Genomic DNA, 115,343 nt, shown 5'->3' on the forward strand with positions numbered 1-115,343 from the left:
CCGCTGCCTGTGGGTACGCGATATCGTCAGCCTGATCGAGCATGGCCACGAACCGGTGATGCGCGGGTTGATGATCGATATCAGCGAGATCAAGCGCACCGAGGAGGCGCTGCGCCTGTCCGAGCAAAAGTTCGCGTCAGTGTTCGAGCAATGCCCGGACATTCTGGTGATTGCGCGCCTGTCCGACGGCTGCCTGCTGGAGGTCAACGAAGCCTTCGAGGAGCAGATCGGCCTCCGGGCCGAGGACGTCATCGGCCAAACCGCCACCAACCTCAATATCTGGGGCATTCCCGGGGTCGGCCCGGGCCTGTTGCAGCGCTTGCAGGCCGGCAGCATCCGCAATCTGGAGATGCCCTTTCGCCGCAACAACGGCCAGGTATTCACCGGGCTGATTTCCGCTGAACCTTTCGACCTCGACACCACGCCGGCGCTGGTGGTTGTGGTGCGCGACATCAGTCAGCTCAAGGAAACCCAGCAGCAACTGCAAACCTCCGAAGAGAAGTTTGCCAAAGCGTTTCATGCGTCGCCGGACGGTCTTCTGCTGTCGCGCCAAAGCGACGGCCTGTTGTTGGAGGTCAACGAAGGTTTCAGCCGCATCACCGGCTTCAACAGCGCCATGTCAGTGGATCGGTCAACGCTGGATCTCGGGATCTGGGTCAACCTCAACGAACGCAAACAGATGCTCGACCTGTTGCACCGCGACGGTTTTGTCCGTGACTTCACCTGCCATATCCGTCGCAGTGACGGGCAGATTCGCCTGTGCGAGGTCTCCAGTCGCCCGCTGCCGATCGGCGACGAGGACTGCATGCTTACCATCGCCCGCGACATCACCGAACGCCATCTCATGCAGGAAAAACTGCAACAGGCCGCGACCGTTTTCGAGAGCACCGCCGAAGGCGTGTTGATCACCGATACCCAACAACACATCAGCGCCGTCAACCGCGCCTTCACCGAAATCACCGGCTACAGCGAAAGCGAAGCGCTGGGCCACACGCCAAGGCTATTGGCGTCTGGGCTGCATGACAGCGCGTTCTACGCAGCGATGTGGCACCAGTTGACCGACGAAGGCCACTGGCAAGGCGAGATTTCCAACCGGCGCAAGAACGGCGAGCTGTACCCGAGCTGGCTGACCATCAGCGCCGTGCGTAACCGCGACAAGTTCATTACTCACTTCGTCGCGGTGTTTGCCGATATTTCCAGCCTCAAGCACGCCCAGGCCAAGCTCGATTACCAGGCTCACCACGACCCGCTCACCGGCCTGCCCAATCGCACCTTGTTCGAAAGCCGCCTGCAAATGGCTCTGACAAGCCAACAGGAAAATGGCGGCCAGGGCGCGGTGCTGTTTCTCGATCTCGACCGCTTCAAGCACATCAACGACAGCCTCGGTCACCCGGTCGGCGACCTGTTGCTCAAGGGCATCGCCGTGCGTTTGAAGGAGCAACTAAGGGATATCGACACCGTCGCGCGGTTGGGCGGTGACGAATTCATCATTTTGCTGCCGGGCTTGCAGCAAGCCAGCGACGCCGACAACATCGCGACGAAACTGCTTAACTGCTTCGGTGCGCCGTTCCAGGCTGGCGAACACGAATTCTTTATCAGCGCCAGCATCGGCACCAGCCTCTACCCGCGCGACGGTTGCGATGTGGCCACATTGGTGAAAAACGCTGACGCGGCGATGTACCGATCCAAAGCCAAGGGGCGCAACCGGGTCGAGAGCTACACCCGCGACCTCACCGCCCAGGCCAGCGAACGCATAGCACTGGAACACGAACTGCGCCGCGCCATCGAGCGCGATGAGCTGTTTCTCTGCTACCAACCGAAAATCAGCCTGGTCGACCACAGCCTGGTCGGTGCAGAAGCATTGATACGCTGGCGCCACCCGACCTTCGGCGAAGTACCGCCCGAGCACTTCATCCCACTGGCCGAAGAGAACGGCATGATCCTGCAGATCGGCGATTGGGTGCTGGACACCGCTTGCCGGCAGATGTTCGAGTGGAACCAGATCTACCAACCGCTGGGGCCACTGTCGGTAAACCTCGCCGGCGCGCAGTTGCGTCAACCGAACCTGCTGGTGCGCATCGAACAACTGCTCAAGGAAAACCGCCTCAGGCCGGATTTACTGCAACTGGAAATTACCGAGAATTTCATCATGAGTCAGGCCGAAGAGGCGCTGGCGGTGCTGCACCAGCTCAAACACCTCGGCGTACAACTGGCCATCGATGACTTCGGCACCGGCTATTCCTCGCTCAGCTACCTCAAGCGCCTGCCACTGGACATTCTCAAAATCGACCAGTCCTTCGTCCGCGGACTGCCCGACGATCCGCACGATGCGGCGATCGTACGCGCCATCATCGCGCTCGGCCGCAGCATGCAATTCACCGTGATTGCCGAAGGCGTGGAAACCCAGGCGCAACAACAATTCCTCGCCTCTGAGGGCTGTGAACAGATCCAGGGCTACATCGTCAGCCTGCCGCTGCCGCCGGACGAATTCGCCGCGACATTTCTGCATGTAACCGTATCGGATTTTTCGGATAGCACAGCCGCGAAACCGTCGCTATAATCCGCGGCCTACTGAGGGCCTATAGCTCAGTTGGTTAGAGCAGAGGACTCATAATCCTTTGGTCCACGGTTCGAGTCCGTGTGGGCCCACCAAATTGAAAAGCCGCGCCGAATGCGCGGCTTTTTTGTGGGCTGATGATTTCTCAGTCTTACCAAGCTCGACGCTCGGAACATGGCCGAGTTCTCTGTAGGAACATTCTGAAGCGATGTTTCCAGGACGTTTACAGCCTTGTTAGGCATTCCTGCCAGCAATTAATCTCCTGACGCCCTCGCCGCCCAGGATCGTTTCAATGCTCAGGAATGCTGCTCCAACAACAAAGGAAGCAGCCGACCAGGCAAACTGGATCGAACTTGCTCTACCCGATTTGAGAACACTTTCGAAGGAGCTTCGATCAGCCGCAATCGAGGAAATAAAAAGGGCTGACGATGCAGCAGGGGCCTTGCGAATACTCCTGGAATACTTTGGATTCATCGATGAGTCGGTCATGGCCGTTACCATCTTGACGCCTATTGGAAACGTTGCGGTTGCGAGAGACAAACTGGCGCATATCGTTGAGAAACGCCCGGACTCCCGCGAGCGCTATGTTCGACACGCGATCGATACCTTAACGGGCCCCTTTGAAATATGGAAAGTCCGATACGACAACGGCGGACACCGCGTGGCATTCATCAATGCCTATGAGGCGAAGAATGACATGCTCGTGGTTGTGGATATTCGCGATGGACACGTTCTCTGGAATTTCATGCACGCTCCGGCGAGAGCCATGAACAGGCATCGAAAAGGCGAACTTTTGTATAAGCGGTACATTCTTACGGAAAAAAAATGGCAGCCATCGGGCTGCCCATAACATCTGAATCCTGATATTTGCATCCTCAGGAAATGGGATGAAGAGGTCTCACCTGACACCGATGTTGCAGCATCGCTGAGGTACCTACATCTGCTGATGCCCTGCAAGGCAGCAGATTTCGCGCTCTTGCTGGCATTCTTTGGAAATAGGGCAGACAAGTCAAATCAATTGTCAGAACATTTGTTTCAGCAAAAACATCCGCGTCCACTTTGCTATGGCGCAAAAGCCTATCGTTGTTTGCCTGTAAAGTGCGCCTCCCTCCAACTCAACGCCAATGGAGCCCCCCCTTGCCAGACACCCGCCACCCCATCCTCGACGAAATCGACCGCCAGCTGATCGCCGCGCTGCAAATCAACGCCCGCGAAAGCGTGGCCATGCTCGCTCGGCAATTGGGGATTGCGCGTACGACAGTCACGTCGCGCCTGGCCCGGCTGGAAAAAGCCAAGGTGATCACCGGTTATGGCGTGCGCCTCGGTCAGCGTGTGGTCGATGGCGGGTTGCAGGCCTACGTCGGGATCAAGGTGCAGCCACGCTCCGGCAAGGATGTGCTGCGGCGCTTGAGTGCGATGGCGCAGGTGCAGCAGCTGTGTGCGGTGAGTGGCGAGTTTGATTATGTAGCGTGGCTGCGCACTGATTCGCCGGAGCAGCTGGATCAGTTGCTGGATCAGATTGGCAGCGTCGATGGGGTGGAGAAGACCACGACGTCGATCATTTTGAGCAGCAAGATTGATCGTGGGCAGCCGGTCTGAGCATTGGCCGGGCATTCTGGCTGAGCCGCTTCGCGAGCAGGCTCGCTCCCACTTTTTTGGTCGGTATGCAGCCCGCAATCGTCAGTCTGTACAACAATCAGGCAAAACGACGACACATTGCGCCTTATTAACGCGCTCCACGCTCCCTAGAATGGCTGGCATCTTTTCCTATACTCAGACGCGAATCCTGCGTCGGGTCGCCAACAAGGTCAGCCATGAACACGAACAATCGCCACCCTGCAGACGGGAAAAAACCAGTCACCATTTTCGGTCCGGACTTTCCGTTCGCGTTTGACGACTGGATCGAGCATCCCGCGGGTCTGGGCAGCATTCCTGAAGAACACCATGGCGCTGAAGTGGCAATTGTCGGCGCGGGCATCGCCGGTCTGGTGGCTGCGTATGAACTGATGAAACTCGGTTTGAAGCCGGTGGTGTACGAGGCGTCCAAACTCGGCGGCCGTCTGCGCTCGCAGGCCTTCAACGGCACCGATGCCATCGTCGCTGAGCTCGGTGGCATGCGCTTTCCAGTGTCCTCCACGGCGTTCTATCACTACGTCGACAAGCTCGGCCTGGAAACCAAGCCTTTTCCCAATCCGTTGACCGGCGCTTCGGGCAGCACGGTGATCGATCTGGAAGGCGAAACCTATTACGCCGAAAGCCTGAAGGATCTTCCTGCATTGTTCCAGGAAGTTGCCGACGCCTGGGCGGATGCGCTGGAAGCCGGTTCGCAGTTCTCCGAGATTCAACAAGCCATTCGCGAGCGTGATGTACCGCGTTTGAAAGAGCTGTGGAACAAGTTGGTGCCGCTGTGGGACGACCGGACCTTTTACGACTTCGTCGCCACTTCGAAAGCCTTCGCCAAACTGTCGTTCCAACACCGTGAAGTGTTCGGCCAGGTCGGCTTCGGCACTGGCGGCTGGGATTCGGACTTCCCCAATTCGATGCTGGAAATCTTCCGCGTTGTAATGACCAATTGCGACGATCACCAGCATCTGGTGGTCGGCGGCGTCGAGCAGGTGCCGCAGGGCATCTGGCGCCACGTGCCGGAACGCTGCGTGCACTGGCCGGCCGGTACCAGCCTGAAATCCCTGCACCGTGGCGCTCCGCGCTCGGGCGTGAAAAAAATCGCCCACGCGCCTGAGGGCCGTTTCGCCGTTACCGACAACAACGGTGACACCCGTGAATACGCCGCTGTGCTGACGACTTGCCAGAGCTGGTTGCTGACCACGCAGATCGAATGCGACGAAACCCTGTTTTCGCAAAAGATGTGGATGGCCCTCGACCGCACGCGCTACATGCAGTCGTCAAAAACCTTTGTGATGGTCGACCGGCCGTTCTGGAAGGACAAAGACCCGGAAACCGGTCGCGACGTAATGAGCATGACCCTCACCGATCGCCTGACTCGTGGCACTTATCTGTTCGACAACGGTGACGATAAGCCTGGGGTGATCTGCCTGTCGTACTCGTGGATGAGCGACGCGCTGAAAATGCTCCCGCATCCGGTGGAAAAACGCGTCGAACTGGCCTTGAACGCGTTGAAAAAGATCTACCCGAAAGTTGACATCGCCGCACGCATCATCGGTGATCCGATCACCGTGTCGTGGGAAGCCGATCCGTATTTCCTTGGAGCCTTCAAAGGCGCCCTGCCCGGCCATTACCGCTACAACCAGCGCATGTACGCGCACTTCATGCAGGACGCCATGCCGGCCGAGCAGCGCGGAATCTTCATCGCCGGCGACGATGTCTCGTGGACACCGGCATGGGTCGAAGGCGCGGTGCAGACTTCGCTCAACGCGGTGTGGGGCATCATGAAACATTTCGGCGGCTCGACACATAAAGAGAACCCGGGCCCGGGTGATGTGTTCAAAGACATCGGCCCTATCGCCCTGCCCGAGTAAGAGGATTCCCCGATGCGCGTAGCCGTTTACCAATGTCCACCGCTGCCACTGGACCCCGCCGCCAATCTGCAGCGCCTGCACCAGGTGGCGATGGAGGCCAAAGGCGCTGATCTGCTGGTGCTGCCGGAGATGTTCATCACCGGCTACAACATCGGCGCCGAAGCGGTCAGCACCTTGGCCGAGGTTTATAACGGTGAATGGGCGCAGCAGATCGGCCGGATTGCCAAGGCTGCTGGCCTGGCGATCGTCTACGGCTACCCCGAGCGCACCGCCGAGGGGCAGATCTACAACGCTGTGCAACTGATCGACGCCCATGGCGAGCGCCTGTGCAATTACCGCAAATCGCATCTGTTCGGCGACCTTGACCGGTCGATGTTCAGCCCCGGCGAAGCGGAGTTACCGGTGGTTGAACTGAACGGCTGGAAGCTCGGCTTTCTGATCTGCTATGACCTGGAGTTTCCGGAAAACGCGCGGCGTCTGGCCTTGGCCGGCGCCGAGCTGATTGTGGTGCCGACGGCCAACATGATTCCGTTCGACTTCGTCGCCGACGTCACCGTGCGCGCCCGCGCCTTCGAAAACCAGTGCTACGTGGCTTACGCCAATTACTGCGGGCATGAAGGCGAGATTCAGTACTGCGGGCAAAGCAGCGTTGCCGCACCGGACGGCAGCCGTATCGCCCTGGCAGGTCTGGACGAAGCGTTGATCGTCGGTGAACTGGACCGCCAGCTGATGAACAATTCACGCGCAGCAAACCGCTATCTCAGCGATCGTCGGCCAGAGCTTTACGGCGCGCTCAACCGTCGCTAATCCGCTAGCATGGGCACTCCACTGTTCTGGAAGTGCCCATGCCCGCGCCGACTCATCCTCGCCCTAACACAGAAACCCTGGCCAACGGCTTGCGCGTAACCCTGCGCCACGTACCCGGCCTCAAGCGCAGCGCAGCCGCGTTGCGCGTGGCGGCCGGCAGCCATGACGTGCCGTTGGCCTGGCCGGGGCTGGCGCATTTTCTTGAGCACTTGCTGTTTCTCGGCACCGAGCGTTTTCCCACAGACGAAGGGCTGATGGCCTACGTGCAACGTCACGGCGGGCAGGTCAACGCCAGCACTCGCGAACGCACCACGGATTTTTTCTTCGAGCTGCCGGTGCCTTTGTTCAACGCGGGGCTTGAGCGCCTGTCAGACATGCTCGCCCGGCCACGTATGAATCTGGACGATCAACGGCGTGAACGGGAAGTGCTACACGCAGAATTTGTCGCTTGGTCGCAGGATCCGACAGCGCAACAGCAGTTTGCCTTGTATGAAGGTTTACCAGCGCTGCACCCGTTGCGCGGTTTTCATGCGGGCAATCGGGACAGTTTGCAGGTCGAGTCGCCAGAGTTTCAAACGGCGCTGCAAGACTTCCATCACAGGTTTTATCGAACCGGGCAAATGAGCCTGAGTCTGGTTGGGCCGCAGAGTATCGATGAGCTGCGCGAGTTGGCGCTGCAATTCGCAGCGGTATTGCCGATTGGCGATAAAGTTGCCCAGGTCGCGCCGCCACCGCTGACAGTGAAAAGTTATCAACAGGTCGGCGCTCACGCGAACCTGGTGTTTGCCTTCGACGGCTTACCCGAATCATCCGCCGAGGCGATGGCCTTTATCTGTCACTGGTTGAACGGCGCCAGACCCGGAGGATTGCTTGCGTATCTGCAACAACAGAACCTGGCTGAAAGCCTGAAAGCCGCGGCGGTCTATCAGTTCGCCGGGCAAGCGCTGCTGCATCTCCAATTCAATGCCGCCGGCGACCGGCTAGATGCCATTTACGAACAACTGTTGGACTGGCTGAGTTTCTTCGCTCGACAGGACTGGACCCGGTTGCGCGAGGAATACGCCGCCCTGCTGCAGCGCCAGCAACAAGCCAGCGGCGCGTTGCGACTGGCGCGCATTGACGTCGAACAGCAAGCATTTGGCCTGTCCGAATCAGGCGCTGCCGCGCTTGAACACATCCTTCGCGAAATCGGTGTTGTGGATAACTTCAGCGATCACTGGCATCTGCCCGCCGCCAATCCTTTCTTGTGCGGAAGTGAACCGCTGGCCAACGCCGGTCTGATTCGCGGCCAGACCAGCGCTCACCGTGGCCTGCGCACGTTCGCCCAGGATCGCTCGCGCAGCCGCCGGGAACGCTCGCCGATGCATTTCAGTCAGGCGCTGCCGGACGGCAGCAATGAGGGTGCCGTTTATCTGCGTTGGCAGGTCGAGGCGGCGGCCAGCGCAGATCTGCGTTCAAGATTGCAGCGCAGTCTGCGCCGGACACGACAGGACGCGGCCGAGGCCGGAGTGGATGTGTCTTTCAGCGCCGCGGGTAACCAGTGGCTGCTGAAAATGACCGGCCTGCAAGAATCCATGCCGTGCATCCTGGAACATGCGCTGAAATGTCTGACGACAATCGACGCCGATTCGCCTCGCGACGAGGCGCAGACACCCTCGATGCCGATCCGCCAATTACTCGAGGCGTTGCCGGAAAAATGCCTGCCAGCGACTGCACCCAACGACGACGCCAAACAGCTGTGGACAACTTCGCGCTGGGACGGACTCGCTCTTGGGCTCAACCAACAAACCCAATCAGCCATGGGCCTGGCGTTCAGCCGCATTCCCGGCACACCGGACAATCAGCTGCCGGTTATGCCGGTCACTCAAGGCCAGTACCGATGGAGCCAGATCAACACGGCCTCCAGCGAACACGCCTTGCTGCTGATCTGCCCGACTGCCAGCCGCGACATCGCTGACGAAGCGGCTTGGCGCGCGCTGGCCCAGCTGTGCCAGACGCCTTTCTACCAGCGCCTGCGCGTCGAACTGCAATTGGGATACGCCGTGTTCAGTGCGCTGCGTCAGTTGCATGGCAAGACTGCGATTGTCTTTGGCGTGCAATCGCCGACGACTTCGGCTTTCGAGTCACTCGAATATATTCAAGAGTTCCTCAAGAGCATCCCCACGTTGATCGAAATGCTCGATGAAGCAAGCCTCAAGCAGCAGCGCCAAAGCCTCGCCGATCAGTTCGACGACGCCACACTGTCCACCAAGGACGCCGCCGATCTCCTGTGGCAGAGCAAACTTGCCGGTCATTCGTCGGATTACCATGAGCACTTGGTCACGGCGATTCGGCAGCTCAATCGCCAGGCTTTAATAGCCGCTGCGCAACGTCTGATCAATGCCGAGGGCGGCTACCTCTGCCTGGCCAACGAACCAGTGCCGGGCGCGCCATGGCAAGCGACAAACTGATCATTACCGAGGCTGCAAGGAGCTTTCTCAAAGATTCACGGGTCACGCCGTTGAAATTTTGAGTAACATAGCCGCCTAACTAATTGGAACATCATCGCGCTGCCGTGGACTATACCTATGGATAGCGCTATCCCAACCCACAGAAGGAGACACCTCATGGCCTGGACCAAACCTGCTTACACCGACCTGCGTATCGGCTTCGAAGTCACCATGTACTTCGCCAGCCGCTGAGTTCTGCTTACGCAGAATCGCAGTGCAACGCCTCGGCTCGCCGAGGCGTTTTATTTTCCGCGTTGAAATGATGGAGCGTTCATGTTCGTCCAGATTCTGGGTTCGGCCGCCGGTGGCGGTTTTCCGCAGTGGAACTGCAACTGCGTCAACTGCGCAGGCTTTCGCGACGGCAGCCTGAATGCCAAGGCCCGCACCCAATCGTCCATCGCCATTTCCGATGACGGTGTGAACTGGGTGCTGTGCAATGCCTCGCCGGACATCCGCGCGCAACTGCAAAGCTTCGCCCCGATGCAACCGGGCCGCGCCCTGCGCGACACCGGCATCAGCGCGATCATCCTGATGGACAGCCAGATCGACCACACCACCGGCCTGCTCAGCCTGCGCGAAGGCTGCCCGCATCAGGTCTGGTGCACGGACATGGTTCACGAAGACCTCAGCACCGGTTTCCCCCTGTTCAAGATGCTCACCCACTGGAACGGCGGGCTGGAATGGAACCGCATCGAACTCGACCAGAGTTTCACCGTAGCGGCCTGCCCGAACCTGCGTTTCACGCCGTTGCCGTTGCGCAGCGCCGCACCGCCGTATTCGCCGCACCGTTTCGATCCGCATCCGGGCGACAACATCGGCTTGATCGTTGAAGACCTCAACACCGGCGGCAAGCTGTTCTATGCGCCGGGGCTGGGCAAGGTCGACGCGGCGCTGCTGGAAATCATGGCGGGCAGCGATTGCCTGCTGGTCGACGGCACGATGTGGAACGACGATGAAATGCAGCGCCGTGGCGTCGGCACCCGCACCGGTCGCGAAATGGGCCACTTGGCGCAGAGCGGCCCCGGCGGCATGCTCGAAGTGCTGGAGCAATTGCCCGAGCAGCGCAAAGTGCTTATCCACATCAACAACACCAACCCGATCCTCGACGAGGATTCGCCGGAGCGCGCGGAGCTGGCGCGGCGTAATGTTGAAGTGGCGTTTGATGGCATGAGTATTGTGCTGTAAGCCGTAGATACCGATGCGCGGCCCTTCGCGAGCAGGCTCGCTCCCACATTTGGAATGCGATCAACCTGTAGGAGCGAGCCTGCTCGCGAAGAGGCCAGTGCAATCAGAAAAGATTTCTAGGGTTGTTCCCCGGAGAACAAACATGACTGACACGCCAATGTCCCCCGCAGAATTCGAGGCGGCGCTGCGCGCCAAAGGCGCCTACTACCACATCTACCACCCGTACCACGTGGCGATGTACGAAGGCCGTGCGACCCGCGAGCAGATTCAGGGCTGGGTCGCCAATCGCTTCTACTATCAGGTGAACATTCCCCTGAAAGACGCGGCGATCCTCGCCAACTGCCCGGACCGCGAGATTCGTCGCGAGTGGATTCAGCGCCTGCTCGACCACGACGGCGCCCCGGGTGAAGACGGCGGCATCGAAGCCTGGCTGCGTCTGGGCCAGGCTGTCGGCCTCGACCCGGATCAATTGCGTTCCCAGGAACTGGTGCTGCCCGGCGTGCGCTTCGCCGTCGATGCCTACGTCAACTTCGCCCGTCGCGCCAGTTGGCAGGAGGCCGCCAGCAGCTCGCTGACCGAACTGTTCGCGCCGCAGATCCACCAGTCGCGCCTCAACAGCTGGCCGCAGCATTACCCATGGATCGACCCGGCCGGTTATGAATATTTCCGCACCCGCCTCGGCCAGGCGCGACGTGATGTCGAGCATGGGCTGGCAATCACCCTTGAGCACTACAAGACTCGCGAAGGGCAGGAGCGCATGCTGGAAATTCTCCAGTTCAAACTGGACATTCTTTGGAGCATGCTCGATGCCATGAGCATGGCCTACGAACTGAACCGTCCGCCGTATCACAGCGTGACCGAACAACGGGTCTGGCATAAAGGAATCACCTTATGAGTTTCGACCGCAGCCAAGTGCCGAAATGGCGTCCCGGCTACCGCTTCCAGTACGAGCCGGCGCAAAAAGGCCATGTGTTGCTGTACCCGGAAGGCATGATCAAGCTCAACGAAACGGCTGCGCTGATCGGTGGCTCGATTGATGGCGAGCGCGATGTCGCGGCGATCATTGCCAAACTCGATGAGCAGTTCCCCGGCGTGCCCGAGCTTGGTGACGACATCGAGCAATTCATGGAGGTTGCCCGTGCACAGCACTGGATCGAACTTGCCTGATTCGACAGTGCAAGTGCCGCCAAAACCGGAAGTCGGCCTGCCGCTGTGGCTGCTCGCCGAGTTGACCTACCGCTGCCCGCTGCAATGCCCGTACTGCTCCAATCCGCTGGATTTCGCCGAGCAGGGCAAAGAGCTGACGACCGAACAATGGATCAAGGTGTTCCGCGAAGCGCGGGAGATGGGCGCGGCGCAACTGGGCTTTTCCGGCGGCGAACCATTGGTGCGTCAAGATCTCGCCGAACTGATTCATGAAGCGCGGCAGTTGGGTTTCTATACCAACCTGATCACCTCGGGCATTGGCCTGACCGAGCAGAAGATCAGCGACTTCAAGAAGGCCGGACTCGACCACATCCAGATCAGCTTCCAGGCCAGTGACGAGCAGGTGAACAACCTCCTCGCCGGCTCGAAAAAAGCCTTTGCGCAGAAGCTGGAAATGGCTCGTGCGGTGAAGGCCCACGGCTATCCGATGGTGCTGAATTTCGTCACCCACCGGCACAATATCGACAAGATCGACCGCATCATCGAGCTGTGCATTGCACTTGAGGCCGACTTCGTCGAACTCGCCACTTGCCAGTTCTACGGCTGGGCGCAGCTCAACCGTGTCGGCCTGTTGCCGACCCAGGAACAACTGGTGCGCGCCGAACGCATCACCAACGAATACCGGGCCAGGCTGGAAGCCGAAGGGCATCCATGCAAGCTGATTTTCGTCACCCCGGACTACTACGAAGAACGCCCGAAAGCCTGCATGAACGGCTGGGGCAGCATCTTTCTGACCGTCACTCCAGACGGCACCGCCCTGCCCTGCCATGGCGCCCGCCAGATGCCGGTGCAGTTTCCCAACGTGCGCGATCACAGCATGCAGCACATCTGGTACGACTCGTTCGGCTTCAATCGCTTTCGCGGTTACGACTGGATGCCCGAGCCCTGCCGCTCTTGCGACGAGAAAGAAAAAGACTTCGGCGGCTGCCGCTGCCAAGCGTTCATGCTCACTGGCGACGCGAGTAATGCCGATCCGGTGTGCAGCAAGTCCGAACATCACGGTGTGATCCTCAAGGCCCGCGAAGAAGCCGAGACCGCCACTCAAACCATCGAACAATTGGCCTTTCGCAATGAACGAAACTCACGCCTCATCGCCAAGGGCTGAGCCTTTCAGCGCCGCCCAGGCCGTCGCCGCCGGAACCGACTTCGCCGAGCTGCAATTCGGCGTCCACGGCCTGTTCTGGAATGAATATCGCCCCGAGGATGCCGCGTGCCGAATCTGGCATTGGCGCGATGGCGTGGCGAAACGTCTGACGCCGGACGGTTTCAGCGTGCGTAGCCGCGTGTACGAATATGGCGGTGGCGCGTTTTGTCTCACGCCTGACGGGGTAGTTTTCGTCAATGAAGCGGATCAGCAGATGTATCGGCAGGCGCTCGATGGCGCGCCGGTCTTGCTGACGTCGACTGACTGCCGCTATGGCGATCTGCAATTTGCCGGTGGCCAGGTGTTGGCGGTTGAAGAGCAGCAGGATCGGCATCGACTGGTGGCGATTGATCTGGACACCGGAACGCGACAGGTGCTGGCCGCAGGCGCGGATTTCTATGCGTCGCCAACGTTGAGCCCGGGCGGCCAGCGGTTGGCATGGATCGAGTGGAGCCGACCGCATCAACCGTGGACCTCGACGCGATTGATGGTTGCCGAAGGTGATTTTTCTATGCCTCGTTGTGTTGCCGGTGAGCAGATGGAAGAGTCAATCCAGCAGCCGCGTTTCGACGCCGATGGCCGTTTGTATTGCCTGACGGATCGCGGCGGTTACTGGCAGCCGTGGATCGAAACGTCCGAAGGCTTGCAAGCGCTGCCCAGCGTCGCGGCCGATCACGCGCCTGCGCCCTGGCAGCTGGGCGGCTGCACTTGGCTGCCTGTCGGTGATCAGTTTTTAGCCAGCTGGAGCGAAGATGGTTTCGGTCGTCTGGCCCTTGGCAATGAAGATTTCAGTGGCGACTACAGCCGCTTCCGCCACCTGGCGATGGATCAGCAATTTATCTATTGCATCGCTGCATCGCCGGTCAGCCCGTCGGCAGTGATTGCCATTGATCGCGTCTCTCACTCAGCAAAGGTACTGGCCGGCGGCGTGGCTCCGTTGCCTGCCGAACGCATCAGCCGTCCGCAGACCTTGCGCTATCCAAGCGGCTCAAGCGAGGCTCACGGTTTCTTCTACCCGGCCATGAACGGTGAAGCGAAACCGCCACTGGTGGTGTTTATCCACGGTGGCCCGACGTCGGCGTGCTATCCGATACTCGACCCGCGCATCCAGTACTGGACGCAGCGCGGATTCGCTGTCGCCGACCTCAACTATCGCGGCAGCAGTGGTTATGGTCGCGAATATCGACAAGCGCTGCATCTGCGCTGGGGCGAGGTGGATGTCGAGGATGCCTGCGCGGTGGTCAGCTATCTAGCCGGAAAGGGCTTGATCGATGGCGACCGAGCGTTCATTCGCGGCGGCAGTGCAGGTGGCTACACCACCCTCTGCGCATTGGCGTTCAGGCAGGTGTTCCGCGCAGGCGCCAGCCTCTACGGCGTCAGCGATCCGCTCGCTTTGGCCCGCGCAACGCACAAGTTCGAAGGCGACTATCTGGACTGGCTGATCGGCCATCCCGAGCAGGACGCCGACCGTTACGCTGCGCGCACTCCATTGCTGCACGCGGACAACATCCGTGTGCCGGTGATTTTTTTCCAAGGGGAACTGGACGCGGTGGTCGTGCCGCAACAGACCCGGGACATGGTCGCGGCGCTGGAGCACAACGGCATCCCGGTCGAAGCGCATTATTACCCCGACGAACGCCACGGCTTTCGCCGCGCGGCCAATCAGGCGCATGCGCTGGAGCAGGAGTGGGCATTTTATCGGCGGGTGATGGCCCCAGCAGACCAGGACCTCCCTTAAAGGAGCTGCGGTGCGCTGCGATCTCATGATTCTCCAATCAAGATCAAAAGATCGCAGCGTGCCGCAGCTCCTACAGGATATGCCGCCGGACTCAACGCTTGGCGATGATATACACCGCATGCACGATCCCCGGAATGTAGCCGCACAGCGTCAGCAGAATATTCAGCCAGAACGCCCCGCCAAACCCGACCTGCAGAAACACGCCCAGTGGCGGCAACAGAATAGCGATGATGATACGAATGAAATCCATGGGGCAGCTCCTGAATGGGGGTTGGCTCACTTGAGCCATACAAGCTAATCGACCTGCGCCGTTCGTCAGGGTTCACTACGGTTGCTATTTGATCGCCAGCACCACAAAAAAACGCCCCACGCCAAAAGAATCAGGCGTGGGGCGTGCGTTATACCGCGAGACGGTTCGGGTAATCGGTGGGGCAGTTCAGCTCAGACGGCAATGCCCTTGCGGCATTGCAACTGGGCAGTGCGCACTCGCGAGAAGGCGCGGCCCAGGCGCAGGAGCATTTCGTCGATGTTGGCTTTGCTGACAGTGAGGGCCGGGGTGAAGCGCAGGCAGTCGGCGTGCGCGGCGTTGAGTATCAAGCCTTCGTGCAGCGCGGCGTGGATTACAGCGTCGGCGCACTGCGCGGATAGCGTCAGCCCGTAAAACAGGCCCTGCCCGCGCAACTCGCCATGGCCGTAGCGGTGCGCCAATCGTGCGAGACCTTCGTGCAGATGCTGGCCGTTGTCGTTGACCTGTTGGAGAAAGCTGCGGTCATGCACGCTGTCGAGCACCACCAGACCGGCAGCAGTCATCAACGCGTTGCCATGATGGGTGCCGCCCATTTCGCCGACGGTGAAACAGCAGGCCTTGCCCCGAGCCAGCAATGCCGCCAGTGGCAAGCCGCCGCCGAGGCCTTTGCCGAGCACGACGATATCGCCGCGAATGCCGTAGGACTGTTCGGCGAGCAGGGTGCCGCAGCGGCCGATGCCGGTCTGCACTTCGTCGAGGATCAGCAGAATGCCCAACTCGCGGCACAGTCGCTCGACGCCTTTGAGGTAGTGCTCGGTCGCGGGAATAACCCCGGCGTCGCTCTGGATCGGCTCAAGCATGATCGCGACGGTCTGCGCGTCGACCGCCGCGTGCAGGGCCGGCAAATCGTTGAATGGCACTCGATCGATCGTCGACGGACTGCGGTCGTAATAGCCCTGCGTCGCTGCGATGATCCGCGAAGCGCCGCCGCGATGCAGTTGCCCCCATTTGCGCGCAAGTTTGATTGCTGCCTCGCAGGCTTCGCTGCCGCTGTTGAGCAAGTACGCCTGATCGCTGCCGGTGCTGGCGCACAGACGCTCGGCGAGGCTGAGCATGCCGCGATTGCGCAGATCGAAACCGGGATTGATCAGGGCCTGGGCTTGGTTGGCGATGGCTTTGACCAACGCCGTGGGGCTGTGGCCGAGGCTGTTGGCGCCGCCGGCCTGGGAAAAGTCGAGGTAGGCGCGATCGTTGCTGTCCCACAGCCAGGAACCCTGGCCGCGGACGAACACATGTTGCGGCCGCTCAACACTGGCCATCAGGGCTTGGGCGTTGAGATAGCCGGTCATTGCGGATGGCCCTGCCTCGAATGCGAGGTCATCAAGACTCGGCGCCTGGCGCCGCAAACTGAACAGATTCATGTGGATAAACCTCGCTTGAGGTTTTTTGAACTGCCTATGTAACCGATAACGAAGCAGACGGAATTCATCGCACTTTCTGGCCCTGTCAGCCTTGTGAATGCGGTTAGACTAGGCCCGTATACGGCTTCCGGCCATTTCGATTTCCCAGCCATTTCGATAAGCCTTACTTATGGATTTCAAACAACTGCGTTATTTCGTCGCGGTCTACGAAGAGGGCCATGTCGGCCGTGCGGCGGAACGGCTGTCGATTTCGCAACCGGCACTGTCGCAGCAGATTCGTCAGTTGGAGCAGAACCTCGACGTCACCCTGTTCGAACGCAGCAGTAAACGCCTGCTGCCGACCCTCGCTGCGCACACGCTGTACAACCACGCGTTGCCGCTGCTCGATGGCTTGCAGCGGGCGCGCGAGGCATTGGGTAATTTCAAGGGGCAGGCGTTGCGCACTCTGGCGATCGGTGTGCTGCAAACGGTGCACACCAGCCTTGTGCCGCAAATGCTCGAGCGTGTGCGCAAGGCGCAGCCGCATCTGGTGGTGCAGATCTATGAGCTGACCGGGCTGGAGATCGAACGGCGCCTGCTCAATGGTTCGCTGGACATCGGTATCAGCTATCTGCCGCCGCGCCAACCTGGCCTGCACGGCGTGTTGCTGTATGAAGACGAACTGACGCTGGTGATCCCGGCGGATCATCCCTTGCGCGAGTTCAAGAAAGTCTCGATGCGCCAGGCTGCTGAGCTACCTATGTTGCTGCTCGGCGAAGAATTTCAGATCCGGCAGATCTGGCAGGCACAACTGACCAGCCTCGGACGACGCCCGCATGTGCAGGCCGAGCTGAACAATATGTTGGGGATTCTCGACAGCCTGCCGCACACCAGGCTGGCGACGGTGCTACCGGGACGTTCACAGCAGCAATACGACGATGAGGATCTACTGTGGAAACCGCTGAGCGAACCACGCGTGCCGTTGAAAGTCGGCTTGGTGTGCCGCGATGTACAACGCCAGCAGGCTTCGTTGGCGCTACTGCAGACATTGCTTGAAGAAGTGATCAACCGCGAAGTGAAGGTACCGCTTGATCCACTGGCCTGAAACTTTTCTGCAGGCAAAAGAAAACCCCGCCGAAGCGGGGCTTTGCAGACTGTTTCCCTGACATCCATTTCAATCCGCCACCCTGGCAGAATCCTACGTGTCCGTGTTGTTTACTTTGCGCTTCCTGCGCGACGTCCATGAAATGTAGATTAGCCGTGGATCCAATGTACGCATATGGGAAAACAGCAGCACGTCACGTAAGCAAATGCTTACATGACGCGCACAGGATCAGAACTGCGCTGCATCAAGCAGAAACAGCGACTCGCTACCGGCCTTGACCGACGCGCTCAACGAATGAATCCGCGGCAGCAAACGGGCGAAATAGAAGCGTGCGGTGCCCAGCTTGCTCGCATAGAAATCGTCCTGCGCTTCCTTGCCCAGCGATGCTTTGGCCATCAACGCCCACATGTAGGCATAAGCGGTGTAGCCGAACGCTTGCAAATATTCGACCGAGGCCGCGCCGATTTCGTTCGGATTGTTTTTCGCCCGGTCGAGCAGCCACGCGGTCAGCTCGTCGAGGGTGTCGACGGCATCGTTCAGCGGCTTGGTGAACTCGCTCAGATCGGCACTGGCGGTTGCGGTGAAATGGCGGATCTCATCAGCGAACAGCTGATAGAACGCGCCGCCGCTGCCGACGATCTTGCGCCCGACCAGGTCGAGCGCCTGAATGCCGTTGGTGCCTTCGTAGATCTGGGTGATGCGCACGTCACGCACCAGTTGCTCCTGGCCCCACTCACGGATGTAGCCGTGGCCGCCGAAGATCTGCTGGCCGTGGACGGTGGTTTCCAGCCCCAGATCGGTGAGGAAGGCTTTCGCCACCGGAGTCAGCAACGCCACCAGATCTTCCGCGCGCTTGCGGGTGGGCGCGTCTTCGCTGAACTTGGCGGTGTCGAGTTGCATCGCCACATACGTGGAGAATGCGCGGCCGCCTTCGTTCGAAGCTTTCATGGTCAGCAGCATGCGCCGCACGTCCGGATGGACGATGATCGGGTCAGCGACTTTGTCCTTGTTCTGCGCGCCGGTCGGCGAACGGCTCTGCAGACGGTCGCGCGCGTATTCGACGGCATTCTGATAGGAGCGCTCGCCAGTGGCCAGGCCCTGAATACCGACGCCCAGACGCTCGTAGTTCATCATGGTGAACATCGCGGCCAAGCCTTTGTTCGGCTCGCCAACCAGATAACCCACGGCTTCGTCGAAGTTCATCACGCAGGTCGCCGAGGCCTGGATGCCCATTTTGTGTTCGATCGAACCGCAGTTGGCCGGGTTGCGCGCGCCCAGACTGCCGTCGGCATTGACCATGAACTTCGGCACCAGGAACAGCGAAATGCCTTTCGGCCCTGCGGGGGCGTCCGGCAGCTTGGCCAATACCAGGTGGATGATGTTTTCGGTGAGATCGTGCTCGCCACCGGTGATGAAGATCTTGGTGCCGCTGACCTTGTAGGAACCGTCGGCCTGAGGTTCGGCTTTGGTGCGAATGATCCCCAGATCGGTGCCGGCATGCGGCTCGGTCAGGCACATGGAACCGGCCCAGATGCCGGCGTACATGTTCGGCAGGTACGCGGCTTTCAGCTCTTCGCTGGCATGGGCATTGATCGACAGACAGGCACCGGCGGTCAGCATCGGGTACAGACCGAACGCCAGGCTGGCGGAGTTGACCATTTCTTCGACCTGCGCCGACACGGCTTTGGGCATGCCCATGCCACCGTAGGCCGGATCACCGCCGACGCCGACCCATCCGCCTTCGGCATAAGTCTGATAAGCCTGTGGGAAACCGGCCGGCGTGGTGACGGCACCGTCCGCCCAATGGCAACCTTCCTCGTCAGCGGCACGGCTCAGCGGCGCGATGCTTTTGCTGGTGACCTTGCCGGCCTCTTCGAGAATCGCTTCAACGGTTTCGGCGTCGACGGTCTCGGCCAGCGCCGGCAGCTCGGCCCAGAGTTTGGCGACCTCGAACACTTCATTGAGGACGAAGCGCATATCGCGCAGCGGCGCTTTGTAGTCAGCCATGGCAAACCTCGCAAGATCTAAACAGGTGATTCGTGGAATGGTGTTTTCGTTGAGCCGGAGTGTACCTCAACAACTTTTGCGACACATAGGGTCAGCCGGTGACTGTTTTGTTATTTTTAGTCACCATAAAAAATCTCAGCCTTTAGCGGGTCCTACAGATAAAACGCGATGCCCTGTAGGAACTGCCGCAGGTTGCGACCTTTTGCTTTTACCTAAAGCGCAAACGCCTGCGCCGGCAGATTCATCAAACAATCACTCCCCGCCTCGATCGCCGCCCGATGCGCAGCCGTACGTGGCAGCAAGCGCTTGAAGTAAAACTCGCACGTCGCCAGTTTGCCCTTGAGGAAATCAGACTCACCCTCGCCTGCGTCCAGCTGTGCCTGCGCGACCAGCGCCATGCGCAGCCACAGGTAGCCAAGGATGATGTAGCCGCTGTACATCAGGTAATCCACGGACGCGGCGCCGACTTCATCCGGGTTTTTCATGGCGGCCATGCCGACCTTCATGGTCAGGTCGCCCCACTGTTGATTGAGCCCGCTGAGTTGCGCGACGAAGCTGCCCAACTGCGCATGGTCGGCGTTCGCTGCGCAGAACTTGTGGACGATTTTGGTGAAGCCGCGCAGCAGCTTGCCCTGACTGCCCAGCACTTTGCGCCCGAGCAGGTCGAGCGCTTGAATGCCGTTGGTGCCTTCGTAGATCGGCGCAATCCGGCAATCACGCACCAGTTGCTCCATGCCCCACTCACGAATGAAACCGTGGCCGCCGAACACCTGCATGCCGTGGTTGGTGACTTCCAGCCCGGTGTCGGTCATGAACGCCTTGCAGATCGGCGTGAGGAACGCCAACAGGTCTTCGGCCTCCTGACGCGCCTCGGCATCGCTGCTCAAATGCGCGACATCGAGCATCTGCGCGGTGAAATAGGTCAGCGCCCGATTGCCTTCGTTGAAGGCTTTCATGGTCAGCAACATACGCCGCACATCCGGGTGGACGATGATCGGGTCGGCGGGTTTTTCCGGGGCCTTGGCACCGGTCAGGGCGCGCATCTGCAGGCGGTCATTGGCGTATTTTATTGCGCCCTGAAAACTTGCCTCGCCCAGACACAGGCCCTGCATGCCGGTGCCCAGCCGCGCGTGGTTCATCATGGTGAACATGCAGTTGAGGCCCTTGTTCGGCTCGCCGATCAGGTAACCCGTGGCGGCATCGAAATTCAGCACGCAGGTGGCCGAGGCCTTGATGCCCATCTTGTGCTCGATCGAGCCGCAGGAAACGCCGTTGCGCTCACCCGCCTCGCCTGCTCCATCAGGCATGAACTTGGGCACGATAAACAGAGAAATGCCCTTGGTCCCGGCCGGTGCGTCCGGCAGCTTCGCCAGGACCAGATGGATGATGTTGTCGCTCAGATCATGCTCGCCAGCGGAAATGAAGATCTTGCTGCCGGTGATCGCGTAGCTGCCATCGGCCCGGGGCACCGCGCGGGTCTTGATGATGCCCAGATCGGTGCCGCAGTGGGCTTCGGTCAGGCACATGGTGCCGGTCCACTGGCCAGCGGTGAGTTTGCTCAGGTAAATGTCTTTCTGCTCGGCGGTGCCGTGGGCGTGGATCGCCGACATCGCGCCGTGGGTCAGGCCCGGGTACATGCCCCAGGACGTGTTGCTGGAGCCGACCATCTCGCTGATCACCAGCCCCAGCGAGCTCGGCAGCCCTTGACCACCGTAAGCCGGATCGGCCGCCAACCCGTGCCAGCCGCCCTCGACATATTGTGCGAAGGCCTGCTTGAAGCCTGTAGGCGTTGTCACCACGCCGTTGTCGAAATGGCAGCCCTCTTCGTCACCGCTGCGATTGAGCGGGGCCAGTACGTTCTCGCAGAACTTCGCGCCCTCTTCGAGGATCGCGCTGATCATGTCCGGGCTGGCGTCATGCGCGCCGAGCTTGGCGTAGCTGGTGTGGAAGTCGAAGACGTGATCGATCAGAAAGCGCATGTCGCGCAGGGGAGCTTTGTACTCGGGCATGGTGGCTTCTCCGTCAGCAGATTCCTCCAAGCTACTGCTGGCCACCACGGGCGACAATCACTGTGCGGGCGCTGAATGCGCCGTCATCACTCAACCCGTAGCGGCGTCCATGCGCACCGCGCCACGGCGGTTCTGCCCGAACGCCATGACGCAGTTACGCCCGGCGCCCTTGGCGCTGTACAACGCCTGGTCAGCGGACTTGAGCACGTCTTCCGGAGTCCGCTGCTCGACGCGTTCGGCGACGCCGATACTCACGGTCACCGACACCGCCGAGGCGCCGGAACCGCTGCGGCGCTGGCGACCTTGCTGGTCATCCTGCGGGCGGTTTTCCTGGTTGCGCAGCTGAATGCTGTAGGAAGCGATCGATTCACGGATCACTTCCAGATGCGGCATGCACTCTTCAAGGGTTTTGCCTGCGAAGACCAGGGCAAATTCCTCACCGCCGTAGCGATACGCCCTACCGCCGCCACTGATTTTCGACAGTTTGCTGGCGACCAGACGCAAGACCTGATCACCGACATCGTGGCCGTGGGTATCGTTGAATTTCTTGAAGTGATCGACGTCGCTCATCGCCAGCACATAGTTGCGCCCCAGGCGTTGCATGCGTTCGTTGAGCGCGCGTCGTCCCGGCAGGCCGGTGAGCTCGTCGCGGAAGGCCATTTGATAGGCCTCATGCGCAACCGCCGCGGCAATCATCAACATCACCTGGCTGCACATGATGTTGAGGGTGAACGGCAGAATGAAAGTCTTCGGCAGCATCCAGAACACCCCGAGCAAGCCGACCAGTTGCGCCGCGTGCAACGGGCGCGGGTTGCGCCAGTATTGCCAGGCCAGAAGCAGAAACGCCGAGATGAACACCGGGTAGGACAACTGGATCAGGCTCATCCATGCCCCATGCAGCGCCGGCCAGCGGATCTCCGACAGCCACAGCAGCAGCGCCTGGGGGTAACTTTGTTCCAGGCCCAGCGCCACACTGCCAAACGCCAGCAGCACAGCGAACCGCGCGACCATGTCCTGAAACAGATGGGTACGTTCCTGCCATGCGGCGAACAGCCCGAACAATAACGGCAGAAGCAGGCAGACCAGATGGAACACCACCGCAGCGTCTTCGCGCACCTTGCCGTTGTCGCGATAAAAATCGGTCTGGGTGTCGAGCAAAAAATAGGCGATGTACACCGTCAGCATCAGAAAGAGTTCGCGCTGACGCCGGTACACCGCGCAATACGCCCCGCCGAGGAGCAGGACCAGGGTCGGCAAGACGTTGAACAGGGACGTGAAGAACACGCTGAGGTCTTTGACGTACGCAGCCGCCAGCCCCGCGAGCAATAACAGCAGTGATGGCAGGAAATGGCTGAAACGTACAGCGGAAGAACGCGGCAAGGGTAAGCTCCGACCCGTCATAGCAAAGAGATAGCATTGTGCCTGCAAAGTGCAGCCAAGCCCATACAATGTGATCCAGATCACACACTGTCTCTGTAACGGCCGGAAGCTCGACTATCTGAGCCATGCGCAAACAAAAAAACCGCTGCCCCCTAACGGGAGCAGCGGTTTTCGTCAGACTGCGGTGAGGCTTAGTAGCCCAGTGCGAAGTCTTCTTCTTTCATGTCCATCAGGTTGCCAGCGCCCGACAGCATAGTGGCCACGTGAGTACGAGTACGCGGCAGGATGCGCTGGAAGTAGAAGCGCGCGGTTTGCAGCTTGGCGGTGTAGAACGCCTCGTCCGTGGTGCCGGCAGCCAGTTTTTCCGCAGCCAGACGCGCCATGTCAGCCCAGAAGTAGGCCAGGCAGGCATAACCGGAGTACATGAGGTAGTCCACGGAGGCCGCGCCGACTTCTTCGCGGTCTTTCATGGCAGCCATACCGACCTTCATGGTCAGCTCGCCCCACTCTTTATTCAGTGCCGCCAGTGGCGCGACGAATTCCTGGACGGCTTCGTTGCCTTCGTTGGTCTGGCAGAACTTGTGGACGATCTTGGTGAAGCCTTTCAGAGCTTCGCCTTGAGTCATCAGCACTTTACGGCCGAGCAGGTCGAGGGCCTGGATACCGGTGGTGCCTTCGTACAGCATCGAAATGCGGCTGTCGCGAACGTTCTGCTCCATGCCCCACTCGGCGATGAAGCCGTGGCCGCCGTAGATCTGCACGCCGTGGTTGGCGGCTTCGAAACCGACTTCGGTCATGAACGCCTTGGCGATCGGAGTCATGAACGCCAGCAGTGCGTCGGCCTTCTTCTTCTCTTCTTCATCGACGCCATACTTGACGATGTCGACCTGTTTGGCGGTGAAGTACACCATCGCGCGGTTGCCCTCGGCGAACGCCTTCATGGTCAACAGCATGCGGCGTACGTCTGGGTGAACGATGATCGGGTCAGCCGCTTTGTCCGGCGCTTTCGGGCCAGTCAGCGAGCGCATCTGCAGGCGATCACGAGCGTATTTCAGACCGCCCTGGAAGCCGATTTCGGCGTGGGCCAGACCTTGCAGTGCGGTGCCCAGACGTGCGGTGTTCATAAAGGTGAACATGCAGTTCAGGCCTTTGTTCGCCGGGCCGATCAGGTAACCGGTGGCGCCGTCGAAGTTCATCACGCAGGTGGCGTTGCCGTGGATGCCCATCTTGTGTTCCAGCGAACCGCAGCTCACTGCGTTGCGCGCGCCGATGGTGCCGTCAGCGTTCGGCAGGAATTTCGGCACGATGAACAGGGAGATGCCTTTGGTGCCAGCCGGTGCATCCGGCAGGCGCGCCAGAACGATGTGGACGATGTTGTCGGCCATGTCGTGCTCACCGGCCGAGATGAAGATTTTGGTGCCGGAAACTTTGTAGGAACCGTCGGCCTGAGGCTCGGCCTTGGTGCGCAGCATGCCCAGGTCGGTGCCGCAGTGCGGTTCGGTCAGGCACATGGTGCCGGTCCATTCGCCGGAGACCAGTTTGGTCAGATAGGCTTCCTGCTGCTCAGGGGTGCCGTGCTCGGAGATGGTGTTCATCGCGCCGTGCGACAGGCCCGGGTACATGCCCCACGACCAGTTGGCTTCACCGACCATTTCGCTGACTGCCAGGCCCAGCGACTCAGGCAGACCTTGACCGCCGTGCTCGACGTCGTGCGCCAGGCTTGGCCAGCCGCCTTCGACGAACTGCTTGTACGCCTCTTTGAAGCCAGTCGGGGTTTTCACGCCGGACTCGCTCCAGGTGCAACCTTCCAGATCGCCCACGCGGTTCAGCGGCGCCAGTACCTGCTCACAAAACTTGGCGCCTTCCTCGAGGATGGCGTCAACCATGTCCGGCGTGGCGTCTGCGCACGCTGGCAGGCTCTGATAGTGCGCTTCGTAGCCGAGCAGCTCGTCACGAACGAAGCGAATATCACGCAAGGGGGCCTTGTAGTCAGGCATAGCGATAAACCTCTGCTGATGTAACCGGGAATGAACGACCGTGTTGAGTTGTTGTGACGGTCAAACAGTTGTTTGAAACATACGTTTACGCCGAAATCTTGTCAAGCATCGATCTTTTGCCGTTCGTCATCAGCTTTTCCAAACGCCGGAAACGAAATATCGCCGCGACTTCATATAGGCCACGGGCGTTGAAGAAAAGATTAGTTGAGCAAGAAGGACTTAAACGAAAAACGCCGCGACAAGGCGCGGCGTTTCGGGGTTAAAGCAAATTCAATCAGGCGAAGGTGTCGATGATCGTCCCCAGCACTTCGTCGGACGCCTTGGCCACCTTCACGCCCAGCTCTGCCTGGATCCTGCCCTGCGACAGCTCGACGATGTTGCTCGTCAGATCCGACTCCTGTGCGCGATCCACGCCGCGCAGGCGATTGACCTGCACTTCGGACGACTGGCTGGTCACCGAGCGTTCGATGGTGTTATTGGCGATCTGGCTGGCAGCCTGATCGACGCGGTTCTGCCCCGACTGAATCGAGCTCAGCCCAGCATAGAAAGCTGTGTTGCCGGAGATTTCCATAGTCACTCTCATCCCTGCAAAGGATCAATAGTCGCCATTGAAACAGACGAGCCTGCAAAACACCCGTCAAAAACACTAATGGCACAGTGCCTGTTCATAGGCAAAAACTTAGTCGAGCAAATCCAACTGCAAATGCTCGGCTACCGCTTCGGCACTCAACGCCTTGAGTTTTGGCACGCGGCCCAGGCACGGCGCGGGGATGCGCTCGGCGAGGGTTGCAAGATTTTCCTCAAGGCGCGAGGTCTTCGGATCGATGATGTTCGCCACCCATCCCGCCAATTGCAGGCCATCCCGGGCAATCGCCTCGGCGGTCAGCAACGCGTGACTGATGCAGCCCAGCCTCACGCCGACCACCAGAATCACCGGCAGCTTCAGCGCAATCGCCAGGTCCGAGAGATTATCCTGATCGGCCAAAGGCACCCGCCAGCCGCCCGCGCCTTCGATGAGGGTGAAATCGGCGTTCATCGCCAGAATCCCGCGCATCGGCGCCAGCAACGATTGCACCGTCAGCGCCACACCCGCTTCGCGCGCCGCCAGATGCGGAGCGATCGCCGGTTCGAACGCCACCGGGTTGACCTGTTGATACGTCAGCGGCAAAGAACATTCGGCCAGCAGCGCCAACGCATCGGAGTTGCGCAAGCCTTTGGGCGTGACGTCGCAACCGGAAGCCACCGGTTTGCCCGCCGCCGTGCTCAAGCCTGCCGACCGCGCCGCATGGAGCAATCCGGCAGCGACGGTGGTCTTGCCGACATCAGTGTCGGTACCGGTGATGAAATAGGCTGCGCTCATAGAGGTTTCTCCAACACGGCGTACACCACCTGATACGTTGCCGGCAGTCCCGACGCCTGACGGAACCGCTCATACGCGTCGATCAATCCGAGGATACGCGCGCGCCCGGTCAGACCGCCCGGCCGCCCGGGATTCAGATTATGCGCGCCCAACGCCTTCAGCTCATGAGTCAGGCTGCGCACATCCGGGTAATGCAACACGTGCGGCCGATTCTCTAGAGCCATGATGCGCATGCCACTGGCAGCACATAACTGTTCATAGCAGGCGAATTCGCGGAAGCGGTTGACGTGCACCAGCCCGTCGACCTGCTGCCAACTCTCACGCAACTCGAACAGCGTCCCTGTACACAGACTAGCAAACGCAAAAATCCCGCCCGGTTTCAGCACGCGCAAGGCTTCGCGCAGCACCGCATCGAAGTCGGCGCACCACTGCACGGCAAGACTGGAAAAAATCAGGTCGAAACTCGCATCCTGCAACGGCAGCCGCTCGGCATCGCCCGCAATGAAATGCTCAGCACCAGCCAGCGGCCGTGCGTGATTGAGCATGCCCTCGGCAATGTCCAGCGCGACCCCGCTGCTCGGGGTAAAACGCGAGGCCAGCGCTCGGGAGAAATAGCCAGTCCCGCAACCGAGATCCAGCCATCGCGACGGCATGAAATTCGCTGGCAAGCGCTCAATCAATTGCGTACCGACGTCGCGCTGCAATTCGGCGACGCTGTCGTAACTGGCCGCCGCGCGGGAAAAAGACGCCGCCACCTGACGCTTGTCGGGCAAGCCCCCGGGCAGCACGAGGGACAGATCATTCATCAGCGCACTCATGTAGAAACGCCTGGATCGCGCCCGCGATTCCGTGCGGGTCTTCCAGCAGAAAAGCATGGCTGGCCTGTTCGATCAGACCAATTTCGATATCCGGCAACAGCGCGAACAACGCGCCGGGCGCTTGCGCCGGGACCAGAGCGTCCTGTCCGCCGAACAGATGCAACTGCGGGCCGCGGAAGGCCTGCAACGCCTGGCGCGTATCCAGTTGCGCGAGCAGCTCCAGACCCGCCATCAGTGCAATCGCCTCGGTGGCTGGCGCGCCACCGAGCAGCAAGCGCGACAAGCCACGCGGGTCTGGCGAACCTTGCGCACATAGGAGAGCGAAGCGCTTGAGGGTAGTTCGCGGGTCGGTCCGGCAACCGGCAAGAAATGCATCGAAAGTCTCGCCGGGCATCGCGCTCGACCACTGTTCATGGGCGACAAACGCCGGATTGCTCGCCAGCGTCAGCACCCCGCAGCACGCGTCGCCGCGGCGGGCTGCCAGTTCGCTGGCGAGCATTCCGCCCAGCGACCAGCCACCGAGCCACACTTCCTGAGGAATGCGCGCGTCAAGTTCGTCGAGCCATTCTTCAAGGTTGGCGGAATCCAGCTCCGGCAGCGGCTCGATTTCGACCTGCAAATGTTCGTCGAGGCCACGCAATGCCGCCGCCAGCGGTTCCAGCGGCGATATGCCAAGTCCCCAGCCGGGCAGCAGGATCAGGCGATTACGCATGGCTTGGCTCCAACGATAATCGGGCGAAACAATCTGCCAATCCTTCCAGCAACTGCTGCACTTGAGCCTCGCTGTGGGCGGCGGTCAGAGTCACGCGCAACCGCGCGCTGCCGGCAGGCACGGTCGGCGGGCGAATCGCAGTGACCATCAGCCCGCGCTCGCGCAACAGCTGCGACAACCGCACGGCGCGGCCGGCATCGCCGATCATGATCGGCTGGATCGGCGTGAAGCTGTCCATCAGTTCCAGCCCGATCTGCTCGGCGCCGTGGCGGAACTGGCGAATCAACATCTGCAAGTGCTCACGGCGCCAATGTTCGCTGCGCAGCAGCTCGAGGCTTTTCAGCGTCGCGCAGGCCAATGCCGGTGGTTGGCTGGTGGTGTAAATGTACGGGCGGGCGAACTGGATCAGGCTTTCGATCAGCTCTTCGCTGCCGGCGACAAACGCTCCGGCGGTGCCGAAGGCTTTGCCGAGGGTGCCGACCAACACCGGCACATCGTCCTGGCTCAAGCCAAAGTGCTCGACAATACCGCCGCCGTTGGCGCCCAGCGTGCCGAAGCCATGGGCGTCATCAACCATCAGCCACGCGCCTCTGGCCTTGGCCTCGCGGGCCAGCGCCGGCAGGTCGGCGATGTCACCGTCCATGCTGAACACGCCGTCGGTGACCACCAAAGTGCTGCCAGTGGCTTTCTCCAGGCGCTTGGCCAAACTCTCGGCATCGTTGTGCAGGTAGCGATTGAAACGCGCGCCGGACAACAGGCCCGCGTCCAGCAATGAAGCGTGATTGAGCCGGTCTTCCAGCACCGTATCGCCCTGCCCGACCAGCGCAGTGACCGCGCCGAGGTTGGCCATGTAACCGGTGGTGAACAGCAGCGCACGCGGCCGGCCGGTCAGATCAGCGAGCGCTTCTTCCAGTGCGTGATGCGGGATGCTGTGGCCGATCACCAGATGCGAGGCGCCGCCACCAACGCCCCAGCGCTCGGCACCGTCGCGCCAGGCTTCGATCACTTGCGGGTGATTGGCCAGGCCCAGATAGTCGTTGTTGCAGAAAGCGAGCAGCGGTTGGCCGTCAACTACCACTTGCGGGCCTTGCGGCGATTCGAGCAGCGGGCGCTGCCGGTAGAGGTTGTCGGCACGGCGGGCAGCAAGGCGTGCGGCGAGATCGAAAGACATGCAGGCCTCGATTTTTCAAATGACACAGATCCCCTGTGGGAGCGAGCCTGCTCGCGAATGGGCGTCACATCCAACATGGATGTTGGCGGCCAAACCGCTTTCGCGAGCAGGCTCGCTCCCACAGGGGTTTTGCATTCCTTCAGCGCAATCCGCGCGGTTTATTACACCGCAGCGTTATAGAACTGCTCGCTGCTCTTCTGCTCCACCAGCGCCTGCTCGATCGCCGCCTGGTGCACCTCATCCGCATGCTCTTCGCGAGCCTCCGGCTGGATACCGAGGCGCGCGAACAGCTGCATGTCCTTGTCTGCCTGCGGGTTGGCGGTGGTGAGCAGTTTGTCGCCGTAGAAAATCGAGTTGGCGCCGGCAAAAAAGGCCAGGGCCTGCATCTGCTCGTTCATCGCTTCGCGGCCGGCAGACAGGCGCACATGGGATTGCGGCATGAGAATGCGCGCGACGGCGAGCATGCGGATGAAATCGAACGGATCGATGTCTTCCGCATTTTCCAGCGGCGTGCCGGCGACTTTCACCAGCATGTTGATCGGCACCGACTCCGGGTGCTCGGGCAGGTTGGCCAACTGGATCAGCAGATTGGCGCGATCATCCAGCGATTCGCCCATGCCGAGAATGCCGCCGGAGCAGATTTTCATCCCCGACTCGCGCACGTAGGCCAGCGTTTGCAGGCGCTCGCTGTAAGTGCGGGTGGTGATGATGCTGCCGTAGAATTCCGGCGAGGTGTCGAGGTTGTGGTTGTAGTAATCGAGACCGGCCCTGGCCAGCGCTTCGGTCTGCTCCTGATCGAGACGGCCGAGGGTCATGCAGGTTTCCAGGCCGAGGGCTTTTACCCCTTCAACCATCTTCAACACATACGGCATGTCTTTGGCCGACGGATGTTTCCACGCCGCGCCCATGCAGAACCGCGTCGAGCCGATGGCTTTGGCCCGGGCCGCCTCTTCGAGGACCTTCTGCACTTCCATCAGTTTTTCTTTTTCCAGACCGGTGTTGTAGTGCCCGGATTGCGGGCAGTACTTGCAGTCCTCGGGGCACGCGCCGGTCTTGATCGACAGCAGCGTCGAGACCTGCACGCGGTTGGCGTTGAAATGTGCGCGATGCACCGTTTGCGCCTGGAACAGCAAGTCGTTGAATGGCTGTACGAAGAGTGCTTTGACTTCGGCCAGAGACCAATCGTGACGCAGGGTGGCGGTGGTGCTCGCGCTCATGGGCAATTCCTTGGTTATGCTTGGCTGGCGCCGCGGAAAATGGAATATCCACAGGCGCAACACGGATGTTCGGCATATTTAAGGAAGAGTGATGCGCTGTCAACCGCAATACCAAGGACAGGTTTACATCTGTTTAAAAAACGTACAGACCTGTTTGCTGTGCGATGAGCCCGCAGAAGCACAAATGCCAATGTGCGAGGCTTGCGAAACCGAGTTGCCCTGGCTCGGCAGTCACTGCCAGAGCTGCGCTTTGCCACTGGCGGTGGATGGCCTGAGCTGCGGCGATTGCCTGCTAGAGCCGCCGGCCTTCGAACAGGTAGCGGTGCCCTGGGTGTATGGCTTCCCGGTGGACAGCCTGATTACGCGCTTTAAACACAACGCGAAATGGCCGTTTGGTCACCTGCTCGCCGACGTTCTCGGCCAATACCTGCAACATCGTTTCGACGAGGACTTGCCGCGACCTGATGGGCTGCTGCCAGTCCCGCTGGCGAATAAACGATTGCGTCAACGAGGATTCAATCAGGCGGCGATGCTCGCGCGCTGGTTGAGTGTGTCGCTGGATCTGCCCTGTGAAGAACAGCTTGTGCGGCGAATCGTGGACACCGACGCCCAGCAGGATCTCGACGCCAAGGCGCGCAAACGCAATTTGCGCAACGCCTTTGCGCTGCTGCCTGAGGCGCAGGTAAGGGGCCGGCATTTCGCGCTGGTGGATGATGTTCTGACCACCGGAGCGACCGCTCAGGCGCTGGCGCGGTTGTTGATGAATGCAGGTGCGGCGCGGGTCGATGTGTACTGCCTGGCCCGCACGCCAAAACCAGGTACCTGAAGCGAATACAGATCTCATGTGGGAGCGAGCCTGCTCGCGAATGGGCATCACATTCAACAAAGATGTTGTTGGTCAAACCGCTTTCGCGAGCAGGCTCGCTCCCAAAGGGGCTCTGCGTCAGGCTTGACTCATGCGTTGCAAGTGGCCAACGTCCATTTCATCGCCCGAGCCAGAAGCGTTCTGCCATGTCCCTGCCCTCCCTGCTCTCCCAGCACATCGTCCGCCGTCCGCAGCGCATTGCCCTGCTGCAGCATATCGCCGAGCAGGGCTCGATCACCCGTGCGGCGAAGAGTGCTGGGCTCAGTTACAAGGCGGCGTGGGACGCGATCGACGAGTTGAACAATCTGGCGCAGAAACCCTTGGTCGAGCGTGTGGTGGGCGGCAAGGGTGGTGGTGGCGCCAGACTGTCCAGCGAGGGCGAGCGGGTGCTGCGCCTGTATCAGAAATTGCAGGCGTTGCAGGCGCAGGTGCTGGAAGCGGCGGAAGACGCCAGCGATCTCGACCTGCTCGGGCGGCTGATGCTCAGGACCAGTGCGCGCAATCAGCTGCATGGCACGGTGGCGGCAATTCAGGCGCAGGGGCGCAACGATCTGATCCGGCTGGAACTGGCCGAAGGCATTGCTCTGCATGCGCAGATCACCCACGACAGCACGCTGCAGCTGGAATTGCAGGTCGGCAGCGAAGTGATGGCGCTGATCAAGGCTGGCTGGCTTGAACTGCTCGGCGCCGATCAGCCGGCAACGCCCGGACACAATGTCCTGCGTGGGACCATTGAAGCGATTCTTGATGCCGAGGACGGCCCCAGCGAAGTACGGATTTCCCTGCCCAACGGCCACACCCTCTGCGCCTTGGCCGAACCGCTGCACTTGCGCAATCAGCGACTCGCCGTGGGGTCTGCGGTGCAGGTGCAATGCGCGCCGTCCAACGTGCTGATCGGTACGCCGCTCTGATTCGCCTCTGCAACGAAAGCGTCATCGACCCGCATTAAGGTGTTGGCCATAAACCAAGCAGGGAGCCTGATGTGAGCCTATTAGAAGAAAACCAATCCACTGATCTGGAAAAAATGGTCGGCCTCAGCCGTCGCGGTTTCATCAGCGCCGGTGCGTTGTGCGGCGCGGCGATGTTCCTCGGCGGCAACCTGCTGAGCCGCAGCGTCATGGCCGCCAGCGTCAGCGCTGGCAACAGCCGCCTGCTCGGTTTCGAGAGCATCCCGGCGGCGACCACCGACGCCATCAGCCTGCCCAAAGGCTACAAGTCGTCGGTGCTGATCAGTTGGGGCCAGCCGCTGCAAAAGAACGGTCCGGCCTTCGATCCGAGCGGCAACGGCACCGCTGCCGCCCAGGAAGTGCAGTTCGGCGACAACAACGACGGCATGAGCCTGTTCGCCTTCCCCGACGACAAAAACCGCGCGTTGATGGCGATCAACAACGAATACACCAACTATCGCTATCTGTATCCGCACGGCGGCATGCCGCAATCGGCCGAAGACGTGCGCAAGGCGCTGGCCTGTGAAGGCGTGTCGGTGATCGAAGTGCAGCGCAAGAACGGCCAGTGGCAGTTCGTCCAGGGCTCGCGCTACAACCGTCGCATCCACGGCAACTCGCCGCTGCGCATCAGCGGTCCGGCCCGCGGCCACGACTTGATGAAAACCGCCGCCGACAAGCACGGCAAGAAGGTCCTCGGTACGTTCCAGAACTGCGCCAACGGCAAGACGCCGTGGGGCACCTACCTGACCTGCGAAGAAAACTTCACCGACTGCTTCGGCAGCAGCAATGCGCAGCAGCAGTTCGATGCCGCGCAAAAGCGCTACGGCGTGGTAGCCAGCAGCAAAGACATCAACTGGCACCCGCACGACCCTCGCTTCGACATGGCCAAGAACCCCAACGAACTCAACCGCCACGGCTGGGTGGTCGAGATCGATCCGTTCGACCCGCAATCGACCCCGGTCAAACGCACCGCGCTGGGCCGTTTCAAACATGAAAACGCCGCACTGGCCGAGACCGACGATGGTCGCGCCGTGGTGTACATGGGCGACGACGAGCGTGGCGAGTTCATCTACAAATTCGTCAGCCGCGACCGCATCAATCATCGCAATCAGAAGGCCAACCGCGACATCCTCGATCACGGCACTTTGTATGTGGCCAAATTCGATGCCGGCGACGGCAACCCTGATCACCCGAAAGGCCAGGGCCAGTGGATCGAACTGACCCACGGCAAGAACGGCATCGACGCCAGCAGCGGGTTTGCAGATCAGGCCGAAGTGCTGATTCACGCACGCCTTGCCGCCAGCGTTGTTGGTGCAACACGCATGGACCGCCCGGAGTGGATCGTCGTCAGCCCCAGGGACGGCCAGGTTTATTGCACTCTGACCAACAACGCCAAGCGTGGCGAAGACGGGCAACCGGTGGGCGGGCCGAACCCGCGCGAGAAGAACGTCTATGGGCAGATTCTGCGCTGGCGCACCCACCGCGACGATCACGCCTCCAAGACGTTCGCCTGGGATCTGTTCGTGGTCGCCGGCAACCCGGGCGTGCATGCCGGAACCCCCAAGGGTGGCTCATCCAACATCACCCCGCAGAACATGTTCAACAGCCCCGACGGCCTGGGTTTTGACAAGGCCGGTCGCCTGTGGATTCTCACCGACGGCGATTCAAGCAATGCCGGCGACTTCGCCGGGATGGGCAACAACCAGATGCTCTGCGCCGACCCTGCGACCGGTGAGATTCGCCGCTTCATGGTCGGGCCGGTGGGTTGCGAAGTGACCGGGATCAGCTTCTCGCCGGATCAGAAAACCCTGTTTGTCGGGATTCAGCATCCGGGTGAGAACGGCGGTTCGACCTTCCCGGAGCACCTGCCCAATGGCAAGCCGCGGTCGTCGGTGATGGCGATTACCCGCGAGGATGGCGGGATCGTCGGCGCCTGATAAACCGCTTTCGCGAGCAGGCTCGCTCCCACAGAGGATCGCATTTCAATGTGGGAGCGAGCCTGCTCGCGAATAAGCCAGACCAGACACCAACCACCTTCGCGCTGCCATCTGCGTTACCATGCCGAGCCGGACGCAGCAGCCTGCTGCGCGCAGGAGTCAGCATGGCCCACCCGTTTGAAACCCTCACCCCCGATCTCGTCCTGGATGCCGTCGAAAGCATCGGTTTCCTCAGCGACGCGCGCATTCTGGCGCTCAACAGCTACGAAAACCGTGTCTATCAGGTCGGTATCGAAGACTCCGAGCCGCTGATCGCCAAGTTCTACCGTCCGCAGCGCTGGACCAACGAGGCCATCCTCGAGGAACACCAGTTCACCTTCGAACTGGCCGACATCGACATCCCTGTGGTGGCGCCGCTTATCCACAACGGCGAAACCCTGCATGAGCACGCCGGTTTCCGCTTCACCCTGTTTCCGCGCCGGGGTGGGCGCGCGCCGGAGCCGGGCAACCTTGATCAGCTGTATCGCCTCGGCCAGTTGCTCGGGCGCATGCATGCGGTGGGCGGCACCAAGCCGTTCAAGCACCGCGAAGCCCTCGCCGTGGAGAACTTCGGCCATGCTTCGCTGAACACCCTGCTCGAAGGCAACTTCATCCCCAGGAGTTTGCTGCCGGCGTACGAGTCGGTGGCCCGCGACCTGCTCAAACGCGTCGAAGATGTCTACGCCGCCACGCCGCATCAGAACATTCGCATGCACGGCGATTGTCACCCCGGCAACATGATGTGCCGCGACGAGATGTTCCACATCGTCGACCTCGACGACTGCCGCATGGGCCCGGCGGTGCAGGACATCTGGATGATGCTCGCCGGCGATCGCCAGGAGTGCCTGGGGCAGTTGTCGGAATTGATGGACGGCTACAACGAATTCCACGATTTCGACCCGCGCGAGCTGGCACTGATCGAACCGCTGCGCGCCCTGCGCCTGATGCATTACAGCGCCTGGCTGGCCCGGCGCTGGGACGACCCGGCGTTCCCGCACAGCTTTCCGTGGTTTGGCACGGAGCGGTATTGGGGCGATCAGGTGCTGGCCTTGCGTGAGCAACTGGCGGCACTGAATGAAGAGCCGCTGAAACTCTTCTGATTCACACTGAACCCTGTGGGAGCGAGCCTGCTCGCGAAGGCGTCATTTCAGGCAACATCGATGTTGAATGTTAGACCGCCTTCGCGAGCAGGCTCGCTCCCACAGGATCGGTGTTCACAATTCTATGAACATTGGTCTACGACATTCGCGGACAAATCTCCTTACAATCCCTCCTTTGTCAGCTGCCTGAGCAAGGATTCTGCATGCAAGCCGCCAACCCGCGTCGCGGGTACATTCTGGGCCTGAGCGCCTACATCATCTGGGGCCTGTTCCCGATCTATTTCAAAGCCATCGCCGAAGTCCCGGCCGTCGAGATCATCATCCACCGGGTGCTGTGGTCGGCGTTGTTCGGTGCGTTGCTGCTGATGGTGTGGAAACACCCGGGCTGGCTGCGCGAGCTGCTCGACAACCCCAAGCGCCTGGCCATTCTGGCCTTGAGCGGCACGCTGATCGCGGCCAACTGGCTGACCTATGTCTGGTCGGTGAACAATGGGCGCATGCTTGAGGCGAGTCTGGGTTACTACATCAATCCGCTGGTCAACGTGCTGCTGGGCATGGTGATTCTCGGTGAGCGGCTGCGGCGCATGCAGTGGGTCGCGGTCGGGCTGGCTGCCATCGGCGTGGCGCAGCAGGTATGGCAGGTGGGCAGTCTGCCGTGGGTGTCGCTGGCATTGGCGCTGACCTTCGGTTTTTACGGCTTGATCCGTAAACAGGCGCCGGTCAAGGCGTTGCCGGGGTTGGTAGTGGAAACCTGGATGCTGGTGCCGATCGCGATTGCGTGGTTGCTGTTCAATCAGACTGCCACGAGTATGCAGCCGGCCTTCTGGACCACGTCCGAGGCGTGGTGGCTGGTGGCCGCCGGCCCGGTTACGCTGGTGCCGCTGGTGTGTTTCAACGCCGCCACCCGCCATCTGCCCTACACCACCATTGGCTTCCTGCAATACATCGCGCCGACCCTGGTGCTGCTGCAAGCCGTGCTGCTGTTTGGCGAACATTTGTCGTCCAGCACGCTGGTCGCGTTCATGTTTATCTGGGCCGGGCTGGCGGTTTATAGCGTTGATGCGTGGATAGGTTTGCGTCGGCGCGCTTGATCAAAAAACGCACAAACCTCCGCAGGCCGCGATTCACGTGGCCTGCATCGTTCCTTCCCAAGGTTATCCACAGCGTGATCCCCGACGTTTGTGCGCAAGTCACTGAATGTTGGCGGTTTTTTGATCAACGGCCGCAAAGCCACGCCTCCCGTGGCGTGGCGGTCTGTCTCTACAGGTTATCCACAGGCAGGTGCACGTTAAACCTGAATAACCTTCGCAGCGCTTAAACCTCTGTGCGTAACACCAGTTCGACCATCAGATCATCGGCCAGGGTTTCCAGGCGTGCCTGCAATACATCCAGCGACAGGGTCAGCGGCACCGCCAGAATCGCCTCGGCGTGAAACAGCGGCTCGCTGCTCATTGGCGCCGGGCGCACTTCAGTCACCAAGCGCTCCAGGTTCACACCCTGCTCGCTCAACAGCCGAGTGATATCGCGGACGATACCCGGGCGATCATTACCGACCAGTTCCATGGCGATCGGTTTCCAGGTGCAGGACTGCTCGACACCGCTTTCGGCAATCAACACGCGAATGCCACGTGCCGACAACGCTTGCAAGGCATCGACCAATTCGTCGTAAGCCTCCGCCGGCACACCCACGCGCAGGATCCCGGCGAACTGCCCGGCCATGCGTGACATGCGGCTTTCCAGCCAGTTGCCGCCGTGCTCGGCGATGCATTGGGCGATGCGCTCGACCTGCCCGGGCTTGTCCGGGGCGAAAACGGTGAGTACGAGATGGTCCATGGCGCAGCCCTCTTGTCATGACTTTTGTTATCGAAGGGCAAGTATAGGCAAGGGCTGGTTTCGTGTTGAATCGACTGGCCCCTTCGCGAGCAGGCTCGCTCCCACAGGGATCGCATGTCAAATGTGGGAGCGAGCCTGCTCGCGAAGGGCAGCACTGGGATCTGCGCGAAAGACAAATCGTGTACAACTTTCGATATTTAGCTGGAACAATCCAATGCTTTTTTGAGAACATCCCGTTCCGCGACGTGACCGCAATGCGTCATGAGGTCGCAGAACGACGTAATTAGTCTGATTTTCACAAGCGCAACTCATCATGTAGTATGCCGCAGCGCGCACTACATAACGCTGGATCGATGTCTGCCCAAGGCCCTTCGCAACCCTGAAAGCCCCGTCAGCAAGGCCTCCAAGCCGTTGATTGGTCCTAGCCCAGCCGCCAGCAATGGCATGTACTGGTCGGCAGGTTTGTGGTTTAAATGGCCAGAAGCTTCATTGTTAAATTGACGAGCTGAAAAGCGAAATAGCTGAGCAGAGTGAGGCAAGCAATGACTGAACACGTTCAAGTCGGTGGCCTGCAGGTCGCCAAAGTCCTGTTCGACTTCGTGAACAACGAAGCCATTCCCGGTACCGGCCTCACCGCCGAACAATTCTGGGAAGGTGCCGACAAGGTCATTCACGACCTGGCGCCGAAGAACAAAGCCCTACTCGCCAAACGCGATGACTTCCAGGCGCGCATCGATGCCTGGCATCAGCAGCATGCCGGCCAGGCGCACGACGCCGTGGCCTACAAAGCTTTCCTGCAAGAGATCGGTTATCTGCTGCCAGAAGCGGCTGATTTCCAGGCCACGACGCAAAACGTCGATGATGAGATTGCCCGTACCGCCGGCCCGCAACTGGTCGTGCCGGTGATGAATGCGCGCTTCGCCCTCAACGCCTCGAACGCCCGCTGGGGTTCGCTGTACGACGCCCTCTACGGCACCGACGCGATCAGCGAAGACGGCGGCGCGGAAAAAGGCAAAGGCTACAACAAGGTGCGTGGCGACAAAGTCATCGCCTTCGCCCGGGCCTTCCTCGACGAAGCCGCGCCACTGGCCGCTGGCTCCCACGTCGATTCGACTGGCTACAAAATCGCTGACGGCAAACTGGTCGTCACCTTGAAAGGCGGCAGCAACAGCGGCCTGCGCGATGATGCTCAACTGATCGGCTTCCAGGGCGACGCCAACGCGCCGATCGCGGTGCTGCTCAAGCACAACGGCCTGCACTTCGAAATCCAGATCGATGCCAGCACCCCGGTCGGCCAGACCGATGCCGCCGGCGTCAAAGACATCCTCATGGAAGCGGCGCTGACCACGATCATGGACTGCGAAGACTCCGTGGCCGCCGTCGATGCCGACGACAAAGTGGTGATCTACCGCAACTGGCTCGGCCTGATGAAGGGCGACCTGGCGGAAGAAGTCGCCAAGGGCGGCCAGACCTTCACCCGTACCATGAACCCGGATCGCACCTACACCGCGCCGAATGGCGGTGAAGTGACCCTGCACGGCCGTTCGCTGTTGTTCGTGCGCAACGTCGGTCACCTGATGACCATCGACGCGATCCTCGACAGTCAAGGCAACGAAGTACCGGAAGGTATCCTCGACGGTCTGGTGACTTGCCTGGCGGCGATGCACAACCTCAACGGCAACACCTCGCGGCGCAACACCCGCACCGGCTCGGTGTACATCGTCAAACCGAAGATGCACGGCCCGGAAGAAGCGGCGTTCACCAACGAGTTGTTCGGGCGTATCGAAGATGTCCTGCGCCTGCCGCGCAACACCCTGAAAGTCGGGATCATGGACGAGGAACGCCGCACCACGGTCAACCTCAAGGCCTGCATCAAGGCCGCCAGCGAGCGCGTGGTGTTCATCAACACCGGTTTCCTCGACCGCACCGGCGACGAAATCCACACCTCCATGGAAGCCGGCCCTGTAGTGCGCAAGGCTGACATGAAGGCCGAGAAGTGGATCGGCGCCTACGAAAACTGGAACGTCGATATCGGTCTGAGCACTGGCCTGCAAGGTCGTGCGCAAATCGGTAAAGGCATGTGGGCGATGCCGGATCTGATGGCCGCGATGCTCGAACAGAAAATCGCTCATCCACTGGCCGGCGCCAACACTGCCTGGGTGCCGTCGCCGACCGCCGCTGCACTGCACGCGCTGCACTACCACAAGGTCGATGTGTTCGCGCGTCAGGCCGAACTGGCCAAACGTGCGCGCGCCTCGGTGGACGACATCCTGACCATTCCATTGGCAGTGAACCCAAGCTGGACGCCGGAGCAGATCAAGAACGAACTGGACAACAACGCCCAGGGCATTCTCGGTTACGTGGTGCGCTGGATCGACCAGGGTGTCGGCTGCTCGAAAGTGCCGGACATCAACGACGTCGGCCTGATGGAAGACCGTGCGACGCTGCGTATCTCCAGCCAGCACATCGCCAACTGGCTGCGCCACGGTATCGTCACCCAAGAGCAAGTGATGGAAAGCCTCAAGCGCATGGCGCCAGTGGTCGACCGCCAGAACGCCAATGACCCGCTGTATCGCCCGCTGGCACCGGACTTCGACAGCAACATCGCCTTCCAGGCGGCCGTCGAACTGGTGATCGAAGGCACCAAACAGCCGAACGGCTACACCGAGCCGGTGTTGCACCGTCGTCGTCGTGAGTTCAAGGCTGCGAATGGTCTGTAATTTGCGTTGATGGATGAAATGAAGAAGGCCCTGGTCGAGAGATCAGGGCCTTTTATTTTGATACCGCATCGTTTCCAGGCGAACTACAGACCTGTGGCGAGGGAGCTTGCTCCCGCTCGGCTGCGCAGCAGTCGTAATTCATTGAACGCGGTGTGTCAGGGATATCGGTGCTTCCTGTAATTGGGGCCGCTTCGCAGCCCAGCGGGAGCAAGCTCCCTCGCCACAAAAGATTCCGGGCAGCAGAATCTGTCTAGGGCTCGATGCCCAATTCGTGTTTCACCAACTCAAGCAACTTCCCCGTATCAATCGGCTTGAGCAGAAAATCCACCACGCTCAAATGCATCGCGGCAATCGCGTCTTTCACGTCGGCATCGCCGGAGACGATGATGATCGGCAGCGCTGCCCGCACCGATTCGCGCACCTGGCGAATCAGGTCGAGGCCATCGACATTGCCCATGCGCAAATCGGTAATCACCAGCCCGATCGAGGGCTTTTGCTCAAGCATTTTCAGCGCGGTCTCACCGCTGGCTGCGGTCATGCAATGAATGCCATCGAGCGCGAGAATCTCCGACAACAGCTCGCGGGCGTCCTTGTCGTCGTCGACGATCAGGACACGCTGCGGCGGCAGATCGGGTTCGAGCATTACTGCGCTGAGCGCTTCACGCTCGGCGTCGCTCAAAATATCGTGGTCGGACATGGCGTTCTCTAAATGTTCAAACAATCCCTGGCAAGTCGTCAGACATCGCCGGGCAGTGCTTCAATGTGCACTTCGTCGGATTTTTTTCCAAGTGGCCAGAGCAAGCTTTCCCGAGCTTTTGCGTAGGTTATTTCCGAAAATCGGCCAATGGTGGCAAAACCTAGACTTACGTCCAATGGGCACCCTGCCCGTCGGGGTCGACCATGGCCGCAACGATCCGACAACAACAATTCGAAAAAGACTGCGGTAATGGTTATGAGCAAAGCGGACGCCTTCACCCAGGCAGGGAAAACCGCGGTTTTGCAGAATATTCAGGGCACCCTGCAATTCCTTCAGCGCTTCCCGCCCTTCAATCAGATGGAACACGCCCACCTCGCCTATCTGGTGGAGCAATGTCAGCTGCGTTTTTTTGCTCAGGGCGAGAGCATCATCAAACCGGCCGACGGCCCGGTCGAACACTTTCACATCGTCAAACAGGGTCGGGTGGTCGGCGAACGCCAGCACATCACCAAACCCGGCACCGAGACCACCTTTGAAATTACCACCGGCGAATGCTTTCCACTCGCCGCCCTGCTCGGCGAGCGCGCCACACGCACCGAACATCTGGCGGGCGAAGACACCTTCTGCCTGCAACTGAACAAACTGGCGTTCATCAAACTGTTCGCCCTCTCCAGCACCTTCCGCGATTTCGCCTTGCGTGGGGTCAGCAGCCTGCTCGATCAGGTCAACCAGCAAGTGCAACAAAAAGCCGTGGAAACCCTCGGCACTCAGTACTCGCTGAACACCCGTCTCGGTGAACTGGCGATGCGTCATCCGGTGACTTGCAGCGCCGATACGCCACTGCGTGAAGCGGTGAAGCTGATGCACGAGCAACAGGTCGGCAGCATCGTCGCGGTGGATGAGCACAAGGCGCCGCTGGGGATTTTCACCCTGCGCGATTTGCGCCATGTGGTCGCCGAAGGTGTCGGCGATTTCAGCGACGCCATCGAACAGCACATGACCCGATCGCCGTTTTATCTGTCGCCGGATCACAGCGCCTTCGATGCGGCGATCGCGATGACCGAGCGGCACATTGCCCATGTCTGTCTGGTCAAGGATCAACGCCTGTGCGGGGTGGTTTCCGAGCGTGATCTGTTCTCCCTGCAACGGGTCGATCTGGTGCACCTGGCCCGGACCATTCGCAGCGCTCAGCGGGTCGAGCAATTGGTGACCCTGCGCGGCGAGATCGGCCAACTGGTCGAACGCATGCTCGCCCACGGCGCGTCGTCGACGCAGATCACTCACATCATCACCCTGCTCAACGATCATACGGTGTGCCGGGTGATCGAACTGACCCTCGCCGAAAAAGGCGACCCGGGCGTGCCGTTCAGTTGGCTGTGTTTCGGCAGCGAGGGCCGGCGTGAGCAGACGCTGCACACCGATCAGGACAACGGCATTCTGTTCGACGCCCGCGATGCGGCGCACGCGGCGGAAATTCGCGGCAAGCTGCTGCCGATTGCGCAGCAGATCAACCAGAGCCTGGCGCAGTGCGGCTTCACCCTGTGCAAGGGCAACATCATGGCCGGCAATCCCGAGCTGTGTCTGTCGCGGGCCGAATGGGCGCGGCGCTTTGCGGCGTTCATCCGCGAAGCCACGCCGGAGAACCTGCTCGGCTCTAGCATTTATTTCGACCTGCGGGTGGTCTGGGGTGATGAACAAGGCTGCGAGCAGTTGCGCCGGGGTATTCTCGATCAGGTCGGTGACAACCGTTTGTTTCAGCGCATGCTCGCCGAGAATGCGCTGCGCAATCGCCCTCCCGTTGGGCGTTTCCGTGAATTTGTGCTGGCACGCAAGAACGGCGAGAAGGCCACCCTGGATCTGAAAATCCAGGGCCTGACGCCGTTCGTGGACGGCGCCCGTCTGCTGGCGCTGGCCAACGGCATCGACACCAACAACACCCTCGAACGCTTTCGCCAATTGGTCGATAAAGAAGTGATCGAGCCACTCGACGGCGCGGCGTATGAAGAGGCCTATCACTTCATCCAGCAAACGCGCATGCAACAGCACCAGCTGCAGACCCGGGAGAACCAGCCGTACTCCAACCGCGTCGATCCGGACAGCCTCAATCACCTCGACCGGCGCATCCTGCGTGAATCCCTGCGCCAGGCGCAGCGCCTGCAAAGCAGCCTGACCTTGCGGTATCAGCTATGAGCCTGTTTTCCTGGCTGCGCCCGGCCAGTCCCGTCGTGCCGGCCGCGTTTGCACAGCGACTGGCGCAATTGCCGAGCATCACCGAGCTGAGCGAATGCAGCCTGCGCGAGCAGCGCTGGGTGGTGCTGGACCTGGAAACCACCGGCCTCAACATCAACAGGGACCGTGTGTTGTCGATCGGCGCGGTGGTAATCGAGGATGGCGCGATCGATTTCCGCCAGCAGTTCGAACGCACCTTGCAATGTCGGGAATTGAAGCTCAGCCCCAGCGTGCTGATTCATGGCTTGGGGCCGAATGCGATTGCAGCGGGCAGTGAGCCGGCCGAGGCGTTGCTGGAGTTGCTGGAGTTCATCGGCGACAGCCCGGTGCTGGCGTTTCATGCGCCGTTCGATCAGCACATGCTCGGGCGCGCGCTGAAGGAGCATCTGGGGCACAAGCTGCAGCATGTGTTTCTGGATGTGGCGGATATTGCGCCGCTGCTCTGCCCGCAGGCGCAGATTCGCGAGGCGGGTCTGGATGAGTGGATCGAGTGGTTCCGCCTGGAAGTGGTCGAACGGCATAACGCCAGTGCCGATGCGCTGGCCACGGCGGAGTTGGCGTTGATTCTGTTCAGCCGGGCGCGCGCGCAACAGATTTACAGTCCGTTGAATTTGCAGCAGCGGTTGAGTCAATGGAAGCGAAGGCAGCAGGCGCCGTCCTTTTGAACTGTGTCAGATTCAAAATCCATCCCCCTCACCCCAGCCCTCTCCCCCAAGGGGGCGAGGGGGAAAGGGAGCAGATCTTCATGCTTTTCAAATCTGAGTTCGACTCCGATATCTCAAGTCGGCGCATCCTCAGTATTCAATGCGGTCGGTCCCCTCTCCCCCGGGAGAGGGCTAGGGTGAGGGGGCATTTTTTGACACACCACCTGACCAGTGGCCAATTGCTAACCATTCCCACCTCTGCCAGAATCGCGAACTATTCTCGTTAGTTAACATTTCCCAATCGGTGATGTCCGGTGTCGTCAGTGCCCAACCCCCACAGTGAGCTCGTCGGTGCGATGTATCGCGACCATCGCGGTTGGCTGCTGGCATGGTTGCGGCGCAATGTGGCGTGTCCGCAGCGTGCCGAGGACCTGAGCCAGGACACGTTCGTGCGCCTGCTCAATCGCAACGAACTGCTGACGCCGCGCGAGCCGCGGGCGTTTCTGGTGGCGATCGCCAAAGGCCTGTTGTTCGACTACTTCCGCCGCGCCGCGCTGGAACAGGCCTACCTAACCGAACTGATGCTGATCCCCGAAGGCGAACAGCCGTCGGTGGAAGAGCAGCAAATGATCCTCGACGACCTCAAAGCCATCGATCGCCTGCTCGGCAAGCTGTCGACCAAGGCTCGCGCCGCCTTTCTGTACAACCGCCTCGACGGCCTCAGCCACGCCGAGATCGCTGACAAGCTCGGCGTCTCAGTGCCGCGCGTGCGCCAGTATCTGGCGCAAGGCCTGCGCCAGTGCTACATCGCCCTTTACGGTGAACCGACATGACCGCGGCCAGTTCGCGGCCAGTGCCGGCGCATGTGCTGGACGCGGCGATTGCCTGGCAATTGACCCTCGATTCGAGCACCGCGCTGGAACGCGAGGAGTTCGCCAAGTGGCATGCGGCGCATGAAGAACACGCCCGCGCCTGGCGTCAGTTGGGCATGCTCGATCAGCGCTTCAGCGCCGCCAAGGGCCCGGCACGCAATGCGTTGCTGCAGTCGCGCGAAGGCATCCGTCGGCGCGTGCGCAAACTCGGTAGCGGACTGGCCAGTGTTGTCATGGTCGTCGGGCTGGGGCTGTTTGTCAGTGAGCGTTTTCTGCCGCTGGACTACTGGCTCGCCGATCAGCGCACCGCCACCGGCGAACAGCGCACGGTGCGCCTGTCCGACGGCACCCTGCTCAACCTCAATACCCACAGCGCGGTCGACGTACGCTTCGATGACAAGCGCCGCTTGATCGTGTTGCAGGAAGGCGAAATCCTCGTCGAAACCGGGCATGGCGATGCGCGGCCGTTTATCGTCGAAACCCGCGACGGCAGCATGCGTGCATTGGGCACGCGGTTTCTGGTCAAGCGCGAGGAGGCCGGCACGCGCCTGAGCGTGTTGCAGTCGGCGGTGGCAGCCCATGCCCAAGCGAGCCCGCAAGAACAGATTCTGCGCGAAGGCCAGCAGGTGCTGCTGCGCAGTGACGGGCTCGGTTCGATCGCTACCCTCGCGCCAGGCGCCGATGCCTGGACCCGCGGCATGCTGGTGGTCGACAACGCGCGGCTAGGTGATCTGGTGCATGAGCTCGGGCGCTACCGCCGCGGGCATCTGGGCGTGGCGCCGGAAGTGGCCGATCTGCGCATCACTGGCAGCTTTCCGTTGCATGACACCGACAAGGCCCTGAGTGCATTGCTGCCGACCTTGCCGGTGCAGATCGAACGGCATACGCCGTATTGGGTCACCGTGGCGAAGGCTGATATCAAGCCGGAGTAATGCGCCGGCAGGAAAGCCGCCTTCGCGAGCAGGCTCGCTCCCACATTGGAATGCGATCACCTGTGGGAGCGAGCCTGCTCGCGAAGGCGCCATCAGCCGCACAACCATTTCCCGCAAAAAAAGAATTTCCACCCAGCCCTATCACTTTTCCAATCTCGTCCGGCACACAGGCAATTGAGAAATATTTCCATTCAGGAGCCGCCGTATGTCCCGTTCGCCAGACACCTTGTTGCGCCCCAGTCTGCTGGCTTTTGCCATCGCTTTCGGCACGCCGCTGATCAGCAGCCCGTTGCTCGCCGCTGAGCAAGCGTCCAGCGTGCGCGCCTACAACCTGCCGGCGGCGCCGCTGTCGACCACGCTGAACCAGATCGCCAGCCAGGGCGGTCTCGCCCTGTCGTTGAATCCGGCATTGGCAGCAGGCAAGACTTCGGCACCGGTCAACGGCCAGTACGACGCCGCTGGCGCCCTGCGTGCGGCTTTGCGCGGCACCGGTCTGCAACTGGAACAGAGCAGCACCGGCACCTACACCCTGGTGGCCGTGCCTGAAGGCACGCTGGCGCTGCCGGAAACTTCGGTCATCGGTGTGGAAAACCTGGAAAGCGCCTGGGGCCCGGTCGAAGGCTACACCGCGACCCGTACTGCCGCCGGTACCAAGACCGACACCGCACTGGTCGAAGCACCACGTTCGATCTCGGTTGTCACGCGCCAGCAAATGGACGACCGCAACGTGCACAGCCTCGATGACGCGGTGCGCTACATGCCCGGCATCACCGCCAGCAGCTACGGCAGCGACACCCGCGCCGACTGGCTGCGCGTGCGCGGTTTCGAGCCGACCCAGTTCCTCGATGGCCTGCCACTGCCCAAAGGCGTGTACGCCAACCCGAAACAGGAAACCTGGAACCTCGATCGCCTCGCCCTGCTCCGCGGCCCGGCATCGTCGGTGTACGGCCAGACCCCGCCGGGCGGTTTGCTCGATATGGTCAGCCGCCGCCCGAGCGCCGAGGCCAGCAGTGAAATCCAGCTGCAGTACGGCAGCGACAACCACCGCCAGATCAACTTCGCCAGCACCGGCAAGATCGATGACGCCGGACAGTTTCTCTACGGAATCAGCGGCGTGGTGCGCGACAGTGGCACCCAAGTCGACCACGTCGACAACAAGCGCTACAACATCGCACCGAGCCTGACCTGGAACATCGACGACGACACCCGGCTCACTTTGCTGACCCAGTTCACCCGCGATGACACCGGCATCACCAGCCAGTTTCTGCCCATTCAGGGCACCAAAATCAAATCGCCGCTCGGTGATATTTCCCATCACAAGAATCTCGGTGATCCGGACTGGGAATATTACGACCGCACCTATTACGCACTGGGCTACGCCTTCGAACATCGGCTGAACGATGTCTGGCAGTTCAAGCAGAACCTGCGCTACACCAAGTCGGACCTGTCATTCCAGTCGCTGACACCCGGTTCCTACCCGTTCACCACCGTGGATGCAGAGGGCAATGTCGGCCGCACCAGCACCAGCGTTGACGAAGACATCAGCCAGTTCGCCGTGGACAACAACTTCCAGGCCGACTTCGCCACGGGTGATATCCGCCACACCTTGCTGCTGGGTCTGGACCATCAGCGCAGCAACACCAACTACACCTCGATTTTCGGTGATGGCCTGGAAACCAACGTCATCAACCCGATCTACGGCCAGCCGATCGTACGGCCGGCGCGCTCCACAGCTTTTTACGACTACAACCAGAAGACTTATCAGACCGGCCTCTACGTGCAGGATCAGATGGCCCTCGACCAGTGGCGCCTGACCTTGGGCGGTCGTGAAGACTGGGTGCACACCAGCACAAAATTCATCAACCAGGGCGATGCGACCAACACCCAGCGCGACAAGCAATTCAGCGGCAATGCGGCGCTCAGCTACGTCTTCGACAACGGCTTCGTGCCGTACCTGTCCTACGCCGAGTCGTTCCAGCCGACCACGGGCGCCGATGTCACTTCGACCGGCTCGCTCAAGCCAACCGAAGGCAAGCAATGGGAACTGGGCATCAAATACCAGCCGCCGGGCAGCAAGACCCTGCTGACCGCCGCCGTGTATGACCTGACCCAGAAGAACGTCGCGGTGACCACCTTCGTCAATAACGTCTCGGTGACCAGCCAGACCGGTGAAGTGAAGGTCAAAGGCCTGGAGCTGGAAGCGGTGTCCGACGTGACCGATAACCTCAAGGTCATCGCCGCCTACACCCTGGCCAAGTCCGAAGTGCAGAAAGGCGTCGACAAGGGCAACCGTCTGCAACTGATGCCCAACCAGCAAGCCTCGCTGTGGACCGATTACACCTGGCACACAGGCATGCTCGACGGTTTCGGCGTTGGCGCCGGCGTGCGCTACACCGGCAACACCTACGGCGACAAGGCCAACACCTGGCTGGGCAAGGCCGATGCCTATACCGTGTTCGACGCCAGCGTGCATTATGATCTGGGCCGTCTGGACAACAGTCTGAAAGGTGCGTCGCTGGCAGTGAACGCGACCAACCTGTTCGACAAGGACTACATTTCCACCTGCGACAGCTTCTACTGCTACTACGGCGACCAGCGCAGTGTCGTCGCCAGCGCCACCTACAAGTGGTAAACCAGTGAGCTGAACCAGGCCCTGTTACCAGGCCGTCCGCATCGGGCGGCTTTGGTGTTTTTGAAGGTCATGCAATGAAAAGTAAAACCATCCGCCGCTGGTCGTTCATCCACACCTGGACCAGCCTGATCTGCACGGTATTTCTGCTGATGCTGGCGCTGACCGGTCTGCCGCTGATTTTCAGCCACGAGATCGACCACCTGCTGGGCAACGCTCCGGAGCTGCGCGAGATGCCGGCCGACACGCCGCAGCTCAACCTGCAGCAACTGGTCGATGCCGCACAGAAACATCGCCCGGGCGAAGTCATGCAGTACTTCGGTTATGACGACGAAGAGCCGAACGCAGCGTTCGCGATCATGGCGAAAACTGCCGACACCGAGCCGAACTCTTCGCACACCTTCATGCTCGATGCGCGCACAGGCGAAGCGCTGGAAACTCCCTCGGCCAACGGTGGCTTGATGCTGTTCATCCTGCGCCTGCATGTCGACATGTTCGCCGGGTTGCCGGGCAAGCTGTTGCTGGCGTTCATGGGTCTGCTGTTTGTCGTGGCGATCGTCTCCGGCACGGTGCTGTACCTGCCGTTCATGCGGCGCTTGAAATTCGGCACCGTGCGCCAGGACAAATCCACCCGCCTGCGCTGGCTCGATCTGCACAACCTGACCGGCGTCGTCACCCTGACCTGGTGCCTGGTGGTGGGCGTGACCGGGGTGATCAGCGCCTGCGCCGACCTGCTCATCGCCGCCTGGCGCAACGACGCGCTGACCAGCTTGATCGCGCCTTATCGCGATGCGCCGCCGCTGACCCAACTGGCGCCGGCCACGCGGCTGCTCGACATCGCCGAGGAAGTCGCACCGGGGATGAAGCCGGATTTCATCGCCTTCCCCGGCACCCGTTTTTCCAGCGAGCACCATTACTCAGTGTTCATGAAGGGCGGCACGCACCTGACCTCGCACCTGCTGACACCGGTGCTGATCGATGCCACGACCTTGCAGGTCACCGCCGTGGCCGAACGGCCGTGGTACATGGACGCCATGGGCATGTCGCAGCCGCTGCACTTTGGTGACTACGGCGGCATGCCGATGAAGATTCTCTGGGCGACGCTGGATGTGCTGACGATCATCGTTCTGGCCAGTGGTGTGTATCTGTGGGTGGTGCGGCGCAAGGCGACCAAGCCTGTGCTGGAAACAGCGGAGGCCTCGGCATGAAGCCGCGTCAGTCGAGTTTCTGGAAAGTCTTCAGCACACCGATCGTGATCGCCCTGCTCAGTGCGGCGGGGCTGTTTGCGGCGTTGCTGGGGGATGGGATCTGGGATGCTTTAAGTTGGGTCGGCCTTGGCGTGCCGGCATTTCTGGCCATAAAAGGTTTTCTGCCGCGAAGCTGAAAATCCCTTGTGGGAGCGAGCCTGCTCGCGAAAGCGCCCGGTCATTCAACATCAAAGTCGACTGTCACGACGCCTTCGCGAGCAGGCTCGCTCCCACATGGGTTCTGCGCCGGACGCGAGCAGGCTATGCTGCCCGATCATTGTCCTGATCGAGACCTTGCCCATGTCCGCCCCCAGCATGACCCTGTACCACAACACCCTGTCGCCCTTCGTCCGCAAGGTCATGGTGCTGCTGCACGAAACCGGTCAGCAGGATCGTGTCGCGCTTCAAGACTGCGTGCTCAGCCCGGTAAGCCCGAACCCGGCGCTGATCGCCGACAACCCGTTGAGCAAGATCCCCGCCCTGCGCCTGGCCGACGGCAATGTCATCCATGATAGCCGCGTCATCCTTGAGTACCTCGACCAGCAGCATGTCGGCAATCCGCTGATCCCCCGCGAAGGCGCGGCGCGCTGGCGGCGGTTGACCCTCGCGTCGATGGCCGACGGGATCATGGATGCCTCGGTGATGGTGCGTTATGAAACCGTCCTGCGCCCGGTGGAAAAACACTGGGACGAATGGCTCGACGCCCAGCGCGACAAGATCCGCCGCGCCCTCGCCGTGCTCGAGAACGAAGCGATTGCCGAGCTGACCAGCCATTTCGATGTTGCGGCGATCAGCGTGGCCTGCGCGCTGGGCTATCTGGACCTGCGCTTCCCGGACATGGACTGGCGCGCGGCCAATCCGCAACTGGCCAACTGGTATTTTGAAGTGAGTCAGCGACCGTCCATGGTTGCGACAATGCCCAAGCCTTAAAGCTGCGCTGCCTGTTCCGGCCTCTTCGCGAGCAGGCTCGCTCCCACAGGATGGATGCCATACCCGAATCCCTTGTGGGAGCGAGCCTGCTCGCGAATGCACCACCTCGGTTCTGGCGGCAGCGCTGCAAAAATCAGCGTCAGCAACACCGCTACTTCCCTGCGCTCAGCTCTCAACCCGCTCATCCCATCGCCTCCACATCAAATTCCAGCGGCCTGGCCGGTTTCAAACCAATCCCGTACCAATCCAGTTTGCGCGTCAGCACCATGAACACCCCGAGCAGACCGAACAACATCAGCGAGCCCATCAGCAGCGCGTAATCCTCAGCGCTGAGCAAGCCGTAGAGCAGGCCATACAGCGCCGCCAGCCCCGCCGAAAAACTCAAGCCATGCCGCGCGCTGCGCAGAACGTGGCTGACGTAGAAACCGATCAGCAACACACAGCCACTCGCCGACAACAGGTACGCCAAAGCAAAACCGATGTGTTCCGACAGTGACAACAGCAGCAGGTAAAAGAACGCCAGCGCAACACCGACCAGAGCATATTGCACCGGGTGCACCGCCAGGCTCTTGAGCACTTCGAAGAGGAAGAAACCGGCGAATGTCAGGACGATGAACAGCAGCGCGTATTTGATCGCCCGATCGCTTTTCAGGTACTGATCCACCGGATCAATGAAGCTCACGCCGAAGCTGCGCCCGTTGAGTGCGTCACAGTCGCCAGCGACACAACGCTCCATTGCCTCTTGCAGGTTGGTGGAGAAAAACGAGGTCTGCCAATCGGCGCTGAAACCCTGATCGTTGATCTCGCGCTTGGCCGGCAGGAAGTTGCCGACGAAGCTGGGGTGCGGCCAGTTGGCGGCGAGGCTGACGCTGCTGGTCTTGCCCACCGGCACCACCCGCAGCGAGCCGGTGCCTTGCAGGCGCAGGTCGAAACCGAAGGTCAGTTGCGTGGCTTTGCTGGCGTCGAATGCCGGCAGCATTACATGCACGCCCTCACCGATCCACGCCACTTCACTGCCTGGCACGAAGTCCAGTTGCTGGCCGCCGTGCTCGAGTTTCAGCGCGTTTTCGATGCCGCGAATATCGCTGATACCCACAGCGAGAAACGGCGCGTCGAATTGGTAATCGGCAAAGTTTTCCTTGATGCCCAACTGTGCCGGCAGGGAAAAATGCCCGTCGATGCGATTGTCGGCATGGAACAACCGCGCCTCGTAAATACCGCGTTTGCGCAGTTCGGTCTGCACCTGGCCGTCGAGCTCGAAACGCTCCGGCAGAAAGTACAAACGCCCGCGCGTCTCGCTGATGTCCTCGTAGCGCTTGTTGGTTTTTTCGTTGGTCTTCCAGGTGCGCACAATCTTGCGATACGGCACCACCATCACCGGCCCGGTCAGTTGCTGGCTGTAACTGGAACTGCGGGCGATGTCTTCGAGCACACCGTCGCGCAGTTGCTGACGCTCATCGATGATGCCGTCGATCATCAGCAACGGGATCAGCAACAGCAGGATCAGCAAGGCGATCGCGCCGAGTTTGATGGTCAGATTCTTGTGCATGGGACTCTCCCTGTTTGGATGGGAAGAGTCTGGTGATGCGGTGTGGAGGGAGTGTGGGGGAAATATGGAGATTGTGTGGAAACACATGCCCTGTGGCGAGGGAGCTTGCTCCCGCTCGGCGACGCAGTCGTCGCAACCTGTGTCGGTAATACACCGGAATAAACCGAAGTTTATGGATTGGGGGCTGCTTCGCAGCCCAGCGGGAGCAAGCTCCCTCGCCACAGGGATCAGTTCAAGGCAGGCGCAACGCTACCTCAACGCCATTTTCGACATTGCCAATGCGCATCACCCCACCATGCAACTTGACCACTTCCTCAACGAAGTTCAGCCCCAGCCCAGTGCTCTTGCGCCCGCTGTCCGGGCGCGGCAACGAGTAGAAGCGTTCGGTCAGGCGCGGCAAGGCGTAATCGGGGATCGGCGTGGTCTGGTTGAACAGGCGAAACTCGACCTGCTCGCCAACCCGCTCGGCACTCAGGCGCAACTGACCTTGCACGGGTGTGAAATCCATTGCGTTTTCCAGCAGATTGCCCAAGGCCTGACGGAGCAGAAACGGCTCGCCAATCAGCAGCAGATCCTCGCCGATCGCTTGCTCGACACGCAGTTGTTTGCCCTCGATCCGCGCTGCCTGCGCCTTGAGCAGTTCTGCGACCAACGCCGCCAGCGGCACTGCCACCCGTTCATCCAGCCCTTGGCGTTGTTCGACCTGCGCAAGATTGAGCAAACGCTCGATCAACTGCTGCATCCGCGCGCTTTCGCTGTCGATGTTGCCGACAAAGCGCAAACGCTGGACTGGCGGCATATCGCTTTGCAGCAACTCCGCCGCGCCCCGAATCGCCGCCAGCGGACTCTTCAATTCATGGGTCAGGGTGTGCACATAGCGCTCGACGTAGGCCTTGCCTTCGAGCTGCGTGCGCATCTGTTCGACCGCCGTGGCCAGTTGCTCCAGCTCGCCACCACGATAATGCGGCACTTCCACGCGCCGGCCTTCGCTCACCGCTTGGGCATAACCGGTCAAACGGTGCAGCGCACGACTCAGCCACCATGAGAGCAAGGCGCCGAACAGCAGGCCGAGGCCGATCAGTCCGGCGCCGTAAAACAGCAAGCGCCGCTCGGTGCGATCGACATAGGGCTGGAGCGAGCTGTTGGGCTTGGCCACGGTAACCACGCCGATGATCTTGCCGTTGTCGCGGATCGGCGCACCAACATGCATCACCGAGGAGCTCGGATCGTCAGGATCGCTACGGCTGGAGCGCGCGCCGTACTCGCCGCGCAGGGTCAGGTAGACGTCGTTCCAGCGCGAATAATCCTGGCCGATCGCGACGCCGCTGGAGTCGAGCACGACGATGCCTTTGGCGTCGGTGACGTAGATGCGATGGTTGACCTGATTCTTCGGCAAGCCCCAGATCGTCGCTTGCGGCTGCCGCTCGCCATAGGCACGGAGCAATTGCGGCCAGCGGTTCTCGCTGAGGGTGCCGGCCTTGAAATCGTCGCGCAGGATCTCCGCCATGAGGTTGGCGGTATCCACCAGGGTCTCTTCGGTGGACTGGCGCACGCCGGGGCGGATTTCCTCCATCACCGTGTTGAGCACGAAATAACCGGTGAGGCCGACAAACAGCACGTACACCAAGAAGATCCGCAGGCCCAACGACATCAGCTGTGCCCCGGGCTGTAGCTGTAACCGAGGCCGCGATGGGTCTGAATCGGCTCGGCCTCGGCGCGCACCAGGCGCAACTTGGCACGCAAGCTTTTGATGTGGCTGTCGATGCTGCGCTCGTAACCGGCATCAGCGGCCACGCCCAGTGCATCGAGCAATTGCTCGCGGCTGAACACTCGCTCGGGTTGCTCAAGCAGGCATTGCAGCAGACGAAATTCATGGCGGGTCAGGCTCAGCGGCTGGCCGCGATAGCTGATCTGCACGCGTTCGGCATCGATGCGAAACAGCGTTGCGCCTGCTTCCACGGTTGGGCGCGGCGCCATGCGTTTGAGGATGGCTTTGACCCGCGCCGCCACTTCGCGCGGACTGAATGGCTTGACCACATAGTCGTCGGCGCCGATCTCAAGGCCGACCACGCGGTCGATCTCGGCATCGCGAGCGCTGAGGAACAGCACCGGCACTTCCGTGAAGCGCCGCAGCTGTTTGCAGGTTTCGAAGCCACTGATGTCCGGCAAGCCGATATCGAGAATGATCAGGTCGGCCGGGGTTTGCCGCTGATGCTCCAGCGCCGCCACGCCGAGGCTCAGCCACGTGGTGCTGAAGCCCTCGCCCTGCAAGGCAAAAATCAGCGTGTCGGCAATGGCCGCTTCGTCTTCGACAATCAGGATGTGCGGCATGGCGTCCGAGCCTGTGGCAGATAATCCGCGAACGGTGCCCCAAGCCCGGGGTTACGTCAATCAGACCACTTAGCAGTCAGGCTTGTCGGCGGTATAGCGCCGCGCCGGATTGACCGCTGCACCGAACTCGCGCAAGGCCTTGGCGCCGATCAGCAGCGGGTAGTTGAAGTGGCTGCGGTCGGTCAGGTTGACCTCCACGGTGCGTTTGACGTTGCCCAGGCACAGTTCCAGATCGACCACCGGGCGCTTGGCGACATCGCTGCTGTCGCGCTCTTCATCATCCTCGTCGGAACGGCTTTTGATCTTGCTGATGCGCGCGACCTTGTGTTCGAAAACCTTGTTGCTGGCGTCCTTGGTGGCGAGGCGGAAACGCACCCAGTCTTCGCCGTCGCGGGTGAAGGTCTCGATGTCCTTGGCCGACAGCGAGGCGGTCAGCGCGCCAGTGTCCATCTTGGCCTTGAGCACTTCGCCGCCGATTTCCGGCAGCGCGATGTATTCGTAGCGACCGTACAGCGTCGGCTCCGCGGCCATGACCGGCAGCGCGACGAGGGCAAACAGAGCAAGGAGGGATTTCACGTAAGGGGCTTCCTTGGAAATTGAGGGCGGCGGACTGGGATTTTAGACACGCGCCAAGTTAATCGTTCGCTTCTCGGCCCCTTCGCGAGCAGGCTCGCTCCCACATTTGAAATGCATTCCCCTGTGGGAGCGAGCCTGCTCGCGAAGAGGCCAGTGCATTCAGATCCAATCTTGAGCGAAGCATACCCGGCGAAAAGTGAAACATTCGTCAGCACCGATTTGGCCTGTCGCGCGAAGCTGCTTATCATGGCCCGCCCCTGCCACTTCATAGAGTTGCTTATGCGCCGCCTGCTCACCGGCTGTTTCGTCACCCTGCTGCTGTTGCTCAACACCCTGATCCTGATCGGGCCGTTGATGGTGTTTGCCCTGCTCAAACTGGTCGCACCCGGGCGCTGGCGTGACTACGCATCGGGGGCGGTGATGTGGATCGCCGAGACCTGGGCCGAGATCGACAAGCTGATCTTCCGGCTGTGCATTCCGACCCAGTGGGACATTCGCGGCGGCGACGATCTACGCCGCGACACGTCATATCTGGTGGTCAGCAACCATCAATCGTGGGTGGATATTCCGGCACTGATCCAGACCCTCAACCGGCGCACGCCGTTCTTCAAGTTCTTCCTGAAGAAAGAGCTGATCTGGGTGCCCTTTCTCGGGCTGGCGTGGTGGGCGCTGGATTACCCGTTCATGAAGCGCTACACCAAGGCCTTTCTGGCGAAGAATCCGGAACTGGCGGGCAAGGATCTGGAAATCACCAAAGCCGCTTGCGAGCTGTTCAAGCGCCAGCCGGTAACGGTGGTGAATTATCTGGAAGGCACCCGCTACACCCTGGCGAAAAGCACCCAGCAGAAATCACCGTTCAGCCATCTGCTCAAACCCAAGGCCGGCGGTGTGGCGTTCGTGCTGGCGGCGATGGGTGAACAGCTCGACGCGATGCTCGATGTGACGGTGGTGTATCCGCAGGAAAAGATTCCGGGCTTCTGGGACCTGATCAGCGGCAATGTGCCGCGGGTGATCATCGACATCAGGACCCGCGAACTCGACCCCGCACTGTGGCAGGGCGATTACGAAAAAGATCCGGCGTTTCGCCAGCGCGTCCAGAACTGGGTCAACCAGCTCTGGATCGAGAAGGATCAGCGCATCGCCAAGCTGCGTAACGAGCGCCGCTGACTCAAGTGCCGGTGCCGGCGCCGATGCCCCAGATGTTGCCGAGGCTGCTCAACAGCGAACCGCCGACGCCCTGCTGACCGAGGTATTGCAGGAGCACCGGGGCAAACTGGCCGATCATGCCGCTGTCCATGCCCAGCGCGCTGAACGCGTTGTTCAGGTCGTTGCTGTCTTTGACATTGCCCAGCGCATTTTCCAGGCCCGCAGATTTGCCGGACGAACCGAGCAACGCCCCCAGCGCCGCCAGATTGCCGCTGCCACCGGACAACTTGTCGATGCCCGGCACTTCCTTGGCCAGTTGCGAGTAGTCAGTGCTACTCAACTGATTCTTCGCCAACCCGAGCATTGCACTGGTGCCACCAACGGCCTGCTCCGGCGTGACGTCCAGCGCACTCAGGGCACTCAACAGACCAGCGGTCTCCGAGGTCGGCGCCGCAGCGGCCGCCTTGTCACCACCCTGCATCCCCGCTACCGCACCGGCCACGTCGTTCAGAGTGAAACCGGCAAACACCGGCCCGGCGGCCAGGGTCAGGAGCGATGCCAGGGCAAAACCGCGTGAAATCTTCATTCAGACATCCTCTTTCACTGTGAAAACTACCCGTTCAATGGGCAGTAAAAACTGCCGGTTTGACCGGGTATCCGCCGGCATGTTCCGGCGCTGCACATCCATTTTCATACTGCTTGCGTATATAAAACGTGAAATCCCGACACCCTCGCGATGAATGGCACAACCCCTACACCAATCTTTTTGGTTCAACTGCTTATTAAAATTAACTCTGTTTATTTCGAACGGAGCTATAAAACTGTCAGATATGACAGTAGGCGACCAACTTCTAACCAGCCAAGATTGCTGCTCCCAGCGTGTAATGGAGAACAGATAATGAAACTGAAAATTGCCGCTACCGTTCTTGGCTTGGCAGCGATGAATAATATTTATGCAGCACAATGCCCAGAGGTCTCACAAATATCCCAGAAAGCGCAAGCCGATGGTGGTTTCGAATACAAAGCTCCCTTCTCAAAAGTGGGCAAGAAGCTGGAGTGGATTGGCGGAGATAAATGGAATAATGAAAGCGATAAGGAAAAATTCGCCTTCACATCAGTGCGTATCCAGCCAGAAATTATTGATAAGGCGGACCCGAAAAAATCCAAGGTATGGGCCGTGATTTGTCGCTATGAAGGGCAAGGTGTGGGTAATGAAGAGGCCAATGTGACAATGGTGCTCAAACCAGGAAAAAAAGTTAAAACAGACTCTCCCAACTGGGGTAAACCGTCAAAAGACAGTTCCAGCACTGCACCTGTAGGCAAGTTGGATTGTGTGGCAGAAGATCCAGCCGAATGTGCGTTCAAACTCAACTGAAACTTTGGGCATACATTAGCAGCAAGATTAAAAACGGCGACCCCGAGGTCGCCGTTTTGTATTGCGCTTAAGCGTTACGCCGCACTGAACAACTTATGCGGATCAATCACAAACTTCTTCGGCACGCCCGCATCGAACTCGCCGTAACCTTCCGGCGCCTGATCGAGGCTGATCACTTGCACGCCCACCACTTCTGCAATGTTGATGCGGTCCCACCTGATCGTAGTGAAGCGGTATAACTGGAGGTGACTGCCCAGCTCCAAGCAAAGTCGCTTATTTCCAGACTTCATAGCCCCGTCCCCGGTCAATCCAAACAAGTCCAAAAGACTGTCAGACCTGACAGGTGTTCAAATGTCAGTGTTGGCATACGCTGTTGGTGTATCAACGGTCTGAAAAAAGCGAGGTACAACCAACGATCATTCAACGGGAGATACGGAGATGGAAGAGCAGTGCAGTCCGCGCGATCAACTGTTCGAATCAGATGTCCCGCCGATCATCTTTTGCATCAGCCCGGACGATCCGATCATCAAACACATCAAAGAGGGGCAGAAGGTGACCTATGATCTTATGCGTGGTGATAACGGCCAGTTGTATGCCGTCGGTATCAGACTGGCTCAAGACGAGGACATAGCCAGACCGGCTCGGTTCTCTGTGCTTTTGTAATGCGTCACTCAATCAATCGAAGCGGGAAGCACGAACATGTCAGGCAGAACTACAGGTACCGTCAAATGGTTCAACGATGAAAAAGGTTTTGGCTTTATTACCCCGCAGGGTGGAGGCGATGATCTTTTCGTTCATTTCAAATCAATCGAGAGCGACGGTTTCACATCGCTCAAAGAAGGGCAGACCGTTTCTTTTGTCGCTGCAAAAGGAGCGAAAGGAATGGAAGCCAAGGAAGTGCGGGCCGAGTAGTGAAACGTTGAACGGACTTCCCGGAAGTCTGGAACCAATATGAAAACGGCGACCCATAGTCGCCGTTTTTTATTCCCTCATTGCTTACGCCGCACTGAACAACTTATGCGGATCAATCACAAACTTCTTCGGCACGCCCGCATCGAACTCGCCGTAACCTTCCGGCGCCTGATCGAGGCTGATCACTTGCACGCCCACCACTTCTGCAATGTTGATGCGGTCCCACATGATCGCCTGCATCAGTTGACGGTTGTACTTCATCACTGGAGTCTGCCCAGTGTGGAAGCTGTGGGATTTGGCCCAACCGAGACCGAAGCGGATGCTCAGGCTGCCCATTTTCGCGGCAGCGTCGACGGCGCCCGGATCTTCGGTGACGTACAGGCCCGGGATACCGATCTTGCCGGCAACGCGCACCACGCCCATCAGTGAGTTGAGCACCGTGGCCGGGGCTTCGGCCTTGACGCCGTCGTGGCCGTGGCCGCGTGCTTCGAAACCGACGCAGTCCACTGCGCAGTCGACTTCCGGCTCGCCCAGCAGAGCAGCGATCTGTTCGTGCAGCGGGGTGTCCTTGGACAGGTCGACGACTTCGAAGCCCTGGGCCTTGGCGTGGGCCAGGCGGATGGTGTTGACGTCGCCGACGATCACCACCGCAGCACCGAGCAAACGTGCGGAAGCGGCAGCGGCCAGACCGACCGGACCGGCGCCGGCGATGTAAACGCTGCTGCCCGGGCCAACGCCGGCAGTGACGGCGCCGTGGTAACCGGTCGGGAGGATGTCGGAGAGGCAGGTCAGGTCGCGGATTTTCTCCATGGCCTTGTCGCGGTCCGGCAGTTTCAGCAAGTTGAAGTCGGCGTACGGCACCAGCACGTATTCAGCCTGGCCGCCGGTCCAGTCGCCCATGTCGACGTAGCCGTAAGCGCCACCGGCACGGGCCGGGTTGACGGTCAGGCAGACACCGGTGTGTTGCTCTTTGCAGGAACGGCAGCGCCCGCAAGCCACGTTGAACGGAACGGAAACCAGGTCGCCGATCTTCAGGTTCTCGACATCAGAGCCCTTTTCGATCACCTCACCGGTGATTTCGTGGCCCAGTACCAGACCGGTCTGCGCCGTGGTCCGGCCGCGCACCATGTGCTGGTCGGAGCCGCAGATGTTGGTGGAAACCACTTTGAGAATGACCCCGTGCTCGATCTTGCGACCGCGCGGGTCCTGCATTTTCGGGTAGTCGATTTTCTGTACTTCGACCTTGCCAGCGCCGAGATACACCACACCACGATTGCCAGACATGCCATCACCTCTATATTTGTTGTTGGGGAGAGAGTTGATTGAGCTTCAAGCGGCAAGCTACAAGCCGCAAGAAGTGTGCTGACCGCTTTTTCTTGCGGCTTGAAGCTTGAAGCTTGGAGCTTGAAGCTAAAGAACGACTGTTCTGTTGGCGTTAAGAAACACTCGTCGCTCAATGTGATACCCAACCGCCCGCGCCAGCGTCAGGCCTTCGATATCGCGCCCCTTGGCGATCAGATCCTCGGGGTAATGACTGTGATCCACCGCTTCGACGCCCTGGGCGATGATCGGCCCCTCGTCGAGGTCGTTGTTGATGTAATGCGCCGTCGCGCCCACCAGCTTCACGCCCTTGTTGTAGGCCTGGTGATAGGGCTTGGCGCCCTTGAAGCCCGGCAGCAACGAGTGATGAATGTTGATCGCCTTGCCGTCGAGCTTGCGGCACAGCTCCGGCGACAGCACCTGCATGTAGCGGGCGAGGATCACCAGTTCGGCACCGGCCTCTTCGATCACCTGCCAGACCTGACGCTCCTGCGCCGGTTTGTCATTGGGGTCGAGAGGGAAATGGTAGTAGGGAATCTGGTGCCAGTCGGCCAGCGGCTTGAGATCCGGATGATTGGACACCACCGCTGCCACGTCCATCGACAACTGGCCGATGCGCTGGCGGTAGAGCAAGTCGTTGAGGCAGTGATCGGCCTTGGACACCATGATCACCACTTTCGGCCGGTAGTTCGGCGCGGTCAACTCGAACACCATGCCAAAGGCCTGACCGCGCTCGGCGAGGCCTGCGCGAAAGGATTGCTCGTCGAAACCGTCGGGCTGGCGGAATTCCACGCGAATGAAGAAACGCCCGGAGAGGCGATCATCGAACGAGTGGTGCTCGGTGACGTAACAGCCCTGCTCGAACAGAAAACGCGTCACCGCGTCCACCGTGCCGAGGACGCTGGGGCAGTCGGCGGTCAGAATCCATGTGTCTGGGGCGCGGCTCATGGTGCGGTGACTCCTGTTCTTTGTGCGGGGTGTCAGGGTTTTCCCCTCACCCTAGCCCTCTCCCAGAGGGAGAGGGGACTGACCGAGGTGTTCTCTCGAGCTACGCCGACCTGAAATACCGAGCCGAACTCAAGCTCAGGAAAAGCTATCGCGAGCCAGACTCGGCTGTTGAAATCGCCCGAGATCGGCTCCCTTTCCCCCTCTCCCCCCTGGGGGAGAGGGCTGGGGTGAGGGGGTGGCTTTTGATCTTCAGGCCTGAACGCTCAACCCGTACTCAGCCGAAGCATCCTGCAACCACAACCACCAGTAATCCGAGAAGCTGCGACGGATCAGCAGTTCCCAGGTGTCTTCAGCGGTATGACGAATCATCAGCTGCGACTTGGCGAACACCGTGCCGACCGCTTTGCCGACCGGAAAGTTGTTCGGGTGCACGTCGTAGCTGGTGGATTTCATCAGCACCTGACGCACGTTTGGCCCGCTCAGTTCGAGGATCTGCTGGCCGCCGCTGACGTTGACGATGGCAATGTGCAGATCGCCCAGCGCTTCACGCAGTTTCTGCTCGGCGGCGAATTCTTCGCCGCTGGGCACGATCAGCAGCCACTCATCCGGGCCCATCCATTGCAGGCTGGTTTCGCCTTTGACGATCACGCTCAGAGCGCCGGGCAATTCAATGCCCAGGGCTTTGTGCACACCGGCAGCGAACGCCGCATCGTGGCCATCGCCACGAATGGTCAGGTGGCCGAGGAGTTTCTTTTCCCGCACGATCACGCCGGCGTTCTTGCGGCCCTTGCCGACTAGACTGGCAAGGTCGGCATGGTGCAGCGACGACTCGGCACGGGCACCGGTGGTCGGGCGTTGTTGGTACACGTTGGCTGTGGTCATAAAGCACCTTCTGAATGCTGTTGGTTCCTGTGGTGGCTGTGCCGCCGCCTTCTCGAGCAGGCTCGCTCCCACAGGGGAACGCGATCGAATGTGGGAGCGAGCCCGCTCGCGAATAGCCGCCCGCCCACCGCTCCCGAGGTTGTCAGATGTTCTGGCGATCACCCTTCGGATCGAAGAACACCGAAGAAACGATTTCCGCCTCGATCACGCTGCCATCGGCCAGCGGTGCGAACACTCGCTCGCCCATGCGCTTGAGACCGCCCTTGACCACACCCATGGCAAACGAATAACCGAGGGAGTTGTGTGCGTAGCTCGAGGTCACGTGGCCGACCATGGTCATCGGGATCGCCTGCTTGGTGTTGAACACCAGTTGCGCGCCCTCCGGCAGCCACTTGGTCGGATCGATCGGCTTGAGGCCCACCAGTTGTTTGCGCTGATCCTTGACGCAGTCTTCACGGTTCATGCCGCGCTGGCCGATCCACGAGAACGGTTTGGTGCGACCGACACACCAACCCATGTTCAGGTCATCCGGGGTCATCGAGCCGTCGGTGTCCTGGCCGACGATGATGAACCCCTTCTCGGCACGCAGCACGTGCATGGTTTCGGTGCCGTACGGCGTCAGGTTGTACTGCTTGCCGGCCTCGACGATTTTCTCCAGCACGCCCATCGCGTAGTCGGCCTGCACGTTGACTTCGTACGACAGCTCACCGGTGAACGAGATACGGAACACCCGCGCCGGCACATCACCGACCAGACCTTCTTTCCAGGTCATGAACGGGAAGGCTTCGTTGCTCAGATCAATGTCGGTCACGGCGCTGAGCAGCTTGCGGCTGTTCGGCCCGGACAGGGTCATGGTCGCCCAGTGGTCGGTGACCGAAGTGAAGTACACCTTCAGGTCCGGCCATTCGGTCTGGTGGTACAGCTCCAGCCACTGCAGTACGCGCGCGGCGCCGCCGGTGGTGGTGGTCATGACGAAATGGTTGTCGGCCAGGCAAGCCGTCACACCGTCGTCGAAGACCATGCCGTCTTCCTTGCACATCAGACCGTAGCGGGCCTTGCCCACGTCGAGCTTGGTCCAGGCGTTGGTGTACACGCGGTTGAGAAACTCGCGGGCATCCGGGCCCTGGATGTCGATCTTGCCGAGGGTCGAGGCGTCGAGCAGGCCGACGCTGTCGCGCACGGCTTTGCATTCACGCTTGACCGCCGCATGCAGGTCTTCGCCGTTTTTCGGGAAGTACCACGGGCGCTTCCATTGACCGACGTCTTCAAACTCTGCGCCGTTCTTCACGTGCCAGGCATGCAGCGCGGTGTAGCGCACCGGTTCGAAGATGTGCCCACAGTGACGACCGGCCACGGCGCCGAAGGTCACCGGCGTGTAGTTCGGGCGGAACATGGTGGTGCCCATCTGCGGGATGGTCACGTTCAGCGAGCGGGCGGCAATCGCCAGACCGTTGACGTTGCCGAGCTTGCCCTGATCGGTGCCGAAGCCCAGCGCGGTGTAGCGTTTGACGTGCTCGACCGACTCGAAACCTTCGCGGGTCGCCAGTTCGATGCCGCCGGCAGTGACGTCGTTCTGGAAGTCGACAAATTGCTTCGGTGCGCGCGCCGAGTTCTTCTCGTGCGGTACCTGGAACAGCGCCAGGGTCGGCTCTTCGAGACGGCTCAGGGCTTTCGGCAACACGCCTTCAACGGTCTGGAAACCGGCTTCGGCAGCAGCGCGCACGCCGCCTTCAAAACCGTCGGCCAGCGAATCGCCAAGCGCGTAGACGCCATTGATGCCACCGACACACACGCGTTTCTGCGGTGCTTCGCCCGGTACGAAACCGAGAATGTCTTCACGCCAGACCGGTTTGCCGCCCAAGTGCGAAGCCAGGTGAACCACCGGGCTGTAACCGCCGGAGCTGGCAACCAGGTCGCAGTCGAGCCACTCGCCTGGGCTAGTCACAGCGTGTGCCTTGACGTCAATCGCAGCGACGCGGGCAGCGCTGACACGCTTGCTGCCACGCACTTCGATGACGGCGCTGCCGGTGAGGATGCGAATGCCTTTGGCGCGCGCTTCTTCGACCAATGCACCGCGCGGATTGCTGCGGGCGTCAGCGATGGCGACCACTTGCAGACTGGCATCGAGCCAATCCAGAGCGACGCGATAGGCGTGATCGTTGTTGGTGCTGAGGACAAGCTTCTTGCCCGGCGCCACGCCATAGCGACGTACATAAGTCGACACCGCACCAGCGAGCATGTTGCCCGGCACGTCGTTGTTGCCGTAGACCAACGGACGCTCGTGGGCGCCGGTCGCCAGTACCACACGCTTGGCGCGGACACGGTGAATACGCTGACGCACCTGACCGATCGGCGCACGGTCACCGAGGTGATCGGTGAGGCGTTCGTGAATGGTCAGGAAGTTGTGGTCGTGGTAACCGTTGACCGTGGCGCGCGGCAACAGCAGCACGTCCGGGGTGTTCTTCAATTCAGCGATGACACTGGCCACCCACTCCATCGCCGGTTTGCCGTCGAGGCTTTCGCGCGAGTCAAGCAGGCTGCCGCCGAACTCTTCCTGCTCATCGGCCAGGATCACGCGGGCACCGCTGCGCGCAGCGGCCAGGGCAGCGGCGAGACCGGCCGGGCCGGCGCCGACGATCAGCACGTCGCAGTGCTGGTTCATGTAGTCGTAGGTGTCCGGATCGTTCTCGGTCGGCGAACGGCCGAGGCCGGCAGCCTTGCGGATGTACTTCTCGTAAGTCATCCAGAACGATTGCGGGTACATGAAGGTTTTGTAGTAGAAACCCGGCGGCATCAGCTTGCCGCCGACCTTGCCGAGAATGCCCATCATGTCGTTGTTGACGCTCGGCCAGCCGTTGGTGCTGGTCGCAACGAGGCCCTGATACAACGCCTGTTGCGTGGCGCGCACGTTGGGAATCTGCGTGGCTTCAGTGGCACCGATCTGCAGCACCGCGTTCGGCTCTTCGGAACCGGCGGCAAAGATCCCGCGAGGGCGCGAATACTTGAAGCTGCGGCCGATGATGTCGACGCCGTTGGCGATCAGGGCAGCAGCCAGCGAGTCGCCTTCATAGCCTTTGTAGGTCTGGCCGTTGAAGGTGAAGCTCAGCACTTTGTTGCGGTCGATCCGTCCACCGTTGGACAGGCGATTGGTCTGGCTCATACCTTCTCTCCCAGCGCCGTCGAGGCTGTTTTCGCAGTGCCAGCCTTGTCGGTGAATTGCGGCTTCTCGCCGATCTTGTAGCTCTCGAGAATCTCGTAGGTCACGGTATCGCGAGTGACGTTGAAGTACTGGCGGCAACCGGCAACGTGGTCCCACAACTCATGGTGCAGACCGCGCGGGTTATCGCGGAAAAACATGTAGTCGCCCCACTCTTCATCGGTGCAGGCGTTCGGATCCAGCGGCCGCGGGATGTGCGCCTGGCCGGATGCATGGAATTCCTCTTCGGAGCGCAGTTCGCCGCAGTGAGGACAGAAGATGTGCAACATAGGGATTTCTCCTGTTAGTGGGCGACGGCAGCAGCGCCGTGTTCGTCGATCAGAGCGCCGTTGTGGAAACGGTCGATGGAAAACGGTGCGGCCAAGGGGTGCATTTCACCCTTGGCGAGGCTTGCGGCAAACACGTTGCCCGAACCCGGTGTGGCCTTGAAGCCACCGGTGCCCCAACCGCAGTTGAAGAACATGTTCGGGACCGGCGTTTTCGAGATGATCGGGCAGGCATCCGGGGTGGTGTCGACGATGCCGCCCCACTGGCGGTTCATGCGTACGCGGGACAGCACCGGGAACATCTCGACGATGGCCTGGATAGTGTGTTCGATCACCGGGTACGAACCACGCTGGCCGTAGCCGTTGTAGCCGTCGATACCGGCGCCGATCACCAGGTCGCCCTTGTCGGACTGGCTGATGTAACCGTGCACGGCGTTGGACATGATCACGCTGTCGATAATCGGCTTGATCGGTTCGGACACCAGCGCTTGCAGCGGGTGGGATTCGATCGGCAGGCGGAAACCGGCAAGCTTGGCCATGTGCCCGGAGTTACCGGCCGTCACCACGCCGACGCGCTTGGCGCCGATGAAACCCTTGTTGGTTTCGACGCCGATGCACACGCCGTTTTCCTTGCGGAAACCGATCACCTCGGTCTGCTGGATCAGGTCCACACCGAGGGCATCGGCGGCACGCGCGAAGCCCCAGGCCACGGCATCGTGACGGGCGACGCCACCGCGACGCTGCACGGTCGCGCCCATGATCGGATAGCGGGTGTTCTTCGAGCAGTCCAGGTACGGAATCTCGTCCGCAACCTGCTTGGCGTCGAGCAGTTCACCGTCGACGCCGTTGAGGCGGTTGGCGCTGACCCGACGTTCCGAATCACGGATGTCCTGCAGGGTGTGGCACAGGTTGTAGACGCCACGCTGGGAGAACATCACGTTGTAGTTGAGGTCCTGCGACAGGCCTTCCCACAATTTCATCGCATGTTCGTACAAGTGCGCCGACTCGTCCCACAGGTAGTTGGAACGCACGATGGTGGTGTTGCGCGCGGTGTTACCGCCGCCCAGCCAGCCCTTCTCGACCACGGCGACATTGGTAATGCCGTGCTCCTTGGCCAGATAGTAGGCCGTCGCCAGGCCGTGCCCGCCGCCACCGACGATGACCACGTCGTAGACTTTTTTCGGCGTGGGCGTGCGCCACATGCGCTGCCAGTTTTCGTGGTGGCTGAGCGAGTGTTTGAACAGGCCGAAGCCGGAATAGCGTTGCATAGTCATTACTCCAGAACCGACTCAGCGATAAACCGGGAAGTCTGCGCACAGGGCCGAGACCTGCTGGGCGACATTGGCCTCGACATCGGCGTCGCCGAGGTTGTCGAGGATGTCGCAGATCCAGCCGGCGAGGGTTTCGCACTGGCTGACCTTGAAGCCGCGCGTGGTCACCGCTGGGGTACCGATGCGCAGGCCCGAGGTCACGAACGGCGACTGCGGGTCGTTCGGCACGGCATTCTTGTTCACAGTGATGTGGGCACGGCCCAGCGCGGCGTCGGCGTCTTTGCCGGTCAGGCCCTGACGGATCAGGCTGACCAGGAACAGATGGTTGTCGGTACCGCCGGAGACAACATCGTAGCCACGCTTGATGAACACGCTTGCCATCGCCTGGGCGTTGTCGATCACTTGTTGCTGATAAGCCTTGAAGCCAGGCTCCAGCGCCTCCTTGAAGCACACCGCTTTACCGGCGATGACGTGCATCAGCGGGCCGCCCTGGGCGCCGGGGAATACCGCGGCGTTGAGCTTCTTCTCGATCTCTTCGTTGGACTTGGCCAGGATCAGCCCGCCACGCGGACCGCGCAGGGTCTTGTGCGTAGTGGTGGTGACCACATCGGCGTACGGCAGCGGGTTCGGGTACAGGCCTGCAGCGACCAGACCGGCGACGTGGGCCATGTCGACGAACAGCAGCGCACCGACCTTGTCGGCGATCTGACGGAAGCGCGGGAAGTCCAGAGTCTTCGAGTAAGCGGAGAAACCGGCAACGATCATTTTCGGTTTGCACTCGACGGCCAGACGCTCGACTTCGTCGTAGTCGATCAACCCGGTGTCGGTGTTGATGCCGTACTGCACGGCGTTATAGAGCTTGCCCGAGGACGACACTTTCGCGCCGTGGGTCAGGTGACCACCGTGAGCCAGGCTCATGCCGAGAATGGTGTCGCCCGGCTGGATCAGCGCCAGGTACACGGCGCTGTTGGCCGAGGAGCCGGAGTGCGGCTGAACGTTGGCGTAATCGGCGCCGAACAATTGCTTGGCGCGCTCGATGGCCAGTGCCTCGACTTTATCGACGTGCTCGCAGCCACCGTAGTAGCGCTTGCCCGGATAGCCTTCGGCGTATTTGTTGGTCAGGCCGCTGCCTTGCGCTTCCATCACGCGCTTGCTGGTGTAGTTCTCCGACGCGATCAGCTCGATGTGATCTTCCTGACGTTGCTCCTCGGCATTCATCGCCGCCAGCAGTGCATCGTCGTAACCCTGGATCTGGTCTTGCTTGCTGAACATCGCGTCTCTCCCAGCGGCATCTGTGCGCCATTCGTCTCGGTAAGGCACTGGCAACGATGGCAGTGCCCTTTGATGCGATGGTATGACCGGCGCAGACAGCTCAAATGCCTGCGGACGCCACGCAAAGGTGCGTTTACGACATGGCTGGAAATGACTGGCCGGACGTATCTCCTCGAACCCCTGGAGATCCCTGTGGGAGCGAGCCTGCTCGCGAAGAGGCCGGCACATCCGACATAGAAGTTGGCTGACAGACCGCTTTCGCGAGCAGGCTCGCTCCCACAGGGGTTATATGTATGCCGCGCGGATGGCGAGCAGCAGGAAAAAATGCATGGGATAAAGCGCATACGCCCAGCGCCGCATCGGTGGTGGCTGTAGATGTCGCCCATGTCGCAACAAGAACATTCCCAGCATCGGCGCAAACACACACGTCGCCAGGCCGAGAATCGCCACGCTGTTGCCGAACCGCGCCGATTCGAGCAGCACTTGCCATTGGTTCGCTGCCAGACAAACCAGCCCGGGCAACAGACTGAGATACCACGGCCGGCGAAAGACCGGCAGCATCGCCAGCGGCAGGAGCACGCCGAAGAAACCGAACATCAGTCGATCTGCAACAAACGTCGCGACCACCAGCGCGGCCAGTGCGAGCAATCGCGACACCGCCGCAGAATCCTGCCAGCCCCGCGCTACCAGCAGCCCCAGCGCCAGAGTCGGCAGCACATTCAAGGTGTCAGGCTCGGGTATGTACAAGCGATAGGGAATTTCGCTGATGGCGCTGAACAACAACAGCCAGCCCAGATAGCGCCATTCCATTTTCCGCGAACCGTCACGCGCCAGATTCGCCGCCATCGCCAGGCAAAACCACGGAAACGCCAGCCGCCCCGGCACATACAGCCAGTCGGCGGAGAAGCCGACATATCGCAGGTGATCGAGCAACATGCTCAGCAGCGCCAGCCACTTGAGCAGATCCAGGGCACCGTCGCGTTGGCTCAGGTGCATAATCGGCCCATAAACTGGTAATTTTCTGCACCCGACATCACGTGTGCTCCCCGGAAGATCTTCGGTAAAGTGCGCATCTTCATTGACCACGAGCCTTCACAAGAGTCTCGATTACGGAAGCCGGCCATGACCGACAAGAGCCAACAATTCGCCAGCGACAACTATTCCGGTATCTGCCCGGAAGCCTGGGCCGCCATGGAGCAGGCCAACCACGGCCACCAGCGCGCGTATGGCGACGATGAATGGACCGCGCGCGCGGCCGATCATTTCCGCAAACTGTTCGAAACCGACTGCGAAGTGTTCTTCGCCTTCAACGGCACCGCCGCCAACTCGCTGGCCCTGTCGTCGCTGTGCCAGAGTTACCACAGCGTGATCTGCTCGGAAACCGCCCACGTCGAAACCGACGAATGTGGCGCTCCGGAATTTTTCTCCAACGGCTCGAAGCTGCTGATCGCCGGCACTGAAAACGGCAAGATCACCCCGCAGTCGATCCGCGAAGTCGCGCTCAAGCGCCAGGACATCCACTACCCGAAACCGCGCGTGGTGACGCTGACTCAAGCCACTGAAGTCGGCAGCGTCTACACCCCGGAAGAAGTCCGCGCCATCAGCGCGACCTGCAAGGAGCTCGGCCTGCACCTGCACATGGACGGCGCACGCTTCTCCAACGCCTGCGCGTTCCTTGGCTGCTCACCCGCCGACCTGACCTGGAAGGCCGGCGTCGACGTGCTGTGTTTCGGCGGCACCAAGAACGGCATGGCGGTGGGTGAAGCGATCCTGTTCTTCAACCACAAACTGGCCGAAGACTTCGATTACCGCTGCAAGCAGGCCGGGCAACTGGCGTCGAAAATGCGCTTCCTGTCGGCACCGTGGGTCGGCATTCTGGAAAACGACGCCTGGCTCAAATACGCCCGCCACGCCAACCACTGCGCGCAACTGCTGGCGGAGCTGGTCAGCGACATTCCCGGCGTCGAGCTGATGTTCCCGGTGCAGGCCAACGGCGTATTCCTGCAACTGTCCGAGCCGGCCATCGCCGCGCTGACTGCAAAGAACTGGCGCTTCTACACCTTCATCGGCAAGGGCGGCGCACGTTTCATGTGCTCGTGGGACACCGAAGAAGAACGCGTGCGCGAACTGGCCCGCGATATTCGCGAAGTAATGTCGGCCTGATTACCCTCCCGGGCTGCACTCCCATGCTCAGCACGGGAATGCAGCCCAGAGGCTGCTTGTCCCAGACCTGCATTTTCAGAATCGGACTACACCAAGGCCTACAGAAAGCATAAAAATCCCGCCATAGACTGCCCGCTCCCGATTCAAGGAGCGCACGCGATGGCAATTCCCGGCTACATGACGATCACGGGCAAGACCCAAGGGCTGATTTCGGCAGGCTGCTCAACGCCTGATTCGGTCGGCAACAGATATCAGGCGGCACACACCGATGAAATCATGGTGCTGTCGTACAGTCACAACCTCGCCAACCTCGACAACTCGCACCGAGCCACCCACCTGCCGGTCATTGTCACCAAAGTCGTCGACAAATCATCACCGCTGCTGGCCCAGGCACTGGCCAACCGTGAAGAGATCGACTGCAAGATCAACTTCTACCGAACCTCCCCTCAGGGTCAGCAGGAAAAATATTTTTCTGTCTCGATCGACGGCGCGGTGCTCACCGAACTGAACCTGGATATGCCCCACGTCATTCTGCACAACGACGCTGAACCTCAAGAGCAGGTCGCCATTCGTTATCGTGGCATCAGTTGGGTACATCACCTCGCCGGGACCAGCGGCCATGCCTCGTGGGGCGAAGAAGGTTGAGCGATCAGCGCCATGGCCTCAGCGACGTTCGACACGTTGCCGGCAAGCTGCTCGCACAGGCACAGATAGTCGGCTCACGTCATCTTGCATTCGGCAGTACGCGCGTGCAGTTCAATCAGGACATCGCGCGCTTCGCCAAGGGCATTACCGATGATGTCGCCAGCGGCCGCCTTTCAGCGGACGTGGGCCTTGACGCCCTGGCAAAGGAACAGCGCCATCTTCTGAACCAATCCAGATCTCTGGTGCGCGGCATCAAAGGCGTCATTCCTGAAACGGTGAAAAAACGCCCGTTATCGATGCTCAGGCAGCATCCCTCGCGCTCCGATCCAGACAGGTTGCTGCGCGCGATTCATCAACAGAACCTCAGAGTGGCGCGCCTGGACACCAGCAACAACGCTGGGGCCCACCCTGTCGACGACTTGAAGTTCTTCCCCAGCGAACACTGGCCGCAAGAACGTCCAGCCCCACCGGAGCCGGGTTTTTACGTCGTGCCGAAAAGCATTGTCGCCGAGAAGCTCGAGGCACAGCTTTTTCCCTCTGCCAACCCGAATGTCATCGCTAAATTCAGGAGCTTGAATCCGAACGCGGACATGATTAAAGCCGGTTCGATGATCGTGCTGAGCGATCCTGGCAATCAACAATGCACATACGAAGAAGCATTGCTGATGCAGACCGCACGTTTTGTCAGTGCGACGCTGGAATCGCTGACCGTGGAAGAAGCGGATTTCATGGCGCAGCACTATGGCGTGATCCAGACCGCACTCGCCTATGAATCAAAAGTGATCGGGGTCGTCACGGCCATGGCAGCCAATCATCTGGATGGCATAAAAAATGTCCTCGCAGATCTTGAGAAGTTGCATGTCCCTACGCTGGACGCAAAAGGCAGCGTGAACTCGAAGCAGTTCAAAAAACAACGTGCGCAGTTGCTGAAAAAACTGGACGTCCATCTCGACCAGTTCACGCGGCAAAGCATTGGTCTCCCGGATCACCCTAGCCTCAAGACGGCTCTCGGCATCGATCATCCTCACCTTGTGCATCGCTGGAGAAAGGCTGGCGGCATCGGCCAGAACCCAGGTTATGCCACGCATATTCGGGCTATCAGCCAAGCGTCACAGTACGTCAGATATGGCGGCTGGATCGGCACAGCAGTAGGTGGTGGCGCCTCGGCCTTGAAGGTGCAGGATGTGTGCCTGCATGGGAATACCGCGGCGTGTGAAAAGGTGAAATTCACTGAAACCGGAAGCTTTATGGGTGGCATGGTTGGGGGAGCAATCAGCAGTCGCATCTTGACTGCGCCAGTAGCAGCGAAAATTTGTCTGGGAATAGGCGTTCCGACAGGAGGAGTTGGCACCCTGGTCTGCGGTGCAGTAGCGGTGGGCGTCGGATCTCTTGCAGCGGTAATAATAGGAGAAACAATCGGCGAAGATGCTGCTGAGATAATTTACCAAGACACGAGATAAGTCGCCTGATCAAACATTGCAATGACCCGAATAGCGAACACCCCAAGCGAAAATAAATAGCGCCTTCCTTTATGAAGCCACGAACCAAAATATGCAAAACATGCAGCGCAAAAAATAAAAAGACAGTATTCCAATGTCATGCTTGTGGCAGCAGGTTTCAAAAACGCCTGCCGCAGCCAAGAAAATGGTTTGCCCTCACACCAAGAAGGCGCGGGCTTCTAATATGCGACCTGATGACCATGGGCTTGTTTATCGTTGCCGTTCGGGCAATTTACAAACAAAGCATTCAGATACCTTACAGAATTCAGAGAAAAACTCAGTGGTACGAATTCAACGGACTGGAAATAGCAGCCCCCTTGTCAGCAATGTTTATGCTTGCGGTTTTGATGATGACTTTTTCAATCATCATTGGAGACCAAGGCAAACATTTCAATTCACAGCCATTTGATCGGATCTTGATTTTCAGCTTCATCACAACTCCACTGCTTTATTTCAGCGCGTCTTTTTTTGGGCACCCCGTCCAGTAGCTCTGGCACCTATAACTGATAAAACTTTAATGCAGATACAACAGCGATAACAATTGCCACGACTTCGTCCGTCATGGCAATCAGCGAGCCTTTACTTTTCTCCATTAAAACTCAATCCGCACATCCCCCTTCGGCACGCTGCAGCACGACAGGATGTACCCTTCAGCCTCGTCTTCCTCGGTAATCCCGCCGTTGTGCTCCATCTCCACTTCGCCACCGAGTTTCAGCACCTTGCATGTGCCGCAGATACCCATGCCGCAGGCTTTTGGAATCATCAGGCCGAGTTTGGCGGCGGCGGCGTGGACGGTTTCGCCCGGTGCCACGCGAATGCTTTTACCAGAGGAGATGAACTCGACCTGATGCAAATCCGCTGCGTCGATTTCCGGTGCATCCGCAGCCTGTTCGGCTTGCTCCACTGCATCGGCACGCGCTTCCGGTGGCGTGGCGCCGAAGGATTCTTCGTGGTAGCGCGACATGTCGTAGCCGGCCACTTCCAGCAGACGCTTGACCGCGTTCATGTACGGGGTCGGGCCGCAGCAGAACACTTCGCGCTCAAGGAAGTCCGGGACCATCAGTTCGAGCATCTTGTGATTCAGGTAACCGCGATAGCCGGCCCAAGGCTCACCGAGGCCGTGCTTTTCACAGATCAGGTGCAGGCTGAAGTTGTCGATCCGCGACGCCATGTGCTCGAGCTCGCGGTGATAGATGATGTCCTTCGGCGAGCGCGCGCTGTGCACAAAGGTCATGTCGACGTTGGCGTTGGTGTCGTAGAACCAGCGCGCCATCGACATGCACGGAGTGATGCCGACGCCGCCGCTCAAGTACAGGACTTTCGGGCTCGGGAAGTCCATGGCATTGAACAGACCGACCGGCCCGTGCACCGCCAGCTCCTGCCCTTCATGCAAGGTGTCATGCAACCAGTTCGAGACCTTGCCGCCCGGCACGCGCTTGATCGTTACCGAAAAGCTGTACGGCACCGACGGCGAGCTGGAGATGGTGTAGGAGCGCATGATCGGCTGGCCTTCGATTTCCAGCTCCAGGGTGACGAACTGCCCCGGCTTGAAGAAGAACAGGATCGGCTGGTCGGCCATAAAGCAGAAGGTGCGCACATCCCAGGTTTCCTGGATGACTTTGACGCAACGGACAATGTGTCGGCCATTGGCCCAGGTCTGGGTGGTGACCGGATTCAGGAAGCTGTTGGACATGCTGTTCTCCACGGCCGACTGTCGGCCTCTTGTCGGCGATTCTGCGTATAGCGCAGACCGTGCGTTTACCTATCCGCGACATTGACATACTTATCGCGACCAGCCCTTGAACACCGGGCCTTGCGCGTCGGGAACAGATTGCACCATGTCGCGCATGGATAAGGTTCGCCCCAGCGCCGGCCCCACACTCGCCCCAACACAAGACGACTTCTTTACACCTTGCGTAGCAACCGTTTTGCAGCACACCTGATCAGCCACTTTCGCCGGCCACGCAGAGGGCCATGAGGATTACATCGATGGACGTCACCGCAAAAATCAGCCTGGGCGATCCGCTGGAACCCGCACGCAAGGCCACCGCACAAATGCTTCAGGAGCGCGAGCGCACTTTTTCGCTGCCACAGCCGTTCTACAGCGACGAGCGCCTGTTCGATATCGATATGCAGGAGATCTTCCAGAAGGAATGGTTGATCGCCGGCATGACTTGCGAGATTCCGGCCAAGGGCAACTACCTGACTCTGCAGATCGGCAAGAACCCGATCATCGTCATTCGTGGTGCCGAGGGTGTGGTGCACGCGTTCCACAACGTCTGCCGCCACCGTGGCTCGCGCCTGTGCACCAGTGAAAAGGGCAAGGTCGCCAAGCTGGTCTGCCACTACCACCAGTGGACCTACGAGTTGGACGGTCGCCTGCTGTTCGCCGGCACCGAAATGGGCGCCGACTTCGACATGAAGCAGTACGGCCTGAAACCGGTGAACGTGAAAACCGCTGGCGGTTACATCTTCATCAGCCTGGCGGAAAACCCGCCGGCCATCGATGACTTTCTGTCGACGCTCAACCATTACATGGAACCGTACGACATGGAGAACACCAAGGTGGCGATCACCACCACCTTGATGGAAAAGGCCAACTGGAAACTGGTGCTGGAAAACAACCGCGAGTGCTACCACTGCAACGCGTCACACCCGGAACTGTTGAAAACCCTGCTGGAATGGGACGACGTCACCGACCCGCGCGCCGATCAGGCATTCAAGGACCACGTCGCCGCGTCCGCCGCTGCCTGGGAAGCGGAAAAGATCCCTTACGCCCACGCCAGTTTCGGCCTGCGCAACCGTATCGTGCGCATGCCGTTGCTCAAGGGCACCGTGTCGATGACCCTCGACGGCAAACAGGGCTGCGCCAAACTGATGGGCCGGATCAAGAACCCGGATCTGGGCTCGATGCGCATCCTGCACCTGCCGCACTCGTGGAACCACTGCATGGGCGATCACATCATCGTCTTTACCGTGTGGCCGATCAGCGCCCAGGAAACCATGGTCACCACCAAATGGCTGGTGCACAAGGACGCGGTGGAAGGTGTCGATTACGACGTCGAGCGCATGCGCCAGGTGTGGGACGCGACCAACGATCAGGACCGTCGTCTGGCCGAGGAAAACCAGCGCGGGATCAACTCCACCGCTTATCAGCCGGGGCCTTACTCCAAGACGTATGAATTCGGAGTGGTCAACTTCGTCGATTGGTACAGCGAGCGGATGTTGAACAACCTTGGGGCTGAGCCTGCGCCTTATCTCAAAGGCGTACCCGTCCAAGGCTGATCAAGATCAAAAGATCGCAGCCTGCGGCAGCTCCTACAGGGGGAATGCATTCCCCTGTGGGAGCGAGCCTGCTCGCGAAGACGCCCTGACCCACGCTACATCTTCCAGCTGATCAATTTCCGATCAACTACCCCTGCCCCCACACCCACCGCGCCTTCCAGCCTTCCGCGAACAAGTTATCCACATACCCGCCCACAGCAAATGGGGGTAACTGTGGATGACTCGAAAATTATCCTGCTGATTTGCGAAGAAAAACCGTGACTTATGCATAAGCATGGTTTCGGAAACCGATTGATTATTTTTTGATCGATTAGCTGTAGACCTCATATTTAAAGGCCTGTAGCAGGCAGCGAACACGTTATCCACAGAAGCGCCAACAGAGATCGGGGGTAACTTTGACTACCCTGTGGAAAAACACTTTTAGCTGGTGAAAAGCGCTGTGACAGCAAGCTTTCTTTACCGCAAAGCCTCATTTGAGCAATAAATGATCAACCCTCTGTAAGCCCTGTTCCATATGGCCTACAGCTGATAGCGAACGTCTTATCCACAGAAGCGCCAACAGAGATTGGGGGCAACTTCTCGATTTATATCGAGGGAAAAGCCCCATAAATCCGTGAGTTACGCTGATCGTTTTTTGATCTTATGGCTGGAAGGCTTGAATGGCGTGGGGTGCGCGGAAGGGCGAACACGTTATCCACAGCTTCGCCAACAGGGATTGTGGGTAAGCCGCTTCCACTCACGCCAACCCTCTCCCAGAGGGAGAGGGGGCCGACCGCGTCGACTGGTGAGGTTACATCGACCTGAAACATTGTATTGATCTCAGGCTTGGCCAGACCAAGGCCACCGCCATGTCGCAGGTCGGTGTACTTGGCCAATTCAACGCGGTAGGTCCCCTCTCCCTCTGGGAGAGGGCTAGGGTGAGGGGCTTTTCAGCGGACAACGCCCTCTTCAATCAGCAACTTCAGAATCGCCTCAGCCCCCGCTTGGGCAGTCACGCCCTTGAGCACCTGCCCACCGCCACCACTGGCCTTGGCCGTCGCAGCCTTCATTCGGTCGGCGCCGCTCTTGGCCTTGATCACCTTCAAGCGCTTGGGCCGTGGCTTGGCCGGTTGCAGTGTGGCGACGGCCAACAATTCGTCCTCCACCACTTCAATGTCATCGGCGGCCAATTCGCCCCGTCGCGCCGGGCCATACGCACTCTGCCGAGGCTTCGGCGCGGCGTTATCCACAGTTGCCAGAAACGGCAATTTGACCTTCAGGCGCCGCCGCTGTCCGCGTGGTAACGCTTGCAGAACCAGCGCCGAGCCGTCATTGATCGATTCGACCTGCGCCAGGCCCACCACCAGCGGCCAGCCCAGACCTTCCGCCAGCAGGAACGGCAACATCCCCGAGCCTTCCCCGGTTTCCGCCTGACTGCCGGTCAGCACCACTTGCGCCCCGGCATCGCGCAGGTACGCGGTCAGCGCCGGCAAGGCATCGGCGCCAGCAGGTTGTTCCAGCACATGCAGCTGTTCCAGGCCCATACCCAGATAGGCGCGCAGTGCCGGTTCGGCGACGTCGCCGGCGTGCAGCACTTGCAGGTTATCCCCGGCCAGTTGCAGACCCAGTTCCACCGCGCGGGCATCCTGATCGGCGCGGCGCGGGCGGCCCGAAGTGGGGTGGGCGCCGATGGAGACGAGGCTGATCACGTTGGTGCTCATAACTGTTTTTCCTTATGCCGCGTCGCGTCGGCCGTCGTTGCGGTAAGCCGCTACCGCCGCGATCAACGCCTGCAGAATCTCTGCGCTTTCGCCGATCACCGAGAGGTCGGCGCGTTTGATCATGTCGCAGCCCGGATCAAGATTGATCGCCACCACCTTGTCGCAGGCACCGATGCCTTGCAGGTGCTGGATCGCCCCGGAAATACCCACCGCGACGTAGACCCGCGCGGTGACCCAGGTGCCGGACGCGCCGACCTGGCGATCCCGAGCCATGAAGCCATCGTCCACCGCCACCCGCGACGCGCCTTCGGTAGCGCCGAGGGCTGCCGCCGTTTCATGAAACAGCGCCCAGTCCTTCACGCCATTGCCGCCGGAGAAAATGAACTCGGCCTCGGCCATCGGAATCGCCGCCGGATCCACCGCCACCGCGCCGAGATCTTCGATTCGCGACAAGCTGCGCGCGACCCTTGTGGATAACTCCACCGGCAACGCTTCGTGTCGGGTTTCGCTGACCGGCTCGGCGCATTCGGCAGCGGCGAGAATCAACCGCGCCACCGGTCGCGCAAGGTCCTGCAATCCGGCACCGGCGCGGCCGATGCACTCTTGATCCTTGACCTGCCAAACCCGCGTGGCCGGGCGCTCGCCCAAGGCTGCGGCAAAGCGCCGGCCGAGTTCACCGCCACCGCTGCGGCTGTCCGGCAGCAACCAGTGACGCGGATTGAGCTGGTTATCCACAGCGCGCAAACCCTGCACCCGTTGTTCCGGTGCATAACCACTGAATTCCTCACCTTCGAGCACCAGCAGGCGATCGACGCCCGCGGTTTCGAAAGCGCTTTCCTTGTGCTCGCCAAAAACGACCGCCAGCACTGCGCCGTCCGTGCCGGCCAGCTGATGAGCGAGGCCGAGCAGATCGCGATCGTGGCTGCTCAGGCGGCCGCCGACCATATCCGGCACCACGCTGATATAGAACGCCGGAGCCGGTACCTGATGCAGCGGCAATTGCACTTCGACCGCGGCCGAGCGTTTGACCGCCCCGCCCTGCTGCGCGCCGCTGCGGTCAATCCGTTTGATGCCGTTAGGGCCGATAAAACCGATGCCGTGCAGATTCTTGCGGATGACGCCATTGGGCCCCATCCAGCTGTGTTGCGCCGGCTGCATCGCCGCGTGCAGCGGATGCAGGCGGTTACGCGCAATCCATTCGGCGCGCGGGTCGCGGCGGATAATGTCGCTCATCAATGCACCTCCGCAGGTTCACGTTTGGCCGGCGTGGCAGGCTTGCTTGGCGCGGCGTCTTCGAGCAGCGCGTCGGCCACCAGTTCGGCGATGTCCTTGATCAGCGGACGCGGTTCGACCACACCTTCGAGCATCGCCGTGCACTGTGGACAACCCACCGCCACCAGTTCGGCGCCGGTTTCGCGGATGTCCTCCATGCGCATGTCGGGGATGCGCTGCTTGCCCGGAATGTCAGTGATCGGCGCGCCGCCACCGCCGCCGCAGCAGCGCGAACGGTAGCCGGAACGTTGCATCTCTTTGACCTCGATGCCGAGGGCACGCAGCACTTCTCGCGGTGCTTCGTACTCACCGTTGTAGCGGCCCAGGTAGCACGGATCGTGATAGGTCACGCTGTTGCCTTTGTGCTGACCGAGGTTGAGCGCGCCGGCCTGAATGATCTCGGCCATGTAGGTGCTGTGGTGCTGCACCAGATAGTTGCCGTCGAAGGCGCCGTACTCGTTTTTCAGCACATGGAAACTGTGCGGATCGCAGGTGACGATGCGGTTGAAGCTGTATTTGGCCAGAGTCTGGATATTGCGCTTGGCCAGCAACTGGAACGTCGCTTCGTCGCCCAGGCGCCGCGCCACATCACCGCTGTCGCGCTCTTCGAGACCGAGCACGGCGAAGTCGATTTTTGCCGCTTTCAGTACTTTGACGAACGCGCGCAAGGTGCGCTGGTTACGCATGTCGAAGGCGCCGTCGCCGACCCAGAACAGCACGTCGGTGGATTTCTGTTCGCTGAGCAGATTGAGGTTCAGATCCGCTGCCCAGTTCATCCGCCCGCCCGGGGCAAACCCGCCGGGGTTGTCGGTGGCGATCAGGTTTTCGAGAACTTCGGCGCCCTTGTTCGGCGTCGCGCCTTTTTCCAGGGTCAGGTGACGGCGCATGTCGACGATCGCGTCGACGTGCTCGATCATCATCGGGCATTCCTCGACGCAGGCACGGCAGGTCGTGCACGACCACAGGGTTTCGGCATCGACCAGACCGTTGACGATCGGTTGATGCGGATTGCCACCATGCTCGCCGATCGGTTTGCCTGGGTACGGGCTGCCGGCGAACTTGGCATCGGTGCCGCCAGCGAGGCCGACGACCATGTCCTGAATGAGTTTTTTCGGGTTCAGCGGCTGACCGGCGGCGAAGGCCGGGCAGGCCGCTTCGCACTTGCCGCACTGCACGCAGGCGTCGAAACCGAGCAACTGATTCCAGGTGAAATCCTTGGGCTTTTCCACGCCCAGCGGCGCATCGGGATTGTTCAGGTCCAGCGGTTTCAAACCGGTCGAGCGCCCACCACCAAAGCGTTCCGGACGACGGTGCCAGGCCAGGTGCAAGGCACCGGCAAAGGCGTGCTTCATCGGCCCGCCCCAGGTCATGCCGAAGAACAGTTCCGACACGCCCCACAGCACGCCAACGCCAAGAATGGCTGCAAGCACCCAACCGCCGAAGTTCTCCGGCAGGATCCCGGCCACCGGCAAGGTCACCAGGAAAAACGACGCCGAGAACGCCAGCAGGCTTTTCGGCAGGCGCATCCACGGGCCTTTCGACAGACGCGCAGGCGGATTGACGCGGCGCAGGTACATGAAGATCGCGCCGACGAACATCACCGCCGACATCAGCAGCAAGGCGTAGCCGAGGATACGGTTATGCAGGCCGAAACCGTGTACCAGAATGGCCAGCACAATCGACGCCACCGCACCGCCCGCCGTGGCGACGTGGGTGTTGGCGATGTATTTGTCGCGCGCCACGACGTGGTGCAGGTCGACCATGTAGCGCTTGGGCATGGCCAGCAGACCGCCGAGCAGATCGACCTTCGCCGCCCGCCCCCGGCGCCACATGTTCATCCGCCGCAACGCGCCGAGGACCGCAAGGCCCAGGGCTGCGAACAACAGGATTGGAAGAAGGGTGTTCAACATCAGAGTCACCTCTGGCGAGCGGCAAGCTACAAGCTACAAGCGGCAAGAAAGAGCAGCATGGATCGGCTGTGCTTTTACTTGCAGCTTGCAGCTTGTGGCTTGCAACTGAGCCGTCAAAAATCCTTACAGAGCCGAAGTGCGTCGTAAATGGCGGCGTGTGTGTTGCGCTGCGCCACGCAGTCGCCGATGCGGAACAGCAAGTAGCCGTCACCCGCCTCGCTCAGCGAAGGCTGCGGCTGGATCGCGAACAGCGCTTCGACGTCGATCTGGCCCTTGTTGCGCGAGCCGTCCTTGAGGGCGTAGTAGATTTCCTCGTCCGGGCGCACGCCGTTTTCGACGACCACCTGATCGACCACCCGCTCCTCTTTCGCACCGGTGTATTCGTTCTCCAGCACCGCGATCAGCTTGTCGCCTTCGCGGTAGACCTTCTCCAGCATCATGTCGCCGGTCATGATCACTTCTTTCGGGTACATGCTGCGGTAGTAGGTCGGGAACGACGTACCGCCGATGGCCACGCCCGGCTTGATGTCGTCGGTGACGATCTCGACCTGGCTGCCCTTGTCGGCGAGGAAGTCGGCCACCGACATGCCGGTGAATTCGCAAATGGTGTCGTAGACCAGCACGTTCTTGCCCGGCGCAACCTTGCCGTCGAGCACGTCCCAGCTGCTCACCACCAGCCCTTCGGCGGCGCCCCAGTGTTCGTTCTGCTCCAGGTACGGATGCCCGCCGACCGCCAGCACCACGACATCCGGACGCAGGTCCATGATGGTATCGGCGTCAGCCGCCGTGCCGAGGCGCAGATCGACTTTCAGCCGCGCCAGTTCCAGCTGGAACCAGCGAGTGATGCCGGCGATCTGGTCACGCTGCGGTGCTTTCGATGCGGTGGTGATCTGCCCGCCGATGAATTCCTTTTTCTCGAACAGCGTGACGTCGTGGCCACGCTCGGCGGCCACGCGTGCTGCTTCCATCCCGGCCGGGCCGGCACCAACGATCACCACTTTGCGTTTCGGCCCGGTGGATTTCTCAATGATGTGCGGCACGCCCATGTATTCACGAGACGTCGCGGCGTTCTGGATGCACAGCACGTCCAGGCCCTGATACTGGCGGTCGATGCAATAGTTGGCGCCGACGCACTGCTTGATCTGGTCGATCTGGCCCATCTTGATCTTGGCGATCAGGTGCGGGTCAGCGATGTGCGCGCGGGTCATGCCGACCATGTCGACGTAACCGCCCTCGAGAATCCGCGTAGCCTGGTTCGGGTCCTTGATGTTCTGTGCGTGCAGCACCGGCACCTTGACCACTTCCTTGATTCCGGCGGCCAGATGCAGGAACGGCTCCGGTGGATAACTCATGTTCGGAATGACGTTGGCCAGGGTGTTATGCGTATCGCAACCCGAGCCGACCACGCCGATGAAATCGAGCATGCCGGTGTCGTCGTAATACTTGGCGATCTGCTTCATGTCCTCGTGGGACAAGCCGTCCGGATGGAACTCGTCACCGCACAGGCGCATGCCCACGCAGAAGTCGTCACCGACCTCGGCGCGCACGGCTTTCAGGACTTCGAGACCGAACTTCATCCGCCCTTCGAAGCTGCCGCCCCATTCGTCGGTGCGCTTATTGACGCGCGGGCTCCAGAACTGGTCGATCATGTGCTGGTGCACGGCCGACAGTTCGACGCCATCGAGGCCACCTGCCTTGGCCCGGCGCGCAGCCTGGGCGTAGTTGCCGATCACCCGCCAGATTTCTTCTGGCTCGATGGTTTTGCAGGTGGCGCGGTGCACCGGTTCACGGATGCCCGATGGCGACATCAAGGTCGGCCAGTTGAAACCGTCCCAGCGCGAGCGCCGGCCCATGTGGGTAATCTGGATCATGATCTTGGCGCCATGCTTGTGCATGGCGTCGGCCAGATTCTGGAAGTGCGGAATGATCCGGTCGGTGGACAGATTGACCGAGCTCCACCATTCCTGCGGGCTGTCGATCGCCACGACGGACGAACCGCCGCAGATGGCCAGGCCGATGCCGCCCTTGGCCTTCTCTTCGTAATACTTGACGTAACGGTCGGTGGTCATGCCACCGTCAGTCGCGTAGACCTCGGCGTGCGCGGTGCTGAGCACGCGGTTGCGGATGGTCAGTTTGCCGATCTGGATCGGTTGGAACATTGCTTCGAAAGCCATGGCACGGTCCTCGGCTTACAACGGCTTGACGATAAACAAGCCGTCATCGTGGCCCTCTTCGGAGCCTCCGTAGACTTGTTCGGCCACAGTACGGATCTTGCTGCCACGGGCTTCGAGGATCTGGTCCATGGCGCCGGCGAACCAGCCGGTGAACATGTAATCGACCTTGCGCCCGACCTTGCCGTAGACATACACGAATGCCGAGTGCTCGAGCTTGACGCTGGCGGTGCCTTTGTCGAGGTCGATGTCCTGGATCTTGAACAGGCCCCAGCCGCGCTGCGAAAGGCGCTTCATGTAGTGTTCGAACACCGCAACGCCTTCCAGGCCGTGACATTCGGCTTCCTTTTCACACCAGTGCCAGGCGGATTTGTAGCCGGCCTTGTAGAGGATTTCCGCATAGGCTTCGGCGCCCAGCACTTCCTCGATGCCCATGTGGTTGTTGACGAAAAAGTGACGCGGCACATAGAGCATTGGCAGGGCGTCGGAGGTCCAGACACCGGTCTCGCTGTCGACTTCGATAGGCAATTGCGGGGCGATCTTGGCCATGGAAACTTAACTCCAGAAAAATTATGGTTCAGTGGTGGCCGCGGCCCTCACCCCAGCCCTCTCCCGCAGGAGAGGGGGCAGTTCGGCGGCGGTCGTGAAAGCGTTATTCGCCCCAGACGTCTTTGAGGACGCTTACCCAGTTCTCACCCATGATCTTGCGCACCACACGCTCGGAATGGCCGCGCTTGAGCAGGGTTTCGGTGAGGTTGGGGAATTCGCCGACGGTGCGGATGCCCAGCGGGTTGATGATCTTGCCGAAGCTGGTCAGGCGGCGTGCGTAGCCCTTGTCGTGGGTCAGGTATTCGAAGAAGTCCTGGCCATGACCCTGAGTGAAATCGGTGCCGATGCCGATGGCGTCTTCGCCAACGATGTTCATGGTGTATTCGATGGCTTCGGCGTAATCGTCGATGGTCGAATCGATGCCCTTGGCGAGGAACGGCGCGAACATGGTCACGCCGACAAAACCGCCGTGGTCGGCAATGAACTTCAGTTCTGCATCGGATTTGTTGCGCGGGTGCTCTTTGAGACCCGACGGCAGGCAGTGCGAGTAGCAGACCGGTTTTTTCGATTCGAGGATGACCTCTTCGGAAGTCTTGGAACCGACGTGGGACAGGTCGCACATGACGCCGACGCGGTTCATCTCGGCAACGATCTCGCGACCGAAACCCGACAGGCCGCCGTCGCGTTCGTAGCAACCGGTGCCGACCAGGTTCTGGGTGTTGTAGCACATCTGCACGATGCCGACGCCGAGCTGCTTGAACACCTCGACATAACCGATCTGGTCTTCGAAGGCGTGGGCATTCTGAAAACCGAAGAGGATGCCAGTCTTGCCCTGCTCCTTGGCACGACGGATGTCGGCAGTGGTGCGCACCGGCATCACCAGGTCGCTGTTTTCGCGGATCAGTTTCTGACTGGCAGCGATGTTGTTCACGGTCGCCTGAAAGCCTTCCCACACCGACACAGTGCAGTTGGCTGCCGTCAGACCGCCCTTGCGCATGTCTTCGAACAGCTCGCGGTTCCATTTGGCAATGATCAGACCGTCGATAACGATGCTGTCGGCGTGTAATTCGGCTGGGCTCATCAGGCGTCCCCTTATTGGCGATTCATGCGCCGAATCGTCTGCCGGCGCTTTGGGGCCAGCATATGCCTCGGTGCCGGGGCGACCGGGTGCAAAAACGACAGGGGAATTGCCGAAAGCGTCAATCCGCGACAAAGGGTCGTCAGCCGCCCTCCTCGGCCGGCTGTTCAAGCCCGCGCGCTTGCGCCAGAATCTGCCGCAGCCTGCACACACCAACGGATTAGAGCGACCCCAATGAAATCGATCTTCCTCGCCCTGGCACTGATTGCGACCGGCGTTCACGCCGCCGAAGAATCCGAGAACAACCCGTGCGACGCGGTGGAAAACGACATCCAGACCCTGGAATGCTCCGCCTACAGCCGCACCACCGCCGAAGACCTGCTGAAGGACAACTACGCCAGCCTCAACGAACGCATGCAGGCCGCCTATGGCAAGAACCCGACGCAACTGGCCGACATCACCGCCAAACTGAAAACCGCCCAGCAGCAGTGGCTGAAAACCCGCGATGCCGACTGCGCGGTGGAAGCGTTCCCGGCGACGTCGGGGAGCAAGGCCTTCACCATTGCGCAGAATGATTGTGTGGCGCGGATGAGTGATGAACGGTCGGAGTTTTTGGAGTCGATTGGGCAGGAATAAACATACAAAGGATAAATCAATGATTCCTCATGAAGTGGTCAGCCATATGGTTGACGGCGCAACACCGATCCGCGCCTGGCGCGAACACCTCAACCTGACGCAGGAAGAAGTGGCGAAGCGCATGGGCATATCGCAACCGGCGTTTGCCCAGCAGGAAACAGTCGCCAAACCCCGCAAGGCCACCCGTGAGAAAATCGCCGCCGCGTTCGGCATCACAGCCAGTCAGCTAGAGCTGTAGGCTGTCCTCTTTATTCAAAGGAATTCCCATGAACATCTGCGGCATTGAAATCAAAGGCAGCGAAGCGATCATCGCCGTGGCTGCGCTCGACGGTTCGACGTTGAGCCACATCCCTCTCGCCACGAAAAAGATTGCTCTGGATGACGATGACGAGACGGCGAACGTGCGGCGGTTTGCGGCGCAGGTGGCGTCGTTTGTGCGGGAGAATTCGGTGGACCGGATTGCGATCAAGAAGCGCAGCAAGAAGGGTGAGTTCGCCGGCGGGCCGACGACGTTCAAGATCGAGGGGGTGTTTCAGTTGCTCGATGGTTGTGAGGTGACGCTGCTGTCGCCGCAGACGATCAACGCGCAGGCCAAGAAGCACAACTTCGAACTGCCGGGGACGTTGAACAAATATCAGCATGAGGCTTACAAGGCGGCGTGCTCGGCGTTGGTGAAGAAATAAGCCTCTCTCAGGCGCCGGAAATTATGTGGGAGCGAGCCTGCTCGCGAATGCAATGTGTCAGGCAATATCAGTGTTGGATGACAGACCGCTTTCGCGAGCAGGCTCGCTCCCACATTGCTTTCATGCAAGCCCATTCAGGCTTGGGCGGTACGGCGGTCTTCGCGAGGGCAGCGGGCGAATTTTGCGCGGTAGCTGCGCGTGAAGTACGACGGTGATTCAAAGCCGCAGGCAATGCTGACTTCGAGCACGCTCATGTCGGTCTGACGCAACAACTGCCGTGCTTTTTCCAGCCTTAACCGCAGATAGAAATTGCTCGGCGTATCGTTCAGGTGCAACCGGAACAAGCGCTCCAGTTGCCGTCGCGTCACCTTGATCGACTCCGCCAGTTGCAGCGTGCTCAGCGGCGGTTCGCTGTGCTGTTCCATCTCGCCGATCACCTGCACCAGCTTCTTGTTGCTGATGCCATAGCGCGTGGCGACTTCCATGCGCTGGTGGTCTTTGCGCGGGCGGATGCGCCCGAGCACAAACTGCTCGCTGACCTGAATCGCCAGTTGCGGGCCGTGGGCCTGGGCGATCAGGTCGAGCATCAGATCAATCGACGCCGTGCCACCGGCCGAAGTGATGCGCCGCCGGTCGATCTCGAACAGCTCCTGCGTAACGCTGAGCTGTGGATAAGATTCCTTGAACGCATCGATCGCCTCCCAGTGCAGGGTCAGGCGATGGCCATCGAGCAGACCCGCTTCGGCGAGGACGAAGCTGCCGGTGTCGATGGCGCCGAGGGTCACGCCTTCCTTGTCCAGCCTGCGCAACCAATGCTCCAGTGTCGGCGTGATGAACTTCAGCGGTTCGAAGCCGGCTACCACCAGTAACGTCGCGCCTTTTTTCAGCGGCTCCAGCGCCGCATCGGCGTTGACCGACATGCCGTTGCTCGCCAGTACCGCGCCGCCATCGGCGCTGAGCACATGCCAGCGGTAAAGCTCGCCACGAAAGCGGTTGGCCACCCGTAGCGGTTCGATCGCGGAGATAAAGCCGATGGCGGAGAACCCCGGCATCAGCAAAAAGTAGAAATCCTGGGACATGGGCGCACTCGGTTGGCGGACGCGTGGCTCGTTGATACGCCGATTGTCGGCGGCGTTCAAGCTTGCAGGTCGCTACAGTGCAAATGCCAGTCGCCGTAGTGCGCTTTCACGGGCGTATAGCTGCGTAACTTGGCCTCACCGGCGCGCAGATGCCGGGAACCACAATAATCGAACTGCCGAGGAACCCGACATGAAACGACTGATCAGCAGCTGCGTTCTTGCACTCAGCGGTACCGCTTTCTTCAGCACCGGCGTGATGGCGGCCGAACCGGCCTCCTGCAAGAACGTACGCATGGGCGTGGTCAACTGGACTGACGTGATCGCCACCAGTGCCATGACCCAGGTCCTGCTCGACGGCCTCGGCTACAACACCAAACAGACCAGCGCCTCCCAGCAGATCATCTTCGCCGGGATCCGCGATCAGCGCCTGGACCTGTTCCTCGGCTACTGGAACCCACTGATGACCCAGACCATCACACCGTTCGTCGAGGCCAACCAGGTGAAAGTGCTCGAGGCACCGAGCCTGAAAGATGCCCGCGCCACCCTCGCCGTGCCGACGTATCTGGCCGAAAAGGGCCTGAAAACCTTTGCCGACATCGCCAAATTCGAGAAGGAATTGGGCGGCAAGATCTACGGCATCGAGCCTGGCTCGGGCGCCAACACGCAGATCAAGGCGATGATCGCCAAGAACCAGTTTGGTCTGGGCAAATTCCAGCTCGTCGAATCGAGCGAGGCCGGCATGCTTGCCGCCGTCGATCGCGCCGTGCGCCGCAAGGAAGCCGTGGTGTTCTTCGGCTGGGCGCCGCACCCGATGAACGTCAACATTCAGATGACCTATCTGACCGGCAGCGAAGATGCCCTCGGCCCGAACGAAGGCATGGCCACGGTTTGGACGGTCACTTCACCGAAATACGCCGAGCAATGCCCGAACATCGGCCGCCTGCTGACCAACCTGACGTTCACCGCCGAAGCCGAGAGCCGGATGATGCAGCCGCTGCTCGATCACAAGGATGCCTTCGAGTCAGCCAAGCAATGGCTCAAGGATCACCCCGAAGACAAGCAGCGCTGGCTCGAAGGTGTGACGACTTTCGATGGCAAACCGGCCGCTGAAAATCTGCAACTGACCAGCAAATAACCTTGCGATCAAAAGCCCCCTCACCCTAGCCCTCTCCCGAGGGAGAGGGAATGTAACGACGCTTCGCAGCCCCGCCACGGGCTGCGAACAGAACCATCACGCCTGAAGGAAACGCACCATGAACCACGACGTCATCATCACCTGCGCACTCACCGGTGCTGGCGACACGACCGCCAAGAGCCCACACGTGCCGGTCACCCCGAAACAGATTGCCGCTGCCGCGGTGGAAGCGGCCAAGGCCGGCGCCACCGTGGTGCACTGCCATGTGCGCGATCCGCAGACCGGCAAGTTCAGCCGTGACGTGGCGCTGTACCGCGAAGTGATGGAGCGCATCCGCGAGGCCGACGTCGACATCATCGTCAACTTGACTGCCGGGATGGGCGGCGACCTGGAAATCGGCGCTGGCGAGAAGCCGATGGAGTTCGGCCCGAACACCGATCTGGTCGGCCCGCTGACCCGTCTCGCCCACGTTGAAGAGCTGCTGCCGGAAATCTGCACCCTCGATTGCGGCACGCTGAATTTCGGCGACGGCGACACCATTTACGTCTCCACGCCGGCACAACTGCGCGCCGGCGCCAAGCGCATCACCGAACTGGGCGTGAAAGCCGAGCTGGAGATTTTCGACACTGGGCATCTGTGGTTCGCCAAGCAGATGATCAAGGAAGGCTTGCTCGACAACCCGCTGTTCCAGCTGTGCCTGGGCATCCCGTGGGGTGCGCCGGCCGACACCACCACCATGAAAGCCATGGTCGACAATCTGCCCGCCGATGCGGTGTGGGCGGGCTTCGGCATTGGCCGCATGCAGATGCCGATGGCCGCGCAAGCGGTGCTGCTCGGCGGCAACGTGCGGGTCGGGCTGGAAGACAACCTGTGGCTGGACAAAGGCGTGCTGGCGACCAATGGCCAATTGGTTGAGCGCGCCACGGAGATCCTCAGCCGCCTCGGTGCCCGCGTGCTCACGCCGGCGGAAGGCCGGAAGAAAATGGGCCTGACCCAGCGCAGTTAATTCGAATTCACCGCCAAACCCTGTGGGAGCGAGCCTGCTCGCGAAGAGGCCGGTACACACGAAGCATCTTCAGCAGCTGAGCCAGCGCATTCGCGAGCAGGCTCGCTCCCACAGGTCATAACCGAACTCTTCAGGACATCACCATGCGCTTTATCACCGAAATAAAAACCTTCGCCGCCCTCGGCAGCGGTGTCATCGGCAGTGGCTGGGTCGCACGCGCCCTCGCTCATGGCCTCGACGTCGTGGCCTGGGACCCGGCGCCCGGCGCCGAAACGGCACTGCGCCAACGTGTGGCCAATGCCTGGGGCGCGCTGGAGAAGAACGGCCTGGCGCCGGGCGCTTCGCAGGATCGTCTGCGCTTTGTCGCCACCATCGAGGAATGCGTGCGCGACGCCGATTTCATTCAGGAAAGCGCTCCGGAGCGGCTGGAACTGAAACTCGATCTGCACAGCAAAATCAGCGCCGCGGCCAAGCCCGACGCATTGATTGGTTCAAGCACTTCGGGCCTGTTGCCCAGCGAGTTCTACGAGAGTTCGACGCACCCTGAACGCTGCGTGGTCGGGCATCCGTTCAACCCGGTCTATCTGTTGCCGCTGGTTGAAGTGGTCGGCGGAAAGAACACCGCGCCGGAAGCTGTCCAGGCGGCGATGCAAGTCTACCAATCCCTCGGCATGCGCCCGTTGCATGTGCGCAAGGAAGTGCCGGGATTTATCGCCGATCGCTTGCTCGAAGCGCTGTGGCGCGAGGCGCTGCATTTGGTCAATGACGGCGTGGCGACAACCGGCGAGATCGACGATGCGATTCGCTTTGGTGCCGGTCTGCGCTGGTCGTTCATGGGCACATTCCTGACCTACACCCTGGCCGGCGGCGATGCCGGCATGCGCCACTTCATGTCGCAATTCGGTCCGGCGTTGCAGTTGCCGTGGACGTACCTGCCAGCGCCGGAGCTGACCGACAAGTTGATCGATGATGTGGTCGATGGCACCACTGATCAGCTCGGTCGCCACAGCATTTCGGCGCTGGAGCGCTATCGTGATGATTGTTTGCTGGCAGTGCTGGAAGCGGTGAAGACCACCAAAGAGAAGCACGGGATGAGTTTCTGCGAGTGATGGTTCCGCTTCAGACCGCTGCCCTCACCCTAGCCCTCTCCCAGAGGTAGAGGGGACCGACCGCGGTGTTTATGCGGGCTGCACCGACCTGAACTATCGAGCCGAACTCGAGTTTTGAAAGGCCCCCGATCTGCTCCCTTTCCCCCTCGCCCCCTTGGGGGAGAGGGTTGGGGTGAGGGGGTTGCTCTTGATCCTAACGACCCGCCACCTGCCGGAACCCAATCATGCCCACACTCACCACCTACCAAACCACCATCATCCCCGACTGGGTCGACTACAACGGCCACCTGCGCGATGCCTTCTACCTGTTGATCTTCAGCTACGCCACCGACGCGCTGATGGATCGTCTGGGCATGGACAGCAGCAACCGCGAGGCCAGCGGCCATTCGCTGTTCACCCTCGAGCTGCACCTCAATTACCTGCACGAGGTGAAGCTCGCCACCGAGGTCGAAGTGCGCACGCAAATCATCGGTCACGACAGCAAACGTCTGCACCTCTATCACAGCCTGCACAAGGTCGGCGATGAGCAAGAGTTGGCCGGCAACGAACAAATGCTGCTGCATGTCGACCTCGCCGGCCCGCGCTCGGCCCCGTTCAGCCCAGACACGTTGCATCGCCTGCAAGCCATCGTCGCTGATCAGACCGACCTGCCCGCTCCCGCTTACATCGGCCGCGTGATCGCGCTGCCACCCGCCCGGTAAATCCCTCCATCGTCAAGGAGCCGCCATGAACACCGCCGTTGCTGTTGCCGATTTTCGTACTTATCCGTTGATCAGCGCGCTACGCGGCGTGCAAGGTCTGGCGGATCGCGTTGTCATCGAATGGGCTGACGGTCGTATCAGCCCGTTTCACCACGTATGGCTGCGCGACAATTGCCCATGTGATCGCTGCGTCTACAGCGTTACCCGCGAGCAGGTCTTCGAAAGCGTCGATGCCGCCGAGGATTTGCACCCGCTGGCCACGCGCATCGACACCCATGGCTGCCTGCGCATCGACTGGCAGGACGGTCACCTCAGCCGCTTCGACCCGGGCTGGTTGCGCGCTCACGCCTATGACGACGAGTCCCGCGCCGAACGCCTGGCCGGCAAACCGCAGAGCCGTTTGTGGCATAGCGATCTGCAGTTGCCAGTGTTCGAGTACGCCGCACTGATGAACGACAACGCTGCGCTGCTGCAATGGTTGCTCGCCGTGCGTGACATCGGCCTGACTCAAGTGCGCGGCGTGCCCACCGAGCCGGGCTCGCTGAAGCTCATTGCGCAGCGGATTTCCTTCATCCGCGAAAGCAATTTCGGCGTGCTGTTCAATGTGCAGTCCAAAGCCGACGCCGACAGCAACGCCTACACCGCCTTCAACCTGCCATTGCACACGGATTTGCCGACTCGCGAGCTGCAACCGGGGCTGCAATTTCTGCATTGCCTGGTGAACGATGCCGAGGGTGGCGAAAGCATTTTCGTCGATGGTTTCGCGATCGCCGACGCCTTGCGGCGAGAGGAGCCGCAGCTGTTTCAGGCGCTGTGTGAAATACCCGTGGAGTTTCGCAACAAGGACCGCCACAGCGACTATCGCTGCCTGGCGCCGATCATTGCTGTGGATGCGCTGGGCCGGGTTGCGGAGATTCGCATGGCGAACTTTCTGCGCGGGGCGTTCGATACGTCGGTGGCGCAGATGCCGTTGCTGTATCGAGCCTATCGACGTTTTATTGCGATGACCCGAGAGCCGCGATTTCGGCTGATGCAGCGGCTCAATCCGGGAGAGTTGTGGTGCTTTGACAACCGCCGCACGCTGCATGCGCGCAATGCCTTTGATCCTGCGACCGGAGCGCGGCATTTCCAGGGCTGCTATGTCGACCGGGATGAGCTGTTGTCGCGGATTCTGGTGTTGCAACGTTGAACCGCGTCATCGTTCTTCGCGAGCAGGCTCGCTCCCACATTTAACCGCATTCCCCGGAATGAACGCGGCCACTGTGGAAGCGAGCCTGCTCGCGAAAGCGTCAGCGGGAACAACCAATCTCTGACTGATTCACAGGCAAAAAAAACTCCGATCAAGCCGTGACAGGATCGGAGCTGAGGAGGGTACTGTTGAGGAGCTGCCAGGCGAGGGTGACCAAACCTTCGTGAAGCGAGCTGGGGCCAGTGTGCCTACTCGCCAAACCAGTCGGTTAGCCGAAAACGACCTGTTCATAGTCGTCCCGGCCACCGCGACAAAACGCCCTTGCCGCGTCCGGTCGGGGCCACCAGAATCGAGCCAAGACCTCCGTTGCCACAGAAGGATTTGCGTAATGATGTACGCCGATTTGATTGACCAGGAAGATCTGTTGGGCCAGCTCAAGGCCTTGGGTATTCAGGTGCCGAGCGGTACCACCGCCGAGCAGGCCTGTGAGTGTGCGGTGCGAGGATTGGATAACGTTCGCGCATTTGAACTGCGCAAGATGGTCAAGGACATGTACACCAGCGGCGCCAGCATCCAGCCGGCGGTGCGCCAGGCGATCGACAAGCAGTTGTTGCCGGCCCTGTCGGATTACCAGCAGTCCCACAGCGCCTGAGAAACCCCTTCGCGAGCAGGCTCGCTCCCACCCTGGAATGCATTCCGACTGTGGGAGCGAGCCTGCTCGCGAAGAACGATGACTCGGTCTACAGCCTCACGCTGGCAAACGTCGACTCATTGCGCGCCTGACTCAGCGCCGACATCGGCCCTGACAGCGGCGACATCACGATCGCTTGCGGCAGCGGCAGCATGGCCACTTGCTGGGTGGTGTTGGAGCCGACGCGCTCGTCACGCGGCGGGATGCCGAAGTATTCGCGGTAGCACTTGGAGAAGTGCGGCGTGGAAACGAACCCACACACCGACGCCACTTCGATGATCGACATCGGCGTCTGCTTGAGCAGTTGCCGGGCGCGGATCAGGCGCAGCTTCAAGTAATAGCGCGACGGCGAGCAGTGCAGGTATTTCTGGAACAACCGCTCCAGCTGTCGACGCGACACTGCGACATACACCGCCAGCTCATCCAGATCGATCGGCTCTTCCAGATTGGCTTCCATCAGCGCGACGATTTCCTGCAACTTCGGCTGGTTGGTGCCGAGCATGTGCTTGAGCGGCACACGCTGGTGATCCTGTTCATTGCGGATGCGCTCGTAGACGAACATTTCCGAGATCGCTGCGGACAATTCGCGACCGTGATCGCGGCTGATCAGGTGCAGCATCATGTCCAGCGGCGCGGTACCGCCGGAGCTGGTGAAGCGGTTACGGTCGAGGGTGAACAGGCGTGTGCTCATGGCCACGCGCGGGAAAGCTTCCTGCATCGCCGCCAGGCATTCCCAGTGCACGCTGCAATCGAAGCCGTCGAGCAGACCGGCGCAGGCCAGCGCCCAACTGCCGGTGCACACCGCGCCAAGACGCTTGGACTGGCGCGCCTGGCTTTGCAGCCAGGAAACGTGCTCACGGGTCACGGTGCGTTGAATACCGATGCCGCCGCAGACAATCACGGTGTCCAGTGGCGGGGCTTTGTGCATGGAGGCGTCGGGGGTGATCTGCAGACCGTCACTGGCCCAGACCTGGCCGCCGTCGACAGTGAGGGTGCTCCAGCGATACAGCTCGCGACCGGACAATTGGTTGGCCATGCGCAGTGGCTCAACGGCGGACGCCAGGGAAATCAGCGTGAAATTGTCCAGCAGCAGAAAGCCGATGGATTGAGGCGCACGGTTCTGGGGTTGGGCCCCGGAGTTGAACGACGTCATCGCGGTATCTCCTCACACAAAGCGGGTGGTGGCCTCAGGCGGAGGCTCTTGTTATTGCCGGCGTTCTCACGAGGGAAGCAGGCTTTGTTATGACAGAGCAATTGCCATGCCTAAAATTGGATGGCCATTCAATAACTCCTGAAAACGACCTCGGGACGTGTCTATACGAGACCTCGGAACCCGGCATTTCGAAGTGCCATCAGGCGCCGCAACGACGCTGCCACGCAGGCTGTGAGCAGATCGGTAGCACTTGTGGGAACTGGCCTGCAGAGGGTTTGCACAGAGTGTCACCGCAAGCACGGGCGACGGACGGTCAGGTAACGACTGACAAGTCACGACTGGCAATGACTCTTGTCTGATTGCGACGCGCCAAAACGTGGCGTGGATGGATTGGGGTGTTCTTTTGTTGAGCAGTTTTGACTGGTCTGGCCCCTTCGCGAGCAGGCTCGCTCCCACATTGGAAACCTGGGGTTCACAAATACTGTGCTCACAGGAGATCCATTGTGGGAGCGAGCCTGCTCGCGAAGAATCCACCTCAGTGTGGCGGGTTCAACACTCAACCGCGCTGACCGCCAACCCACCACGCGAAGTTTCCTTATATTTGTCATGCATATCGGCGCCGGTATCGCGCATGGTGCGTATCACCCGGTCCAGCGAGATAAAGTGCTGACCGTCGCCACGCAGGGCCATTTGCGCGGCGTTGATCGCCTTCACCGCCGCGATCGCATTGCGCTCGATGCACGGCACCTGCACCAGACCACCGACCGGGTCGCAGGTCAGGCCCAGGTTGTGCTCCAGGCCGATTTCCGCCGCGTTGCACAATTGTTCAGGTGTGGCGCCAAGAATCTCCGCCAGCCCCGCCGCCGCCATCGCGCAGGCCGAACCGACCTCGCCCTGACAACCAACTTCGGCGCCAGAGATCGAAGCATTCTTCTTGCACAGAATGCCGACCGCCGCTGCGCTGAGGAAATAATCGACGACGTTGGCGTCGGTCACCGCCTCGCTGAACTTCATGAAATAGTGCAGCACCGCCGGAATGATCCCCGCCGCGCCGTTGGTCGGTGCGGTGACCATACGCCCGCCGGCGGCATTCTCTTCATTGACGGCCAGGGCGAACAGGTTGACCCACTCCATGGCGCTCAGGGTCGAGCCGATGACATTGGGTTTGTTCAGCTCTTGCAGGCTGCGGTGCAACTTCGCCGCGCGCCGGCGCACATTCAAGCCACCGGGCAGAATGCCTTCGTGCTTGAGGCCCTGCTCGACGCAATCCTGCATCGCCCGCCACAGCTTCATCAGGCCGGCGCGGATCTCTTCTTCGCTGCGCCAGACCTTTTCGTTGGCCATCATCAGTTCGGCAACGCGCAGGTTGTGCGTCTTGCACAGCTCCAGCAGCTCGACTGCGCTGGAGAACTCGTAGGGCAATTCGGTGCGATCCAGATCGACCACACCGCTGGCCGCTTGCGCCTCGTCAACGACGAAGCCACCACCGATTGAATAATAGGTGTCGCGGTGCAGCTCACCGGACTCGCCTTCGGCAATCAGGGTCATGGCGTTGGGATGGAATGGCAGGTTTTCATCGATCAGGCGCATGTCCCGGGACCAGACAAACGGCACCGACAGACGACCTTCCAATAACAGCGTATGCGTCTCGCGCAGCGCCTGAATGCGCGGGCCAATCTGCGACGGGTCGATTGCGTCCGGCCATTCCCCCATCAGGCCCATGATCACCGCGTTATCGCTGCCGTGACCGACACCGGTAGCCGACAGCGAACCGAACAATTGCACCTCGATGCGCCGCACCTGCTCCAACTGATGCTTGTCGCGCAGCGACTCGAGGAACAGCGCGGCGGCGCGCATCGGGCCGACGGTGTGGGAACTGGAAGGGCCGATGCCGATTTTGAACAGGTCGAAAACGCTGATAGCCATTGCTGCGAAGCTCCTGAGAATACCGGTCCGGGCGGCAAAAGCGCCCGCTGGCGGAGCTGCTACGCTCAAGCTGCGATCCGCCGAATGCCGGCATCATCGGGCTTTTGTCGGCGCGCACGGCGTCTGACACCGACGCACTCATGTCCAGCAGCGTCGTTACGTTTTCGCCCCGCAAATACGCCGTTTTTATGCAGTTGCGCGGGTCCTCGGGGGCGGAAAAAAGCTGTAAGCGACGTCACCGACACTGGAAGCGACCATCCCTGTACTGGATACGACCCTCCCTGTAGGCGTCAGATTTTCACTGGTACATGATCGGGATGACTCGATTGCAAGGCGCTGCGGTAGAGCTGTCTTTAGAACGCCACCAACCGCAACCCATAAGTGCGGTGGTCCACAGTCGGAACACTGCCAAAAAAAACACCAAGGAGTCCATCCATGAAAGGTTCCCCGTCGTTGTTGTTGGCCGCCCTGCTGAGTCTGCCGTTACTGGCGCAAGCCGCAGAACCGGCACAGTGCAGCCTCGTTAACTTCTCCGATGTCGGCTGGACCGACATCACCGCGACCACCGCCACCACTTCCGTTGTTCTCAACGCCCTCGGCTACAAGACCAAGACCACCATGATCTCCGTGCCCGTGACCTACAAGTCGCTGGCCGACGGCAAGAACATGGACGTGTTTCTCGGTAACTGGATGCCGACCATGGAGAACGACATCAAGCCCTATCGCGATGCCGGCACAGTCGACACCGTGCGCACCAATCTCAAGGGTGCCAAATACACCCTTGCCGTGCCGCAAGCCCTGTACGACAAAGGCCTGCATGACTTCGCCGATATCGCCAAATTCAAGAAAGAGCTCGACGGCAAGATCTACGGCATCGAGCCGGGCAACGACGGCAACCGGCTGATCCAGAGCATGATCGACAAGGACGCCTTCGGCCTGAAAACCGCCGGTTTCAAAGTCGTCGAATCGTCCGAGGCCGGCATGCTCTCGCAGGTCGACCGGGCGCAGAAACGCGACACCGCCGTGGTCTTCCTCGGCTGGGCGCCGCACCCGATGAACAAGCGCTTCAAGATTCAGTACCTGACCGGCGGCGACGACTTCTTCGGCCCCGATTTCGGCGCAGCCACCGTGGCCACCAACACCCGCAAGGGTTACGCCGAAGAATGCAGCAATGTCGGTCAGCTGTTGAAAAACCTGGAGTTCACCGTCGACATGGAAAGTGAACTGATGGGCAACATCCTCGACGACAAGATGAAGCCTGACGCGGCCGCCAAGGCCTGGCTGAAAAAGAATCCACAGGTGCTCGAAACCTGGCTCGCTGGCGTGACCACCATTGACGGTAAACCAGGCCTGGAGGCCGTGAAAGCCAAGCTCGCGCCTTGATTCGAGGGGCATCGCTTATGCCGGGCAGGCGTGCCTGTCCGGGCTGTTAATTTCCTTGCATGCGGACGTTCACTACCATGCTGATTGATCAGAAAATACCTCTAGGCCAGTACATCGCGGGCTTCGTCGAATGGTTGACGCAACACGGCGCCAACACCTTCGACGCAATCGCCGTGACACTGGAAACGATGATCCACGGCGTGACGTTTGCGCTGACCTGGTTCAACCCACTGGTGCTGATTGGCCTGATCGCCATCATCGCCCACCTGATTCAACGCAAGTGGGGCCTGACCGCGTTCGTGGTCGCCTCGTTCCTGCTCATCCTCAATCTGGGGTACTGGCAGGAAACCATGGAAACCCTCGCCCAGGTGCTGTTCGCCACCCTGGTCTGCGTGTTGATCGGCGTGCCGCTGGGCATCGTCGCCGCGCACAAACCGATGTTCTACACCATGATGCGGCCGGTGCTCGATCTGATGCAGACCGTGCCGACCTTCGTTTACCTCATTCCTACCCTGACCCTCTTCGGGCTGGGTGTGGTGCCGGGCCTGATCTCCACGGTGGTCTTCGCCATCGCGGCGCCGATCCGCCTGACCTACCTGGGCATCCGCGATGTCCCGCAAGAACTGATGGACGCCGGCAAGGCCTTCGGCTGCTCGCGTCGCCAACTGCTCTCAAGGATCGAACTGCCGCACGCCATGCCAAGCATCGCGGCCGGCATCACCCAGTGCATCATGCTGTCGCTGTCGATGGTGGTGATTGCGGCACTGGTCGGCGCCGACGGACTCGGCAAACCGGTGGTCAACGCACTGAACACTGCTGATATTGCGCTGGGCTTCGAAGCAGGCCTGGCAATCGTACTGCTGGCGATCATGCTCGACCGTATCTGCAAACAACCCGACGCCAAAGTAGGGGGTGACGCATGAGCATAATTCGCTTCGAAGACGTCGACGTAATCTTCTCCAAAGATCCACGCGAGGCACTCAAGCTGCTCGATCAGGGCATGACCCGCAACGAGATCCTCAAGAAGACCGGGCAGATCGTCGGCGTGGAAAAAGCCACGCTGGACATCAACAAGGGCGAGATCTGCGTGCTGATGGGCCTGTCCGGATCGGGCAAATCGAGCCTGCTGCGCTGCATCAACGGCCTCAACACCGTGAGCCGCGGCAAGTTGTTCGTCGAGCATGAGAACCGCCAGATCGACATCGCTTCCTGCACCCCCGCCGAGCTGAAAATGATGCGCACCAAGCGCATCGCCATGGTGTTCCAGAAGTTCGCCCTGATGCCCTGGCTGACGGTGCGCGAAAACATCAGTTTCGGTCTGGAAATGCAGGGCCGACCGGAGAAGGAACGCAAGAAACTCGTCGACGAGAAACTCGAACTGGTCGGCTTGACGCAGTGGCGCAACAAGAAGCCGGACGAACTCTCCGGCGGCATGCAGCAGCGCGTCGGCCTCGCCCGTGCGCTGGCGATGGACGCCGATATTCTGCTGATGGACGAACCGTTCTCGGCCCTCGACCCGCTGATCCGCCAGGGCTTGCAGGACGAATTGCTGGAGCTGCAACGCAAGCTGAGCAAGACCATCGTGTTCGTGAGCCACGACCTCGATGAAGCCCTCAAACTCGGCAGCCGCATTGCGATCATGAAAGACGGCCGGATCATCCAGTACAGCGTGCCGGAAGAAATCGTCCTCAACCCGGCGGACGATTATGTGCGTACCTTTGTCGCGCACACCAACCCGCTCAACGTGCTCTGCGGCCGCAGCCTGATGCGCACCCTGGACAAGTGCAAACGCATCAACGGCTCGGTGTGCCTCGATCCGGGCGGCGACTCGTGGCTGGACCTGGCCGAAGGCAACACCATCAAAGGCGCACGGCAGAACGGCTCAGTACTCAACCTGCAGAACTGGGCACCGGGGCAAGCGGTGGAAGGCCTGGAGCGCAAGCCGACGCTGGTGGACTCGAACATCGGCATGCGTGACGCACTGCAGATCCGTTATCAGACCGGCAACAAGCTGGTGCTGCACGATGACAACCATGTGGTGGGGATTCTGGGTGACAGCGAGTTGTATCACGCGCTGTTGGGCAAGAATCTGGGGTAATGCTCCAGGTGGGATAAAAAAAAGGGATCGCGGTGAGCGATCCCTTTTTGTTGGGTCAGGAATAGCCCCTCACCCTAGCCCTCTCCCAGAGGGAGAGGGGACCGATCGGGGGATGCTGCAGATCTGCACCGACCTGATCTTGCTTTACCGAATCCATAATCGACTCGATCTCTCAGGTCGATGTATGACGCTAGACATCTCGGTCAGCTCCCTCTCCCTCCGGGAGAGGGCTGGTTGGAGGGCAAGCTTTTGACTTTAGCTATACACCCGGCCAAGAAGCTGCCGATGGCTCTCGAACTGATCGAGCACATCCCGCGTAATCTGCTCCGGGGTGAAGCCCATCAAGTCGTAATCCTGACTGCCATTGTGCAGATACACCTCGGCCCGGTAATAACGCTGGCGCGCTTCATCCGATTGCGCCGATTCGGTCGGAGTCGCCAGATAGCCGTCCAGGCTCACTTCGTAAACGAAAGGGTTGCCCTCTTCCATTTCGACCCGCACGCCCATGCAGCGCTTGGCCTTGCCCAACAGCGTCTGCACTTCAATCCCCTGATTGCGCAATTGCGCCGCTGCATCCTCCAGCGCCGGGGTGACGTGTTTGTCCATGAAGCGCTGCACCACGGATTGGCTCGGCTGTAGATCAAGTTGCGTCAGACGCTCGCTGAATCCACGGCGTCCGCGTTCGGCCAGTTGCGCTTGTTCCTGTTCGATCTGCACGTCCTGGCGCATCGCCTTGTGCAGGCCGAACATGAAGCAGATCAGCACCACCGAAAACGGCAGGCCGGCCAGCACCACCATGGTCTGCATGGCTTCGAAGTTGCCGGCGAACAGCAGGCCGATGGTCACCAGCGTGATCACCACCGACCAGAAGATCCGCAGCCAGTGCGGCGCGTCTTCATCGACGTTGCCGCCCTTGCACGACAGATTCGCCATCATCACCGCGCCAGAGTCGGCCGGGGTCAGGAACAGCACGAAGCCGACGAAGATCGACACCCCAATCACGACTTTCGACGCCGGGTAATGCTCAAGCAACTGATAGATCGCCATCGACGGCTGTTCCAGCGCCGTCTTGCCCAGCTCCACCGCGCCCTGATTCATCACCAGATCCAGCGCCGAGTTGCCGAAGATCGACAGCCACGCCAAGGTGAAGCCCAGCGGAATCAGCAGCACGCCAGCGACCAGTTCACGCACGCTGCGGCCACGGGAAATCCGCGCGATGAACATGCCCACGAATGGCGCCCAGGAAATCCACCAGGCCCAATAGAACAGGGTCCACAGGCCCAACCAGCGGTCGGACTTGGCGTTGTCGCCTTCATAGACGTACAGGTCGAAAGTCTTCAGCACCACGCCGTTGAGGTAGTCACCGATGTTCTGCACAAAGCCGTTGAGCAAGTGCAGGGTCGGGCCGAACAGCAGGACGAAAATCAGCAGGCCGCTGAACAGCACGATGTTCAGGTTGGACAGACGACGAATGCCGTTTTCCACACCCGACACGGCAGCGATAGTCGCCACGGTGCTCATGACGATGATGACGATCAGCAGGTTGGTGTTGCTGTGCTCCATGCCGAACAGGTTTTCCAGTCCGGACGACACTTGCAGCGAGCCAATCCCCAGGTTGGTCACCAGACCCAGCAGCGTTACGAACATGCCGAAGCCGTCCACCGCGTGCCCGGCCGCGCCCTTGACCCAACGCTCACCGACCAGCGGATACAACGCCGAACGCAGCGCCAGCGGCTGGTTATGCCGATAGGCAAAATACGCCACGGCCAGACCGACCAGCGCGTAGATCGCCCAGCCGTGCAGGCCCCAGTGCAGGAAAGTCAGTTGCACCGCCTGCCGCGCGGCCATATTCGTGGCCGAGGTGCCTTCCGGCGGATTGAAATAGTGATCCAGCGGCTCGGACGCGCCGAAGTACAACAGCGAAATGCCGATGCCCGACGAGAACAGCATCCCCGCCCAGGCGCCGTAACTGAAATCCGGGGTGTCGTCCTTGCTGCCCAGTTTGAGTTTGCCGTACGAGGAAAACGCCAGACCGACCACGAACACCAGGTAGGCAGCGATCACCACCATGTAGTACCAGCCGAAGCTGCGCGACAACCAGGCCTGGGCCATGCCCAACATTCTGCCGGCCTCTTGCGGGGCGATGATCAGAATGGCGGTCAACAACAGAATCAGCGCGGTCGAGGTGTAGAACACCCAACCGTTGACCGTCACCTTCTCGGGCGGGGTCTTTATTAGCGAGGCAGAACTCATGGCACAAATGCTCCAGGCAGTGCGAGAGAAGAACACAAGGCATCACGGAACCCGACCAATCGGTTAGTTGGCAGCCGACCGGCGGGTGATATAAAGACACTCCGAAAAAAGCCCGAACCTGCCGAAATGGCGTTGCGTATTCGCTTTCGTGGCCAGAGGTGACGGACGTTCATCCGAAACCTGGCCGCGAGCGTCTTGCCCTTTCAACACGTCCATCGAATCGCGAACCGCGCCATGCCCCACGCAGGTTTCGAGCCGTTTCAGGTGTCGGTTTTTATCGTCATCACGCGTAGGAATTTTCTGTAGGCAGCGACGAATTGTCGCAGATCTTATTCTTTGTTGATTGAACGTTCAATCAAAACAAAATAGACTGGCCCTCAATCCGATCGGCGTCATTCGCCCCTCGGAAGGCCTAAGGAGATGTGCAAGATGCCCAAGGTCGGTATGCAACCCATCCGCCGCCAACAACTGATCGAAGCCACTTTGCAGGCGGTCGATCAGGTCGGAATGGGGGACGCCAGCATTGCGCTGATCGCCCGTTTGGCCGGTGTCTCGAATGGCATCATCAGTCATTACTTTCAGGACAAGAACGGCCTGATCGCCGCCACGATGCGGTACCTGATGACCGCCCTCAGCGAGAGCGTCACCGCGCGCCGTCAGGCGCTGGCAGATGACAGCCCACGGGCGCATCTGCAGGTGATCATCGAAGGCAACTTCGACGCCAGCCAGGTCAATGGCCCGGCAATGAAAACCTGGCTGGCCTTCTGGGCCACCAGCATGCACCAGCCGTCTTTGCACAGGTTGCAGCGGATCAACGATCACCGTCTGTATTCCAACCTGTGCTGCCAGTTCCGCCGTGTGCTGCCGCTCGAAGATGCGCGCAGTGCGGCCCGGGGTCTGGCAGCGTTGATTGACGGCTTGTGGTTGCGCGGCGCGCTGTCGGGGGATGCTTTCGACACGGCGCAAGCGCAACAGATCGCTTACGAATACATGGATTTCCAATTGGCCAAGCAGGTGAGCTAGAGCACACAGAAACGCTCAGCCCCTGAACTCCACCGCAGCGTCATCGCGGTGGTCAACGCCAACCACCAATGCACTTGCGAGGACACTATGGCCCGTTTCGAACTGCAAAAACTCTACATCGATGGCGCGTATACCGATGCTGGCAGCGACGCCACCTTCGAAGCCATCAACCCGGCGAACGGTGAAGTCCTCGCACTGGTGCAGCGTGCGACCAAGGACGACGTCGAGCGCGCCGTGGTCAGCGCCGAAAAGGGCCAGAAAATCTGGGCCGGGATGACCGCCATGGAGCGTTCGCGCATCCTGCGTCGCGCCGTCGACATCCTGCGCGAGCGCAACGATGAACTGGCCGCGCTGGAAACCCTGGACACCGGCAAATCCTTCTCCGAAACCAAATACGTCGACATCGTCACCGGCGCCGACGTGCTGGAATACTACGCAGGCCTGGTGCCCGCCATCGAAGGCGAGCAGATCCCGCTGCGTGACACCTCTTTCGTTTACACCCGTCGCGAGCCGCTGGGCGTGGTCGCCGGTATCGGCGCGTGGAACTACCCGATCCAGATCGCCCTGTGGAAATCCGCTCCAGCCCTGGCGGCCGGTAACGCGATGATCTTCAAGCCAAGCGAAGTCACCTCGCTGACCACTCTGAAACTGGCCGAGATCTACACCGAAGCCGGCGTGCCGAACGGCGTGTTCAACGTCCTGACCGGCAGCGGTCGCGAAGTCGGCACCTGGCTGACCGAGCACCCGCGCATCGAGAAAATCTCCTTCACCGGCGGCACCGACACCGGCAAGAAAGTCATGGCCAGCGCCTCGGCTTCGTCGCTGAAAGACGTGACCATGGAACTGGGCGGCAAGTCGCCGCTGATCATCTGCGACGACGCCGATCTTGATCGCGCCGCCGACACGGCGATGATGGCCAACTTCTACAGCTCCGGTCAGGTCTGCACCAACGGCACTCGCGTATTCGTACCGGCGCACCTGAAAGCCGCTTTTGAAGCCAAGATCGTTGAGCGCGTTGCACGCATCCGCGTCGGCAACCCGGAAGACGAAAACACCAACTTCGGCCCGCTGGTCAGCTTCGCCCACATGGAAAGCGTGTTGGCCTACATCGAAAAAGGTAAGGAACAAGGCGCGCGCGTACTGTGCGGCGGTGGTCGTCTGACCGACGGCGAGTTCGCCAAAGGCGCGTTCGTTGCGCCGACCGTGTTCACCGACTGTACCGACGACATGACCATCGTCCGCGAAGAAATCTTCGGCCCGGTGATGGCAATCCTCTCCTACGAAACCGAAGAAGAAGTAATCCGCCGCGCCAACGACACCGACTTCGGTCTGGCTGCCGGTATCGTCACCAAAGACCTGAACCGCGCTCACCGCGTGATTCATCAACTCGAAGCAGGCATCTGCTGGATCAACGCCTGGGGCGAGTCCGACGCGAAAATGCCGGTCGGCGGCTACAAGCAGTCGGGCGTGGGCCGTGAGAACGGGATCAGCTCGCTGAACAACTTCACCCGCATCAAATCGGTGCAGGTCGAGCTGGGCGATTACGTCTCGGTGTTCTGATGAGCTGATCAGCTTCAAGCGGCAAGCTCCAAGCTGCAAGTAAAAGCAGTCTGGGTTTGCCGCCTCCCCGATTTCAAAGTCACAGCTCGCTGCTTTTTCTTGCAGCTCGCAGCTTGCGGCTTGTAGCTCCTTCAGGAGAACTTATGACTCAAGAATACGATTACATCATCATCGGCGCCGGCTCGGCTGGTAACACCCTGGCGACCCGACTGACTGAAGACGAAGGCGTCACCGTTCTGCTGCTTGAAGCTGGCGGCCCGGATTATCGTCTCGATTTCCGTACCCAGATGCCCGCCGCGCTGGCGTTCCCGCTGCAGGGTCGTCGCTACAACTGGGCCTATGAAACCGATCCAGAGCCGCACATGGACGGCCGCCGGATGGAATGCGGTCGCGGCAAGGGCCTCGGCGGCTCTTCGCTGATCAACGGCATGTGCTACATCCGTGGCAATGCCATGGACTACGACGGCTGGGCGAAACTGCCGGGCCTGGAAGACTGGTCGTACCTCGATTGCCTGCCGTACTTCCGCAAAGCCGAAACCCGTGACATCGGCCCGAACGATTACCACGGTGGCGACGGCCCGGTCAGCGTGACCACGCCGAAAGCCGGCAACAATCCGCTGTTTCACGCCATGGTTGAAGCCGGCGTGCAGGCCGGTTACCCGCGCACCGAAGACCTCAACGGTTACCAGCAGGAAGGCTTCGGCCCGATGGACCGCACCGTCACGCCGAACGGCCGCCGTGCTTCCACCGCCCGTGGCTACCTCGACATCGCCAAGAAGCGCTCGACCCTGACCATCGTTACCCACGCCCTGACCGACAAGATTCTCTTTGAAGGCAAGCGTGCGGTCGGCGTGCGTTACCTGATCGGCGACGCTGAAGAACGCGTTGAAGCCAAGGCACGCAAGGAAGTCCTGCTGTGCTCCGGCGCCATCGCTTCGCCGCAGATTCTGCAGCGCTCCGGTGTCGGCCCGGCGAAACTGCTGGAAAGCCTCGACATCCCGGTGGTGCACGATCTGCCGGGCGTTGGTGAAAACCTGCAGGATCACCTTGAGCTGTACCTGCAATACGCCTGCACCCAACCGGTCTCGCTGTACCCGTCGCTGCTCTGGTACAACCAGCCGGCGATCGGTGCCGAGTGGCTGTTCAACGGCACCGGCATCGGCGCCAGCAACCAGTTCGAGGCCGGCGGTTTCATCCGTTCGCGTCCGGAATTCGAGTGGCCGAACATCCAGTACCACTTCCTGCCGGTGGCGATTAACTACAACGGCAGCAACGGTGTGAAAGAACACGGTTTCCAGGCGCACATGGGTTCCATGCGTTCGCCGAGCCGTGGCCGCATCCAGGTCAAATCCAAGGATCCGCGCCAGCACCCGAGCATCCTGTTCAACTACATGGCCACCGAGCAGGACTGGCAGGAATTCCGCGACGGCATCCGCCTGACCCGCGAGATCATGCAGCAGCCGGCCCTCGACGCGTTCCGTGGCCGCGAAATCAGCCCGGGCATCGACGTGCAAACCGATGAGCAGTTGGACAAGTTCATCCGCGAGCACGCCGAAACCGCGTTCCACCCGTCCTGCTCGTGCAAGATGGGCACCGACGAGATGGCGGTGGTCGATGGCGAAGGTCGTGTGCACGGCATGCAGAGCCTGCGTGTGGTCGATGCCTCGATCATGCCGATCATCACCACCGGCAACCTCAACGCGCCGACGATCATGATGGCGGAGAAAATCGCCGACAAGATCCGTGGCCGCAAGCCGCTGCCGCGCAGCAATGCGGCGTACTACGTCGCGAACGGCGCGCCGGTCAAGGGCAAGCCGATGCGTGATATCACCCCCGTTACGCAGTAAGTCGTAATACCGAGGCGCGGCCTTCGCGAGCAGGCTCGCTCCCACACTGGATCTGTGGCATTCACAAATCCCCTGTGGGAGCGAGCCTGCTCGCGAAGAGGCCCTCACAGCAACACACAATTCCCCGCTGCACAGTAAAACCTCCTACAGCCCCTCTTCACTTGATCCTACCCCCACGCAGGCCTACTCTAGACCTCGCGCAACCGTTTCACCCCTCCCCGCTGTCGCCATGCCGCTACTCCATTACAAGGAGGTTCCCGAATGTTCGATTTCCACCCCCAGCTCAAGCAGCGCTTCGCTGCCTTGCGCACGGGCGCTGAATTTTTTTCCCTGCGGTATGTGCGCGAGTCCGGGCAGTACCTGTCGGTGCGTAAGAACGTCGCCGAACCGCCGAGCCTGAGCCGCGATGAAGGGGCGATGCTCACCGTACGCGTCAATGGCGTCGAAGCCTACGCGGCGACCAACGACTTGTCGCAACAAGGCCTGCAAGCCGCGCTTGAACGCGCCGAACTGCAAGCCCGCCGGCTCAAGCCGCAGGCCTTGCTCGACCTGCGCGAGCAGACGCTTTCCAGTGACCGCGCTGATTATTTTTCACCCAACCTCGAACAGCCCTTCCCGTCCCTGAGTGAATGCTTCGATCTGCTCGGTGCGGAGTCCGCTTCGGTGCCCAAGGATGAACGCCTGGTCAATTGGCAGGTGAGCATCGGCATCACCCATGTCGAGCAGATCTACCTGAGCAGCGCCGGCGCCGAATTGCGCCAGGCCCAGCGCTTCGTTTATCCGAGCCTCGACGTCACCGCCTACGACGGCAACGACAGCCAGACCCGCAGCCTCGGCCGCGAGAACTTCGGCCAGCAGGGTGGCGCCGATGTCATCAGCCGCTGCGGTCTGGTCGGTGCAGGTCCGCAAGTCGCCGACCAGGCCCTGCAACTGCTGCTCGCGCCGAACACCCCGCAAGGCCCGCGCGACCTGCTGCTGATGCCTGATCAGATGATGCTGCAGATCCATGAATCCATCGGTCACCCGCTGGAGCTCGACCGCATCCTCGGCGATGAGCGCAATTACGCCGGCACCAGTTTCGTCAAGACCAGCGATTTCGGCAGCCTGCAATACGGCTCGAATTTGCTCAACGTGACTTTCGACCCTGGCATCCCGGAAGAACTCGCCAGCTATGGCCATGACGACGACGGCACTGCGGCGAGCAAACAATTCCTGATTCGCGACGGCCTGTTGCTGCGGCCACTGGGCGGAGCGCTGTCGCAATATCGCGCCGGTCTCGATGGCGTTGCCAACAGCCGCGCCTGCGGCTGGAACCGCCCGCCGATCGACCGCATGGCCAACCTCAATATCGAGCCCGGCGATCAGACGCTGGAGCAGATGATCGGCGGTATCGAGCACGGCATCCTGATGAGCACCAACCGCTCGTGGTCGATCGACGATGCGCGCAACAAATTCCAGTTCGGCTGCGAATGGGGCCAGTTGATCGAGCATGGTGAACTTAAAGGCGTGGTGAAAAATCCCAACTACCGGGCGATTTCCGCGCACTTCTGGAAGAGCCTGCGCGCCGTCGGCGATGCCAGCACCGTCAAGGTGCTGGGCACGCCGAACTGCGGCAAGGGCGAACCGAACCAGGTGATTCGCGTCGGCCACGCTTCGCCGGCCTGCGTATTCAGCAACATTGATGTGTTTGGGGGAGACGCCTGATGAGCATTTCGAAGCGTCAGTCCGACGCCTTCAAGGTCATGGTCAACTGGCTGCGCGACAGCGTGCGCGAGCCGGAACAGTTCACGCTCAGCTACGCCGCCGAGGCCTCGGCGTTCGTGCGCTTCAATCACGCCAAGGTGCGCCAGGCCGGGCAGGTGCAACAGGCCAACGTCGGCCTGAAACTGATCAACGACGGTCGCCACGCCGACCTGCAGATCACCTTGTCCGGGGATCAGGAGGCCGATCTGCAACGGCTCGCCGAGGGCCTGCAGCAATTGCGCGAAACCCTGCCGCTGCTGCCGCAGGATCCGTACCTGCTGCTCAATCACAACAGCTGGCAGAGCACGCACGTACAAGCGCATCCGCTGCCGGATACCGAAGACGTCGTCGGGCAAATCTGCGCTGCCGCTGAAGGTCTGGATCTGGTCGGTTTTTATGCTGCCGGTCCGATCAGCCGCGGTTTCGCCAGTTCCGCCGGCGCGTTCGGCTGGCATGAAGCCAACAGCTTCAATTTCGATTTCAGCCTGTTCCATGAAAACGGCGAAGCGGTGAAGGCCAGCTACGCCGGGCACGACTGGAGCGACGAGGGCTTTGCCCGGCGTTTCGCCCAGGCCCGCGAACAGCTTGAGTTTCTCGGCCGACCGTTACGCACTTTGGCACCCGGTCAGTACCGCGCCTATCTGGCGCCGGCGGCACTGGAAGAGATTATGGGCATGCTCAGTTGGGGCGGTTTTTCGGCGCAGTCGATTGCCAGCAAGAGCAGTCCGTTGCAGAAGCTCTACGTCGGCGATCAGGCGTTCAGCCCGCTGCTTTCGCTGGATGAAAAAGTCAGCGAGTCGCTGAGCCCGGCGTTTTCCGCCGAGGGTTATCCGCGCAGCGATCTGCGGCTGATCATCGAGGGCAAGGCTGGCGATCAGCTGGTCGGCTCGCGCAGCGCCGCCGAATACGGCCTGACCGCGAACGGTGCGGGCGGCGGCGAGATGCCCAGTGCGTTGAACATGGCCGCCGGTGATCTGTCGCAGGAACAGATCCTCAAGCAGTTGGGCACCGGGCTGTACATCAGCAACCTGTGGTACCTGAACTACTCGGATCAACCGGCGGCGCGCATGACCGGCATGACCCGCTTCGCGACTTTCTGGGTCGAGAACGGCGAGATCCAGGCACCGGTCAGCACCATGCGTTTCGATGACAGCGCCTACAACCTGCTTGGTTCGCAGCTGGAGGCGCTGACCACCGAGCGTGAGCTACTGCTGTCGGCGAGTACGTACAGCCAGCGCAATACCTCGTCGGCGTTGTTGCCGGGGGCGCTGGTCAGCCGACTGACCTTGACCCTGTAAATTGCCCCCCGATGAGGGGGGCACACTCAACTGTGGCGAGGGAGCTTGCTCCCGCTGGGTTGCGAAGCGACCCCAAAACCGGAGCTCACGGTGTTCCAGTAATACCGCGCAGGCCGGATTCACGACGGCTGCGCCGCCGAGCGGGAGCAAGCTCCCTCGCCACAGAGTTTCATTCAGACCGACAAGCCGGATTAACCACCCTCAGAGGTTCCATGCCCAACCGCCCGCCTCTCGACGCCATCACCGCCCGCTGGTTGCCGTGGGTCGTCGCCATTGCGTTCTTCATGCAGTCCCTCGACGGGACCATCCTCAATACCGCGCTGCCGGCCATGGCCAGCGATCTGGCCGAAGACCCGTTGCGCATGCAGGGCGTGATCATTGCCTACATGCTCACGGTGGCCCTGCTGATCCCGGCCTCCGGCTGGATCGCTGACCGCTTCGGCACCAAGAAAATCTTCTTCGGCGCGATTCTGCTGTTCAGCTTCGGCTCATTGCTCTGCGCCTTGTCCAGCAGCCTGAGCATGCTCATCGGTGCGCGGGTGATTCAGGGCCTCGGTGGCGCGCTGATGCTGCCGGTCGGGCGACTGGTGGTGCTGCGTGCGTACCCGCGTTCGGAACTGGTGCGGATCATGGGTTTCATCACCATTCCCGGCCTGCTCGGTCCGCTGATCGGCCCGACCATGGGCGGCTGGATGGTGGAATACCTGACGTGGCACTGGATCTTCCTGATCAATCTGCCGGTCGGGGTCATCGGTTGTTATGCGGTGTGGAAGTTCATTCCCGACCTGCGCGGCACGGAGCGCACGCGCTTCGATAGCCTCGGTTTTCTGCTGTTCGGCGCGGCGATGATCCTCATCACCATTGCCATGGAAGGCCTTGGCGAACTGCACTTGCCGCACCTGCGGGTGATGTTGCTGCTGTTCGCCGGCATGGCCTGTCTGGCGGCATACTGGCTGCGCGCCGGGCACATCGAAAACCCGTTGTTCGCGCCGTCATTGTTCAAGACCCGCACCTTCGCCGTCGGCATTCTCGGCAACCTGTTCGCGCGCCTGGGCAGCGGCGCTTTGCCGTTTCTGGTGCCGTTGTTGCTGCAAGTGGCGCTGGGCTATTCGCCGTCGCAGGCCGGGATGAGCATGTTGCCGCTGGCCGCTGCGGCGATGGTCGCCAAGTGGGTCGCACGGCCGCTGATCGAACGCCTCGGCTATCGCATCGTCCTCACCGGCAACACACTGGCGCTGGGGATCATGCTGGCGAGCATGGGCCTGGTCAGCGAGCAGACGCCGTACTGGCTGCTGCTCTGCCTGCTGGCGGTGCTGGGGGCGATCAACTCGCTGCAATTCACCGCGATGAACACCGTGACCCTGATCGACCTCGACGATGCCAGCGCCAGCAGCGGCAACAGTCTGCTGTCGGTGGTCGCGCAATTGTCGCTGAGCCTCGGGGTGGCCTGCGCCGGTGCGCTGCTCGGCGGCTTCACCGCGAAAGTCGGCAACGATGGTGTGGAAACCGTGCTCGGCGCCTTCCAGTTGACCTTCGTTACGGTCGGGGTGATGGCGATGCTGGCCGCGACGATCTTTTCGCAGCTGTCGAAGGAAGACGGACGCCGGGCGAAGCGGCCGCAGGAGCACATCGAACACTGATGGGTGATGCAGGGCTTCTGTGGCGAGGGAGCTTGCTCCCGCTGGACTGCGCAGCAGGCCCTGCTTTTTGAGTAGAAAAGCGGGGGCCGCTTCGCGCCCCAGCGGGAGCAAGCTCCCTCGCCACAGGTTTAACGCCACTTGGATAAACGTGGCTGTTCGTCCAGAACTGTCGAGGAAACCGGCACGGGGCTGCTACACTGCGCGACATTTTGTTTTGCAGGCCAGTCCCGTGACCACCATCGCCACCGCTTTTAATACTCTGCCGCTGTCCGCCGCCATGCTGGCTAACCTCGAATCACTCGGTTATGCCCAGATGACGCCGATCCAGGCGCAGAGCTTGCCGGTGATCCTCAAGGGGATGGACCTGATCGCCCAGGCCAAGACTGGCAGCGGCAAGACCGCCGCGTTCGGCATCGGCCTGCTCAACCCGATCAACCCGCGCTACTTCGGCTGCCAGGCGCTGGTGATCTGCCCGACCCGCGAGCTGGCCGACCAGGTGGCCAAGGAAGTCCGCCGCCTGGCCCGCGCCGAAGACAATATCAAGGTCCTGACCCTCTGCGGTGGCGTGTCGTTCGGCCCGCAGATCGCTTCGCTGGAGCACGGCGCGCACATCATCGTCGGCACCCCGGGGCGGATTCAGCAGCACTTGCGCAAGGGTTCGCTGGTGCTCGACGGCCTGAACACGCTGATCCTCGACGAAGCCGACCGCATGCTCGACATGGGTTTCTACGACGCCATCGAAGACATCATCATCAAGACCCCCGAGCGCCGCCAGACTCTGCTGTTCTCCGCGACCTACCCGGTGGGCATCAAGCAGCTTGCTTCAAAGTTCATGCGCGATCCGCAGACCGTCAAGGCCGAAGCCTTCCACGACGACACGCAGATCGAGCAGCGCTTCTACGAGATCTCCCCGGAAGAGCGCATGAGCGCGGTGACCAAAGTCCTGCACCACTTCCGTCCGGCGTCCTGCGTGGCCTTCTGCTTCACCAAGCAGCAAGTGCAGGAAACCGTTGATCACCTGACCGCCAAAGGCATCTCCGCCGTCGGCCTGCACGGCGATCTGGAACAGCGTGACCGCGATCAGGTGCTGGCGATGTTCGCCAACCGCAGCACCTCCGTACTGGTCGCCACCGACGTCGCGGCCCGTGGTCTGGATATCGATGCGCTGGACATGGTGATCAACGTCGAGCTGGCGCGGGATTCGGAAATCCACATCCACCGCGTCGGCCGCACCGGTCGCGCGGGCGAGAAAGGCATTGCCATCAGCCTCGTGGCGCCGTCCGAAGCGCACCGCGCGCAAGCCATCGAACAACTGCAGAAAGCGCCGCTGAACTGGGATCAGATCGACAACCTCAAGTCCCAGGGCCTGGCACCGCTGCAACCACCGATGACCACCCTGTGCATCGGTGCTGGCCGTAAAGACAAAGTGCGTCCGGGCGACATTCTTGGCGCGTTGACCGGCGAAGCGGGCATTCCCGGTGCGCAGGTGGGCAAGATTGCGATCTTTGATTTCCAGGCTTATGTCGCTGTCGAGCGCACCGTGGCCATGCAGGCCTTGCAGCGTCTGAACGACGGCAAGATCAAGGGCCGCTCGTTGCGCGTGCGTATTCTGTAAGCGATCTTCCACCGATAGGAGATCCCCTGTGGGAGCGAGCCTGCTCGCGAATGCAATCTGTCAGTCGACATCATTGTTGAATGACACAACGCTTTCGCGAGCAGGCTCGCTCCCACAGTTTGTTTTGTAGCGACCCACCAAGAGGACACCGTTTTGCGCTCTACCGAAGTCGTGATCATTGGCGCTGGCGCCGCCGGCTTGATGTGTGCCCTGACCGCCGCCGGGCGTGGTCGTCAGGTGTTGCTGCTTGACCACGCGAACAAGGCCGGCAAGAAAATCCTCATGTCCGGCGGTGGCCGCTGCAATTTCACCAACATGTACACCGAACCGAGCAACTTCCTCTCGCAGAACCCGCATTTCTGCAAATCCGCGCTGGCGCGTTACACCCAGTGGGATTTCATTGCTCTGGTTGGCAAACACAGTGTGCCGTACCACGAGAAGAAACTCGGCCAGCTGTTCTGCGATAACAAATCCAGCGACATCCTCGGCCTGCTCCTCGATGAATGCGCTCAGGCCGGCGTCGAGCTGCAACTGGACACTTCGATCCAGACCATCGAAAAAACCGACAACGGTTATTTGCTCGACACCACCCTGGGCCAGGTTCAGTGCCAGTCGCTGGTGATTGCCACCGGCGGCCTGTCGATCCCGACCCTGGGCGCTACCGGTTTCGGCTATCAGGTGGCCAAACAATTCGGCCATGAATTGCTGCCGACCCGCGCCGGGCTGGTGCCATTCACCATCACCGATCAGCTCAAGGACTTGTGCACAGAGCTGTCCGGCACCTCGGTGGATTGTCTGGTCAGCTGCAATGACCAGAGCTTTCGCGAGAACATCCTGTTCACCCACCGTGGCCTCAGCGGCCCGGCGATCCTGCAGATTTCTTCGTTCTGGGAACCCGGTGACACGGTAGAGATCAACCTGCTGCCGGACCACGACGCGGCGATCTGGCTGCAACAGCAGGTCGCCGAACGCCCGAACAGCGAACTGAAAACTTTGCTTGGCGAAATCTTCACCAAGAAGATGGCCAATCTGCTGGCGGACCACTGGTTTGTCTCCAAACCGATGAAGCAGTACACCCACGCTGAACTGGCGGAGATTGCCGAGAAGCTCGGCAGCTGGAAAGTCGTGCCGGCGGGGACTGAAGGCTATCGCACGGCTGAGGTGACCCTCGGTGGCGTCGATACCCGCGAAGTGTCCTCGAAGACCATGGAATCGCTGAAAAGCCCGGGCCTGTATTTCATCGGCGAAGTGCTCGACGTCACCGGGCACCTGGGCGGCTTCAACTTCCAATGGGCCTGGGCCTCGGGCTACGCTGCTGCGCAGTTCGTCTGATCCACGTCTTTCAAATGTGAAATGCAATCCCTGTGGGAGCTGGCTTGCCAGCGATGAGGCCGGCACATCCAACATCGATGTTGAATGCTAGGACGCAATCGCTGGCAAGCCAGCTCCCACAGGTTTTTGTGCCAATCCCCAAATTGAGTTCGACAAAAAAGCAGTCAGGAACACTTTTTGCTGTCAGATGTGCTCGGCGCCATTGCGTCGGCGCCATTACTGGCTCAATTTAGCGGCATCGCCTCGGAAGGCCTTCGCACTTCATGTCCTCGACCTCGTTTCGTCAGTCTTTGCGGCGCCTGTGGGCGCTGGATAAATTCAGTTACAGCGTGCGGGTATTCATCGCCCTGACCGGCAGCATGGCGCTGTGCTGGCATCAGGATGAAATGGGCCTGCTGATCCCGTTGTTCCTCGGCATCATCGCCAGCGCTCTGGCCGAGACCGACGACAGTTGGCAGGGCCGTCTCAACGCGCTCGCGGTGACGCTGGTGTGTTTCAGCATCGCCGCGCTGTCGGTGGAATTGCTCTTTCCTTACCCGATCATTTTTGCCGTGGCCCTGGCGCTGGCCAGTTTCGGCCTGACCATGCTCGGCGCGCTGGGCGAGCGTTACGGCGCGATCGCCTCGGCGACGCTGATTCTCTCGGTCTACACGATGATCGGCGTCGATCAGCGCGGCGGCGCGGTCACCGATTTCTGGCACGAACCGATGCTGCTGGTCGCTGGCGCGGCGTGGTACGGCCTGTTGTCGGTGCTGTGGCAGGCGCTGTTTTCCAATCAACCCGTGCAGCAGAGTCTGGCGCGCCTGTTCCGTGAACTGGGTCTTTACCTGAAGCTGAAATCCTCGCTGTTCGAACCGATCCGGCAGATGGACGTCGAAGCCCGCCGCCTCGAACTGGCGCAGCAGAATGGCCGGGTGGTCGCCGCACTCAACACCGCCAAGGAAATCATCCTGCACCGGGTCGGCAACGGTCGACCGGGCTCGAAAGTCAGCCGCTATCTGAAGCTGTATTTCCTTGCGCAGGACATCCACGAACGCGCCAGCTCTTCGCATTACCCTTACAACGCGCTGGCCGAGGCGTTCTTCCACAGTGACGTGCTGTTCCGCTGCCAGCGCCTGCTGCGCCAGCAAGGCAAGGCCTGCCGGGCGTTGGCCGAGTCGATTCAGATGCGCCAGCCGTTCATTTATGACGCCAGTTTCGCCGAAGCCCTGAACGACCTGCACGCCTCCCTCGAACACTTGCGCATCCAGAGCAACCCGGCATGGCGCGGCCTGCTGCGCTCGTTGCGCGCACTGGCGGCCAACCTCGGTACCCTCGACCGCTTGCTCAGTGACGCCAGCAATCCCGACGCTCTGGCGGATGCCACCGACAGCAGCCTGCTCGACCGTTCACCGCGCAATCTCAAGGACGTGTGGATTCGCCTGCGCACGCAACTGACGCCGACCTCGCTGCTGTTCCGCCATGCCCTGCGCCTGCCGCTGGCACTGAGCATCGGCTACGGCATGGTGCACCTGATTCACCCGTCGCAGGGCTACTGGATCATCCTCACCACACTGTTCGTCTGCCAGCCGAACTACGGCGCCACCCGGCGCAAACTCGGTCAGCGGATCATCGGCACGGCGATTGGCCTGACGGTGGCGTGGGCGCTGTTCGATCTGTTCCCCAACCCGGTGGTGCAATCGTGTTTCGCCATCGCTGCCGGCGTGGTGTTCTTCACCAACCGCACCACCCGCTACACCCTGGCGACGGCGGCGATCACCATCATGGTGCTGTTCTGCTTCAATCAGGTCGGCGACGGTTACGGGCTGTTCCTGCCCCGGCTGTTCGATACCTTGCTCGGCAGTTTGATTGCGGGGCTGGCGGTGTTCCTGTTTTTGCCGGACTGGCAGGGCCGACGCCTGAACAAGGTGCTGGCCAACACCCTGACCTGCAACAGCATCTACCTGCGGCAGATCATGCAGCAATACGCCGCCGGCAAGAGCGACGACCTCGCCTATCGCCTGGCCCGCCGCAACGCGCACAACGCCGATGCGGCACTGTCGACGACGCTGGCGAACATGCTGATGGAGCCGGGGCATTTCCGAAAGGAAGCGGATGTCGGTTTCCGTTTTCTGGTGTTGTCGCACACCCTGCTCAGTTACCTGTCCGGGCTCGGCGCACACCGCGAAACGCAGCTGCCAGCCGACGTGCGTGAGCATCTGATCGAAGGCGCGGGGGTGAAACTGGCAACCAGCATCGACGAAATCGCCCAAGGCCTGGCGAGCAAGCAGCCGATTGCGATTCAGAGTGATGAAGAGGAAGCGCTGGCCAACGAGCTGGAACAGATGCCGGAAGAGATTGATGAGGGGCAGCGGCTGGTGCAGACGCAATTGGCGCTGATCTGCCGGCAGTTGGGGCCGCTTCGGACGTTGGCGGCGCATTTGATCAAAGAGGTCTAGCTGCAAGCTGCAAGCTGCAAGCTGCAAGCTGCAAGCTGCAAGCTGCAAGCTGCAAGCTGCAAGCTGCAAGCTGCAAGCTGCAAGCTGCAAGCTTCAAGTTAGAAGCCGGGTTGCGTTCGGCTTGTAGCTTGTAGCTTGCAGCTTGCAGCTTGCAGCTCCCCCACTACATTCCATGCCGCCGCAACAACTTCTCATAGGTGCCGTCAGCCTTCATCGCTGCAATCGCTCGATCAAACCCGGCGACAATCTGCTCATGCTGCGGATTCTTCAGGCTGACCAATATGTGCAAGCTGTTTTCACTTAAAGGCTTGGGCAAGAATTCCACGGAATTGCGCACCTTGGCCGATTCCCGCGCCAGGTAATACTTCGCCACGTACTCGTCTTCCAGGGTCAGCTTGACCCGGTCGGCCGAGAGCATGCGCACGCCCATGGCGAAGTTGTGCACAGGGACTTTCTGCATTGCCGTGTCGGCATCGAACGGTGCGGAATAGGCATACCCGCGCACCACCGCAATCGGATAGGTATGCAGTTGCTCAAGATTGTTGTAGTCGATGGGTGCGTCTTTGCGCTTGAGGAAGCGAATGCGGTTGATCAGGTACTCGCCGGAAAACTGACCGATCTGCGTGCGCTCGTCGTTGTACCAGGCATTGACCAGCACGTCGTAACGTCCCTCGCCAACCCCCAGCAACGCCCGCGCCCACGGCACTTGCTCGTAACCGCTGGCATAACCGGCGCGAGCCAGTGCGGTGCTGACAATGTCGGTGGCCAGGCCACCGTTGAGCAGCGCGTCGTCGGTAAACG

The 115,343-nt window shown here is 60.8% G+C and carries 95 protein-coding genes, 1 tRNA gene and 2 pseudogenes (2 of these 98 cut by a window edge); 58 read left to right on the top strand and 40 right to left on the bottom strand.

Annotation, left to right across the window (positions count from 1 at the left end):
- The 13 genes from GXB78_RS11960 to GXB78_RS12020 all read left to right on the top strand — a co-directional run.
- Window positions 1–2,560: the 3' portion of a bifunctional diguanylate cyclase/phosphodiesterase gene (locus GXB78_RS11960; RefSeq protein ID WP_329515537.1), read on the top strand. The gene continues 1,187 nt to the left of window position 1, outside the view; only the last 2,560 of its 3,747 coding nucleotides appear in the window; the start codon falls outside the window, past its left edge; its stop codon occupies window positions 2,558–2,560.
- A gap of 15 nt (window positions 2,561–2,575) precedes the next feature.
- Window positions 2,576–2,652 (top strand) — tRNA-Ile (locus tag GXB78_RS11965).
- A gap of 197 nt (window positions 2,653–2,849) precedes the next feature.
- Entirely contained in the window at window positions 2,850–3,407 is a 558-nt protein-coding gene (locus GXB78_RS11970; RefSeq protein ID WP_329515538.1) for a PBECR2 nuclease fold domain-containing protein, read from the top strand.
- Between the two features lie 287 nt (window positions 3,408–3,694).
- Window positions 3,695–4,156 carry an Lrp/AsnC family transcriptional regulator gene (locus GXB78_RS11975; RefSeq protein WP_039757699.1) on the top strand — a complete coding sequence of 154 codons (462 nt, stop codon included), beginning with the start codon at window positions 3,695–3,697 and terminating at the stop codon, window positions 4,154–4,156.
- A 215-nt stretch (window positions 4,157–4,371) separates the two neighbouring features.
- Window positions 4,372–6,054 carry a flavin monoamine oxidase family protein gene (locus GXB78_RS11980; RefSeq protein WP_329515539.1) on the top strand — a complete coding sequence of 561 codons (1,683 nt, stop codon included), beginning with the start codon at window positions 4,372–4,374 and terminating at the stop codon, window positions 6,052–6,054.
- Between the two features lie 12 nt (window positions 6,055–6,066).
- A complete protein-coding gene (locus tag GXB78_RS11985) occupies window positions 6,067–6,861 on the top strand; it encodes a carbon-nitrogen hydrolase family protein (protein ID WP_329515540.1) in 795 nt (264 codons plus the stop codon).
- Window positions 6,862–6,899: 38 nt separating this feature from the next.
- A complete protein-coding gene (pqqF, locus tag GXB78_RS11990) occupies window positions 6,900–9,311 on the top strand; it encodes a pyrroloquinoline quinone biosynthesis protein PqqF (RefSeq protein WP_329515541.1) in 2,412 nt (803 codons plus the stop codon).
- A gap of 156 nt (window positions 9,312–9,467) precedes the next feature.
- Window positions 9,468–9,542: a pyrroloquinoline quinone precursor peptide PqqA gene (pqqA, locus tag GXB78_RS11995; RefSeq protein WP_003444522.1), complete on the top strand. Its 75-nt coding sequence runs from the start codon at window positions 9,468–9,470 to the stop codon at window positions 9,540–9,542.
- Window positions 9,543–9,623: 81 nt separating this feature from the next.
- Complete coding sequence (gene pqqB / locus GXB78_RS12000; protein ID WP_329515542.1) at window positions 9,624–10,535, top strand: pyrroloquinoline quinone biosynthesis protein PqqB; 912 nt, start codon at window positions 9,624–9,626, stop codon at window positions 10,533–10,535.
- Between the two features lie 142 nt (window positions 10,536–10,677).
- Complete coding sequence (pqqC, locus tag GXB78_RS12005; RefSeq protein ID WP_329515543.1) at window positions 10,678–11,430, top strand: pyrroloquinoline-quinone synthase PqqC; 753 nt, start codon at window positions 10,678–10,680, stop codon at window positions 11,428–11,430.
- Window positions 11,427–11,702: a pyrroloquinoline quinone biosynthesis peptide chaperone PqqD gene (gene pqqD, locus GXB78_RS12010; RefSeq protein WP_329515544.1), complete on the top strand. Its 276-nt coding sequence runs from the start codon at window positions 11,427–11,429 to the stop codon at window positions 11,700–11,702. Before pqqC ends, pqqD begins: the two co-directional genes overlap by 4 nt.
- Window positions 11,674–12,846 carry a pyrroloquinoline quinone biosynthesis protein PqqE gene (gene pqqE, locus GXB78_RS12015; protein ID WP_329515545.1) on the top strand — a complete coding sequence of 391 codons (1,173 nt, stop codon included), beginning with the start codon at window positions 11,674–11,676 and terminating at the stop codon, window positions 12,844–12,846. The genes pqqD and pqqE overlap by 29 nt, the downstream gene beginning before the upstream one ends.
- Window positions 12,812–14,623: a S9 family peptidase gene (locus tag GXB78_RS12020; RefSeq protein WP_329515546.1), complete on the top strand. Its 1,812-nt coding sequence runs from the start codon at window positions 12,812–12,814 to the stop codon at window positions 14,621–14,623. The genes pqqE and GXB78_RS12020 overlap by 35 nt, the downstream gene beginning before the upstream one ends.
- 91 nt (window positions 14,624–14,714) lie before the next feature.
- On the opposite strand, the gene GXB78_RS12025 is transcribed toward GXB78_RS12020, so the two are convergent.
- Together GXB78_RS12025 and GXB78_RS12030 are read right to left on the bottom strand one after the other, a co-directional pair.
- Window positions 14,715–14,873, bottom strand: coding sequence for a YqaE/Pmp3 family membrane protein (locus GXB78_RS12025; protein WP_003228885.1), 159 nt, complete (start codon window positions 14,871–14,873; stop codon window positions 14,715–14,717).
- Between the two features lie 191 nt (window positions 14,874–15,064).
- The gene (locus tag GXB78_RS12030; RefSeq protein ID WP_329515547.1) at window positions 15,065–16,291 is read right to left on the bottom strand and encodes an aspartate aminotransferase family protein; all 1,227 of its coding nucleotides are present in this window, start codon (window positions 16,289–16,291) and stop codon (window positions 15,065–15,067) included.
- A 169-nt stretch (window positions 16,292–16,460) separates the two neighbouring features.
- On the opposite strand from GXB78_RS12030, the gene GXB78_RS12035 reads away from it, so the two are divergent.
- On the top strand, window positions 16,461–17,375 hold the full coding sequence (locus GXB78_RS12035; protein WP_329515548.1) for a LysR family transcriptional regulator: 915 nt from the start codon (window positions 16,461–16,463) through the stop codon (window positions 17,373–17,375).
- 228 nt (window positions 17,376–17,603) lie between these two features.
- Here the strand turns inward: GXB78_RS12035 and GXB78_RS12040 are convergent, their stop codons facing one another.
- From GXB78_RS12040 to bioB, 10 genes are all read right to left on the bottom strand, one after another.
- Window positions 17,604–19,382, bottom strand: a complete 1,779-nt coding sequence (locus GXB78_RS12040; protein WP_329515549.1) for an acyl-CoA dehydrogenase C-terminal domain-containing protein — start codon at window positions 19,380–19,382, stop codon at window positions 17,604–17,606.
- A 212-nt stretch (window positions 19,383–19,594) separates the two neighbouring features.
- Entirely contained in the window at window positions 19,595–21,391 is a 1,797-nt protein-coding gene (locus GXB78_RS12045; RefSeq protein WP_329515550.1) for an acyl-CoA dehydrogenase C-terminal domain-containing protein, read from the bottom strand.
- 90 nt (window positions 21,392–21,481) lie between these two features.
- Window positions 21,482–22,771 (bottom strand): GGDEF domain-containing protein, encoded by a 1,290-nt coding sequence (locus GXB78_RS12050; RefSeq protein WP_329515551.1) that lies wholly within the window; start codon window positions 22,769–22,771, stop codon window positions 21,482–21,484.
- 191 nt (window positions 22,772–22,962) lie between these two features.
- Window positions 22,963–24,768 (bottom strand): phenylacyl-CoA dehydrogenase, encoded by a 1,806-nt coding sequence (locus GXB78_RS12055; RefSeq protein WP_042606676.1) that lies wholly within the window; start codon window positions 24,766–24,768, stop codon window positions 22,963–22,965.
- A 274-nt stretch (window positions 24,769–25,042) separates the two neighbouring features.
- Entirely contained in the window at window positions 25,043–25,339 is a 297-nt protein-coding gene (locus GXB78_RS12060; RefSeq protein WP_253496486.1) for a pyrroloquinoline quinone biosynthesis protein PqqE, read from the bottom strand.
- Window positions 25,340–25,447: 108 nt separating this feature from the next.
- Entirely contained in the window at window positions 25,448–26,128 is a 681-nt protein-coding gene (gene bioD / locus GXB78_RS12065) for a dethiobiotin synthase (protein WP_016772864.1), read from the bottom strand.
- Complete coding sequence (gene bioC, locus GXB78_RS12070; RefSeq protein ID WP_329515742.1) at window positions 26,125–26,934, bottom strand: malonyl-ACP O-methyltransferase BioC; 810 nt, start codon at window positions 26,932–26,934, stop codon at window positions 26,125–26,127. Before bioC ends, bioD begins: the two co-directional genes overlap by 4 nt.
- The gene (locus GXB78_RS12075) at window positions 26,927–27,658 is read right to left on the bottom strand and encodes an alpha/beta fold hydrolase (protein ID WP_329515552.1); all 732 of its coding nucleotides are present in this window, start codon (window positions 27,656–27,658) and stop codon (window positions 26,927–26,929) included. Before GXB78_RS12075 ends, bioC begins: the two co-directional genes overlap by 8 nt.
- On the bottom strand, window positions 27,651–28,829 hold the full coding sequence (gene bioF / locus GXB78_RS12080; RefSeq protein ID WP_329515553.1) for an 8-amino-7-oxononanoate synthase: 1,179 nt from the start codon (window positions 28,827–28,829) through the stop codon (window positions 27,651–27,653). Before bioF ends, GXB78_RS12075 begins: the two co-directional genes overlap by 8 nt.
- 161 nt (window positions 28,830–28,990) lie before the next feature.
- A complete protein-coding gene (gene bioB / locus GXB78_RS12085; protein ID WP_329515554.1) occupies window positions 28,991–30,046 on the bottom strand; it encodes a biotin synthase BioB in 1,056 nt (351 codons plus the stop codon).
- Between the two features lie 91 nt (window positions 30,047–30,137).
- Here bioB and GXB78_RS12090 point away from each other — a divergent pair, with 91 nt between their 5' ends.
- From GXB78_RS12090 to rarD, 5 genes are all read left to right on the top strand, one after another.
- Complete coding sequence (locus GXB78_RS12090; RefSeq protein ID WP_329515555.1) at window positions 30,138–30,872, top strand: ComF family protein; 735 nt, start codon at window positions 30,138–30,140, stop codon at window positions 30,870–30,872.
- Window positions 30,873–31,057: 185 nt separating this feature from the next.
- Entirely contained in the window at window positions 31,058–31,822 is a 765-nt protein-coding gene (locus tag GXB78_RS12095) for a TOBE domain-containing protein (protein WP_329515556.1), read from the top strand.
- A 71-nt stretch (window positions 31,823–31,893) separates the two neighbouring features.
- Window positions 31,894–33,795 (top strand): PhoX family protein, encoded by a 1,902-nt coding sequence (locus GXB78_RS12100; protein WP_329515557.1) that lies wholly within the window; start codon window positions 31,894–31,896, stop codon window positions 33,793–33,795.
- Window positions 33,796–33,959: 164 nt separating this feature from the next.
- Window positions 33,960–34,934 carry a serine/threonine protein kinase gene (locus GXB78_RS12105; protein ID WP_329515558.1) on the top strand — a complete coding sequence of 325 codons (975 nt, stop codon included), beginning with the start codon at window positions 33,960–33,962 and terminating at the stop codon, window positions 34,932–34,934.
- Window positions 34,935–35,137: 203 nt separating this feature from the next.
- Window positions 35,138–36,025 (top strand): EamA family transporter RarD, encoded by an 888-nt coding sequence (gene rarD, locus GXB78_RS12110; RefSeq protein ID WP_329515559.1) that lies wholly within the window; start codon window positions 35,138–35,140, stop codon window positions 36,023–36,025.
- Between the two features lie 223 nt (window positions 36,026–36,248).
- Here rarD and GXB78_RS12115 read toward each other — a convergent pair whose 3' ends face one another.
- Window positions 36,249–36,767, bottom strand: a complete 519-nt coding sequence (locus GXB78_RS12115; protein ID WP_329515560.1) for a glycine cleavage system protein R — start codon at window positions 36,765–36,767, stop codon at window positions 36,249–36,251.
- Between the two features lie 542 nt (window positions 36,768–37,309).
- On the opposite strand from GXB78_RS12115, the gene GXB78_RS12120 reads away from it, so the two are divergent.
- Complete coding sequence (locus GXB78_RS12120) at window positions 37,310–39,487, top strand: malate synthase G (protein ID WP_329515561.1); 2,178 nt, start codon at window positions 37,310–37,312, stop codon at window positions 39,485–39,487.
- A 250-nt stretch (window positions 39,488–39,737) separates the two neighbouring features.
- Here GXB78_RS12120 and GXB78_RS12125 read toward each other — a convergent pair whose 3' ends face one another.
- Window positions 39,738–40,184 carry a response regulator gene (locus tag GXB78_RS12125; protein WP_329515562.1) on the bottom strand — a complete coding sequence of 149 codons (447 nt, stop codon included), beginning with the start codon at window positions 40,182–40,184 and terminating at the stop codon, window positions 39,738–39,740.
- A gap of 255 nt (window positions 40,185–40,439) precedes the next feature.
- Between GXB78_RS12125 and GXB78_RS12130 the strand changes: the two genes are divergently transcribed.
- The 8 genes from GXB78_RS12130 (at window position 40,440) to GXB78_RS12165 (ending at window position 49,667) form a co-directional block, all read left to right on the top strand.
- Window positions 40,440–42,374 carry a DUF294 nucleotidyltransferase-like domain-containing protein gene (locus GXB78_RS12130; protein ID WP_329515563.1) on the top strand — a complete coding sequence of 645 codons (1,935 nt, stop codon included), beginning with the start codon at window positions 40,440–40,442 and terminating at the stop codon, window positions 42,372–42,374.
- Window positions 42,371–43,078 carry a 3'-5' exonuclease gene (locus GXB78_RS12135; protein ID WP_329515564.1) on the top strand — a complete coding sequence of 236 codons (708 nt, stop codon included), beginning with the start codon at window positions 42,371–42,373 and terminating at the stop codon, window positions 43,076–43,078. Before GXB78_RS12130 ends, GXB78_RS12135 begins: the two co-directional genes overlap by 4 nt.
- A gap of 335 nt (window positions 43,079–43,413) precedes the next feature.
- Entirely contained in the window at window positions 43,414–43,890 is a 477-nt protein-coding gene (locus tag GXB78_RS12140; protein ID WP_329515743.1) for an RNA polymerase sigma factor, read from the top strand.
- Window positions 43,887–44,861 carry a FecR family protein gene (locus GXB78_RS12145; protein WP_329515565.1) on the top strand — a complete coding sequence of 325 codons (975 nt, stop codon included), beginning with the start codon at window positions 43,887–43,889 and terminating at the stop codon, window positions 44,859–44,861. The genes GXB78_RS12140 and GXB78_RS12145 overlap by 4 nt, the downstream gene beginning before the upstream one ends.
- A gap of 205 nt (window positions 44,862–45,066) precedes the next feature.
- The gene (locus tag GXB78_RS12150) at window positions 45,067–47,493 is read left to right on the top strand and encodes a TonB-dependent siderophore receptor (RefSeq protein WP_329515566.1); all 2,427 of its coding nucleotides are present in this window, start codon (window positions 45,067–45,069) and stop codon (window positions 47,491–47,493) included.
- A gap of 74 nt (window positions 47,494–47,567) precedes the next feature.
- On the top strand, window positions 47,568–48,698 hold the full coding sequence (locus GXB78_RS12155) for a PepSY-associated TM helix domain-containing protein (RefSeq protein ID WP_329515567.1): 1,131 nt from the start codon (window positions 47,568–47,570) through the stop codon (window positions 48,696–48,698).
- Window positions 48,695–48,874 carry a hypothetical protein gene (locus tag GXB78_RS12160; RefSeq protein WP_041476738.1) on the top strand — a complete coding sequence of 60 codons (180 nt, stop codon included), beginning with the start codon at window positions 48,695–48,697 and terminating at the stop codon, window positions 48,872–48,874. Before GXB78_RS12155 ends, GXB78_RS12160 begins: the two co-directional genes overlap by 4 nt.
- A 163-nt stretch (window positions 48,875–49,037) precedes the next feature.
- The gene (locus GXB78_RS12165; protein ID WP_095181385.1) at window positions 49,038–49,667 is read left to right on the top strand and encodes a glutathione S-transferase; all 630 of its coding nucleotides are present in this window, start codon (window positions 49,038–49,040) and stop codon (window positions 49,665–49,667) included.
- Between the two features lie 181 nt (window positions 49,668–49,848).
- Here the strand turns inward: GXB78_RS12165 and creD are convergent, their stop codons facing one another.
- From creD to rloA2, 4 genes are all read right to left on the bottom strand, one after another.
- The gene (creD, locus tag GXB78_RS12170) at window positions 49,849–51,216 is read right to left on the bottom strand and encodes a cell envelope integrity protein CreD (RefSeq protein ID WP_329515568.1); all 1,368 of its coding nucleotides are present in this window, start codon (window positions 51,214–51,216) and stop codon (window positions 49,849–49,851) included.
- 232 nt (window positions 51,217–51,448) lie between these two features.
- A complete protein-coding gene (gene creC / locus GXB78_RS12175; protein ID WP_329515569.1) occupies window positions 51,449–52,867 on the bottom strand; it encodes a two-component system sensor histidine kinase CreC in 1,419 nt (472 codons plus the stop codon).
- Window positions 52,867–53,547 carry a two-component system response regulator CreB gene (gene creB, locus GXB78_RS12180; protein WP_329515570.1) on the bottom strand — a complete coding sequence of 227 codons (681 nt, stop codon included), beginning with the start codon at window positions 53,545–53,547 and terminating at the stop codon, window positions 52,867–52,869. The genes creC and creB overlap by 1 nt, the downstream gene beginning before the upstream one ends.
- A gap of 69 nt (window positions 53,548–53,616) precedes the next feature.
- The gene (gene rloA2 / locus GXB78_RS12185) at window positions 53,617–54,123 is read right to left on the bottom strand and encodes a retropepsin-like aspartic peptidase RloA2 (protein ID WP_016772839.1); all 507 of its coding nucleotides are present in this window, start codon (window positions 54,121–54,123) and stop codon (window positions 53,617–53,619) included.
- A 279-nt stretch (window positions 54,124–54,402) separates the two neighbouring features.
- Between rloA2 and GXB78_RS12190 the strand changes: the two genes are divergently transcribed.
- Entirely contained in the window at window positions 54,403–55,290 is an 888-nt protein-coding gene (locus GXB78_RS12190) for an acyltransferase (RefSeq protein WP_329515571.1), read from the top strand.
- 1 nt (window position 55,291) lies between these two features.
- On the opposite strand, the gene GXB78_RS12195 is transcribed toward GXB78_RS12190, so the two are convergent.
- Window positions 55,292–55,855, bottom strand: a complete 564-nt coding sequence (locus tag GXB78_RS12195; RefSeq protein ID WP_329515572.1) for a DUF2780 domain-containing protein — start codon at window positions 55,853–55,855, stop codon at window positions 55,292–55,294.
- Window positions 55,856–56,167: 312 nt separating this feature from the next.
- On the opposite strand from GXB78_RS12195, the gene GXB78_RS12200 reads away from it, so the two are divergent.
- On the top strand, window positions 56,168–56,644 hold the full coding sequence (locus GXB78_RS12200; protein WP_329515573.1) for a hypothetical protein: 477 nt from the start codon (window positions 56,168–56,170) through the stop codon (window positions 56,642–56,644).
- 74 nt (window positions 56,645–56,718) lie between these two features.
- Here GXB78_RS12200 and GXB78_RS12205 read toward each other — a convergent pair.
- A pseudogene (locus GXB78_RS12205) lies at window positions 56,719–56,865 on the bottom strand (formaldehyde dehydrogenase, glutathione-independent); the annotation flags it as partial.
- Window positions 56,866–57,082: 217 nt separating this feature from the next.
- On the opposite strand from GXB78_RS12205, the gene GXB78_RS12210 reads away from it, so the two are divergent.
- Window positions 57,083–57,307, top strand: a complete 225-nt coding sequence (locus tag GXB78_RS12210; RefSeq protein ID WP_329515574.1) for a hypothetical protein — start codon at window positions 57,083–57,085, stop codon at window positions 57,305–57,307.
- 36 nt (window positions 57,308–57,343) lie between these two features.
- Window positions 57,344–57,556 carry a cold-shock protein gene (locus tag GXB78_RS12215; protein ID WP_329515575.1) on the top strand — a complete coding sequence of 71 codons (213 nt, stop codon included), beginning with the start codon at window positions 57,344–57,346 and terminating at the stop codon, window positions 57,554–57,556.
- 84 nt (window positions 57,557–57,640) lie between these two features.
- Here the strand turns inward: GXB78_RS12215 and fdhA are convergent, their stop codons facing one another.
- The 8 genes from fdhA to GXB78_RS12255 form a co-directional block, all read right to left on the bottom strand.
- The gene (gene fdhA / locus GXB78_RS12220) at window positions 57,641–58,840 is read right to left on the bottom strand and encodes a formaldehyde dehydrogenase, glutathione-independent (protein WP_016772834.1); all 1,200 of its coding nucleotides are present in this window, start codon (window positions 58,838–58,840) and stop codon (window positions 57,641–57,643) included.
- Between the two features lie 126 nt (window positions 58,841–58,966).
- Window positions 58,967–59,824 carry a formyltetrahydrofolate deformylase gene (gene purU / locus GXB78_RS12225; RefSeq protein WP_285419260.1) on the bottom strand — a complete coding sequence of 286 codons (858 nt, stop codon included), beginning with the start codon at window positions 59,822–59,824 and terminating at the stop codon, window positions 58,967–58,969.
- A 249-nt stretch (window positions 59,825–60,073) separates the two neighbouring features.
- Window positions 60,074–60,706 carry a sarcosine oxidase subunit gamma gene (locus GXB78_RS12230; protein WP_016772832.1) on the bottom strand — a complete coding sequence of 211 codons (633 nt, stop codon included), beginning with the start codon at window positions 60,704–60,706 and terminating at the stop codon, window positions 60,074–60,076.
- Between the two features lie 142 nt (window positions 60,707–60,848).
- A complete protein-coding gene (locus GXB78_RS12235; protein ID WP_329515576.1) occupies window positions 60,849–63,866 on the bottom strand; it encodes a sarcosine oxidase subunit alpha in 3,018 nt (1,005 codons plus the stop codon).
- The gene (locus tag GXB78_RS12240; protein WP_064365313.1) at window positions 63,863–64,192 is read right to left on the bottom strand and encodes a sarcosine oxidase subunit delta; all 330 of its coding nucleotides are present in this window, start codon (window positions 64,190–64,192) and stop codon (window positions 63,863–63,865) included. The genes GXB78_RS12235 and GXB78_RS12240 overlap by 4 nt, the downstream gene beginning before the upstream one ends.
- A 14-nt stretch (window positions 64,193–64,206) precedes the next feature.
- Entirely contained in the window at window positions 64,207–65,457 is a 1,251-nt protein-coding gene (locus GXB78_RS12245; RefSeq protein WP_016772829.1) for a sarcosine oxidase subunit beta, read from the bottom strand.
- A gap of 21 nt (window positions 65,458–65,478) precedes the next feature.
- Window positions 65,479–66,732 carry a serine hydroxymethyltransferase gene (gene glyA / locus GXB78_RS12250; RefSeq protein ID WP_042606644.1) on the bottom strand — a complete coding sequence of 418 codons (1,254 nt, stop codon included), beginning with the start codon at window positions 66,730–66,732 and terminating at the stop codon, window positions 65,479–65,481.
- A 285-nt stretch (window positions 66,733–67,017) separates the two neighbouring features.
- Window positions 67,018–67,728 carry a TraX family protein gene (locus GXB78_RS12255; protein ID WP_329515577.1) on the bottom strand — a complete coding sequence of 237 codons (711 nt, stop codon included), beginning with the start codon at window positions 67,726–67,728 and terminating at the stop codon, window positions 67,018–67,020.
- A gap of 126 nt (window positions 67,729–67,854) precedes the next feature.
- Between GXB78_RS12255 and GXB78_RS12260 the strand changes: the two genes are divergently transcribed.
- From GXB78_RS12260 to GXB78_RS12275, 4 genes are all read left to right on the top strand, one after another.
- Entirely contained in the window at window positions 67,855–68,895 is a 1,041-nt protein-coding gene (locus tag GXB78_RS12260; protein WP_016772826.1) for a threonine aldolase family protein, read from the top strand.
- Window positions 68,896–69,054: 159 nt separating this feature from the next.
- Entirely contained in the window at window positions 69,055–69,540 is a 486-nt protein-coding gene (locus GXB78_RS12265; RefSeq protein ID WP_329515578.1) for an Hcp family type VI secretion system effector, read from the top strand.
- Window positions 69,537–71,000, top strand: a complete 1,464-nt coding sequence (locus GXB78_RS12270; protein WP_329515579.1) for a hypothetical protein — start codon at window positions 69,537–69,539, stop codon at window positions 70,998–71,000. Before GXB78_RS12265 ends, GXB78_RS12270 begins: the two co-directional genes overlap by 4 nt.
- Before the next feature lie 71 nt (window positions 71,001–71,071).
- Window positions 71,072–71,527, top strand: a complete 456-nt coding sequence (locus GXB78_RS12275; protein WP_329515580.1) for a hypothetical protein — start codon at window positions 71,072–71,074, stop codon at window positions 71,525–71,527.
- Window positions 71,528–71,631: 104 nt separating this feature from the next.
- Here GXB78_RS12275 and gbcB read toward each other — a convergent pair whose 3' ends face one another.
- Window positions 71,632–72,732, bottom strand: a complete 1,101-nt coding sequence (gene gbcB / locus GXB78_RS12280; RefSeq protein ID WP_329515581.1) for a glycine-betaine demethylase subunit GbcB — start codon at window positions 72,730–72,732, stop codon at window positions 71,632–71,634.
- Between the two features lie 296 nt (window positions 72,733–73,028).
- Between gbcB and gbcA the strand changes: the two genes are divergently transcribed.
- Window positions 73,029–74,324: a glycine-betaine demethylase subunit GbcA gene (gbcA, locus tag GXB78_RS12285; protein WP_039757637.1), complete on the top strand. Its 1,296-nt coding sequence runs from the start codon at window positions 73,029–73,031 to the stop codon at window positions 74,322–74,324.
- A gap of 929 nt (window positions 74,325–75,253) precedes the next feature.
- Here gbcA and etfB read toward each other — a convergent pair.
- The 6 genes from etfB to GXB78_RS12315 form a co-directional block, all read right to left on the bottom strand.
- Window positions 75,254–76,024, bottom strand: a complete 771-nt coding sequence (etfB, locus tag GXB78_RS12290; protein WP_329515582.1) for an electron transfer flavoprotein subunit beta — start codon at window positions 76,022–76,024, stop codon at window positions 75,254–75,256.
- Window positions 76,025–76,036: 12 nt separating this feature from the next.
- Window positions 76,037–77,257 carry an electron transfer flavoprotein subunit alpha gene (etfA, locus tag GXB78_RS12295; RefSeq protein ID WP_329515583.1) on the bottom strand — a complete coding sequence of 407 codons (1,221 nt, stop codon included), beginning with the start codon at window positions 77,255–77,257 and terminating at the stop codon, window positions 76,037–76,039.
- Entirely contained in the window at window positions 77,257–79,206 is a 1,950-nt protein-coding gene (dgcB, locus tag GXB78_RS12300) for a dimethylglycine demethylation protein DgcB (protein ID WP_329515584.1), read from the bottom strand. Before dgcB ends, etfA begins: the two co-directional genes overlap by 1 nt.
- 113 nt (window positions 79,207–79,319) lie before the next feature.
- Complete coding sequence (dgcA, locus tag GXB78_RS12305) at window positions 79,320–81,380, bottom strand: dimethylglycine demethylation protein DgcA (protein ID WP_064365321.1); 2,061 nt, start codon at window positions 81,378–81,380, stop codon at window positions 79,320–79,322.
- Between the two features lie 15 nt (window positions 81,381–81,395).
- Complete coding sequence (locus GXB78_RS12310) at window positions 81,396–81,926, bottom strand: 4-vinyl reductase (protein WP_039757633.1); 531 nt, start codon at window positions 81,924–81,926, stop codon at window positions 81,396–81,398.
- Window positions 81,927–82,029: 103 nt separating this feature from the next.
- Window positions 82,030–83,007: a dipeptidase gene (locus GXB78_RS12315; protein WP_016772817.1), complete on the bottom strand. Its 978-nt coding sequence runs from the start codon at window positions 83,005–83,007 to the stop codon at window positions 82,030–82,032.
- Between the two features lie 231 nt (window positions 83,008–83,238).
- On the opposite strand from GXB78_RS12315, the gene GXB78_RS12320 reads away from it, so the two are divergent.
- The 3 genes and pseudogenes from GXB78_RS12320 to GXB78_RS12330 all read left to right on the top strand — a co-directional run bounded on the left by GXB78_RS12320 (window position 83,239) and on the right by GXB78_RS12330 (window position 84,323).
- The gene (locus GXB78_RS12320; protein WP_329515585.1) at window positions 83,239–83,640 is read left to right on the top strand and encodes a lysozyme inhibitor LprI family protein; all 402 of its coding nucleotides are present in this window, start codon (window positions 83,239–83,241) and stop codon (window positions 83,638–83,640) included.
- Between the two features lie 10 nt (window positions 83,641–83,650).
- Window positions 83,651–83,878: pseudogene (locus tag GXB78_RS12325) on the top strand (helix-turn-helix domain-containing protein); the annotation flags it as partial.
- 28 nt (window positions 83,879–83,906) lie between these two features.
- Window positions 83,907–84,323: a DUF3010 family protein gene (locus tag GXB78_RS12330; protein WP_329515586.1), complete on the top strand. Its 417-nt coding sequence runs from the start codon at window positions 83,907–83,909 to the stop codon at window positions 84,321–84,323.
- Between the two features lie 134 nt (window positions 84,324–84,457).
- On the opposite strand, the gene GXB78_RS12335 is transcribed toward GXB78_RS12330, so the two are convergent.
- Window positions 84,458–85,402 carry a GlxA family transcriptional regulator gene (locus GXB78_RS12335; protein WP_329515587.1) on the bottom strand — a complete coding sequence of 315 codons (945 nt, stop codon included), beginning with the start codon at window positions 85,400–85,402 and terminating at the stop codon, window positions 84,458–84,460.
- 190 nt (window positions 85,403–85,592) lie between these two features.
- On the opposite strand from GXB78_RS12335, the gene GXB78_RS12340 reads away from it, so the two are divergent.
- From GXB78_RS12340 to GXB78_RS12365, 6 genes are all read left to right on the top strand, one after another.
- Window positions 85,593–86,537, top strand: a complete 945-nt coding sequence (locus GXB78_RS12340) for a choline ABC transporter substrate-binding protein (RefSeq protein ID WP_329515588.1) — start codon at window positions 85,593–85,595, stop codon at window positions 86,535–86,537.
- A gap of 118 nt (window positions 86,538–86,655) precedes the next feature.
- Window positions 86,656–87,543 (top strand): BKACE family enzyme, encoded by an 888-nt coding sequence (locus tag GXB78_RS12345; protein WP_329515589.1) that lies wholly within the window; start codon window positions 86,656–86,658, stop codon window positions 87,541–87,543.
- 143 nt (window positions 87,544–87,686) lie between these two features.
- A complete protein-coding gene (locus GXB78_RS12350) occupies window positions 87,687–88,652 on the top strand; it encodes an L-carnitine dehydrogenase (RefSeq protein WP_329515590.1) in 966 nt (321 codons plus the stop codon).
- 224 nt (window positions 88,653–88,876) lie between these two features.
- Window positions 88,877–89,353 carry a thioesterase family protein gene (locus tag GXB78_RS12355; protein WP_329515591.1) on the top strand — a complete coding sequence of 159 codons (477 nt, stop codon included), beginning with the start codon at window positions 88,877–88,879 and terminating at the stop codon, window positions 89,351–89,353.
- 25 nt (window positions 89,354–89,378) lie between these two features.
- Complete coding sequence (locus tag GXB78_RS12360) at window positions 89,379–90,542, top strand: gamma-butyrobetaine dioxygenase (protein ID WP_329515592.1); 1,164 nt, start codon at window positions 89,379–89,381, stop codon at window positions 90,540–90,542.
- 388 nt (window positions 90,543–90,930) lie between these two features.
- Entirely contained in the window at window positions 90,931–91,194 is a 264-nt protein-coding gene (locus tag GXB78_RS12365; RefSeq protein WP_016772808.1) for a hypothetical protein, read from the top strand.
- An 88-nt stretch (window positions 91,195–91,282) separates the two neighbouring features.
- On the opposite strand, the gene gbdR is transcribed toward GXB78_RS12365, so the two are convergent.
- Window positions 91,283–92,386: a choline metabolism transcriptional regulator GbdR gene (gene gbdR, locus GXB78_RS12370; RefSeq protein ID WP_007949927.1), complete on the bottom strand. Its 1,104-nt coding sequence runs from the start codon at window positions 92,384–92,386 to the stop codon at window positions 91,283–91,285.
- A 549-nt stretch (window positions 92,387–92,935) separates the two neighbouring features.
- Window positions 92,936–94,312 (bottom strand): L-serine ammonia-lyase, encoded by a 1,377-nt coding sequence (locus GXB78_RS12375; protein ID WP_329515593.1) that lies wholly within the window; start codon window positions 94,310–94,312, stop codon window positions 92,936–92,938.
- Between the two features lie 435 nt (window positions 94,313–94,747).
- Between GXB78_RS12375 and GXB78_RS12380 the strand changes: the two genes are divergently transcribed.
- The 3 genes from GXB78_RS12380 to choV all read left to right on the top strand — a co-directional run bounded on the left by GXB78_RS12380 (window position 94,748) and on the right by choV (window position 97,793).
- Window positions 94,748–95,695 carry a choline ABC transporter substrate-binding protein gene (locus GXB78_RS12380; RefSeq protein WP_064365331.1) on the top strand — a complete coding sequence of 316 codons (948 nt, stop codon included), beginning with the start codon at window positions 94,748–94,750 and terminating at the stop codon, window positions 95,693–95,695.
- Between the two features lie 77 nt (window positions 95,696–95,772).
- The gene (gene choW, locus GXB78_RS12385) at window positions 95,773–96,618 is read left to right on the top strand and encodes a choline ABC transporter permease subunit (RefSeq protein WP_016772805.1); all 846 of its coding nucleotides are present in this window, start codon (window positions 95,773–95,775) and stop codon (window positions 96,616–96,618) included.
- On the top strand, window positions 96,615–97,793 hold the full coding sequence (choV, locus tag GXB78_RS12390; RefSeq protein WP_034153601.1) for a choline ABC transporter ATP-binding protein: 1,179 nt from the start codon (window positions 96,615–96,617) through the stop codon (window positions 97,791–97,793). The genes choW and choV overlap by 4 nt, the downstream gene beginning before the upstream one ends.
- 255 nt (window positions 97,794–98,048) lie before the next feature.
- Here the strand turns inward: choV and GXB78_RS12395 are convergent, their stop codons facing one another.
- Window positions 98,049–99,989 (bottom strand): BCCT family transporter, encoded by a 1,941-nt coding sequence (locus GXB78_RS12395; protein ID WP_329515744.1) that lies wholly within the window; start codon window positions 99,987–99,989, stop codon window positions 98,049–98,051.
- Window positions 99,990–100,475: 486 nt separating this feature from the next.
- Here GXB78_RS12395 and betI point away from each other — a divergent pair, with 486 nt between their 5' ends.
- The 9 genes from betI (at window position 100,476) to yccS (ending at window position 114,542) form a co-directional block, all read left to right on the top strand.
- Window positions 100,476–101,069, top strand: coding sequence for a transcriptional regulator BetI (gene betI, locus GXB78_RS12400; protein ID WP_042561476.1), 594 nt, complete (start codon window positions 100,476–100,478; stop codon window positions 101,067–101,069).
- Window positions 101,070–101,156: 87 nt separating this feature from the next.
- Entirely contained in the window at window positions 101,157–102,629 is a 1,473-nt protein-coding gene (betB, locus tag GXB78_RS12405; RefSeq protein ID WP_329515594.1) for a betaine-aldehyde dehydrogenase, read from the top strand.
- A 143-nt stretch (window positions 102,630–102,772) separates the two neighbouring features.
- Entirely contained in the window at window positions 102,773–104,476 is a 1,704-nt protein-coding gene (betA, locus tag GXB78_RS12410) for a choline dehydrogenase (RefSeq protein WP_122612391.1), read from the top strand.
- A 261-nt stretch (window positions 104,477–104,737) separates the two neighbouring features.
- Window positions 104,738–106,180, top strand: coding sequence for a TldD/PmbA family protein (locus GXB78_RS12415; RefSeq protein ID WP_329515595.1), 1,443 nt, complete (start codon window positions 104,738–104,740; stop codon window positions 106,178–106,180).
- Window positions 106,180–107,517 (top strand): TldD/PmbA family protein, encoded by a 1,338-nt coding sequence (locus GXB78_RS12420; protein ID WP_329515596.1) that lies wholly within the window; start codon window positions 106,180–106,182, stop codon window positions 107,515–107,517. The genes GXB78_RS12415 and GXB78_RS12420 overlap by 1 nt, the downstream gene beginning before the upstream one ends.
- Before the next feature lie 212 nt (window positions 107,518–107,729).
- Window positions 107,730–109,157: a multidrug transporter subunit MdtD gene (gene mdtD / locus GXB78_RS12425; protein WP_253496656.1), complete on the top strand. Its 1,428-nt coding sequence runs from the start codon at window positions 107,730–107,732 to the stop codon at window positions 109,155–109,157.
- Between the two features lie 229 nt (window positions 109,158–109,386).
- A complete protein-coding gene (gene dbpA, locus GXB78_RS12430) occupies window positions 109,387–110,772 on the top strand; it encodes an ATP-dependent RNA helicase DbpA (RefSeq protein WP_024014613.1) in 1,386 nt (461 codons plus the stop codon).
- Between the two features lie 153 nt (window positions 110,773–110,925).
- Window positions 110,926–112,104, top strand: a complete 1,179-nt coding sequence (locus GXB78_RS12435) for a BaiN/RdsA family NAD(P)/FAD-dependent oxidoreductase (protein ID WP_329515597.1) — start codon at window positions 110,926–110,928, stop codon at window positions 112,102–112,104.
- 263 nt (window positions 112,105–112,367) lie between these two features.
- The gene (yccS, locus tag GXB78_RS12440; protein WP_329515598.1) at window positions 112,368–114,542 is read left to right on the top strand and encodes a YccS family putative transporter; all 2,175 of its coding nucleotides are present in this window, start codon (window positions 112,368–112,370) and stop codon (window positions 114,540–114,542) included.
- A 163-nt stretch (window positions 114,543–114,705) separates the two neighbouring features.
- Here yccS and GXB78_RS12445 read toward each other — a convergent pair whose 3' ends face one another.
- A protein-coding gene (locus GXB78_RS12445) for a substrate-binding periplasmic protein (protein ID WP_329515599.1) crosses the window boundary here: on the bottom strand, window positions 114,706–115,343 show its 3' portion. The gene runs 100 nt beyond the window's last position; the window shows 638 of its 738 coding nt (coding positions 101–738); its start codon lies off the right edge, out of view — the gene reads right to left on this strand; it ends in the stop codon at window positions 114,706–114,708.

This window comes from Pseudomonas moraviensis subsp. stanleyae, from assembly GCF_036283065.1.
Classification (GTDB): Bacteria; Pseudomonadota; Gammaproteobacteria; order Pseudomonadales; family Pseudomonadaceae; genus Aquipseudomonas; species Aquipseudomonas stanleyae.

Excerpts from the sequence above, each read along its gene's own strand:
- bioD (WP_016772864.1), bottom strand. The coding sequence starts at position 26,128 with ATGAGCGCAGCCTATTTCATCACCGGTACCGACACTGATGTCGGCAAG.
- rarD (WP_329515559.1), top strand. The coding sequence starts at position 35,138 with ATGCAAGCCGCCAACCCGCGTCGCGGGTACATTCTGGGCCTGAGCGCC.
- GXB78_RS12130 (WP_329515563.1), top strand. The coding sequence starts at position 40,440 with ATGAGCAAAGCGGACGCCTTCACCCAGGCAGGGAAAACCGCGGTTTTG.
- dgcA (WP_064365321.1), bottom strand. The coding sequence starts at position 81,380 with ATGGCTTTCGAAGCAATGTTCCAACCGATCCAGATCGGCAAACTGACC.
- GXB78_RS12320 (WP_329515585.1), top strand. The coding sequence starts at position 83,239 with ATGAAATCGATCTTCCTCGCCCTGGCACTGATTGCGACCGGCGTTCAC.
- GXB78_RS11970 (WP_329515538.1), top strand. The coding sequence starts at position 2,850 with ATGCTCAGGAATGCTGCTCCAACAACAAAGGAAGCAGCCGACCAGGCA.
- GXB78_RS12375 (WP_329515593.1), bottom strand. The coding sequence starts at position 94,312 with ATGGCTATCAGCGTTTTCGACCTGTTCAAAATCGGCATCGGCCCTTCC.
- fdhA (WP_016772834.1), bottom strand. The coding sequence starts at position 58,840 with ATGTCTGGCAATCGTGGTGTGGTGTATCTCGGCGCTGGCAAGGTCGAA.
- GXB78_RS12115 (WP_329515560.1), bottom strand. The coding sequence starts at position 36,767 with ATGGACCATCTCGTACTCACCGTTTTCGCCCCGGACAAGCCCGGGCAG.
- betI (WP_042561476.1), top strand. The coding sequence starts at position 100,476 with ATGCCCAAGGTCGGTATGCAACCCATCCGCCGCCAACAACTGATCGAA.
- GXB78_RS12035 (WP_329515548.1), top strand. The coding sequence starts at position 16,461 with ATGGATTTCAAACAACTGCGTTATTTCGTCGCGGTCTACGAAGAGGGC.
- pqqD (WP_329515544.1), top strand. The coding sequence starts at position 11,427 with ATGAGTTTCGACCGCAGCCAAGTGCCGAAATGGCGTCCCGGCTACCGC.
- GXB78_RS12275 (WP_329515580.1), top strand. The coding sequence starts at position 71,072 with ATGAAGCCACGAACCAAAATATGCAAAACATGCAGCGCAAAAAATAAA.
- GXB78_RS12155 (WP_329515567.1), top strand. The coding sequence starts at position 47,568 with ATGAAAAGTAAAACCATCCGCCGCTGGTCGTTCATCCACACCTGGACC.
- GXB78_RS12345 (WP_329515589.1), top strand. The coding sequence starts at position 86,656 with ATGAACCACGACGTCATCATCACCTGCGCACTCACCGGTGCTGGCGAC.
- GXB78_RS12315 (WP_016772817.1), bottom strand. The coding sequence starts at position 83,007 with ATGAGCCCAGCCGAATTACACGCCGACAGCATCGTTATCGACGGTCTG.
- GXB78_RS12230 (WP_016772832.1), bottom strand. The coding sequence starts at position 60,706 with ATGACCACAGCCAACGTGTACCAACAACGCCCGACCACCGGTGCCCGT.
- etfA (WP_329515583.1), bottom strand. The coding sequence starts at position 77,257 with ATGAGCGACATTATCCGCCGCGACCCGCGCGCCGAATGGATTGCGCGT.
- GXB78_RS11985 (WP_329515540.1), top strand. The coding sequence starts at position 6,067 with ATGCGCGTAGCCGTTTACCAATGTCCACCGCTGCCACTGGACCCCGCC.
- GXB78_RS12105 (WP_329515558.1), top strand. The coding sequence starts at position 33,960 with ATGGCCCACCCGTTTGAAACCCTCACCCCCGATCTCGTCCTGGATGCC.
- creC (WP_329515569.1), bottom strand. The coding sequence starts at position 52,867 with ATGTCGTTGGGCCTGCGGATCTTCTTGGTGTACGTGCTGTTTGTCGGC.
- GXB78_RS12120 (WP_329515561.1), top strand. The coding sequence starts at position 37,310 with ATGACTGAACACGTTCAAGTCGGTGGCCTGCAGGTCGCCAAAGTCCTG.
- glyA (WP_042606644.1), bottom strand. The coding sequence starts at position 66,732 with ATGTTCAGCAAGCAAGACCAGATCCAGGGTTACGACGATGCACTGCTG.
- GXB78_RS12335 (WP_329515587.1), bottom strand. The coding sequence starts at position 85,402 with ATGTCCCAGGATTTCTACTTTTTGCTGATGCCGGGGTTCTCCGCCATC.
- GXB78_RS12030 (WP_329515547.1), bottom strand. The coding sequence starts at position 16,291 with ATGAATCTGTTCAGTTTGCGGCGCCAGGCGCCGAGTCTTGATGACCTC.
- yccS (WP_329515598.1), top strand. The coding sequence starts at position 112,368 with ATGTCCTCGACCTCGTTTCGTCAGTCTTTGCGGCGCCTGTGGGCGCTG.
- choW (WP_016772805.1), top strand. The coding sequence starts at position 95,773 with ATGCTGATTGATCAGAAAATACCTCTAGGCCAGTACATCGCGGGCTTC.
- mdtD (WP_253496656.1), top strand. The coding sequence starts at position 107,730 with ATGCCCAACCGCCCGCCTCTCGACGCCATCACCGCCCGCTGGTTGCCG.
- GXB78_RS12245 (WP_016772829.1), bottom strand. The coding sequence starts at position 65,457 with ATGCAACGCTATTCCGGCTTCGGCCTGTTCAAACACTCGCTCAGCCAC.
- GXB78_RS12090 (WP_329515555.1), top strand. The coding sequence starts at position 30,138 with ATGCGCTGTCAACCGCAATACCAAGGACAGGTTTACATCTGTTTAAAA.
- GXB78_RS12160 (WP_041476738.1), top strand. The coding sequence starts at position 48,695 with ATGAAGCCGCGTCAGTCGAGTTTCTGGAAAGTCTTCAGCACACCGATC.
- GXB78_RS12415 (WP_329515595.1), top strand. The coding sequence starts at position 104,738 with ATGTTCGATTTCCACCCCCAGCTCAAGCAGCGCTTCGCTGCCTTGCGC.
- GXB78_RS12255 (WP_329515577.1), bottom strand. The coding sequence starts at position 67,728 with ATGCACCTGAGCCAACGCGACGGTGCCCTGGATCTGCTCAAGTGGCTG.
- GXB78_RS12260 (WP_016772826.1), top strand. The coding sequence starts at position 67,855 with ATGACCGACAAGAGCCAACAATTCGCCAGCGACAACTATTCCGGTATC.
- dgcB (WP_329515584.1), bottom strand. The coding sequence starts at position 79,206 with ATGTTGAACACCCTTCTTCCAATCCTGTTGTTCGCAGCCCTGGGCCTT.
- choV (WP_034153601.1), top strand. The coding sequence starts at position 96,615 with ATGAGCATAATTCGCTTCGAAGACGTCGACGTAATCTTCTCCAAAGAT.
- GXB78_RS12265 (WP_329515578.1), top strand. The coding sequence starts at position 69,055 with ATGGCAATTCCCGGCTACATGACGATCACGGGCAAGACCCAAGGGCTG.
- GXB78_RS12135 (WP_329515564.1), top strand. The coding sequence starts at position 42,371 with ATGAGCCTGTTTTCCTGGCTGCGCCCGGCCAGTCCCGTCGTGCCGGCC.
- GXB78_RS12235 (WP_329515576.1), bottom strand. The coding sequence starts at position 63,866 with ATGAGCCAGACCAATCGCCTGTCCAACGGTGGACGGATCGACCGCAAC.
- bioB (WP_329515554.1), bottom strand. The coding sequence starts at position 30,046 with ATGAGCGCGAGCACCACCGCCACCCTGCGTCACGATTGGTCTCTGGCC.
- GXB78_RS12020 (WP_329515546.1), top strand. The coding sequence starts at position 12,812 with ATGAACGAAACTCACGCCTCATCGCCAAGGGCTGAGCCTTTCAGCGCC.
- gbdR (WP_007949927.1), bottom strand. The coding sequence starts at position 92,386 with ATGACGTCGTTCAACTCCGGGGCCCAACCCCAGAACCGTGCGCCTCAA.
- etfB (WP_329515582.1), bottom strand. The coding sequence starts at position 76,024 with ATGAGCACCAACGTGATCAGCCTCGTCTCCATCGGCGCCCACCCCACT.
- gbcB (WP_329515581.1), bottom strand. The coding sequence starts at position 72,732 with ATGTCCAACAGCTTCCTGAATCCGGTCACCACCCAGACCTGGGCCAAT.
- GXB78_RS12420 (WP_329515596.1), top strand. The coding sequence starts at position 106,180 with ATGAGCATTTCGAAGCGTCAGTCCGACGCCTTCAAGGTCATGGTCAAC.
- GXB78_RS12075 (WP_329515552.1), bottom strand. The coding sequence starts at position 27,658 with ATGCGTAATCGCCTGATCCTGCTGCCCGGCTGGGGACTTGGCATATCG.
- GXB78_RS12380 (WP_064365331.1), top strand. The coding sequence starts at position 94,748 with ATGAAAGGTTCCCCGTCGTTGTTGTTGGCCGCCCTGCTGAGTCTGCCG.
- pqqB (WP_329515542.1), top strand. The coding sequence starts at position 9,624 with ATGTTCGTCCAGATTCTGGGTTCGGCCGCCGGTGGCGGTTTTCCGCAG.
- GXB78_RS12215 (WP_329515575.1), top strand. The coding sequence starts at position 57,344 with ATGTCAGGCAGAACTACAGGTACCGTCAAATGGTTCAACGATGAAAAA.
- creD (WP_329515568.1), bottom strand. The coding sequence starts at position 51,216 with ATGCACAAGAATCTGACCATCAAACTCGGCGCGATCGCCTTGCTGATC.
- GXB78_RS12330 (WP_329515586.1), top strand. The coding sequence starts at position 83,907 with ATGAACATCTGCGGCATTGAAATCAAAGGCAGCGAAGCGATCATCGCC.
- GXB78_RS12365 (WP_016772808.1), top strand. The coding sequence starts at position 90,931 with ATGATGTACGCCGATTTGATTGACCAGGAAGATCTGTTGGGCCAGCTC.
- GXB78_RS12195 (WP_329515572.1), bottom strand. The coding sequence starts at position 55,855 with ATGAAGATTTCACGCGGTTTTGCCCTGGCATCGCTCCTGACCCTGGCC.
- GXB78_RS12190 (WP_329515571.1), top strand. The coding sequence starts at position 54,403 with ATGCGCCGCCTGCTCACCGGCTGTTTCGTCACCCTGCTGCTGTTGCTC.
- gbcA (WP_039757637.1), top strand. The coding sequence starts at position 73,029 with ATGGACGTCACCGCAAAAATCAGCCTGGGCGATCCGCTGGAACCCGCA.
- GXB78_RS12360 (WP_329515592.1), top strand. The coding sequence starts at position 89,379 with ATGAACACCGCCGTTGCTGTTGCCGATTTTCGTACTTATCCGTTGATC.
- GXB78_RS12060 (WP_253496486.1), bottom strand. The coding sequence starts at position 25,339 with ATGGAAATCTCCGGCAACACAGCTTTCTATGCTGGGCTGAGCTCGATT.
- GXB78_RS12210 (WP_329515574.1), top strand. The coding sequence starts at position 57,083 with ATGGAAGAGCAGTGCAGTCCGCGCGATCAACTGTTCGAATCAGATGTC.
- bioF (WP_329515553.1), bottom strand. The coding sequence starts at position 28,829 with ATGTCTTTCGATCTCGCCGCACGCCTTGCTGCCCGCCGTGCCGACAAC.
- GXB78_RS12145 (WP_329515565.1), top strand. The coding sequence starts at position 43,887 with ATGACCGCGGCCAGTTCGCGGCCAGTGCCGGCGCATGTGCTGGACGCG.
- creB (WP_329515570.1), bottom strand. The coding sequence starts at position 53,547 with ATGCCGCACATCCTGATTGTCGAAGACGAAGCGGCCATTGCCGACACG.
- GXB78_RS12150 (WP_329515566.1), top strand. The coding sequence starts at position 45,067 with ATGTCCCGTTCGCCAGACACCTTGTTGCGCCCCAGTCTGCTGGCTTTT.
- GXB78_RS12045 (WP_329515550.1), bottom strand. The coding sequence starts at position 21,391 with ATGCCCGAGTACAAAGCTCCCCTGCGCGACATGCGCTTTCTGATCGAT.
- GXB78_RS12165 (WP_095181385.1), top strand. The coding sequence starts at position 49,038 with ATGTCCGCCCCCAGCATGACCCTGTACCACAACACCCTGTCGCCCTTC.
- GXB78_RS12140 (WP_329515743.1), top strand. The coding sequence starts at position 43,414 with ATGTATCGCGACCATCGCGGTTGGCTGCTGGCATGGTTGCGGCGCAAT.
- GXB78_RS12200 (WP_329515573.1), top strand. The coding sequence starts at position 56,168 with ATGAAACTGAAAATTGCCGCTACCGTTCTTGGCTTGGCAGCGATGAAT.
- bioC (WP_329515742.1), bottom strand. The coding sequence starts at position 26,934 with ATGAATGATCTGTCCCTCGTGCTGCCCGGGGGCTTGCCCGACAAGCGT.
- pqqF (WP_329515541.1), top strand. The coding sequence starts at position 6,900 with ATGCCCGCGCCGACTCATCCTCGCCCTAACACAGAAACCCTGGCCAAC.
- GXB78_RS12025 (WP_003228885.1), bottom strand. The coding sequence starts at position 14,873 with ATGGATTTCATTCGTATCATCATCGCTATTCTGTTGCCGCCACTGGGC.
- GXB78_RS12350 (WP_329515590.1), top strand. The coding sequence starts at position 87,687 with ATGCGCTTTATCACCGAAATAAAAACCTTCGCCGCCCTCGGCAGCGGT.
- GXB78_RS12125 (WP_329515562.1), bottom strand. The coding sequence starts at position 40,184 with ATGTCCGACCACGATATTTTGAGCGACGCCGAGCGTGAAGCGCTCAGC.
- GXB78_RS12355 (WP_329515591.1), top strand. The coding sequence starts at position 88,877 with ATGCCCACACTCACCACCTACCAAACCACCATCATCCCCGACTGGGTC.
- GXB78_RS12240 (WP_064365313.1), bottom strand. The coding sequence starts at position 64,192 with ATGTTGCACATCTTCTGTCCTCACTGCGGCGAACTGCGCTCCGAAGAG.
- pqqC (WP_329515543.1), top strand. The coding sequence starts at position 10,678 with ATGACTGACACGCCAATGTCCCCCGCAGAATTCGAGGCGGCGCTGCGC.
- GXB78_RS12055 (WP_042606676.1), bottom strand. The coding sequence starts at position 24,768 with ATGCCTGACTACAAGGCCCCCTTGCGTGATATTCGCTTCGTTCGTGAC.
- GXB78_RS11980 (WP_329515539.1), top strand. The coding sequence starts at position 4,372 with ATGAACACGAACAATCGCCACCCTGCAGACGGGAAAAAACCAGTCACC.
- GXB78_RS12095 (WP_329515556.1), top strand. The coding sequence starts at position 31,058 with ATGTCCCTGCCCTCCCTGCTCTCCCAGCACATCGTCCGCCGTCCGCAG.
- betB (WP_329515594.1), top strand. The coding sequence starts at position 101,157 with ATGGCCCGTTTCGAACTGCAAAAACTCTACATCGATGGCGCGTATACC.
- GXB78_RS12310 (WP_039757633.1), bottom strand. The coding sequence starts at position 81,926 with ATGGCCAAGATCGCCCCGCAATTGCCTATCGAAGTCGACAGCGAGACC.
- GXB78_RS12040 (WP_329515549.1), bottom strand. The coding sequence starts at position 19,382 with ATGGCTGACTACAAAGCGCCGCTGCGCGATATGCGCTTCGTCCTCAAT.
- betA (WP_122612391.1), top strand. The coding sequence starts at position 102,773 with ATGACTCAAGAATACGATTACATCATCATCGGCGCCGGCTCGGCTGGT.
- GXB78_RS12340 (WP_329515588.1), top strand. The coding sequence starts at position 85,593 with ATGAAACGACTGATCAGCAGCTGCGTTCTTGCACTCAGCGGTACCGCT.
- purU (WP_285419260.1), bottom strand. The coding sequence starts at position 59,824 with ATGAGCCGCGCCCCAGACACATGGATTCTGACCGCCGACTGCCCCAGC.